The sequence below is a fragment of the Methylocaldum sp. 14B genome (assembly GCF_002005105.1).
GTDB lineage: Bacteria > Pseudomonadota > Gammaproteobacteria > Methylococcales > Methylococcaceae > Methylocaldum.
Genome location: NZ_MSCV01000012.1, coordinates 57,672 through 151,313 on the forward strand (window position 1 = coordinate 57,672; position 93,642 = coordinate 151,313).

General features: G+C 58.8%; 78 protein-coding genes, 2 pseudogenes and 1 riboswitch. Of the genes and pseudogenes, 28 read left to right on the plus strand and 52 right to left on the minus strand.

Annotated features, from left to right (window positions below; translation table 11 throughout):
• Window positions 1-247: 247 nt before the first annotated feature.
• The 16 genes from B2A78_RS10780 to B2A78_RS10870 all read right to left on the minus strand — a co-directional run bounded on the left by B2A78_RS10780 (window position 248) and on the right by B2A78_RS10870 (window position 13,634).
• Window positions 248-1,420 carry a glycosyltransferase gene (locus B2A78_RS10780; RefSeq protein ID WP_077730001.1) on the minus strand — a complete coding sequence of 391 codons (1,173 nt, stop codon included), beginning with the start codon at window positions 1,418-1,420 and terminating at the stop codon, window positions 248-250.
• A gap of 713 nt (window positions 1,421-2,133) precedes the next feature.
• On the minus strand, window positions 2,134-2,934 hold the full coding sequence (ygiD, locus tag B2A78_RS10785; protein WP_077730002.1) for a 4,5-DOPA dioxygenase extradiol: 801 nt from the start codon (window positions 2,932-2,934) through the stop codon (window positions 2,134-2,136).
• 412 nt (window positions 2,935-3,346) lie between these two features.
• Window positions 3,347-3,784 carry a ribosomal protein L7/L12 gene (locus tag B2A78_RS10790; protein ID WP_143735144.1) on the minus strand — a complete coding sequence of 146 codons (438 nt, stop codon included), beginning with the start codon at window positions 3,782-3,784 and terminating at the stop codon, window positions 3,347-3,349.
• Window positions 3,785-3,940: 156 nt separating this feature from the next.
• Complete coding sequence (locus tag B2A78_RS10795) at window positions 3,941-4,531, minus strand: GrpB family protein (RefSeq protein ID WP_077730004.1); 591 nt, start codon at window positions 4,529-4,531, stop codon at window positions 3,941-3,943.
• 530 nt (window positions 4,532-5,061) lie between these two features.
• The gene (locus B2A78_RS10800; protein WP_077730005.1) at window positions 5,062-5,496 is read right to left on the minus strand and encodes a hypothetical protein; all 435 of its coding nucleotides are present in this window, start codon (window positions 5,494-5,496) and stop codon (window positions 5,062-5,064) included.
• Between the two features lie 109 nt (window positions 5,497-5,605).
• Window positions 5,606-6,364 (minus strand): hypothetical protein, encoded by a 759-nt coding sequence (locus B2A78_RS10805; RefSeq protein ID WP_077730006.1) that lies wholly within the window; start codon window positions 6,362-6,364, stop codon window positions 5,606-5,608.
• A gap of 218 nt (window positions 6,365-6,582) precedes the next feature.
• Window positions 6,583-6,990: an SRPBCC family protein gene (locus B2A78_RS10810; protein WP_077730007.1), complete on the minus strand. Its 408-nt coding sequence runs from the start codon at window positions 6,988-6,990 to the stop codon at window positions 6,583-6,585.
• Between the two features lie 76 nt (window positions 6,991-7,066).
• Complete coding sequence (locus B2A78_RS10815) at window positions 7,067-7,714, minus strand: dihydrofolate reductase family protein (protein WP_077730008.1); 648 nt, start codon at window positions 7,712-7,714, stop codon at window positions 7,067-7,069.
• Between the two features lie 680 nt (window positions 7,715-8,394).
• Entirely contained in the window at window positions 8,395-9,255 is an 861-nt protein-coding gene (gene blaOXA / locus B2A78_RS10825) for a class D beta-lactamase (protein ID WP_240502480.1), read from the minus strand.
• Window positions 9,256-9,388: 133 nt separating this feature from the next.
• Entirely contained in the window at window positions 9,389-9,814 is a 426-nt protein-coding gene (locus B2A78_RS10830) for a GFA family protein (RefSeq protein WP_077730010.1), read from the minus strand.
• 567 nt (window positions 9,815-10,381) lie between these two features.
• Complete coding sequence (gene aac(6') / locus B2A78_RS26315) at window positions 10,382-11,314, minus strand: aminoglycoside 6'-N-acetyltransferase (RefSeq protein ID WP_240502486.1); 933 nt, start codon at window positions 11,312-11,314, stop codon at window positions 10,382-10,384.
• Between the two features lie 75 nt (window positions 11,315-11,389).
• On the minus strand, window positions 11,390-11,788 hold the full coding sequence (locus tag B2A78_RS10850) for a VOC family protein (protein WP_077730012.1): 399 nt from the start codon (window positions 11,786-11,788) through the stop codon (window positions 11,390-11,392).
• Window positions 11,789-11,967: 179 nt separating this feature from the next.
• Window positions 11,968-12,393 (minus strand): VOC family protein, encoded by a 426-nt coding sequence (locus B2A78_RS10855; RefSeq protein ID WP_077730013.1) that lies wholly within the window; start codon window positions 12,391-12,393, stop codon window positions 11,968-11,970.
• Window positions 12,394-12,516: 123 nt separating this feature from the next.
• Window positions 12,517-12,798, minus strand: coding sequence for a YciI family protein (locus B2A78_RS10860; RefSeq protein WP_077730014.1), 282 nt, complete (start codon window positions 12,796-12,798; stop codon window positions 12,517-12,519).
• Complete coding sequence (locus B2A78_RS10865; protein WP_077730015.1) at window positions 12,795-13,184, minus strand: TfoX/Sxy family protein; 390 nt, start codon at window positions 13,182-13,184, stop codon at window positions 12,795-12,797. Before B2A78_RS10865 ends, B2A78_RS10860 begins: the two co-directional genes overlap by 4 nt.
• A 6-nt stretch (window positions 13,185-13,190) precedes the next feature.
• On the minus strand, window positions 13,191-13,634 hold the full coding sequence (locus B2A78_RS10870) for a GFA family protein (RefSeq protein ID WP_077730016.1): 444 nt from the start codon (window positions 13,632-13,634) through the stop codon (window positions 13,191-13,193).
• Window positions 13,635-13,733: 99 nt separating this feature from the next.
• On the opposite strand from B2A78_RS10870, the gene B2A78_RS10875 reads away from it, so the two are divergent.
• Complete coding sequence (locus B2A78_RS10875) at window positions 13,734-14,126, plus strand: helix-turn-helix domain-containing protein (protein WP_077730017.1); 393 nt, start codon at window positions 13,734-13,736, stop codon at window positions 14,124-14,126.
• Between the two features lie 96 nt (window positions 14,127-14,222).
• On the opposite strand, the gene B2A78_RS10880 is transcribed toward B2A78_RS10875, so the two are convergent.
• On the minus strand, window positions 14,223-14,966 hold the full coding sequence (locus B2A78_RS10880) for a DUF695 domain-containing protein (protein WP_077730018.1): 744 nt from the start codon (window positions 14,964-14,966) through the stop codon (window positions 14,223-14,225).
• A gap of 476 nt (window positions 14,967-15,442) precedes the next feature.
• The gene (locus tag B2A78_RS10885) at window positions 15,443-15,994 is read right to left on the minus strand and encodes a carboxymuconolactone decarboxylase family protein (protein WP_077730019.1); all 552 of its coding nucleotides are present in this window, start codon (window positions 15,992-15,994) and stop codon (window positions 15,443-15,445) included.
• Between the two features lie 141 nt (window positions 15,995-16,135).
• On the opposite strand from B2A78_RS10885, the gene B2A78_RS10890 reads away from it, so the two are divergent.
• Window positions 16,136-16,735, plus strand: a complete 600-nt coding sequence (locus tag B2A78_RS10890; RefSeq protein ID WP_077730020.1) for a TetR/AcrR family transcriptional regulator — start codon at window positions 16,136-16,138, stop codon at window positions 16,733-16,735.
• A gap of 85 nt (window positions 16,736-16,820) precedes the next feature.
• Here the strand turns inward: B2A78_RS10890 and B2A78_RS10895 are convergent, their stop codons facing one another.
• The 12 genes and pseudogenes from B2A78_RS10895 to B2A78_RS10950 form a co-directional block, all read right to left on the minus strand.
• Entirely contained in the window at window positions 16,821-17,351 is a 531-nt protein-coding gene (locus B2A78_RS10895; protein WP_077730021.1) for a hypothetical protein, read from the minus strand.
• Window positions 17,352-17,381: 30 nt separating this feature from the next.
• Window positions 17,382-17,837, minus strand: coding sequence for a DUF4260 domain-containing protein (locus B2A78_RS10900; protein ID WP_346425841.1), 456 nt, complete (start codon window positions 17,835-17,837; stop codon window positions 17,382-17,384).
• 94 nt (window positions 17,838-17,931) lie between these two features.
• Window positions 17,932-18,381 carry a hypothetical protein gene (locus B2A78_RS10905; RefSeq protein WP_077730023.1) on the minus strand — a complete coding sequence of 150 codons (450 nt, stop codon included), beginning with the start codon at window positions 18,379-18,381 and terminating at the stop codon, window positions 17,932-17,934.
• 94 nt (window positions 18,382-18,475) lie between these two features.
• A complete protein-coding gene (locus tag B2A78_RS10910; RefSeq protein WP_077730024.1) occupies window positions 18,476-18,865 on the minus strand; it encodes a GFA family protein in 390 nt (129 codons plus the stop codon).
• Between the two features lie 104 nt (window positions 18,866-18,969).
• Window positions 18,970-19,479: an opioid growth factor receptor-related protein gene (locus B2A78_RS10915; protein ID WP_077730025.1), complete on the minus strand. Its 510-nt coding sequence runs from the start codon at window positions 19,477-19,479 to the stop codon at window positions 18,970-18,972.
• 93 nt (window positions 19,480-19,572) lie between these two features.
• Window positions 19,573-19,980 (minus strand): hypothetical protein, encoded by a 408-nt coding sequence (locus tag B2A78_RS10920; RefSeq protein WP_077730026.1) that lies wholly within the window; start codon window positions 19,978-19,980, stop codon window positions 19,573-19,575.
• A 123-nt stretch (window positions 19,981-20,103) separates the two neighbouring features.
• Window positions 20,104-20,412 carry a hypothetical protein gene (locus tag B2A78_RS10925; RefSeq protein WP_077730027.1) on the minus strand — a complete coding sequence of 103 codons (309 nt, stop codon included), beginning with the start codon at window positions 20,410-20,412 and terminating at the stop codon, window positions 20,104-20,106.
• The gene (locus B2A78_RS10930) at window positions 20,399-20,788 is read right to left on the minus strand and encodes a hypothetical protein (RefSeq protein ID WP_077730028.1); all 390 of its coding nucleotides are present in this window, start codon (window positions 20,786-20,788) and stop codon (window positions 20,399-20,401) included. Before B2A78_RS10930 ends, B2A78_RS10925 begins: the two co-directional genes overlap by 14 nt.
• A gap of 42 nt (window positions 20,789-20,830) precedes the next feature.
• Window positions 20,831-21,307 (minus strand): GNAT family N-acetyltransferase, encoded by a 477-nt coding sequence (locus tag B2A78_RS10935; RefSeq protein ID WP_077730029.1) that lies wholly within the window; start codon window positions 21,305-21,307, stop codon window positions 20,831-20,833.
• Between the two features lie 68 nt (window positions 21,308-21,375).
• Window positions 21,376-21,801: pseudogene (locus B2A78_RS26985) on the minus strand (VOC family protein).
• A gap of 91 nt (window positions 21,802-21,892) precedes the next feature.
• Window positions 21,893-22,540: a LysE family translocator gene (locus B2A78_RS10945; protein ID WP_077730030.1), complete on the minus strand. Its 648-nt coding sequence runs from the start codon at window positions 22,538-22,540 to the stop codon at window positions 21,893-21,895.
• A 143-nt stretch (window positions 22,541-22,683) separates the two neighbouring features.
• Entirely contained in the window at window positions 22,684-23,001 is a 318-nt protein-coding gene (locus tag B2A78_RS10950; RefSeq protein ID WP_205780747.1) for a hypothetical protein, read from the minus strand.
• A 1,506-nt stretch (window positions 23,002-24,507) separates the two neighbouring features.
• On the opposite strand from B2A78_RS10950, the gene ltrA reads away from it, so the two are divergent.
• Complete coding sequence (gene ltrA, locus B2A78_RS10965) at window positions 24,508-25,842, plus strand: group II intron reverse transcriptase/maturase (protein WP_205780748.1); 1,335 nt, start codon at window positions 24,508-24,510, stop codon at window positions 25,840-25,842.
• Between the two features lie 118 nt (window positions 25,843-25,960).
• Here the strand turns inward: ltrA and B2A78_RS10970 are convergent, their stop codons facing one another.
• From B2A78_RS10970 to B2A78_RS10980, 3 genes are all read right to left on the minus strand, one after another.
• On the minus strand, window positions 25,961-26,569 hold the full coding sequence (locus B2A78_RS10970; protein ID WP_077730035.1) for a 3'-5' exonuclease: 609 nt from the start codon (window positions 26,567-26,569) through the stop codon (window positions 25,961-25,963).
• A 106-nt stretch (window positions 26,570-26,675) separates the two neighbouring features.
• Window positions 26,676-27,038 carry a hypothetical protein gene (locus tag B2A78_RS10975; protein ID WP_077730036.1) on the minus strand — a complete coding sequence of 121 codons (363 nt, stop codon included), beginning with the start codon at window positions 27,036-27,038 and terminating at the stop codon, window positions 26,676-26,678.
• Window positions 27,039-27,140: 102 nt separating this feature from the next.
• Window positions 27,141-27,461 (minus strand): YbbC/YhhH family protein, encoded by a 321-nt coding sequence (locus B2A78_RS10980; protein ID WP_077730037.1) that lies wholly within the window; start codon window positions 27,459-27,461, stop codon window positions 27,141-27,143.
• A 182-nt stretch (window positions 27,462-27,643) separates the two neighbouring features.
• Here B2A78_RS10980 and B2A78_RS26320 point away from each other — a divergent pair, with 182 nt between their 5' ends.
• Entirely contained in the window at window positions 27,644-28,171 is a 528-nt protein-coding gene (locus tag B2A78_RS26320) for a phage integrase N-terminal SAM-like domain-containing protein (protein WP_240502482.1), read from the plus strand.
• A 15-nt stretch (window positions 28,172-28,186) separates the two neighbouring features.
• Window positions 28,187-28,852 (plus strand): annotated as a pseudogene (locus B2A78_RS10990) (integron integrase); the annotation flags it as partial.
• Between the two features lie 20 nt (window positions 28,853-28,872).
• On the opposite strand, the gene B2A78_RS10995 reads toward B2A78_RS10990, so the two are convergent.
• The 3 genes from B2A78_RS10995 to B2A78_RS26325 form a co-directional block, all read right to left on the minus strand.
• Window positions 28,873-30,396, minus strand: coding sequence for a phospholipase D family protein (locus B2A78_RS10995; RefSeq protein WP_240502483.1), 1,524 nt, complete (start codon window positions 30,394-30,396; stop codon window positions 28,873-28,875).
• A 64-nt stretch (window positions 30,397-30,460) separates the two neighbouring features.
• The gene (locus B2A78_RS11000) at window positions 30,461-30,646 is read right to left on the minus strand and encodes a hypothetical protein (RefSeq protein WP_139841185.1); all 186 of its coding nucleotides are present in this window, start codon (window positions 30,644-30,646) and stop codon (window positions 30,461-30,463) included.
• 29 nt (window positions 30,647-30,675) lie between these two features.
• On the minus strand, window positions 30,676-31,728 hold the full coding sequence (locus B2A78_RS26325) for an AAA family ATPase (RefSeq protein WP_205780749.1): 1,053 nt from the start codon (window positions 31,726-31,728) through the stop codon (window positions 30,676-30,678).
• 55 nt (window positions 31,729-31,783) lie between these two features.
• On the opposite strand from B2A78_RS26325, the gene B2A78_RS26610 reads away from it, so the two are divergent.
• Window positions 31,784-32,827 (plus strand): hypothetical protein, encoded by a 1,044-nt coding sequence (locus B2A78_RS26610; RefSeq protein WP_240502484.1) that lies wholly within the window; start codon window positions 31,784-31,786, stop codon window positions 32,825-32,827.
• Window positions 32,828-32,869: 42 nt separating this feature from the next.
• Here B2A78_RS26610 and B2A78_RS11010 read toward each other — a convergent pair whose 3' ends face one another.
• Genes B2A78_RS11010 through B2A78_RS11020 form a run of 3 tightly spaced genes read right to left on the minus strand, consistent with a single transcriptional unit; the run spans window position 32,870 to window position 37,464 of the window.
• Entirely contained in the window at window positions 32,870-34,135 is a 1,266-nt protein-coding gene (locus tag B2A78_RS11010; RefSeq protein ID WP_205780750.1) for a ferredoxin reductase family protein, read from the minus strand.
• 5 nt (window positions 34,136-34,140) lie between these two features.
• The gene (locus B2A78_RS11015; protein ID WP_077730041.1) at window positions 34,141-37,071 is read right to left on the minus strand and encodes a glycosyl hydrolase family 65 protein; all 2,931 of its coding nucleotides are present in this window, start codon (window positions 37,069-37,071) and stop codon (window positions 34,141-34,143) included.
• Window positions 37,072-37,092: 21 nt separating this feature from the next.
• Window positions 37,093-37,464 (minus strand): cupin domain-containing protein, encoded by a 372-nt coding sequence (locus tag B2A78_RS11020; RefSeq protein ID WP_077730042.1) that lies wholly within the window; start codon window positions 37,462-37,464, stop codon window positions 37,093-37,095.
• Between the two features lie 126 nt (window positions 37,465-37,590).
• Between B2A78_RS11020 and B2A78_RS11025 the strand changes: the two genes are divergently transcribed.
• Window positions 37,591-37,809 carry a hypothetical protein gene (locus B2A78_RS11025; RefSeq protein WP_143735145.1) on the plus strand — a complete coding sequence of 73 codons (219 nt, stop codon included), beginning with the start codon at window positions 37,591-37,593 and terminating at the stop codon, window positions 37,807-37,809.
• Between the two features lie 360 nt (window positions 37,810-38,169).
• On the opposite strand, the gene B2A78_RS11030 is transcribed toward B2A78_RS11025, so the two are convergent.
• Both B2A78_RS11030 and B2A78_RS11035 read right to left on the minus strand, forming a co-directional pair.
• On the minus strand, window positions 38,170-38,772 hold the full coding sequence (locus tag B2A78_RS11030) for an HdeD family acid-resistance protein (RefSeq protein WP_077730044.1): 603 nt from the start codon (window positions 38,770-38,772) through the stop codon (window positions 38,170-38,172).
• Between the two features lie 92 nt (window positions 38,773-38,864).
• Complete coding sequence (locus B2A78_RS11035; protein WP_077730045.1) at window positions 38,865-39,272, minus strand: hypothetical protein; 408 nt, start codon at window positions 39,270-39,272, stop codon at window positions 38,865-38,867.
• A gap of 535 nt (window positions 39,273-39,807) precedes the next feature.
• Between B2A78_RS11035 and B2A78_RS11040 the strand changes: the two genes are divergently transcribed.
• From B2A78_RS11040 to B2A78_RS11065, 6 genes are all read left to right on the plus strand, one after another.
• On the plus strand, window positions 39,808-40,824 hold the full coding sequence (locus B2A78_RS11040; protein WP_240502488.1) for a metallophosphoesterase: 1,017 nt from the start codon (window positions 39,808-39,810) through the stop codon (window positions 40,822-40,824).
• A 667-nt stretch (window positions 40,825-41,491) separates the two neighbouring features.
• Window positions 41,492-42,997 (plus strand): alkaline phosphatase PhoX, encoded by a 1,506-nt coding sequence (locus B2A78_RS11045; protein WP_077730079.1) that lies wholly within the window; start codon window positions 41,492-41,494, stop codon window positions 42,995-42,997.
• 414 nt (window positions 42,998-43,411) lie between these two features.
• Complete coding sequence (gene tatA / locus B2A78_RS11050; RefSeq protein ID WP_077730047.1) at window positions 43,412-43,627, plus strand: twin-arginine translocase TatA/TatE family subunit; 216 nt, start codon at window positions 43,412-43,414, stop codon at window positions 43,625-43,627.
• A 23-nt stretch (window positions 43,628-43,650) separates the two neighbouring features.
• The gene (gene tatB, locus B2A78_RS11055) at window positions 43,651-43,974 is read left to right on the plus strand and encodes a Sec-independent protein translocase protein TatB (protein WP_077730048.1); all 324 of its coding nucleotides are present in this window, start codon (window positions 43,651-43,653) and stop codon (window positions 43,972-43,974) included.
• Window position 43,975: 1 nt separating this feature from the next.
• Entirely contained in the window at window positions 43,976-44,743 is a 768-nt protein-coding gene (gene tatC, locus B2A78_RS11060; RefSeq protein WP_077730049.1) for a twin-arginine translocase subunit TatC, read from the plus strand.
• A 532-nt stretch (window positions 44,744-45,275) separates the two neighbouring features.
• Window positions 45,276-47,612, plus strand: coding sequence for a PhoX family phosphatase (locus tag B2A78_RS11065; protein ID WP_077730050.1), 2,337 nt, complete (start codon window positions 45,276-45,278; stop codon window positions 47,610-47,612).
• A 300-nt stretch (window positions 47,613-47,912) separates the two neighbouring features.
• On the opposite strand, the gene B2A78_RS11070 is transcribed toward B2A78_RS11065, so the two are convergent.
• Window positions 47,913-48,677, minus strand: a complete 765-nt coding sequence (locus B2A78_RS11070) for a SapC family protein (protein WP_077730051.1) — start codon at window positions 48,675-48,677, stop codon at window positions 47,913-47,915.
• Window positions 48,678-49,254: 577 nt separating this feature from the next.
• Between B2A78_RS11070 and B2A78_RS11080 the strand changes: the two genes are divergently transcribed.
• Window positions 49,255-50,943: an aminotransferase class III-fold pyridoxal phosphate-dependent enzyme gene (locus B2A78_RS11080; protein ID WP_077730053.1), complete on the plus strand. Its 1,689-nt coding sequence runs from the start codon at window positions 49,255-49,257 to the stop codon at window positions 50,941-50,943.
• A gap of 170 nt (window positions 50,944-51,113) precedes the next feature.
• Here the strand turns inward: B2A78_RS11080 and B2A78_RS11085 are convergent, their stop codons facing one another.
• Window positions 51,114-51,737, minus strand: a complete 624-nt coding sequence (locus tag B2A78_RS11085) for a hypothetical protein (protein ID WP_077730054.1) — start codon at window positions 51,735-51,737, stop codon at window positions 51,114-51,116.
• A 442-nt stretch (window positions 51,738-52,179) separates the two neighbouring features.
• On the opposite strand from B2A78_RS11085, the gene asd reads away from it, so the two are divergent.
• A complete protein-coding gene (asd, locus tag B2A78_RS11090) occupies window positions 52,180-53,058 on the plus strand; it encodes an archaetidylserine decarboxylase (protein ID WP_077730055.1) in 879 nt (292 codons plus the stop codon).
• A 384-nt stretch (window positions 53,059-53,442) separates the two neighbouring features.
• On the opposite strand, the gene B2A78_RS11095 is transcribed toward asd, so the two are convergent.
• From B2A78_RS11095 to B2A78_RS11110, 4 genes are all read right to left on the minus strand, one after another.
• Window positions 53,443-53,979 (minus strand): methyltransferase, encoded by a 537-nt coding sequence (locus B2A78_RS11095; protein ID WP_077730056.1) that lies wholly within the window; start codon window positions 53,977-53,979, stop codon window positions 53,443-53,445.
• Between the two features lie 685 nt (window positions 53,980-54,664).
• Window positions 54,665-54,844, minus strand: a complete 180-nt coding sequence (locus B2A78_RS11100; RefSeq protein ID WP_205780751.1) for a hypothetical protein — start codon at window positions 54,842-54,844, stop codon at window positions 54,665-54,667.
• A gap of 217 nt (window positions 54,845-55,061) precedes the next feature.
• Window positions 55,062-55,262 carry a hypothetical protein gene (locus B2A78_RS11105; protein ID WP_077730057.1) on the minus strand — a complete coding sequence of 67 codons (201 nt, stop codon included), beginning with the start codon at window positions 55,260-55,262 and terminating at the stop codon, window positions 55,062-55,064.
• A 492-nt stretch (window positions 55,263-55,754) separates the two neighbouring features.
• On the minus strand, window positions 55,755-56,474 hold the full coding sequence (locus B2A78_RS11110) for a hypothetical protein (RefSeq protein WP_077730058.1): 720 nt from the start codon (window positions 56,472-56,474) through the stop codon (window positions 55,755-55,757).
• Window positions 56,475-56,749: 275 nt separating this feature from the next.
• On the opposite strand from B2A78_RS11110, the gene B2A78_RS11115 reads away from it, so the two are divergent.
• A complete protein-coding gene (locus tag B2A78_RS11115) occupies window positions 56,750-58,360 on the plus strand; it encodes a choice-of-anchor I family protein (protein WP_143735147.1) in 1,611 nt (536 codons plus the stop codon).
• Between the two features lie 330 nt (window positions 58,361-58,690).
• Here B2A78_RS11115 and B2A78_RS11120 read toward each other — a convergent pair whose 3' ends face one another.
• Window positions 58,691-60,490, minus strand: a complete 1,800-nt coding sequence (locus B2A78_RS11120; RefSeq protein ID WP_077730059.1) for a bifunctional metallophosphatase/5'-nucleotidase — start codon at window positions 60,488-60,490, stop codon at window positions 58,691-58,693.
• Window positions 60,491-61,321: 831 nt separating this feature from the next.
• On the opposite strand from B2A78_RS11120, the gene B2A78_RS11125 reads away from it, so the two are divergent.
• Window positions 61,322-63,085, plus strand: a complete 1,764-nt coding sequence (locus B2A78_RS11125; RefSeq protein WP_077730060.1) for a phospholipase D-like domain-containing protein — start codon at window positions 61,322-61,324, stop codon at window positions 63,083-63,085.
• Between the two features lie 30 nt (window positions 63,086-63,115).
• On the plus strand, window positions 63,116-64,165 hold the full coding sequence (locus B2A78_RS11130; protein WP_077730061.1) for a DUF2278 family protein: 1,050 nt from the start codon (window positions 63,116-63,118) through the stop codon (window positions 64,163-64,165).
• Window positions 64,166-64,630: 465 nt separating this feature from the next.
• Here the strand turns inward: B2A78_RS11130 and pssA are convergent, their stop codons facing one another.
• On the minus strand, window positions 64,631-65,143 hold the full coding sequence (pssA, locus tag B2A78_RS11135) for a CDP-diacylglycerol--serine O-phosphatidyltransferase (protein WP_077730081.1): 513 nt from the start codon (window positions 65,141-65,143) through the stop codon (window positions 64,631-64,633).
• A 328-nt stretch (window positions 65,144-65,471) separates the two neighbouring features.
• On the opposite strand from pssA, the gene B2A78_RS11140 reads away from it, so the two are divergent.
• Entirely contained in the window at window positions 65,472-66,671 is a 1,200-nt protein-coding gene (locus B2A78_RS11140) for a PAS domain-containing sensor histidine kinase (RefSeq protein WP_240502489.1), read from the plus strand.
• Between the two features lie 224 nt (window positions 66,672-66,895).
• Here the strand turns inward: B2A78_RS11140 and B2A78_RS11150 are convergent, their stop codons facing one another.
• The 3 genes from B2A78_RS11150 to B2A78_RS11160 all read right to left on the minus strand — a co-directional run bounded on the left by B2A78_RS11150 (window position 66,896) and on the right by B2A78_RS11160 (window position 71,340).
• Window positions 66,896-67,579, minus strand: coding sequence for a VPLPA-CTERM sorting domain-containing protein (locus B2A78_RS11150; protein ID WP_077730064.1), 684 nt, complete (start codon window positions 67,577-67,579; stop codon window positions 66,896-66,898).
• 1,200 nt (window positions 67,580-68,779) lie between these two features.
• Entirely contained in the window at window positions 68,780-70,687 is a 1,908-nt protein-coding gene (locus tag B2A78_RS11155; RefSeq protein ID WP_077730065.1) for an EAL domain-containing protein, read from the minus strand.
• Entirely contained in the window at window positions 70,684-71,340 is a 657-nt protein-coding gene (locus B2A78_RS11160; protein ID WP_205780752.1) for a transglutaminase-like cysteine peptidase, read from the minus strand. Before B2A78_RS11160 ends, B2A78_RS11155 begins: the two co-directional genes overlap by 4 nt.
• A gap of 1,129 nt (window positions 71,341-72,469) precedes the next feature.
• Window positions 72,470-72,547, plus strand: a riboswitch (cyclic di-GMP riboswitch).
• 161 nt (window positions 72,548-72,708) lie between these two features.
• Here B2A78_RS11160 and B2A78_RS11165 point away from each other — a divergent pair.
• From B2A78_RS11165 to B2A78_RS11205, 9 genes are all read left to right on the plus strand, one after another.
• On the plus strand, window positions 72,709-73,479 hold the full coding sequence (locus B2A78_RS11165; protein WP_143735148.1) for a VPLPA-CTERM sorting domain-containing protein: 771 nt from the start codon (window positions 72,709-72,711) through the stop codon (window positions 73,477-73,479).
• 31 nt (window positions 73,480-73,510) lie between these two features.
• Window positions 73,511-75,082 carry a hypothetical protein gene (locus B2A78_RS11170; protein ID WP_077730067.1) on the plus strand — a complete coding sequence of 524 codons (1,572 nt, stop codon included), beginning with the start codon at window positions 73,511-73,513 and terminating at the stop codon, window positions 75,080-75,082.
• Between the two features lie 234 nt (window positions 75,083-75,316).
• Entirely contained in the window at window positions 75,317-76,939 is a 1,623-nt protein-coding gene (locus B2A78_RS11175) for a ShlB/FhaC/HecB family hemolysin secretion/activation protein (RefSeq protein ID WP_240502485.1), read from the plus strand.
• 42 nt (window positions 76,940-76,981) lie between these two features.
• The gene (locus B2A78_RS11180; protein ID WP_077730069.1) at window positions 76,982-87,163 is read left to right on the plus strand and encodes a filamentous haemagglutinin family protein; all 10,182 of its coding nucleotides are present in this window, start codon (window positions 76,982-76,984) and stop codon (window positions 87,161-87,163) included.
• A 143-nt stretch (window positions 87,164-87,306) separates the two neighbouring features.
• Window positions 87,307-89,121 carry a DUF2341 domain-containing protein gene (locus tag B2A78_RS11185; RefSeq protein ID WP_077730070.1) on the plus strand — a complete coding sequence of 605 codons (1,815 nt, stop codon included), beginning with the start codon at window positions 87,307-87,309 and terminating at the stop codon, window positions 89,119-89,121.
• Between the two features lie 3 nt (window positions 89,122-89,124).
• Window positions 89,125-89,529 carry a biopolymer transporter ExbD gene (locus tag B2A78_RS11190; RefSeq protein WP_077730071.1) on the plus strand — a complete coding sequence of 135 codons (405 nt, stop codon included), beginning with the start codon at window positions 89,125-89,127 and terminating at the stop codon, window positions 89,527-89,529.
• A 21-nt stretch (window positions 89,530-89,550) separates the two neighbouring features.
• Window positions 89,551-90,213, plus strand: coding sequence for an energy transducer TonB (locus B2A78_RS11195; RefSeq protein WP_077730072.1), 663 nt, complete (start codon window positions 89,551-89,553; stop codon window positions 90,211-90,213).
• Between the two features lie 35 nt (window positions 90,214-90,248).
• On the plus strand, window positions 90,249-91,979 hold the full coding sequence (locus tag B2A78_RS11200) for a putative porin (RefSeq protein ID WP_077730073.1): 1,731 nt from the start codon (window positions 90,249-90,251) through the stop codon (window positions 91,977-91,979).
• A 223-nt stretch (window positions 91,980-92,202) separates the two neighbouring features.
• Window positions 92,203-92,949, plus strand: coding sequence for a hypothetical protein (locus tag B2A78_RS11205; protein WP_077730074.1), 747 nt, complete (start codon window positions 92,203-92,205; stop codon window positions 92,947-92,949).
• Window positions 92,950-93,642: the final 693 nt, after the last annotated feature.

Here is a 93,642-nt window from a genome sequence, read left to right on the forward strand (position 1 = left end):
AGTCGACAATTCTCATTCTTGTTTCTCTGGCGAGAGACATTGGGCATCGATCTCCAGAATTGAAAAATGTAGTTCGAGCCAGAGCATTTACAAGCCAGGGATAGAGGAGATTTGCCGGTCCGCCCATACACGTGACATTCATGGCAGCGCCCAAGGGTGAGATGAAAGTGCTCTATTCGATCGAGCCGCGCAGCTTAAAGAAGCGATGGGTTTCGCTGGCGCTCTACCCATCCTACCGCTAACGCTCTTACATCAATTGCCGTAGACAAGCAGCAACGCACGCATTGGCATCGACGTTTATGCGAGCCACGTTCCGATGCCAGCGGTCCGATGCCAGGATTTCATGTACTGCCTCGGGAATTTCCGCCAGGGACCGGACCCGTTTGGCGATACCGTTTTCCTCTGCCCAACGGATGTTGTATTCGAAAAGTATGCGCATGGACGGATTGTCCATGAGCACGAGCGGGATGCGGCAGGCTATGGCTTCATGGATGGAGATCGGGCCCGGCTTGCCTACCATGACATCTGCAAGCCTCATGTATTCCGCGACCTTGGCGGTGTATCCCACGATCAGCTTGGGCTTGCGTGAGCGCCACTTGCAAAGTGCCTCGTAGGCTGCTCTGTGACAACCGCAGATTACGATCATATTCACGGGAGTCGCTGCAGCATCCAGCCGCCGCGCGATGTCGACCATGTACCTTGAGCCCTGGCCGCCAAAGAAGATGAGTACTGTCGGAAGATCCCTTCGCAATCCCAATTCTTCGAGAGCGTCTGCCGCGTCGGTATCGACGGGTGCGAGAAAAGACGGGTGAACCGGCATACCCCCGAGAGAAAAGACATGAGACTCCGGCACGCCGTTTTGCAAGGCTTGCTGCACGAGCCGCTCGGTTCCGCACAAGTAGTAGGACATCAAGGCCGGGTCGAACCAGTACCGGCTATGGAACTCTTCGAAATCGACCGGAATCGTCACACAGCGCACTTCCGGGTTACTTTCGCGGGCGGCGGCGAAAATGATTCCGTTGCAAAGAGGAATCGTCGAGATCACGACATGCGGCGCTGCGTGTTTCCAAAACGCGGCAAGGCGCGGGGCCGCTGGCTGCATCAAGGTCATCAATCCCCTTCCGAGCGCGATGTATTGCCGCAAACCGATCATCGTTTCCCATTGCAGACCCGTGTTGTAAAGCTTAATGCCCGCTCGGGTGAGCCAATCCAACAAAGAAACGTGAGAAAAAATCTGGTCGGTGTTGACTGCCCGAACATCGGCTTCGGGAAGAGAGCGTTGCAGTTCGGCCTGTAGAGCCATGGCTACGCCTTTGTGGGCGCCCCCACCATTGAAGTAAACGATGTCGACTCTCTTGCTTTTGCCGTCTTCGGTTACAGGCCTCTCGTGAATCGATGAAATCTCAACGGTTTTCGTCATAGAGCACCTTCCGTGTACTGGGTACAACGATTCGCGATCAATCTCCGATTTTGAAAAGCCGCCCAATACGTCCTGGCCTTTTCTCTCGGTATGCGTCTTCTTGCGCGGTTCCGTGTTTCATGAGCTAGCGCGTTTTTCATCGCTGTGTACGGATTCGTGTTCGGGTGGGAAGAACGTAGGTCGGCAATCCCTTGCCGACTTATCGGCTCGGCAAAAGACTTTGTCGGCAAGGGATTGCCGACCTATCTATCGGGCTCCCTGATACCAGATCGGAAAATGGTCTAGCGTCCTTCTGCCATCTGTAAGACGATCACGATAGCTTTTTGCAACACTGTGCGTTGTTTTCTGTGAATTAGGACCTTATGCGGAAGGGTTCGTTTGCGAGACCGTTTTGGCGTGTGAGTTTTTGTTTACAGGTTTTTCGTGAAGACAAGCTATCGCCACGTTCGCCTTAAGGAAGCTCTGATTGAATCCTTCGACAGGCCTGTCCTGAGCCAAGTCGAAGGGCTCAGGACGAACGGTAACGTATTGGTTCCGTTCGTGGTGAGCTTGTCGAACCATGAACGGAATCAACTTGATCAGAGCTTCCTTAAGCGACCGGACTGGCGAGATTCGCCCGAGAAACCGGCTAAAGATGCGATAAGTTTCGCTGACGTTCCATCCAATCCGCCGTGCCGATGCCTTTCGTGTTCACCGATTCACCCGATTGCTTGTCAGGAAAAGGCAAACGCCAGCATGCTGATCGAACCCAGCTCGATACCTTCGGTAATGAATCGGAGGTCGTCTCCAGGCTGGCGCGCGCCCAAGACGTACAACAGCGGCAAATAATGATCCGGCGTCGGCACGGCGAGTAGAGCCTGGGGGGCAAGCCGCTCATAGTCGATCAATGACGTATGGTCCCCATTGACGAGACAATCGTGCACGCGTTCGTCGAAACGCAGCGCCCAATCGTGGGCGGGCGCGTCATGGTCCCAGTTCACCATTCGCAGATTGTGCACGGTATTGCCGCTGCCCATGATCAGCACGCCTTCATCGCGCAATGCCGCCAATTTCTGGCCGAGCTGAAAATGAAACAGGGGCGGCTTGCTCGCATCGATGCTCAACTGCACGATGGGAATTTCCGCCTGCGGAAAGACATGCGCGAGCACCGACCAGGTGCCGTGATCCAGCCCCCAGTTCCGATCGAGTGCGACGGCGAGCGGCGACAACAATTCCGCCACGCGTTGTGCCAGCTCGGGAGAGCCAGGCGCGGCGTATTCCACTTCGTACAAGGCCTTCGGAAAACCACCGAAATCGTGGATCGTGCGCGGCGCGGCCGTTGCGGTGACAGCGGTGCCGTGGATATACCAGTGCGCCGAAATGCAGATCACGGACGACGGCGGGTGTTGCAGCAACCGCCTTCCGAATGATGCCCAGGCGTCGGTATGTCGATTGTGCTGCAGCGTGTTCATCGGGCTGCCGTGGCCGAAAAATACGGCGGGTTGTCGATAGCTGGTCGCAGGTACGGAGTTCATGGGCAGACTCGCGGGAAATTTGGCGGTAGATCGGCGTCCGGCATTTTCGCGTCTCCCTTAGACCAATGTATCGGAACAGGAGCTTCAATAGACTTGATCGCCCATGGCCGATGAAAAACCTCTTGGGCAGGGTTGTGGTCGATGGTGGATATGGCGCTATCGGCTCTGTGAACGGACAAAGACCATTGACCGAACTCGCGCAGGGGGGCGTTACGGTTAAGCTAATGCGCCCCTGCGCGGGCTCATCGATTATTTATGATTTTAATTTGCGGGTTAAACGTTTTATAAAACGTCAACGTGTTAGCTAATGGGCTCGACGGGGAAAATCCTTCAAAAACCCAAAGCTGCAAATAAGAACAACTCTCCAAACGGCTCTCGTCAGGCTCGTTACCTTGGGTTCCCGGTTAAAGCGTTAATTCTTGGTAACCAGGTATCCTCCAACGGCTATCAAGCCTACTGCGACGATTGCCCATAGTATCCTTGCGACAGGATTCCTCCCCTTAGCTGCGGCTGCCTTAAACTGTTGATGAACCGATGGGTTTTTTGCCAAGTAGTCTTCTATTGCTTCCTTCGCGTCCTTCAAGCCAATTTTGTTATGTTCCAGGTAATGTCTAATGGCATCTATCAGTTGACCATTTTGCAATGCCACAAGCGCATTGATTGGCATACTCGAGTGCGGTGAAGATGATGAAGACCGGCCATCATGCTTGAGTTCTCTTTCAACCAATTCCTTGGCATGTTTCAAATCCAGGCCGGTAGCTTCCCGAACGATCTTAATGGCTTCGATGATGTTTCCGTTTTTCGCCGCCGCCATAGCTGACGGCGATATTTTTTGTTCAGATACATTCACTTGACTGGACTCCGATTATGTCCTCTAACATGCCCGAGTTCAGGGTCGCTTGGGAGCGGGCAAAGCCCGTTGGAAGGCATCTAACTCGAATGAATAAGCTTAGATTATGTTTCGCTTCGCTCTCGCAATCCAAGCTTAAATACGTCGCTATGGTTTTCATGGTGAACGCTGTGCCCGAGCGAGTATGTCATGAATGACCTCTGATTTTGCGTCCGCATAGTCCTGGATGTCTTTCCAGATTCGTGCTGCCAATTGACGCTTGGTCTCCTCGTAGAGTTTCCGGTCGTCATCATGTGTCCGGAGCCAATCCCGGAATGCCAGCATCCGATCGATTTCAGGGCATCCGACAGTGAACACGTGAAGATTACCGTCAGGCTCCGGGGCTTTTAGCATTCGGTGTTGAAACCAATCGGGCTCGCGAATGCGCATCACAAAGCCGAGCGACTCAAGCGGAGCGACATAGGACGATTCATCCGCGGAATCGGACACCGCGAGGACCATGTCGATGAGCGGTTTCGCTGATAATCCCGGAACCGATGTGGAACCGACGTGCTCAAGCAGCAGCACCTTCTCGGATAGGGCGTCACGAATTCTGCTGGCTTGCAACGCAAACTGTTTCGGCCAATAGTGATCGTAGGGTGCCAGATAGACGGTGCTATTCAGAGGCTTGCGTTCGCCGACCGTTACCGCAAGAAGATATTCGTTGCTCGTGCCCGCCTGAGCTTTTGAATCGTCAGAAAGCGGCATTCTCGTTTTCTCCGTATGACGCTAAGTACATTCAGGGAAGTCTTGCGGCATAGGCAACCTGCAGGACAACCCCGCCAATCAAGCCAAACAGTCGAGATTCCGCAAGTATTTGCGGAATGTACTTAGAGCATTTTCATACCTACTGTACGGGCATTCGCGCGTAGGTCGGGAATCCCTTCCCAATCGCAAACGGTCGCTTTAGTCGCGACCCTTCCAATCGCAAACGGGCCTTTAATCGGCCCCTTCCAATCGCAAACGGTCATCCCAGCGCTCCTGGGATGACCGTTTGCGATTGGAACGCCGAAGCCGCCCTTCCCGACGGTGCAGTTGGGCCAACGGGTTCGTCGGCAAAGGATTGCCGACCTACAACCGTGCCGCCCTGTAGGTTGGGAATCCTTTCCCGACGCCACCTGCCAACCGAGCGTCTTCGTCGGCAAAGGATTGCCGACCTACGAAAGCTTGAATCAATTTACCGTCGTCGAAGGCGCATCGCTTGTGGCCGTCCGTGTTGACGGTGTTGATAGGCAAGCTCACTCCTGTTCTTGAAACCATGCTTCCAGACCGCTCCAACGGTGGGTGCCCAGGTAACGGGTTCTACAAGTCGTTCGATAATAGTTGCCGCCATCTGCTCCGAGAGAACATCTGAGATCCAACGGTGCGGGCTTGGTGTAGTGGCGAGCGATCAAAACGACGATCTTGTCGGCGCCGCAGCGCTCGATCCAAGCGTCTCCATGGACCTTATCATCCTGAGCCGAGCGGGTGAGCGAATAGGTGGATTTGCCGTAATCGACAATAAGCGATCCCGCATAGGCGGATCCCGTAAGAGGGTCCTTCCCGACGATTTCGTAGGAACCACCGAGACCGGCAGGAAACTCCGGATCGATTGTTGTATCGCGTTCACAAAAGTCCGCGGCGTAGAAGCTCGCCGGCGATCCGAGGAGACAGAGCACAAGCAATCTCTTCATGGCAGACTTAAAGAATTACTCATCCGACCACAAAAGCGGCCGCCCAAACAGTGACTCGTAACACCGAAACCACGCGGCTTTTGCCGGGCAGCTGGGACCGGAAGTTGGATTACCTCGTCTGCGAAAATACAAATTGTTTGGATTTCTGATTGAAGACGTAAAAAGCAAAATCACTCTCTTTTCTGTCACAACTAAGGGTTATTTGTTCTACCTTAGATTTATAGCTCCCGACATTCATGTATATAGGCGTCATGATGAACCCGAATGAACAGTCATGCTCTTGCGGATTAAATTCCTGAGTTACGGTTCGGGTGCGCTTGTCTATCACTTTGATCGTTTTGAAAATCACGCCGGACTCGGCACCTTCATAAACACCAATGAACGCGTGATTCTTGGTTTGCCCCCAAAATGGGATTTCTATATTGCCTTTCGTCAATCCCGCGCCGGTCTTGTCATCCAAAACAGCGCTTCGGTGCAGGCTCACATCGTAGCTCTTTCCGCCACTGACCCATGTTCCCTGAGCACCAGTCTCATCTGCGCTCAGCTTGAATTGGCAAGATGATGTGTCAAATCCAGATCGGGAACCTTGAACAATAATGCGATCAAATTCAGTCTCGTCATGAATTTCGCAAAGCTCAATAGTGCCTGAGCTACCGCGTTTGCCGTAGATCGGAATCGGAATAATGTTCTTGTCATAGTAGTAGCTCCCGTGGAAGGCTAGGCCACTGCCAAAGTCGTATTCCTGAAGTGAAAAATGGATGGGGTACGTACCAATTTTGCCGATGTAATTAGTGACCTGATACCACCCCGCTACCGCATTCCTACCGAAAAGTAGCAGCAATATCCCAAAAAAGGCGACTTTCCTCATACACGATCTCGAAGTGTAACGAGGGTATAGAAAAACCCTATTTTCGAGCATTTTAGGGTCTATAACTCGTTGATTATTCATGGACTGAATTTTCGAGTTGAGCGTTTTTCTACAGCATCAACGTTCGCGTTAACCCGCGAGCAAAAGGGGCGGGAGGCGGCCCCTTTTGCGAGTCGGTGTCGAAACGGGTTGTCGGCGGCGATTGGCGCCGCGAGAAACTACCTGCTTGCCTCAACATGGTGAGTGAAGTTGTTAAGAATGGCTTGCCACCCTTCGCGCTGTTGTTCGATAGAATGAGTTGGCTCGCTATCGAAGGTTACGCGTACTTTAATGCCTTTCGGACTATCAGCGAACTCTACCTGCGCTGCGCGATCGCCGAAGGAATACTCGATCAATTTGTGCTTCACGATATTCGTATAAGTGCCAGCGAAATCAAACCCCATGCTGCCGTCTTTTGCCTCCATTCGTGAGGAGAAGGTACCGCCAACGCGTAAATCGACCGTGGCAGCGGTTGTGTGCCAATCATCGGATGCAGCATTCCACTGTTTGATGTCCTCGGGTGTCGTATATGCACGCCAGACTTCCTCGATGGGTGCAGCTACGGTGGTTTCAACGGTAATTTTCATGGCGTGTCTCCTTTTTGATTGCAGCTAACGCCCAAGTGCAGCCGACGGGCCTTGTTGGGCGGCATTATCTCGATACTCAGGTTTTTCTTAGGACAACGTGAGTTGCTTTGTCGGTAGCCACACGCTCCACGCATCGATAGCCGAGCGAGCGCATGTTGATGCCGGAGAACAAGTTCTCCCCTGAACCTAGCAGAACAGGCGCAAAAGCAAGATGGAGTTCGTCGACTAGACCCGCGCGCAAATACTGTTGAACCGTTGCCACTCCACCGCCAAGGCGCACATCCATACCACCTGCCGCCGCTCTGGCGCGCTCTAGGGCCGCGTGGATTCCTTCTGTGACGAAATGAAATGTCGTGTCGCCTGCCATCGCGATGGGCGCGCGTGCATGATGCGTCAGCACAAAGACCGGTGTGTGAAACGGAGGGTTCTCACCCCACCAGCCTTTCCAGTGCTCGTCTGGCCAAGGGCCGCGAACCGGGCCAAACATATTGCGGCCCAAAATCCACGCTCCGATGTTTTGGATGCCGCGCGCCGCAAAATCGTTGTCTATTCCGGTTGTGCCCGTTTCTTTGCCGTACAGCAGTTGCTGAAACGTTGCGGTCGGGAAAAACCACTCGTGTACATCCAGACCCCCGATACCATTCGGATCTTCGAGGCTCTGTTCGGGCCCGGCGGCGAATCCATCAAGGGAAAGACTGAAACACAGCACGCGTACCTTACTCATCGTGATCTCCTAAGCGAGCGAAATGCTCTTTACGTAGTCGAACGGTGCTGTCCAATTTCGACACGGCCGTTTAATCATGGCTTCGATGACGCCCAACGTTTGAGCCGAGGGGCCAAGTGCCATGCCGGTGGAGATCGGCTCTGGCGAAGGGTAAGGCCACGCGTTCGGGCGAAAGCAGCCTTGACGTGAGACGAGCAGTCCACCGCCGCGCGAGCGCCTAGCTTCTCTTGCCCTTGATGCCAATGCAGTTGCCCCAGGGGTCTCGGACTTGGCATATGACGAGACCATTCTCTATGTTCAGCGGCCCGCGGTAGAGCGTGGCTCCGAGATCCTGGAGTGCGGCCAACGCTGCGTTGAACTCTGGCACTTGCCAGTAGGCGACGGTACCCGCCGGACCAGAGGAGACCTTCTCGTCGGAGGGCACGAACTCCAACTGAACATCGCCGACACGAACCGCTTGGAGTCCTGAGATGGAGTGAACCTGATCCGCTTCGGGGAACGCCCGCTGATACCAGGTACGAGCCTCTGACGGTACAGGCACGTGAATCATGAGTGCGACGAGTCAGTGCATAGTCCTGCTTGCGTGGCCTAATGCTGTGCATCACCGGCAGCAAAAGGCAGAGCGATGTGGCGCCTTTTGCTGTCCGAGTGCATGCGATTGTTAGGCATCTGTTTTGTCGTCACAGTATCCCCAACGCTTTAAGGCTCGCTTTACCCAGTTCTACACGTTTCTTGGCATCGGTTGCTTGCTGAATATCCATATTCAATGCAAACGCATATACACGATCGCCTTTTTGTACCCACCCGATCCACCAGCCAATACCTCGGTTAGGAGCGTTTTCCCAACCCGTTTTACCATATAGCGCCCAATTTTCTCCCCGCTCCATTAGAACGATTTCGCGAACGCTTTTCTGAACCGACCGGGGGAACGGCAATGCCCCCTGAGCCAACTTGGCAAGAAAACGAGTTTGCTCCACTGCACTGATTTTGAGTGGGCCATTCAGCCAAAAGGTATCGATGGACGTACCTATTTCTCCATTTCCGAAATCAAGCCGTGAAAGATTCTCGCTCATGCGCGTTAAGCCGATACGTCGGGCCAAACTCTGGTAGATCGGGACATTGGACAGGGTAATCGCATCGCGCAATCCCATATCCTTCTCCCAGGTTTTGAACGGCTGTGGGTGACCACCGTAAGGCAGGACTTCGTCAACACTCTCTACCGCGCCAACTGAGAGTCCGATCAGCGAGTGGGGAACCTTGAACGTTGAGGCTGGAACAAAACGTGTTTCAGCGCGAGCTTTGCCGTAGCCAATTAATCGTTGCGCGGTGACATCATAGAGAACGAACGTGCCGTTCACGCCGGAGCCTTTAAATATGGCAGCTACTTTGTCGCTTTCTTCCCAACCAACGGCATAGGCTCGAAATGTAAACAGTACAAATACCACAGCGAGTAGCTGCTTCATAATTTCCTTCTGCCTATCGAGGCTGTGGAAAACCCTTTTTTCGCGCATTCTAGGGTCTGTAACTCGTTGATTGTTCATGGACTGAATTTTCGAGTTGAGCGTTTTTCTACACCCTCGACGTTTGAGTTCACCCGCTCGCTACAGCGGGCGAAGCCCGCTGTAGCGAATCGGGTGCAACGAAGGGTCGGGCGGCATGCGGGCGCCTTGGTTCTCAGTCGAACTCATTGTGCTGAGGGAGTCTGTCGGTGATGGTGAACCACGGCGCCTTCGAGCCGACGAAGATGTGCGCCGAGGGACGGATGGTAGGTTCATCGCAAAGCGTCCCGAGCGGTACGTGGACGAACTGACCTTCTCGAACCACGGAATAAAGGAGGGAACCGCACTTCGCGCACCGTGCGTCGTGGGCAAGTTCCTCTCCGAAGATGAGCAGGGATTCGGGCCCCTGGCTGAGGATGAGCTTCTCACGCTCGATACCCGCGAACGGCTTGAAGGCAGCCCCAGTAGCGCGGCGGCAGTTCGAGCAATGGCAATTGAGTGCGTAGCAGAAGCTATCTTCGACCGTGTACCGGACGGCACCGCATAGGCATTTGCCCGACAACGAGCGAATGCTCGACGATGGATCGCGCGGTGTGTTCATGCCGCCCAACGACCAAGCTGACGCGCGCCGATGACGATGCCTGATAAAGCTGCAAAGCTTAGCGGCGTCGCCTCGAGCGCCTTGTTGGGCCCCACCTTACGAGCGCTTCTGCGCCAAATAGTCTGCATACTCATCTTGAATTACGAACTCGTTCACTAAGCGCTCTGTGCAGCAAAAGAACCGACGCTCTAGCTCAGCGGTAAGCTTGGAAAAGGAGTCGGCGCTGAACGTTTCTACCGGATCCTCAAACTCAAGTTCCGGGTCGAGCGGTCCGAATTCGTAAACGTCAGTAAACTCTGCGCTCCCGATATTCGCGCTCTCATAGACTGAGACAGTGAAGCCCTCTTTAGAGACACGCGCAGAAAGCCACCGAATGCCTGGCTTCCCGTCTCTGACACAACCGCCGAGGAAGCACTCAATTGCTTTCCCTCTACTCAGGGCGGACTCTGCTTCGGACTGGGTGAGGTATCTTCGCGCCATATTCTTGAGCCTAACGTTTGAGCTCACGCGCGCGCGGAAGCGGGCAAAGCTCGCTGTAGCGCGTCGGTTCGAGCGATCGGTTGGACGTCATGTGCTAGAACGCTGAACTGGTGACAAGAGGTTTGCGTCTCTGGCCAGGAGCCACTCGCCATGCTCACGCCGCAGGACCGTAAGCGTATACCCCACTCGCTCTATCGCCTGGCTCGCCCCTGGCGGTGTGACCGCGACAGAAAGTTTGGTCCATACGAACGCCATGTCACCAGAAACTTGAACCTCCTGAATCTCCGACGTGCCCTCGAACTTCGGACGAGGGCTGCCGGGCGGGACCTGTGACAGGGCCGCAAACTCCGCCTTTCGCATAGGCGGCCGGCCAGGAACGAGAAAGACAACATCGTCTGTCATGAGACCAAGCACGGTCTTTATATCGCCTGCCTTGGTGGCGGACTGCCACGTTTGAACAAGCGCGCGGATTTGGTCTTCATCGCTCAACATACTGATCTTGTTGATGGGACGCCTAACGTTCGAGCTAACGCGACCCTCCACGGCCGGCCGCGCGGGCAAGGCGGCATTCGTGGGTTTGAGCGTCTTGTTGAAGTACACCACTCGCTCCGTCACTGCGAAGCCCAGCTTGCGGTGGACGGCTTGACTCACCTCGTTCTCGATGGGCGTGTCGGAAGCCAACTCCACGCAACCTCTAGAAGTGGCCCACTGAGCCACCACCTCGACCAAAGCTCTTGCCACGCCTCGTTTTCGGGCGCCTGGGCTCACGTACAGACCTTCCAGGAATGCGACGGGCGCGGACTTAGTGCCGTTCACGTGGTCGGTCCGGATGGAGGCTTCGGCGAAACCAACTGCTCCTTGCTCTGCTGACCGGGCGATGAACTGAGCGTAGCGCTCCGGCTCTACCAAGAAGGCGGCCATCTCGTCCAGATGCTCGTCTGCGCGCCCATCAGGCCACAACTCGAGGCGCAAGCGCAGCCAGTCAGGATCCAGCGCAGTGGCCAACCGCTCGATCTTCATACCGCCCAACGCCTGAACTCGGCCGACGTTTTGCCGCGGCGGAGCGGAGGCAAAACGGTCGGCTGGCGTGCCGTGTTAGGCAGCAAGGTTCAGCTGCCAAGATACGCCGAAGCGATCATTTACCCAGCCGAACCGCTGGCTGAACCCGTAGTTGCCCAAAGGCATCAGGACTTGACCGCCCTCAGACAGCGTTTCAAATGCCTGCTCTAGCTCTGCTGCCGAACCAAATTCCACGAAAGTGGAACTCGAAGGCGTGAACGAAAAATCATGCTTTATCGGGCTATCCGAGCACATGAACTCGCGGCCGCAAATAGTGAATAAGGCGACCTTTATAGTGCCGGCAGGACCCGGCTCGCCTTGAGTCCAGTATTCGACTCGCACCATGCGGGAATCAGGGAAGGTGGCGAAATACAGGTCAAGCGCAGCCTGCGCGCTGCCGCCCTGAAACATGAGGAATGGTCTGGCTGTTGGCATTAGATACCTCGACTGGTGTTGGACGCTTAACGAAGCTGTAGAAAGACCCTATTTTCGAGCATTTTAGGGCAAACAACCGATTGATTGTTCGTGGGCTCAATTTTCGAGTTGAGGGTGTTCTACGGCCTCAATGCTTGAGTTATGCCGTGCCGTGAAGCGGCATCGGCTTGAATGAATTGTTAGGCGCTGCCATTGCGAAGCCTGATGTGTGATTCCGTTGGCTGAAGAAGATCCCACCTGTTGCCGTAGAGATCGAGAAACACGGCAACCGTCCCGTACGACTCATGCTTTGGTTCACGGACGAACACGACGCCCTTTGATCGATAGGACTCATAGTCGCGCCAGAAGTCATCAGTGTAGAGGAAGAGGAACACCCGACCACCTGTTTGGCCGCCAATGCGGCTTTCCTGGTCTGGGCTTGAGGCGCGCGCGAGCAGGAGTTGGCATTCTGTTGCGCCAGGTGGCGAGACGACAACCCATCGCTTGGATTGCTCAGGTACGAACGTATCTTCAACGAGTCTGAAACCGAGAGTACCGACGAAGAAGTCGATAGCTTCATCGTAGTCATGAACAACGAGGGAAACGAGGCCGAGCGATTGCTTCACTAAGATCTCCGACTGTGGTGGGTAAAGCGCCTAATGTTCACCATAATCGGCGGTGGAAAGCGGTGCGACGAAGGAGCGCTGCTTTCCACCGTCCGTGTTGATGGCGTTGTTAGCCAGTGATGCTTACCTCAACTCATAGATTCGAATACTTGAAATAAACGGATTGCTTTGGGCTAGTTTTTCGGCGGCATCAAGGCTTTCTGCTTCGATGATGTTGTAACCCGTAATGGACTCCATATTCCAGGGTAGATCCCTGGCGCCGTTCTTTGAAATTTCTCGACCACCGGCGAACCCACCCTGCTCGACTTGCTTGTCTGAAATGGACTCGAACCAAGCCTGCCAAGCCTTCATGATTTCCGGGGTGGGTTTTTCAAATCCATAATGCAGGAACATAAACTTTTTCATTGGTTTCTCCTGGTAAAGTGTTGAGGCTTGATTTTGGATTTTTCTGTCTTTGGGGGTAGAGTGCCAACGTAAGTCAGTGCCATTTGCAGCCAGCTTTCGAGAGCATTGTCCTGGCTTATTCCAGCAGGTTCAATCGATATGAAACCAGGCATGGGATGACCGCCACCGTCGCAACGCTTTGCCATGGCATTGGCAAGTGCCTGCGGTTCGGCATCTTTGCCGACGCGAACCATCAGGCCTTTCTTTGAAGCGCAGCACAGCATGTTGCCGTTTAACAGAAAGGTTACGCCGCCAAACATGCGCTTCTCTGAAACCGGCAAGCCGATGAGCGAGTTCCGGATTCTGTCTTCAAGACTTGCGGTGCCGGAATGTTGGTGCGTATTCATCACGGATTACCCCTCTTGAGGCATGGGGGGCATTTCCTGGAAGGCAGGCAGTGCCGGGTCAAGGTGATCCCATGCCTGCAACCGCTTCGTGTAAATCGCCATTTGCGGCGATATGGCTGCAGGGGAGTCCAGGCTCGCCACCCTGAATGTCACCATGCCTGGCATGCCGGAACTCTTTCCGAACAAGGGACTGCCACAGGTTGGGCAGAAACTCGTGATAACGCTGTTCCCGCTATCCGCCTTCCATTCAAATCCGCGGACGTTACCACTGATCCTCATTGCGGCTTCCGGTACCAGCGCGTGAAAGGCATGTCCTGAACCGCTGAGCTTGCGGCAACTTTCGCAGTAACAAAACCCCGTCATGGCCGGGGCTGCGGTGACTTCATATCGTACGGCGCCACACAGGCAGCCGCCTTTTATGTCGACTGAGGCATTTATCTCTGTGTTCATGTTCTTATCTCCGTATTAGATGGGTGCTTGCAAAGTGCAAGCGACAGAATCATGACATGTAGACTTGCATATTGCAAGTGACTCATGTAGCGTAACGATATGAGCAAAGAAGTTGACGTACCCGCATTCCGTTCTCAATGTCCCGTCGCTGCGTCGCTCGATTTGCTGGGTGACAAGTGGAGCCTAGTTATCGTTCGGGACTTGATGATCGGCAAAAGAAAATACAAGGATTTTCAGGATTCTCCAGAGGGCATTCCGACAAATATTCTCGCAAACCGCCTGCGTAAACTTGAAGGAGACGGAATCATCGAAAAACGTCCTTATCAAGAGAAGCCCGTAAGGTACGAATACGCTTTGACCCGCAAGGGGGCGGATTTGCTACCAGTACTACAACAGCTGGCGCTTTGGGGACACAAGCACATTCCAGGAAGTTGGTCTCCACCCGACTGGTTCTTGAACGCAAAGCCAGGCGACCTTCCGCAGGAAAAATAGCGTTGTGATTCGCTAATTTATGGCTAACGTTCCACTTGAGCCGCGCCTTGCCCTGGAGCGTAGCGGAAGGGTAAGGCGTCGGACTCGAAGCGTTTGTTAGCGGACAACCTCGGTCTCCCAGCCATCGTACTCTCCGCCATAATCTCGAGCTGCCCGGAACAACGGGATGGTAAGATCGTCTATGTTAGCGATTGATGGGACGCCGATGCAGGACAGCCTGATACCGTAACTGTTTTGATCGGATTCCGGTTCGATCAATGCTACTGTTGTGTAGCCGAGCGTTGCTGCGTGACTCGAGAACTTCTGACGCGAGTCTGAATCAGGAAAATATACCCAGTGCTCGATGGGTCTCTCCTTTTCGAGACGGTCGCCGTTTCTTTCGAGGGCCTCGCAGGTTCGACGATTCTGAATGCGCTCTCGGTCTTCATCTGACGGATACAGAAACCTGAAGTAGGCGTTCCAATCAGGGTCGCTTCGCGTGCCATACTCGAACTCATAGGAAGGAAAAGCTTTCATGACATCTGCGACTCGTTCCGCCCAACCCTCGGCGGTGCGAGCATAGAAGTAAAGGTCGCGACACCCGTTAGAGGTGCTTCGGCCAACATAAAGCGCCGTTCCATCTCCCCGCAATGATTCCAGGGCGTCTTCTAGAGACTTGAGGGTTTCGAACTCGACTTGACTCGACAGACCATCATCTCGCGGCGCCTGCATATGAGTGCGGACATAGGCCATCACCGAATACTCGGCCATGGGTGCTTCTTTGGCTATACCAAGGTCCACGAAGATGGATGCCGGCTTGTTGTCTACACTGCAGAAATAGAAGTCCCAATCGTCGCTCATGATCTTTCTTATTCGCTAAGTTTGAGGTAACCGGCCGCCGGAGCCCGAAGGGCGGAGGGAACCCGCAAGCGCAGCTTGCGGGCGGTCCGGTTGACCGAGAGGTTAGGCGGATGCCCGCAGCTTGTGCGGATTTCTATTTGGGCATGTTTGGTCACTGCATCTCTCCGGGATGGTTTTTGTTCCCATGACCATTAGTGCACCACATTTCTTTCCGTCGCGCATGAACGAGCATCTTTTTCCCGTTGGACGCTCGGGTAGCCAGTAATCGCACCCCTTGGACGTGCACTTGTAAATAGGACCGAAACGGCCCCGAGCCACTTCCAAAGTACCTTGTTTACAGCTTGGACATGGTACCCCGGTCGGAGGAAGACCAGCATGTGCGCATTCTTTGTCAGCCATCGTCGGCGCTCCTGAGTTCGGTTAGGGAATAGCTGGCGCAAGCGGTATTCCGATTGCGCCAGCAAATACTTCGGGGATTAGGCCGTGCCTTCCGCCATTGCTATGAACTCGGGATTAGGTACGGCACCGGCCAAGTGATTGCTATAGTTGGTGAGCGTTTTCAGGGCCACCCCCATCACCACCTCAAATACCTGAGCCTTGGTGTAGCCTGACACGAGGAATTTCTGCACATCTTCTTCTTTGACCCACCCCTTTTCTTCCACGACCTTGCGAGTGAAGTCGCGCAGCGCATTGAGCTTCCGGTCGGGCAGTGGCTCAAGGGCAATAACCGCCTTCAAGACAGCGCCATCAACTTCGGCCCTACGTCCCAACGCGGTGTGTACCGTCTTGCAATAGCTGCACCCGTTTAGCGTGCTGACGGTAAGCAAAACGACCTGTCTTTCCTGCGGCGTCAGCGAAACCTTGTCGAAAGCCCTGTCGAGGTTAAGTACGGCATCGAGTACCAGAGGCGATTCGGACACATAGGCCCCCAGATTCGGAATGAAGCCGTAGAGGTCCTTGACTTTCGCCAGAACTTCGGCGGCACCTGCCGGCGCGGTCATGTCTGAGTGTTGAGTGAAGATGCTCATGATTTCTCCGGAAAATGTAGTTGAGTATGCCGGCAAGCCCTCCGACTAGACCGGTCGGTACAGACTAGCGCAGAGTAGACAGACCGGTCAACTGTTGGTAACGTTGCACCATGACTCAGCAAGAATTAGGGGTAACCCAAAATGAAACCCGCAGAATCACTCGATACGCGTGACCGTCTGCTCCAAACAGCCGCCGCCCTGATGTGGGAACGCAGCTTCCAAGCTACCGGGGTTGATGAGTTGTGCCAGCGTGCGAACGCAAAGAAAGGCAGCTTCTATCACTTCTTTCCCTCAAAGTCCGATCTTGCGGTTGCGGCCATGGAAAGCTTTTGGGAACACGCAAGAGCTGGGATTTTTGAGCCAGTCTTTTCAAGCTCGGAGAGCGGCCTGACTCAGCTTCGTGAGCTGATTGAAAGAATTCATGAATTGCAGGTCCAAGTCTCCGCTGAAAAGGGAGGAGTTCTAGGGTGCCCCTTCGGCAACTTGGGACAGGAGATGGCGCGCCAGGACGAGAAAATACGAGAGGCGTTGCAGAAGATTTTCGACTCTCACTGCCAGTTCATCGAAGCCGCGCTTATCCGTGCGGAACAGGCAGGTGAAATTCCGGCGGGTGATAACCGGCAACGAGCGAAGAACATATTCGCCTTGCTGGAGGGGGCGCTCCTATTGGCAAAGGTCGCAAACGACCCGCAGATATTTCGCCGCGTGATATCGGCGGTGACAGTTGTTGCAGCCGCCTAACGTTTGAGGTGAGGGGCCGCCGGAGCGGCGTAGCCGCGGAGGGAACCTGCAAGCGCAGCTTGCAGGTTCCCTCTCGACCGAATGGTTAGGGGTGTGGCTTTTCGTCGGAAAGCCCTTGTTCGCTCTTCTGAAGAATCTGTGGGACGAGGCGTTCTGAGAAACCAGCAATAAATGCCCAGAAGAGAAGCTTTGCTACATCCTGCCCTGATGCTGGATAGGTAGAGTTGATGAATCTGATCAGGTCGTCTGCTGTTGGTAGAGGCTCAGAAAATGGGGGAAATGCAAAATGAGGAAAGAGTGGTCCGTTCAAGATTTCACTCAAAAAGCCTACGTATAGAACGAGAGAGAATATCCCACCGTAGATTGGAATTAGCAGAATCTGAAACCATGACCGGGACAATAGTTCAAGTTCTTCATCGGCAAGCTTCTTCAGGCGTTGCTGGATGCTTACAAAACCACCAAGTAGTCCGCAACCAAAGCATAACCACGACACCATGAGTCGCTGGTGAAAGAGGAATGACAGCCCGAATATCGAAACCACTATCACGAGAGCGCAGGCTGTCATGAGAATAAGCCGCTTAGTAATTGTGTGGAGCTTTTCAGTTCGGCTGGACATAAGGCTTCCTTCTGCGTGAGCCCCTAACGTTCAAATTGAGGGGCGCGCCGTTTTTGGCGCGTCCCTCTCGAATGCAGGGTTAGGAGCGGGCCTGGCAAACCGACCGATAATGCCGAGATGGGTAAAACCAAACCCCACTGAATACTTGAGCCCGTAACCTAGAGCACGGTCAAAGCCAATGTGGGCGCACCATATGACGCCCGCACATGAAAGCACGGGGGCAGGGAGGAGGAACCCTACGAGAAGACAGGCAATCGCACCGATATACGAGTGTGCGGCATTGTAGGTTATGGCACCAACCCGTGCCCCAGCGAGATAACCTAGAAACGAAACGTCCGGGGTGAGAAAGAACAATGCAAACGTACCCCAGCTAAAGCCCAATTTCGAGTAAGCAAGCACCGCTGCGAGGAGAACACACAGCCCCTCAAGTCGAAGCATTAAACGTACAGCACCTGTAGTTTCACCGGACATTTGATCTCCTTGCATAGCGTCTAACGTTCACCATAACCGGCAGGCTTGGGCGACTCGCCGGACGCGTTGACCAAGACCGTCCGCGTTGATGGCGTTGTTAGGCCTTAGCTCAACCATTGCCCGCTAAGGCCCTTGGAATTTTCAAAATCATTGGACGGAGTACCTCTCCTTGGAAATCGGAAAAGTAGTTTGCCAACGCATAGAGCTCATCGGACGCGATTTCTTGATCGGGAATATTTGGCCTACCAGACTTCAAGGTGTCTGGCCTATCAAAGTTGCCGTAAATGCGCCCGTGAACAATTTTGTTGCGGTCCTCGAAGGCATTTTTTGCGTTGTCTAGAACCGCCATTAGGTCATCACGGCCCTCGAAATCGAGTTTGGCAGCGACCGACTTCGCCTTCTTAATTTTCCGACTTACCGGCCACCGCTGTTCTTCCTCAGTGAATTCCTCCACTGCGTTCAGCATGAACAGCAAACTATCGATTTGCTCCTCCAAGTATGCGGAGTATAGCGCTACGAAGCCGAGCCCCCCAACAATGTCACCGTCGTCGTTTAGCACGGTAGATTCCTAAGGCCTAACGTTTGAGCTGAGGGGCCAAGTGCCATGCCGGTGGAGGTCCCGCTCCAGCGAAGGGTTAGGCGTCGCTGGCTTCTTACGCTATGTGGGTGACTGCGCCGGGTATTTGCACCCAGGAATGCATGCGCTCCTCGTACACGGATACGCTGGGCGCCGGGAAAGATGGGTCGGCAAATGCGCCGACGGGGATTGCGACAAAGCCCTCTGGAAGCTTGTAGTAGACCGTGGAGCCGCAGTGTGGGCAGAAGTTGAAGGTGATTCGTGTTCCTTCGTCTCCGACGCGAACGAACTCCTTGGATGTGCCAGAGATGGTGACGGCCTCTTGCGCGAAGCGCGCTTGTGCACCAAAGACACTTCCCGTGCGCTGCTGACAAGCCAGGCAGTGACAGACGGACATGCGGATTGGGTCGGCAGCAACCTTGGCCTGTAATTGGCCGCAGCTACAAGAAGCGGTGCGCTGGGTCATTGGTGGATGCGGAGTGGGTGTGCGACGCCTAACGCTATGCATAAGGGGCGCGCAGCGAAGCGGAGCGTCCCAGTGAGCAATAGCGAACGAACTTGATGCACTTGTTAGGCATTTTTCACCGCCTCGGCCCAAAAACGCTGCGCCGCTTCCCCTATGCCACAATCTTTTTCAGTTTCTGCCAGCTCCACTAAAGCCTCGTGAAACTTAATTGCTTCTGTTTCCAGACCGAGACTGCGAAGGCTTTTCAAAATTCTCGTTATTCGCAAATTGTTATGCGTATCTTTAACAAACCAATTGGATTTTTTACGCTCCCAATTTTCCGATTTCTTTATTCCACTGCCAGTGTCGACAAGACCATAGAAAGCCAACATACGATTGAAGCTCGCCTTCAAATGCTGCTGTAATATTTCATCATTTAAGAATTCCTCCTGAATCTCTTTTGTGATGGTTGGCGCACCTGGGGTAACCCGGCTTTTTTCCTTGTTGGGAAATAACCATTGAATATAGTCGTGGGTTACTTCCAGCCAGTAGTCGTCTTGCTCAAGAATTTCTGCGAGCAGCCGACCTCGACTATCTGGATGGCTCCCTATGTAGAACAAGATCAGATGGTTCATGTTTACATGCCTAACGTAAAGCTAAGGGGCAGGACAAATGCGCAGCATTTGGCCTGTCCCGCTTGAGCGCCATGTTATACGAGGAGTTGGCATTCAATTCTTGTTCAGCCAAAAGAAGGCGAGGATGCCTAGACCCAACAGCCAGCCACCAGCTTGGCCCCAAAGAACGTATGGGTTGTCCTCGTTGGAGCTGGAATCGCTTGAATTAGGGAAGTTGAAGAACCAATATATGCACCCAACGGGGACCAGAACCGAAAACAGGTTCCCGAATATTTGGTTGAGCGTTAGAGCCCCAAGCGGGACATCGCCGAGCGGTTTTGGATCAAGCCAAAAGTAGCCGATGATCCCAATCGCTGCGATGAAGATCGCCCTGAAGAGTACGCCCCACCAACGTAGGAGCGCCCAACCAATTGCGTCAATCTTCGACGCCACAGGGCCGGGGCGCCCCTGATCTGGGTTAGGGGCGGCGTCCAAGTCGTTCTCAGGCTGATGTTCGGACATTCGCGCTTACTCCTCTAGCTCTGATAGGCACCATTTTCCACGTATAACGGCATGGCTGAGGGGCCGGGGAAAGCGCGCAGCGCTTTTCCCGGCCCCTCTCTAGCCAGTTGTTAGGCTCTCCGGCTAACCGAAAAGCCATTTTGCGAGCCCCGCGATTACGAGACCGATAAGTATCCCTGTGACGAGATTCCATGCCCTTATTCGGCTCTCGTAGGTTCTCTGTTCATTCTTAGCCTCGGCCTCTTCGAGCTCCCGTATTCGGTTGCGCATGGCAAGTCGAAAGCCAGCGCTCAGATCTCTGTCTCCGAGCATCTCATCCGCTTGCCTTAGCTCGGCGAGCTTTATAGAGGCGATCTCGTCTCTATTGTCGCGCTTAAAGGATCGCTGAAAAGCGGCGATAATCTCCTGCTTTCTTTGGTCAGATATGCGCATCGGCTCTCAATGCCAACGTTCGCCATAACCGGCGCGCAAATGCGGAGCGCAGCGTAGCTTTTGCGCGTCCGAGTTGATGGCGTTGTTGGCCGTTATCTGACTCATCTTCAACGGCCCCGATGCCAAATACATCCGTTACAGGAAGCCCGGTTAAGAGCTTGGAAGCAGCTGCCACGTGGCTCGGAACGTGAACCAAGAACGAAAGCAGCATTTCTTCTATTTCTTCATCTTTCCATTTATCGGGTTCAGCGCAGAATTTTGCAAAACGCGCTAAATCATCAAGCCAATCCGTCATGTGGAACGCCACATCATCTGCGACATTCTCGGGAAGCTCGGAGCACCACCTCCCTGATGCGGTCTTCAACGGCTTTTGCATCCAATGGCACGGCGCGCTCTTTCGTGACGGCTAACGACCAATCTAACCCGACGGGGTGGAGCGCAGCGGAACCCCGGTCGGGTTGAGCGCTGTGTTAGGCGCGACGAGCTTGGAGAAATGGTGGCTTGCCAATAGCATCCCCTCTCGTTCATAGAACCGGTGAGCGTCCTTTCTCTGAACTCCTGAATCGAGGTGTAGCTGCTCGCACCCCTGCTTCTCAGCAAATTCGGTGAGCCATGATAGTAGGGCAGAGCCGAAGCCGCGAGAGCGGTGGCTTGATAGCGTAACGAGATCATCAACGTACAAGAAGCGCCCCCACGCTAGGCTTTCGCCCAGCCGGAATCCAGCTGCGGCGACAGGCCCTTCGGGCTCTTGTAGATAGGCCAAGAGATACCCGGACTCCTCAAGGGCTCGCACCTTTGCGACAAAAGAGCCTTCGTCCAGTTGCGGCCGAAGCTCGGGCATTAACGGGAAACAGGCAAGTATTTCTTCATCCGATCTTGCTATTTGTACTTTCATGCGGTGTTTCCTGCGCCCAACGCTTGAGTTAAGCCGTGCCGTGAAGTGGCATCGGCTTGAATGAATTGTTAGGCGCTGCCATTGCGAAGTCTGATGTGCGATTCCGTTGGCTGAAGAAGATCCCACATGTTGCCGTAGAGATCGAGAAACACGGCAACCGTCCCGTACGACTCATGCTTTGGTTCACGGACGAACACGACGCCCTTTGATCGATAGGACTCATAGTCGCGCCAGAAGTCATCAGTGTAGAGGAAGAGGAACACCCGACCACCTGTTTGGCCGCCAATGCGGCTTTCCTGGTCTGGGCTTGAGGCGCGCGCGAGCAGGAGTTAGCATTCTGTTGCGCCAGGTGGCGAGACGACAACCCATCGCCTGGATTGCTCAGGTACGAACGTATCTTCAACGAGTCTGAAACCGAGAGTACCGACGAAGAAGTCGATAGCTTCATCGTAGTCATGAACAACGAGGGAAACGAGGCCGAGCGATTGCTTCACTAAGATCTCCGACTGTGGTGGGTAAAGCGCCTAACGTAAAGTTGAGTGGCGCGCCGCGTTTGGCGCGTCCCTCTCGAACGCCGTGTTGGGCCTATTTGGCACTGCGAGACCCCGCCAGCGCGGTGAAAACGCCGAGGCCAATAAACGCCCCACCCCCAAGCCAACAACCGATACGACGGGCGCCACGAGCGCGCGTCAACGCGGGTGCGACTGCACCGGCCGCTAAGGCATAGGTGCTGTCCGTGACTGCGGCAATTGCAACGAAGATCGAACCGAGCGCCATAGTTTGAAACATCGGCGATGCCTCCGGGCTCAAGAACTGGGGCAGGAACGCAGCGAAGAAAACTGTGGTCTTTGGGTTAAACAGTGCTACAACGAAGCCATCGCGGAAGATGTGGCCAACTGGTGCTGCCTGAGGCACGGAGGTTGAAACCTCGGCTTGTGACTCACGCAACATTTGCACACCAAGATAAACAAGGTAGAAGGCCCCTGCGTACTTGACGACTGTGAAGGCGGCTGAGGAAACAGCAAACAAAGCTGCAAGACCGACAGATGCGGCAAATACATTGCCAAGGTTACCAAAAGCGACAGCAGCCACTGAAACCAGCCCCGAACGGCGGCCTTGGACGAGGCTCCGAGTAACGATGTAGAACACGCCCGGGCCTGGCGTAACTGCGAGCACAACGCTCGCAAGCAAGAATGCGGAAAACAGTGACCAGGATGAAAACAAAGTAGTCATGGTCACTTTCCTTGACAGGCCCAACGGCGAAAGTAACCGGACGCCGCGCGAGGCGGCAGGCTAGAGCGACGACGGTTGCCGGCGGTCCGGTTGACTGTATAGTTAGGGCTGGCGGCCAAAACTGTCTGTATTTTCATAGCCGCTTACCTGGACAAGATGTACTGAATGGCCTGAAGCTTCTCTGCACTCAGACAGTGTAGGTCTTTTTCATCGATCCACTTCTCGCCCAGTAACCTTGCAAATACAAAGATCAGTTGCGAATAGCGGTAATCGTATTTTTCATCAATCGCTCTTCGTTGCTTGGTGAGGTAGTCGTGAACCGCCCAAAGGTCTTCGGGTTTTTCCACCTTCGCGGCCATATCTTTGAACTTGGCCATGATTGAAGCGCATTCCTTCTCGAGCGCTTTATCAAAGGCTCGCCTTGCGACTTTTTTCTCCGAATCAGACCACTTGAAGTCCATGATGACGTAATCCTAAGTTTTTGTTGCCTAACGTTCGCCATAACCGGCGGCAAAAAGTGGCGTGACGAAGAAGCGACGCTTTTTGCCGTCCGAGTTGGTGGCGTTGTTATGCACGCCTGAACCCCGCGCGCACCCACGCCACTGCTACACCCAGCAAGTATAGAGCTAAAGGCACGCCCAACGCCGCCAAGCCCCGCTGCAAGTTTGGCGTGAGGGTGCTCGCAGTTCCTGGGCTGTGCTTCGCGTCAATTTCCGAGAAGCCGTATCTGTATGCAGGATGTTTGTTCAAATATTTGTCATGCGTGGCCTCTACGAGCTGCCTATCCGACATATCGGAGTAAGCGGCCCGCACCGATACTGTGGTGTGGCCACGTAGATCCGTGGACTGTGCGATTAGATACCGGATTAGCTCATTGAACAAGTCGTGATATCTCTGTTCCTCAGAACACCGCGAAGTGATTGCCACGGACGAGGTAGCGGCGATCCAGACGACCGATAAGACGACCCACGCTCTTTGCCACCCGTTGAATCTCATGTTCTTCTCAGTGCATAACGCTCCGCATTAGCCGCGTCGGCTGCATGCGGTTGTTATGCGAGATTTCGCGCCCATTATCCCCATAGCTCGCAATGGAATAGCCTGCGTCGCACAATTTCATGGAGTACCGACCTTCTTCACGAATCCCCCCTTGGAGTCGAACATGATGTATGTCTTTGAAGGAAGAACTCTCGCGATTCCGCCCTCGTCAATGGCGACAATTTTCAGAACTCCAACACTGTAACCTTGGTCCCGTTCCGAGATTTCGATCAGACAAGGTTCGGAACGGCTGCAACCGCAGATCTCGGCCGCTTGACGCTCTATTCCTTTTCTCAGTTCATCCGCGGCAGTCGCGCCAGCGACCAGTAGTAGCCCAGCACCCACTAAGTAGCGCAATCGAGAGTTACGCATAACGTCTGAATTCACCGGCCTGCGCGGCTCTTTGCGCAGGTCCGGTGGAATGATGGGTGTACGCCCGACATGGGCATGAACTGATGGGGTGAGAGTCCCCTGTAGGAGTACCTGTAATGCCCATTCTTTGGGCCAATGTAACTACTAGCCGACGGCAAGGGCAACTCCGCGAGGAGTGGTCTGAAGGAAGCCCGAGCGCAAAGGTGCGAGCCGACGAACAGAAACCGCATAGAAGGCTCAGTCTCCGGGTGAGTCAGCACATGATGACGAAACCCGCCGGGTACGGGAGATAGGGTAAATGCGGCGGTTGTGCGCTGAAAGCTCATGTTCTTATTCGGGGAGATCTGTCCGGCGAGCGGCTGGGATAGGTTATGGGAGTCGGACTGAGGTCCAGGGCGAAAGCCTTGGAATAGCCACCGGACCCTACGACCTGTCTTTGGCAGCGCGTCTTGCGGCAACGCAGGGTGTGACCGGGCAGAAGTCAGCAGAGGCCATACTAGCCGCATCGGCCTGGAAGACCGGACGGTGAAGGGCCGAACACAAGAAGACAAGGAGGAGCCGTGAGCGACTCGGTATCGACGATGAACCCGACCGGGGGAGCCGATGTCCGGCGTGGCGTCACGCAGCCAGCCTTGCACGACGATCTGATGGAGCGGGTGTTGGACCGTGCGAACCTGCGACGGGCCTGGAAGCGGGTGAAGGCCAATCGGGGTGCGCCCGGCATGGACGGGATGCGCATCGAGGACTTCGCCGAGTTTGCGCGCTCGCATTGGGCCGAGATTCGCCAGCAACTGGCCGATGGCAGTTATCAACCCCAAGCGGTACGACGGGTGTCGATCCCGAAGCCGGGAGGGGGCGAACGACTGCTGGGTATCCCGACCGTCATGGACCGGGTGATCCAGCAGGCCATCGCGCAAGTATTGACGCCGATCTTCGACCCCGGCTTTTCGGAGTCGAGTTTTGGTTTCCGACCGGGACGCTCCGCCCATGGAGCGTTGAGGCAGGCACAAGGTCATCTTCAGGCCGGCTACCGCATCGCCTGTGACCTGGACTTGGCGAAATTTTTCGACAACGTCCGGCACGATGTCTTGATGGCTCGTGTGGCCCGCAAGGTTGGCGACAAGCGGCTGTTGGCGCTGGTTGGCCGGTATTTGCGGGCGGGTGTTCTGGTCGGCGAGTCCATCCAGGTAACGGCGTTGGGGACGCCGCAAGGCGGACCGCTGTCGCCGTTGCTCGCCAACATCCTGTTGGATGACTTGGACAAGGAACTGGAAGGGCGTGGCCACCGGTTCGTCCGCTATGCGGACGACCTGCTGATCTTGGTCAAAAGTCAGCGGGCCGGCGAGCGGGTGAAGGATAGCGTCACGCGCTTCCTGACCGGCACGCTCAAACTGGTGGTCAACGAGCAGAAGAGCCGGGTGGTCAAAACCGACCAGGCCAAGTTTCTCGGATTCAATTTCCGGGGAACCAAGCTGCGTTGGGGCGACCGGGCATTCGAGGACTTCAAACACAACATCCGGACACTGACCGGGCGTAGCTGGGGTGTCTCGATGGCTCACCGGTTTTACAAGCTCGCCCAGTATATCCGCGGTTGGATGGGCTACTTCGGCATTTCGGACTACTACCGCCCGATCCCCGAACTCGACCACTGGCTTCGACGCCGGGTACGCATGTGCTACTGGAAACAGTGGCGCTACGTGCGTACCAAGGTCAAGAACCTGTTGGGTTTGGGGACGAGCAAGCGCCAGGCAATCCTGACGGCGATCAGCAGCAAGAGCTACTGGCATCTGTCGCGGACGCTGGCGACGCAGACCGGGATGACCAACCAATGGCTGAAGACCCAGGGGCTGATCACTATCCGTGATCTTTGGATGAAGGCCCATGGCTACACCTGACATCGTCGTGTGCTCCCTTTTCGTGAACCGCCCGGTGCGGACCCGCATGCCGTGGTGGTGTGGGGACTGGGGGTTAGAAACCCCTGGTTACCCGATTAGGTTCGACTTGTTTCATGGTTTAGCTGATGCGCCCTAGCTTTGTGGCTGCCGCAGCATAGACGGTCATCGTAAGTTCGCAGTCTTTGAGCGCCCGGTGATTTCCATTTGTATCTAGCCCGCCCATTCCGGCAAGACTTGCCAACTTGTAACTCTTTAGCCCTGGCCAGGCGCGGCGCGACATATCTAGGGCACAAGAAACCGGGTTTTCGATCTTTCTTCCGACGAGACTCGCAGCCTTTGTGAGAAAGGTATGGTCAAATGGCGCGTTGTAGTAAACCAAGCGATGATCACCGATGAATTCCAGAAATCCATTCATAGCGGATTCTATGCCCTCACCATCTCGGTCTAACATTTCATCGGTGATGCCCGTTAATTCGGTTATTTTCTTTGAAACTTTCTTGCTCGGTTTGACGAGAGCAGAGAGGGTTGTATGAAAATTAGAGTCACGGTTGACTTTGACCGCACCTATTTCAATGATTTCGTGTTTTTCTGGATCTAAGCCAGTTGTTTCAATGTCTACAACAACAAAATGTTCGGGTAAGAGCGATATGTCGGCCTTTTGTGGTTTACGGCGCAAAAAGTAATACACGAGAACAACCGCCGCGATTATTAGAACTATCCACAACATACGCGTTACCTCCCGGAGAACCTAACGTTTGACATAACCGGCTGGCTTACAGCGGGCTTTGCCCGCTGTAAGCTAGTCCGAGTTGATGGAATTGTTAGGGGTATGGCTAAACAATGCCACGGTTGTCGTACTTGATTGGTTTTGTGAAGTTGTCATGTGGTTTCTTTTCTTCGGTTGCCAATGACTCGAAATGTTCTTTTTGTTTTTGTAACTCAAGAGCGTGTTGTTTTGTCTGTGCGTGGTAGGCATGAGCAACCAGCGCAAGGGTAAATAATGAACCAACTAGAGCTAACAGCAGTAGCAACACTAGCCGGAGCAGGAATACTTGCTCTTGCGACTGTGGTAGGTACGAAGCAGGCAGAAACGATGGGAGACTATATGCGGCTCCTGACGCTGCAATGGTCGCCAGTGCTAGCCTACGCGACCACTTTGTGGGTAGCAGATCATCTAGCCAAGTTTCTAGTGCCATGAGTGATACCCCTAACGATTTTCTTCACCCGCGCCCGCACGCGGCCGAAAAAGAGAGGGGCGAAACGCCCCGGGCGTCGGGTGGAAGAACTTGTTGGGCGCTTCACTTGCCATGACTTACTCTGAGAACCGTTGCATCTGCTTTTGAAATCTCCGCGACTGCCACGCCACCCAGCGTTCCAGGCAGGAGCGTGCCTTCCACTACCCACACGCCGTTCCTCAAAGAGGCTCGATAGGGTCTTTCTGCTTCAATTCTCTCGCGCCCATAAATGGGTTCCCAAATCGCCACGGCGATACGGATTGCCGTCTCTGCGTCGGGCACATAGCCAGATGCCGGCTTATAGGAATGCGCAGTTTCGCCCGCAAGAGCTGGCAATGCGTTCCCGATCATCAATGCAAAAAGAACTGGGACGTATCTCTTCATGGCGCCCAACTTTGTATTAGACACCTACCTCAGGTGTATAACACCGATCCGTGAGGTGTATAACTCGGGATGTCCTATCCTAAGCTTCTGTATTCTATAAACTAGTTTCATGTAGACAGGACTCATGGCTGAAGCAAATACACCGCCTGCCGCAGGTGGTCCGAAGTTGCTGGACCAGGTGCGTGCCCGCATCAGGGCGATACGATATTAGTAGGGAAACACAATATGTCCAGTGGATCAGGCGCTTTATCCTATTTAGCGGCAAACGCCATCCCCGCAACATGGGCATCGTCGAGGTGGAAGCGTTTCTTACTCATCTGGCGGTGGAAGGCAATGTTTCCGCCTCGACGCAAAATCAAGCCTTGGCGGCTCTCTTGTTTCTCTATCGAGAGGTATTGCGCCTCGACTTGCCGGGACTGAAGGACGTAGTTCGGGCTAGAGCATTTTCATATCTACTGTACGGGCACTCGCGAGTAGGTCGGGAATCCCTTCCCGACGCCACGTCCCGGCCGAGCGTCTTCGTCGGAAGGGTCGCGACTAAAGCGACCGTTTGCGATTGGAGCGCCGAAGCCCCCCTTCCCGACGCCACGTCCCGGCCGAGCGTCTTCGTCTGCAAAGGATTGCCGACCTACGAATGCTTGAATCAATTCACTCGAGCCGAAGGCGCCAACGACGTCCACCAAGCCGGTTTTGCCGTACGAGCGCGATGAAAACGCGCTAAGCGGCCGACGCGGTTGCCGACGGTGTTGACCCGTTCCGAGGTTCAATCAGTGCTCGCCCGCATGGATGGCGTTTACGGGCTGATGGCGCGCTTGCTTTACGGAACCGGCATGCGATTGATGGAGTGCGTGCGCTTGCGGGTGAAGGATGTGGACTTCGAGCGACGGGAAATTCTCATTCGCGATGGCAAGGGAGCCAAGGATCGGGTGACCGTGTTGCCGGAGAGTTTAAGAGTGGCGTTGCAGGCTCACCTTGCGGAGCGCCGCAAGCTGTATGAGCAGGATTCGGCCGAGGGGAAATCCGAGGTGTATCTTCCCGATGCCCTGGCGCGCAAGTATCCTCAAAGGCCGAAAGAGTGGGGCTGGCAGTATGTGTTTCCCTCCGGGAGCTGTTCGATCTATCCGCGCAGCGGTCGCGAGCGGCGGCATCATGTGGATGAAAAATTATTGCAGCGGGCCATGAAAAAAGTCGTCCAGGCTGCCGGAATAGCCAAGCCGGCGACGCCGCACACGTTGCGGCATAGTTTTGCCACGCACCTGATCGAAGGAGGCTACGACATCAGAACCGTCCAGGAACTGCTCGGACATAAGGACGTGAGCACGACCATGATTTATACCCATGTGCTGAATCGCGGCGGACGAGGCGTGGTTAGTCCGCTCGATCGGATGTGATCGCCATGATCGGCTGCGGCTCACAACAGCCACTCGATGGGCAAGGCCGACAGGAGCCGGATGCCGGCGCGCAGCCAGAAGCTCGTGCCGGGTTCCGTGTCGTGCCGCACCCACTCCCCGGATCGGTGCTCGGTCCAGTACAACTGCCCATTGTTTGACAGGCGCACCTGGTATGAGTTGGCGGGAATGCGGCTGTCGAACGCCGTGGAGATATTCCTCGCCAGGGCCGGAATGTCGATGACGAAGCCCATTTCGGTGTTCAGCTTGGCCGAGCGCGGATCGAAATTGAACGAGCCGATGAAAACGCGCGAACCGTCCACCGAGAAGGCTTTCGCGTGCAGGCTCGATGCGGAGCTGCCGGAGCTGCCGGAGCTGCCGGAGCTGCCGGAGCTGCCGGAGCTGCCGGAACTGCCCGGCAGTCCCGCGCGTCGGTTCGTTCGCGGCGACAAGCGCCGCAATTCATAGAGCGTAATGCCCGCTTCGAGCAGCGGTTTGCGCCGCTTCGCATACCCGGCATGCACCGCTGCCACGTCGGTGGCTTCCAGCGAATTGGTCAGTATCGTGACGTTCACGCCGCGTTCCGCCATGCCGACGAATGATTCGACACCCGCGGCGGTGGGCACGAAATAAGCCGATACGAGTTCGACATCCGTGGCCGGTTCGCCGATGATCTCATTCATCTGATGGGGCAAAAGCTCGTCCGACTCGGCCCGGCCGAGCGCCTTGGCGGGGTCGTCGCTGACCATGCGGGCGGGAGCCCACTCCAGTGCCAGGCGGCCTTCCGTCAGTTCGCGCACGAACGGCAATTGGCGTATCGCAGCCATGTAAGCCGCCGCGGCGGGGTCGCGCTCGACCAACGACGCCTGAGATGCGAGCTGCTCCAGCCGCGCGGGGTCGGCCGGCGGCAGCAACAGGCCGACGGGGTAGGACGAACCGCTCGCCCAGTAACGGTCGAAATCGTTCGACACGTCCTCGACGATAGGCCCCACCGCCATCACATCGAGATCCACGAACACCGTACCCTCGGCGGCGTCGAAGTACTCGTCCCCGACATTGCGGCCGCCGATGATCGTGGCTTGATTGTCCGCCGTGAACGACTTGTTGTGCATGCGCCGGTTCAGCCGGGAGAAGTCGGTCAGATACCCGATCAGGCGCGGTTTCCGGATCACGAACGGGTTGAACAGCCGGACTTCGATGTTCGGATGAGCGTCCAGCGCGGCGAGCGTAGGATCGAGCCCGGCGGTGTTGTTGTCGTCGAGCAAGAGGCGCACGCGGACGCCGCGCTCGGCCGCGGCGTGCAGCGCCTCGAACAGCAAGGTGCCCGACCGGTCCTTGCGCCAGATGTAGTACTGGACGTCGAGCGAGCGCTCCGCGGCCCGCGCGAGCAGCATCCGCGCGGCGAACGCGTCGCGCGAATCCGGCAGCGGATAGAGGCCGGATTGTCCCGGATGCGCGGCGACCGCCGAGGAGATCGCCCGCCCGAGCCGGGTGGTGTCGGTGTCGACCAGGGCGGTCGAAACGCTGCGGTTTTCCAGTGACGGCAAAGTGCTGTATCCCTCAAAAAGGCCTATGACCAGGCCAAACGCCAGAATGAAAAAACCGATGCGCCTACTCGCGCACGTTTTGCCCAGTTGCTATCCATGCCGCATCGCCCATTCGATGTGTCGCGTGCGCAATCAGCTTGCTCGACTCGCGAAGCCACAGCACCGAGCTCGCCACCGCGATGCAGCGCAGCCGGTCGCCCGCTCTCAAGGCCACGGTCGAAAACGCCTGCTGCAGAAGCCGATAGGGCACAGTCTCGGGTATCCGAACCGGCGCGGCGCTCATTTTTCTCGCCCGGCCATCGCCAGGGGACGGGTCTCCAGCGGAGGCGCGGGCGGCAGTCCGGTGACCTCGAGGATTTCCTCCTCGCCCAGCGTCTCGCGCGCGAGCAAGGCGTCGACCAGGGCATCGAGCTCCTTGCGATGCGCCTTCAGGAGACTCTTCGCCTGTTCGTGGCTCTCGTTGATGATTCTTTGCACCTCGGCGTCGATGATGCGGGCGGTCTCCTCGCCGAAGGGCTTGGCGCCGACATAGCCTCCGCCGGCGCCGCTCAGGTAGGGATTCTCGCGGGGCGCGAGCTGCACCATCCCGAGCTTGTCGCTCATGCCCCAGCGGGTGACCATGTTGCGGGCGAGCTGGGTGGCCTGCTCGATGTCGTTCTCGGCGCCGGTGGTCCGGGTGCCGTACACGATCTCCTCGGCCGCGCGGCCGCCCAGCATGCCGACGATCTTGGCGCGGAGATACGCTTCCGGATAGTTGTAACGGTCGGTCTGGGGCCGCTGATAGGTCACACCGAGCGCTTGTCCGCGCGGCACGATGGTGACCCGGTGCACCGGGTCGGCGCCGGGCATCACCAGGCCGAGAATGGCGTGTCCGCTCTCGTGATAGGCGATGCGCTCCCGGTCCTCGCGGGTCAGGAGGAGCGGACGCTCGGGGCCGAGCACGATTTTCTCCAGCGCGTCCAGAAAGTCCTTCTGGCGGACCGCGCTCTCTTCGCGCCGGGCCGCCAGCAGCGCCGCCTCGTTGACGAGGTTTTTGAGGTCCGCTCCCGAGAGTCCGGGCGTCGTGGCGGCCAGCTCGTCCAGGCGGACGTCGTCCGCGAGCGGAACCTCGCGGGTGTGAACCTTGAGGATCGCTTCGCGGCCGACCTTGTCCGGGAGGTTCACCACCACGCGCCGGTCGAAGCGTCCGGGCCGGAGCAGCGCCCGGTCGAGCACGTCGGGCTGGTTGGTCGCGGCCAGCACGATGACGCCTTCGCGGCCCGTGAAACCGTCCATCTCGGTGAGGATCTGCTGCAGTGTCTGCTCGTGTTCGCTGGCGGCCCCGATCGCCACCTGGCCGCGCGCGGCCTATCGCGTCGATCTCGTCGATGAAGATGATGGCCGGAGCGTGCTCGCGCGCCTGCTTGAACAGATCCCGCACGCGCGCCGCCCCCACGCCGACGATCATCTCCACGAACTCGGCCGCGCTCATCGAGAAGAACGGAACCTCGGCCTCCCCGGCGACCGCCTTCGCCAGCAAGGTCTTTCCGGTCCCCGGCGCGCCGACCAGCAGCACGCCCTTCGGCGCGGTTCCGCCCAGGCGGGTGTATTTCTCGGGAGACTTCAGGAAATCCACGATCTCGACCAGTTCGTTCTCCGCCTCGTCGATGCCGGCCACATCGTCGAAGGTGACCCTGGCGCTCGCCTCCTGGTCGTAGCGGCGGGCCTTGCTCCGGCCGATGTTCATGAGTCCGCCCATGCCGCCGCCCTGCTGCACGGCTCGCCGGTAAATCCAGACATAGAAAAGAATGATGAGGATCGCGGGGCCGAAGCCGAACAGAAGCGTGATCCAGGGACTGCCTTCCCGAATCGGCACCGCGCTGATCCCGACCTTGTTTTCGATCAGGAACGCCTCCAGTCCGGGGTCCACGAACGCGGGCAGTTCGGTGGTGAAGGTGTCCGCCGTTTTGGGCTCGGGTTCGGTCAGGCGCCGCTCGTCGGGCGCCGCGTCTTCTCTATCTTTCGGCGGCCAGGTGACGGGCGACGCAAACCGGCCCTCGACGCTCGCCCCCTGGCTGTAAATGGCCTCGACGTTGCCCCTCGCGACCTCTTCCTTGAAGGCGGTATAAGGGATGGTGACCGGCTCGCCGGGTTCCGGAAAGAGAGACCGCATCAGCAGGTAGTTGATGAGGAGGAGGATCAGGAACGTCAGCCAAATTCTGCGCGGTGCGCCTTGCGGCTGTTCCGGGCGGCGCTCCGCCGGCTGGAAGCGCGGGTCGGGTGCCGAGTCTCGGTTGCGCGGCGCCTTTGGTGTCGGCCAATTCATGGTGCCTCCGAGGACGTGTTCATCGTTGTGCCCCTAGGGACGCTGCCGCACCAATGGTTCGATCCCGTGCTACGGCGTGCGATCGTTCGGACGGACGGGTGGACAATGTGCTCGTCCCTGCGCTAGAGGCGGCGACGTAATCTGGAATCGCCCTCCGATTGCGGTCACTCATCGGAACTCGAAGTACTCATACCGAAGGTTCGTGTCCGGGATTCCGTTTTCGCGCATCCGTGCTCGAACGTGATCCAGCAGCCCCCTGGGTCCGCAAAAGTTGACGTCGACTCCCGCGGGACCCGCGCTGCGGGCGATTTCGTCGAAGCGCCTGATGAATTCAGGGGTCGACGGGCCGGTCGAAACTGGGATGAATTCCGCGCCGCGCTGCCGGGCGAGATCGTCCAGCACCTCGACGCTCGGGAATTCGCGCCCCGGCGTGAAGAAGTGAAACAGGGTGACCCTGTCGAAGTTTCCCGCGGATGGGTCCGTCAGCCAGGCGATGAAGGGCGAAATGCCGACGCCGCCGCCGATCCAGACTTCCCTTTGCGACTCCGTGGAACGCCTGAAGCGGCCGTACGGCGCATAGATGTCGGCGTACATCCCCACCGAAGCCTCGTTCACCAGTTTGCGGGTGTAGTCGCCCAGCGCCCGGATCACGAAATGCACATGCCCCTCCGGTTTGCTGCGGGCTGCGATGGTAAAGGGATGCGGCTCTCGCAGGCCCTCCGCCTTCATCCGGATGAAGCCGAACTGGCCCGGCTCGAACGAAATGCCCCGATCGACCGGCGCGAGTTCCAGGTGCAGCGCGTCGGCGCCCGGATTGGCGGCGACCACGCGGTACTCGGCGTGATTCGCCAGAAACGGATAGATCAGCAGCTTGTAGCCCGCGGCCACGACGCCCAGCGCCGATAGCGAGGCCAGCCAGATCCCGGCGGGGCTCTCGATCGCGAGGGGCGATCGGAAACTCAGCCAGTGCAGGATGACGATCAGGAACAATGGCCCGGATAACTTGTGCCACCGGCGCCAGACGCCATAGGGAATATTCCGGTTCAAGGCCAGCAGGACGATCAGCATCAGCCCGATGAAACTGAGCTGCCGTACCAGGCGCGTGTAGTATGGGGAAAGTGAAAGGATCGGGGCGCTGTCCCACGTCGGGAGACCGGCCCTGAACACGAAATGAAAGGACGCAAACCCCAGCGCCCAGATGCCCAGCCATTTGTGCGTCAGATAAACGCGATCGAGCCCGCCGAACAGCGATTCGACGATCGTCCAGCGGCTGCCCAATATGGCCGCGGCCCCCATCATTGCCACCGCCGCGACGCCGAGCGCCAGGCTGAGCGCGGCCGAGGTGAGCCAGGTATCGCGGGGGATTTCCGCGATCACCACGGCGCCGCTCGTTACGGTGAGGAAAAGGACGGCGTGCCAAGTCTTGATGTACATGACACTTACCTTCCGGCGCCGCCGAGATCGAAAACCCGCGTGCTGCCGCCGGGGAAGTCGTGTACTTCATCCTTGAATGCCAGGCGGATCGGCGCGATGCCGGGTTCGCGCCCGTGTACGGTAAGGGCGTCGCGGGTGAGATGCAAATCGAGCGTGTGCCCGCGATAGCGAATGCGCAGGTCGAGGCGCTCCAATTCCGCCGGCAATTGCGGATTGAGCCTGAGGACATCGCTCGTGACCTCGACGCCGGTCGTTACGCGCTGCATCAGATCGACCGTCCCCGCCATGGCGCCGAGGTGCACGCCTTCGGCCGTGGTGCCTTGCTGAATGTCGCTCAAGTCGCTCTGCAACGCCTCCGCGAAGTAGGTCATCGCGCGCGGCCGGTTCGATCGCGCCAAGACCCACGCGTGCACGACCCGCGACAATGTGGAGCCGTGCGACGAACGGCGGTCGTAATACGTGACGTTGCGCGGAATGGTTTCATACTCGAACGGATAGCCGAGATGCGTGAACAGATCGCTCAGCTCCTCGGCCGAAAACAGATAGAACAGCATCAGCACGTCGGCCTGCTTCGACAGCTTATAGCGGTTCGCCGTGTCGTTCTCCGCTTCGAGAATGAGATCCAGGCGCTGGATGTTGCCGTACCGCCTCCGGTAGTCCTCCCAATCCAGCTCGATGAGCTTTTCGTAGCCCTCGAACTGGCTGATGACCCCGTCCCCGTGAAACGGCACGAACATTCGCCGGCTGATGTCCTCCCAACGCGCGGTTTCTTCCGCGGACAAGGGAAGCTCGCGCATGAGCTCCAACCGCCGGAGATCGGGGAGCAGCCTGAGCACGTCCAGTGCCCGGCGCAGTACCCACACGGCCATGATGTTGGTATAGGCGTTGTTGTCGAGGCCGGGCGTCGGCGCATCGGGATAGCCTTCGTGGAACTCGTCCGGGCCCATCACCCCGCGGATCTCGTAGCGGCCCTTTTCTTCACCGAAGCTCGCGATGCTGGCCCAGAAGCGGGCGATCTCGAGCATCAGCTCGGCACCGGCGAACTGCAGAAACTCGATGTCACGGGTAACCTGAAAGTACTGCCAGACGTTGTAGGCAATGGCGCTGCCGACGTGGCGCTGCAGATAAGAGTTGTCGGGCACCCATCGCTGCGAGCGCGGATTCAGGTTGAGCTCCTGGGTTTCCTCCTGCCCATCGCTTCCGCTTTGCCATGGGAACATGGCGCCCTGGAATCCGGCGCTTTTCGCCGCGGCTCGCGCTTCGTCTAGGCGCCGATAGCGGTACATGAGCAGCGAGCGGGTGATCTCGGGCATTCGAAAATTGAGGAACGGGAAGATGAACAGCTCGTCCCAAAAAATGTGGCCCTGATACGCTTCGCCGGTCCAGCCGCGTGCCGGCACGCCGATATCGAGATCGATGGAGTTGGGGGACACGGCCTGCAGCAGATGAAACATGTTCAGCCGAAGCATCATCGGCGCGTTCAGCCCGAAATCGCGTCCGGCGGGTTCCATGTGGATGTCGAACCTTCGCCACAGGTGCATCCAGGCCAGGACGTGGTCCGACAGCACGGCCTCGAAGCGTCCGGCTCGCGCCATCGCCTTGCGCGCCGCCAGGGCGCACTGGGAGATGGCGCGATCGCGCGAGGTATGGAGCATGGCGAGTTTCTCCAGCACCAGCGTCTCCCCCGGCTTGAGCCGCATGCCGAACGCCTGCCCGATATACCCGGGTTCGCAAACCGTTCGGCGCGGCGTCTTGACAAGCTTGCCGCCTTTGAACGCCTGCGTTCGCGCCGCCTGCGCGACATGCAGCTTCGACTGAGATGTACGCACTTCGAGACACATCCCGTCCTCGCCGACGATTTCACCCGTCAGCGGCTCCAGGTGCTGATTGTTGAATTTCCGATAAAGCTTCGCGCCCGCGTTGACAACACGCCCGTCGATGGCCGTGCGGACCGTGATGCGGGCAGACCAGTTCTCGGCGGTCAGGGTGAGCTCGATCGCACCCAGATGCATGTCGACCATCGACACCAGGCGCCGCTCCGTAAGCGTGCTCCGCCGCCCTTTGCCGTCCTCGAAGCGTATGGCCCTCGACAGCAGGCCGCTGCGGAGGTCCAGTTCTTGACGATGTGACAGGATTCTGACCTTTCGCTCATCGAACCAATCCTCGTCGGCGATGCGAAACTCGAGCGCGAGCCAATTGGGGAAGTTGACGAGGTCCTCGTTTTCGACCACCCGTCCGGCGATATCGGTCCGCAGCCGGTTGTAGCCGCCTGCCAGGTAGGTGCCGGGATAACGGATATCGTCCGCCCGCGCCCAGGGCGCTGCTCCGCGCGTCTCGAAATAGCCGTTTCCGAGGGCGCACAAGGATTCCCGGATGCCCTCGCGTGCCGGGTCGAAGTCCTCGTACGCCAACACCCAGGCAGAGGGCGGTTCGAGCGACACGCGGATGTTCGCCAAGCCGGTCACGACGGCATCGGCGCCGGCCTCCCGCAAGGCCTGCGACCGACCGCTGCGGTCGATGCCGATAACCAGGCCGAACCGGCCCATGTGTCCCGCCTCGACCTCGCCGACCGTATCCGCCACGACGACCGTTCGCAGCGGTTCCACTCCGAGCCGCCGCGCCGCCTCCAGAAGCGCATCGAGCGGCGGCTTGCCCTCGAGCTCCGGACGGATGATCTCCGACCGGTCCACATAAATATCGAACAGCGGCGCGATACCGGCGGCTTCCTGCATCGCTGCAAAGTCGTTGCCGGCAGCTACCACGGCCGTTCGAATCGCCTGCGCCCGGAGCGACCGCACCAGATCGATCGCGGCTTGATCGACTTCGATGGCCCCATGCTGCTCCGAATATTGCGCAAAATATCCGCCGTCGAGGTCGAACAAGACGGCATCGTAATCGCGCGGCAAGAGAGCGACGATGGGGCCGGCAGTGCTCATCTCGGCACTCGAATGCCGATCTCAGTGTTCCGCAGGCTCGTCGGCCTTCGTTCGGTGCACGGTGCCGTCGGGATGCTCGGGCGGGCTGTAGAGCGTGTACAGCCTGAGCGGCTGGTCGGATGAAGTGTTGATCACATTGTGTTCGACGCCCGCCGGAATTACCACCGCCACGCCATCGCTCAACGGGTGCTCTTCGCCGTTTAGCACGGCCACGCCGGTTCCGGCTTCGATGCGGATGAACTGATCGTGCTCCTCATGGGTTTCGACTCCGATTTCCTCGCGCGGCTGGAGCGTCATCAGCACCAGCTGGGTATTCCGGCCGGTATAGAGCACGCGGCGATAGTCCTGGTTTGCCAGCGTATCGCGTTCGATGTCTGTTGTGTATCCGATCATAAGTCACCTCCAAAAACGATTGCGGCAAGACGAAAATTCAATGAGCGGTCAGTCCGCCGGCTTCGAAGCGCCTCTCGCGCCTATCGTCCCGGTACGATTTTCCAAAGCTCACCGTTGGTCTCGTCGGTGACGACGTACAATCCACGGCTGCTCGAGTCCCGTTGCGAGCACGACGACGTCGAAGGCGACATCGGATTGGACGGCGCACGCGCGGGTCTGACCGGGAAACGCCGGGCGCTGGTCCGGCGCGTTCGGCGCGCGTGTCTCGAACGGCGGACACGCGCCTGTCCCGCCGGACGTCTGCGCCCCGCCGCTGCCCGCACAGACCATCAGGACGAATATTGAGATACAGGCTACGCGGCAAGTCTGTATGGGGCGGCCCTCCTTGGCGGATGATTCCATTCTTGAGACCAGCGAGACAATAAGAAGTGCGCCGCTCGCAGGCGAAGGCCGGGCGACCGGTCCCCAGGAGGGGGCCACAAAAAACAGACGGGGCATTCCGGAGGATTATCGAGCCGCGTAAACCGGACTCCGCTTATTCGGTCTTTCGTATCCCTCTTGTTGGACGGGCCGAGGGAAAGGCTTGGGGGAAAACGAAAACAAACGCGGTCCGGTATCTTTTTGACCCATCCGAAGATGACTCTCGCCCCCATGCCCCGTCCCACGACCCAAATGGCGTTTTCGTGCCGTTTACTCGTGGCAGGACTAGGCCTTATTCGGCGATCCTTCCCAGGCTTCGGATTCCTTTGCGGTCAGTGCGATCGCGATACAGCTCCAACCGTTCATGATCAGTTCGATTGCGACGAAAAGGCCGATGACCCAAAGTCCTGAAACCGGCCATTTCGCCACGATCATGACGCCCAGCAGTATTTCGAGGATGGCGCTTGCAAGCGGCCAAACCCAGCTTTTGAGCCCGCGGAGTTGAAGGGCCATAACCATCCGCGCGATACCGATGCCGATCAGCGCTCCGCCAAGGACCAAGGTAAGAAGGGTTGATGCGGCCACAGGGTTGTTAATGATGGTTATACCCGCAAGCAAATAGAGGATGCCGATGAGTACGGACAGAATGATGCTTTTCCATCCCGTGGCCTTGACGGCATGAAATATCTGGAAGCCTCCGCCAATGAGCAACAGGACTCCGAAATAAACCATGCTGGCCACGGTCAAGAAAAACGTCATGCCCAGCCCGATCGTACCGAGAATGATCAATACGATTCCCAGGGCCAGGAGCCAACCCCAATTCTGTCTGAGTTCGCCGAAGAAAACGTCCGGGCCGCCCGCGCCGGTCAATCGTTCCGTATATGACATGACGAAGTCCTCCTTGTCAGATGCAGACAAGGTTTGACCGCAGCGTCGGGCGCTTCGTTCGCTTTCTCGGCAGGCATGTCAGGATCGGGCGATTACTTCAGTTCTTCGATCGCCAGCCGGTGGTAACGGTGCGCGAAATCGAACGGTACGCGGCGAACGACGTTCATCGCGCGTGCCGCGTCGGTGTCGCCGGGTGCATAGATCAGCAAAAATGCGGAGCCTTGCCTGGCCGCATCCAGATGGGCTTGCACCGCATCGTCGCTCCAGCCCAATCGCGCGAGAAAGCCCGTGTTTTCCGCAAGATTACGCTGCGCGGCGGCAGCCACTTCTTCGCACGTATAAAGCTGGCAATCCGCCTGCTCATAACCGCCGGTTAGGAGATCTTGCTGTACCCGCTGTGCGTCCTCCCGTTTCGGGAACGCGACGACCAGGTAGCCGACAGGATAAAAAATGCCGAAGTCCGTGGTCTTAGGGGGCGTGCGCGGTTCTTGATTGCTCATGATTCATGCTCCTTTGACGTGACATCGTTAGTCCTTTAGACAGCTGGATTAGGCAATTTGACTGCGAATACTAAAGCCGCGTTTGTTCCCGCCGTTGGCGCCGCCAGGGTGGGTTAGGGCTTCGCGGCCTAACTCACCTACAAAATCAATCCCTCATTGACAGCGATCCGGAATATCAAGGTCCGCGGTTCTTTCTGGATCTCATCCGGAACCTTGCGTACCACGCGTCGGATTCCGCTCCTCGATGAAACGTTTCGTTACCCGATCGCGGGACATGTTTCTCCGATATCCCACGAGGCGTACCCGAAACGCCCACAACCAAGGCATGGATGTGAAAAGGGAGCACCGACGATAGCCAGTCCGTCACCGAATCGTTACGAAATCCTAATAGACCTGTAATGCGCCGCCGATTAAATGGCCGCGCTTCTGAACAAATGTCGGGCCTCGACCACCTGGTAACCGTCGAGTTCGCCGATTGGAAAGGGGCCGCTTGCGGCCCTTTTATTTTCTTTCCAACCCGGAGCTCATTGTGAACATGACACCAGTCAAATCCCTGCTTTTCGCCGCCGCTTGCGCCGTCGCACTCGGCCAAACCGCCAGTGCCGCACCGGAGCACAATAACGCCCACGGTTACGGCAAGTTCGAGTTCGCCCTGATCGGCGACGTGCCGTATGCCCCGGCCGATTTTTGGAAGCTCGATAACGTGATCGCGGAAATCAATGCGAACCATAAATTGAAATGGGTTCTGCATGCCGGCGACATCAAGAACGGTTCCACCCTGTGCTCGGACGAAGTGTTCGAGGATCGGCTGCAACGCTTCCGGCGTTTCGAGATTCCCTTCGTTTTGACCCCCGGTGACAATGAATGGACGGATTGCCATCGCGCCAACAATGGCTCCTATCAGCCTTTGGAACGGCTGGCCAAGCTGCGAGAAATGTTCTATCCGGTGCCCGGTCAGACGCTGGGCGAGAAAACCATGACGGTGGAAACCCAGGCCGCCGATCCGAGCTATCCGGAATTCGTCGAGAACACGCGCTGGATGGAACAGCACGTCATGTTCGCGACAGTGCACATCGTCGGCAGCAATAACGGCCTGGCGCCGTTCGCCGCCCGCACCCCGGCCGACGACGAGGAAGTCGCTCGCCGCATCGAGGCGGCCCGCGCCTGGATCAGCGAGACCTTCGCGAAAGCCGAGGCGGAAGACGCACGCGGCGTGCTGCTTCTGTTTCAAGCCAATCCCGGTTTCGAGCTGGCCAAGGGCAGCGCGGGGCGGCGCGGTTTCGAGGAAATTCTCGCCGACATGGAAGCGGAAGCGATCAAGTTCAAGAAGCCGGTCGTTTTCGCTCACGGCGACTCGCATTATTACCGTGTGGACAAGCCCATGATGGGCAGTAACAGCAAGCGGCGCATCGAGAACGCGACGCGCGTGGAAACCTTCGGTGCCGACGACGTGCACTGGCTGCGGGTCGTCGTCGATCCGAATTCGGCGGACGTCTTCTCGGTTCATCAGGAAATCGTCGAAAAGAACCTGGAACAGCATCCGTTGCCCTAGAGCATTTTCCGATTCGGTGCCAGAGAGCCCGATATGTAGGTCGGCAATCCCTTGCCGAACCGATAAGTCGGCAAAGGATTGCCGACCTACGTTCTTCCCGCCCGACACGAAGCCGTACACCGGGATGAAAAACGTTCTAATCGGCCGACGAAACACCCTGCGAGAAGTTCCGGGGTACGTTTTAGCCGGTGAAAGGACCGCTTTCGCGGTCCTTTCTTTTGCTCGCTTGCACGGGCGAAATTGCAGACATTCCGGCAGTATCCCAAGAGCTCAACTCTTTCCCGCATTCGTAGGTCGGCAATCCTTTGCCGACGCACCCGTTGGCCCAACTGTGCCGTCGGGAAGGGCGACTTCGGCGTTTGTGATTGGAAGGGTCGCGACTAAAGCGACCGTTTGCGATTGGAAGGGGCGTCCTGGCGCTCCCAGGACGGCCGTTTGCGATTGGGAAGGATTCCCGACCTACTCGCGAGTTCCCCTACAGTCGTCGGGGTCGCCAAACTGTAACCAGATCTACTCACACCCGTCATTTTTGAATTCGAGAATTAGCCACACGGATGCCCCGCAACGAAATCCGCACCATCGATTCCGATGGGGATGGACGGTCGTGGCGGGAGAACGCTTGGAACACGCTTCTCGACTAATGGCAACGCAAAATAACGGAGATCACATGACAACTCGTGACGACCATATCGACTTGATCCGCGACCTCGCGGCCGCCGATGCCAGGAAAGAACTCGACCCCAACTGGACGCTCAGCCGCCGCGGTTTCATCAAGAGCGGTATCGCCGCTGCCGCCGCTGTCGCCATGCCTTACAGCGTTCTCGGTTCGGGGCAGGCCCGCGCCGAAAACATTCCCTTCAGTCCCGATTACGGCCCGCTCTCGCCGGTATTTGACGAAGCTACCGGCTTGCCGCTGCTGAATCTGCCGGAAGGCTTCAAGTATTGGTCGTACGGCTGGACCGGCGACATCATGGATGACGGCATTCCCACCCCGAGCAATCACGACGGCATGGCCGTGGTTGCCGCCAATCACGGCCGCTACGTGCTGGTACGCAACCACGAGAAAGGCGGTGTGACCGGCTCCTTCGCGGCTCCCGAACTGACTTACGACCCTGCTTGCGACGGCGGCACGACCAATCTCATCTTCGCCCCGAATTCGCGTGGTAACAAATGGGCGTCGAGTCGGGCCTCGATTTCCGGCACCATCCGCAACTGCGCCGGCGGCCCCACGCCCTGGAATTCGTGGATCAGCTGCGAGGAAACCACCAACGGCCTGCACACCAACCCCGCCTACACCAAGCAGCACGGTTACTGCTTCGACGTTCCCGCCGTGGGCGAAGCCAAACCCATCGCGCTGGTCGACATGGGCTGCTTCAGCCACGAAGCCGTTGCGGTCGATCCGGCCACCGGCATCATCTACGAGACCGAGGACAGCACGCCGTCCGGTTTCTACCGCTTCATTCCCAACGTGCCGGGCAAGCCGGCCATGGGTGGCAAGCTGCAGATGATGAAACTCGTTGTTGCTCCCAATGCCACCCGCACCATCAATGGCGTTTCTTACCCCTACTATGACACCGGCGTCGCCCAGCCTGCGGGTGCAACATGGGATGTCGAGTGGGTGGATATCGAGGAGCCGAACAAGCCCTTCATCACCGGCACCACGTACGGCGGCGTGGTTTCCCAGGGCATCATGCAGGGCGCCGCGAGCCTGCGCCGCGGCGAAGGCGTGTGGTACGGCAACGGCATCATCTACGTCTGCTCGACCAGCGGCGGTGTCGCGGGCCGCGGCCAGATCTTCGCCCACGACCCGGTCAACGAAACCTTCAGCCTGGTTTACGAATCGGCCGATCGCAACGTGTTGGACAACCCGGACAACATTGCCTGGAGTCCGCGCGGCAGCCTGATCCTCTGCGAAGACGGCAGCAACGCCGTCTCGCGCATGCACGGCCTGACCATCGACGGAAAGATCTTCCCGTTCTGCGAAAACAACATGGATTTCAGAGCCGAGGGCATGGGCTCGATTTCGCGTAACGGTGTCACCTACGACAGAAACCAGCGCGGTGCGGAGTTCGCGGGCGCGACCTTCCAGGACGAGTGGCTGTTTGTCAATATCCAGGCCAATCCGGGCATTACCTTTGCCATCACCGGGCCGTGGAGCAACGGCGCGCTGTAAAACAGCGCGGCGACGATTTGTGGATTGCCCTCACAGGGCGATGTCAAGCAGGGAAGACGGCGAGGGATACGCCGGCTCCAACGGTTGGAGCTACGTCATTTCCCCGGGCGTTCGCGAAGAACGTCTTGGGGACGACAGGGACCGATCACGTCAATGTGCTTCTGACACGGGCGGCACAACCCTGAACGGCGTTTGGTCATTCTCTCGTAACGCGCGCCTGCTAGCGTGCGCGGACTTCGTTCGAGATTTATTAACCCGACCTATAAATATAGGTCGGGTTAATCCGGGGCGGGGATGCCCCGGCGCGGCGACAAGCCGCGTGAGCCCAGGCCGGGCGTGTACCGGGCCTGGGCGGCGGCCCGAAATACCAGGAGGGTATTTACGGGCCTGATTAATAATTTTTTTGAGGTACACATGGGCATAGGCGTTTGGGAATTGTTGCTGGTTTTTATGATCGTCCTTCTGATTTTCGGCACCAAGAAGCTGCGGACCATAGGCGGCGATCTCGGCGGGGCGATTCGGAGTTTCAGAAAATCCATGAACGAAGCCGAGGACGACAAGTCTCCCGTTGGCGAACGCGATGCGGAATTCGGGACTTCGCCGTCCGACGTCGCAAGCCCGAAGGCCTAATCTCTCTTCTACTGCCCGTCGTTATGTTCGAGATCGGCTTTTGGGAAATGGTGCTCGTGGGCGCTGTCAGCCTGCTGGTCCTGGGGCCCGAGCGGTTGCCACGCGTGGCCCGCAAGACGGCACTGTGGGTTCGGAAGGCAAAGTCCGCCATAGGGTCGGTCAAGGCGGATATCGATCGCGAACTGGAACTCGAAGAGATCAGGCAGTCATTGAACGTGAAAGCCGGCAGGCGTATCTCTCTCTTGGAAGAGACGCCGTCATCCCGCGCGAAGCGGACGGGCTCCGAGCCGGAAACGGACGCCTCCACAACCGGTAACGGTGGTAGAAATGCGCAACCGGAAGCCTGACATGGAGTCCGAGAGTCTTGGCGAAATGGGCTGGATGAGCCATCTGGTCGAGCTGAGGAATCGATTGCTCAGATCCGTCCTCGCCGTGCTGCTGCTTTTCCTTGGATTGGTTTATTTCTCCAACCCCATCTATTCCTGTCTGGCCGAACCGCTGATGCGGCATTTGCCGGCGGGCTCGCAGATGATCGCCATCGAGGTGGCCTCGCCGTTTCTGACGCCTTTCAAGCTGACCTTGGCGGTGGCGGTGTTCCTCGCCGTGCCGTTCATCCTCTACGAAGCCTGGGCCTTCGTCGCGCCCGGCCTTTATCGTCATGAAAGACGCGTGTTCATCCCGCTCTTGCTGGCCAGTACGATCTTGTTCTACGTCGGTATCGCATTCGCCTATTTCGCGGTCTTTCCGGTGATATTCGGCTTCATGGCCGCTGCCGCCCCGCAGGGAGTCGCCGTCATGACCGATATTTCCCATTATCTGGATTTCGTGCTGTCTCTCTTGCTGGCCTTCGGCGCCGTGTTCGAGGTTCCGATATTGACCTTGCTCCTGGTCAAGAGCGGTGCAGTCGATTACCGCGACCTGAAAGAAAAACGCCCGTACGCCATCGTAGCGGCGTTCGTCGTCGGCGCTGTTCTGACGCCGCCCGACGTCATCTCGCAAACTCTCATGGCCGTGCCGATTTGGCTGTTGTTCGAGGTCGGCGTGGTCCTCGCGTACTTTTCCACCGCGAAATCCTCGCAAGACGCGGAAACGCCGGCCACTCAGGATATCGGCTAGAGCATTTTCATATCTACTGTACGGGCACTCGCGCGTAGGTCGGGAATCCCTTCCCAATCGCAAACGATCGGTTCGGGAGCACCGAACCGATCCTTCCAGGAGCGCCGAAGCCGCCCTTCCCGACGGTGCAGTTGAGCCAACGGGTGCGTCGGCAAAGGATTGCCGACCTACGAATGCTCCACGGCGATTCCTCAGAAGTTTGCCATTTTGCGACTCAAGGTGTCGTAGGTCGGCAATCCTTTGCCGACGCCGGGCCGGGAAGGGATTCCCGATCTACGACGCCTTGGCCGAACGATCATGTGCATATCCCAACATAACGATCGCCGATCCTGTCACTCGCTCGGCCTTCCCCCTGACCGCACCTCGGAAATCCCGCGTCCGACATCCACATGTCATCAAACATTCATTAGCCGGTCATGATGGTCGGCTAAGTTACGCCCGACCCGCAGTGAATGTGCCGGCAACCGCATCGGAATATCCGCGGCTTATTCCTGCGTGGTGACCAATTCCAACAAGAACTCTGGAGTATTCGATGAAAGGTGAGCGACATCCGAAAAACGACGTGACCATGAATCCGTCGGGCAACGAATCCATTCGCGACGTGATCGAGCGTACCGACTTGGGGCGTCGGCATTTCATGCAAACGACGATCAGCGCGTCTGTTCTGGCTGCCATCGGCGGCGTCAACATGAAGAGCATCATTGGCGCTGTGGAAGCCGCGCCGCTGCCCGCCGGCAACGGCTTCGCCGGGATCGGTTTCGAGAGCGTACCGCCCAGCCTGGCGCCGGTCGCCGATAAAGTAACGGTCCCGGCAGGATATACGGTGGAAGTACTGGCGTCCTGGGGAGATCCAATCATGAAGCGCGCGCCGGCTTGGGACGAAGACGCCAGCCAGGATGCCGCCGCTCAGGAAAAGCAGTTCGGCATGCATAACGACGGCATGCACTACTTTCCAATTTCCTCGCACGGCATCGGTCATGGAAGGAATCCGGTGCGCGGCTTGTTGTGCGTCAATCACGAATACACTCACGAAGAAATTCTGCACGGCGCGGAAGGTTTGGCCGGCGGCGCCGGCGTCACCATCGCGAAGGTACGCAAATCCCAGGCCGGCCATGGCATATCGGTGGTCGAAGTGCGCAAGAACCGCGGAAAATGGCAGGTCATCGGTACCTCACCCTTCGGCCGCCGCATCACCGGCAACACCCGGATGAAAATATCCGGCCCGGCGGCCGGGCATGCCTTGATGCAGTCGAAGAAGTTCGACATCCAGCCGACGGGCTCGGTCGAGGTCGGCATCAACGACGGCTACCATTGCCACGGAACGCTCAACAACTGCGCGAACGGTTACACCCCCTGGGGCACCTATTTGACCTGCGAAGAAAACTGGAACGGCTACTTCGGGTGGAACAGCGGCGAAAGCGTCGATGTGGCCGATCCGAACCGCGCAGCAATTCTCAACGATCAAGCCCGTTACGGCATCGTGGCCGGGGGTTTCGGCTATCGCTGGCATGAAGCCGACCCGCGGTTCAATGCAGCCACCAACCCGCTGGAGCCCTATTTGTTCGGCTGGGTGGTGGAAATCGATCCTTTCGATCCCGAGAGCAAGCCGGTCAAGCGCACCGCCATGGGCCGATTCAAGCACGAGAGCGCTCAGGTAGCCGTGGATGGCAACAGCCGGGTCGCCTTTTACATGGGCGACGACGAACGCAACGAATACATCTACAAATTCGTTGCCGCCAAACGGTTCAATCGCCACAAACGCGCCGACAATCGCAACCTGCTGGACAAAGGCACGCTCTACGTCGCCAGGTTCACCGACATGCCTGGCGCCGGAGCGGAAACCTATCGCGGCGAATGGATCGCGCTGGAGCCGGATACGACGTCCGTGATTCCCAATGGCGCGGGCGGATACTACAAGCTGCGCGAGTTGCCGCAGTTTGCCGGCGCGGACGACGCGGAAGTGCAGGCCCTGATCCTGATCAAGACCCGTCAGGCCGCCGATGCGGTCGGCGCCACCATGATGGACCGCCCGGAATGGACCGCGCTGCGCACTTATTACGATCCCGAGTTTTCGTTCAAAGGTTACTCGGTCTACAACGACCAGCGTCCGCTGGAAATCTATTGCACCTTGACCAACAACAACCGCCGCGGCGGTGGCGGCAGTACGCCGGCGACCTCGTCCAACAAGGCCGACGGCACGACGACGGCCGCCAGCGCACGTCCGCCGGTGGATATGGCCAACCCGCGCCCGGACAACGACTACGGTCACATCATCCGCTGGCGCGAGGACGGCAATGTCGTCACCGCGACCGGCTTCGAGTGGGACATCTTCATGCTCTGCGGCGATTCGATCACCGCCAAGACTCTGGGGGCGAATTATCAGTCCGGCAATCTGGTGAACGGCGCCGCCGGCACCGGTCCGTACTATGAGGGCGACATTGTCGACGCACCGGCGGGCTCCGCCGATTTCGGAGCGCCGGACGGCTTGTGGTTCGACCAGTTCGGACGGCTGTGGATACAGACCGACCAGGCCGGCGATGCGAGCGGCGATTGGGTCAACATCGGTGCCAACATCATGGCCTGCGCGGACCCCAACACCAAGGAAGTGCGCCGTTTCCTGACCGGCCCCCGAAATTGCGAAGTCACCGGCGTCACCAGCACGCCCGACGGCAAGACCCTATTCGTCGGCGTCCAGCATCCCGGCGAGGATTCGCCCGCGTCTAACCCGACGCAGTACAGCAACTGGCCGCAAAGCCAGTTCACCGTCAACAGCGCCGGCCAGCCCTTGCCCAACACGCCGGGCCTGAGCCGTCCGCGTTCCTCCGTCCTGGTCATCACCAAGGACGATGGCGGTATCATCGGTTCGTAGGATCCGTGCGTTCAGCGGCGGGGCGGGCATGCCCCGCCGCGACACATAGTCATGCCGGATTCTTATTGCATTCGGCATTCGAATGAACATGAATCGTAGGGTGGGTTAGCGAAGCGTAACCCACCGACCCTTCGACTTGGCTCAGGACAGGTCCGAGGTCGCTCAGTGGGTTACGGCCTCGCCGCCTAACCCACTCTTACAAAAATTGATTCCTGATTGAAAGCGATTTGGAATTAGTAACGGCTGAAAACAAGGTTTCGTTCATGTTTCCGGTGCAGCGTGGGTTAGATGCGCGGAGAGTCACGCAGCCGCAGTATTCTTCCGCACCAGCAGTTTGCGGAAATTGGTCAGCGAGGCCAGATGCAGGAAAACCCAGCCGAGTTCGCCCGCCGTGTGAAGCTCGTGCAGTTTCTCGATCGTCAACCGATTCAATGCCGTTTCATCGACGATCCAAAAGCCCGACAGCCCGAAGCTCTGCCCGGCCGACGTGGTGGCCGCCGCCTGCGTCTCGATCAGCAGATTCCAGTCGGCAAGTTTTTGACCGAACCGCGCGGTTCGCTTGGCCTGTTGATGGTAGTCCTGGAGGAAATCCATGGTTTCTCGCAGATAAGCAGAAGGCTTTCCGCCGACGAATAGCGGTTCCCCTTCCGCTTCAACACTCAACCACCCGCAGGTTTCGTCCACGCAGACCACGTGCTGCGGTTCGGGATCGACGTCGCTTTCCGCCAGAATGAAAGGGTATCGGCGAACGAAGGCCGGCACGTAATCCGCCGTCCAGTGTCCGTGTCCGTCGATGAAAAGATTTTCCTCCCGTTCGAATCCAAGCACGGCCACTGGAACCCAACCGTCATTGCCCGCCTTGGCGAAACCGATCGGGTAGTCCTTGCAGGCTTCGGCGAATTCCGCCGCGAGGAGCGGAACCCAATGGCTCTTTGCCGCGAAACGATGGTCGTTGGCGGCGCCGATTCTTAACGACTGATGCCTTTCGGCATTCAAAGCGACGATGTTTCGATAAAAGAGCAGTCCGGTCGGTTCTGAGCGTGATTTGCTTGTTTCCGCAGTCATTTCGGGTTTTGAAAAAACAATCGTTGCCGAGTATGTAAAAGTCTATCGGGCGTCGCCGATCGCAAGGCTTTTCCTGAATGCGCCCCTTGCCGTCAACCGTGTCAGGCCGCAGCTTAAAAAACCACAAGGCGGTCGGCCGTAGAGCGGCGCCGGACGATGTTTCGTTGACACCGACATCCGCGCCCTTGAGTCCGTTGATGGACCCGTGTCGGAGAAACGGTAGCGGTGTTTTGTGACGACCGTTTGAAGATCATGTGACAGTTTCCGAAACACAAGCGCGTTCGGATGCGGCATGCCGAGTCCCGCTCTCCAAAGCTGACACCGAGATCTTGTTCCAGAACGGACGAATGCGATCTGGGGTTGCCATGCAACAAATCTGAAACATTCGATTGTTACAGTTTGGAGCACGTTGACGCCCGAGGAGTCCTTCACGAAGAAACCTCGGCACCTTTGGGGATCATCATTCTGGCCGATATGAAACTCGGATTTCTCATGCCACCGGTGGACATGAAGTTGCTCTTCGCGTCCTACCGGTTTGGCGAGCCCTTGCCGTAATGTCCCATCGCCGAGGAATGAAATGGATACAAGCGTAGCCCTTTACTGGCTGGGCGCGGCTGTCGCTGCGGCGGCGCTGCCGAAATTGAAACTGAGACTGGATCTGTCGAGGGCCAAGCACCCCTCCCTGGCAGGGCATTCCAATCTATCCCGCCGCATCGCCAAACTGGTGCCATTCTACGAATACGACGAGGAACATTTTTTTCGCTGCGATGGCGCTCCGGAAGAAATCGCCGCACAACGGCGCGCCGGATTCATGCGGCTTGCGGAGTTCTTGCGCAAGCGGTCTCCGCGTACGCTCGAGCTCAACGAGTCGGCGGCGGACGGCATCTCGGATTTGCAGTTCACCTCCGCCTATCGCGTACCCTTCCAGTTCAGGCGCTTGGTCCGCGAATACCTCAAAACCGGCGCTTTCGTTCAATCGTCTTCGGGAGTCACCCTCACCGACCCGGACGGCAACGTCTCCTACGATCTCGCGGGGTCTTACGGCGTCAACGTGTTCGGTTACGACTTTTACAAGGAGTGCCTGCAACGGGCCGGCGAGCGCGTTCACGAGCTGGGACCTGTACTGGGCCTTTATCATCCGGTGATCGTCAGCAACGTGGAGCGGCTGAAACTCATCTCGGGACTCGACGAAGTGTCGTTCCACATGTCCGGCACCGAAGCGGTGATGCAGGCGGTGCGGCTGGCGCGGTACCACGCCGGGCGAGCTTATGTGGTGCGCTTCTGCGGTGCCTATCACGGCTGGTGGGGCGACGTGCAGCCCGGGGTCGGCAACCCGGTGCCGGCGCACGAAACCTACACGCTGAAAGACATGGACGACGATACGCTGCGCGTGCTTCGCAAGCGCCGGGACATCGCCTGCGTACTGGTGAATCCTTTGCAGGCGCTGCATCCGAATGCGAGCGCTCCGGGCGATGGAGCCCTGATCGACAGCAGCCGATCCGCCGGTTTCGATCGGGCGGCTTACACGGACTGGTTGAAGCGGCTACGCACGGTGTGCAGTGAAAGGGGCATCGTCCTGATCTTCGACGAGGTGTTTACCGGCTTCCGCCTGGCGCCGGGCGGCGCTCAGGAATATTTCGGCGTTCAGGCCGACATGGTCACCTACGGCAAGACTTTGGGCGGCGGCCTGCCCGTCGGCGTCGTATGCGGCCGCAAGGACTTGATGAAGCGCTTTCGCGACGACCGACCTACGGATATCTGCTTTGCCAGGGGCACATTCAATTCCCATCCTTACGTGATGGCGGCGATGAATGAATTCCTGAATTGTCTCGACAAACCCGAGATCCGGAATCTCTATCGGGACCTGGATTCCGTGTGGAATGCCAGGGCCGAGCAGTTGAATCAAAGGCTTCGCGACCAGGACCTGCCGGTACGGGTGGCCAATCTGGCGTCCATCTGGACTGTTTTCTATACCCGGCCCTCCCGCTACAACTGGATGTTTCAATATTACCTGCGTGCGCAGGATCTGACCCTGAGCTGGGTAGGAACCGGCCGGCTCATCTTCAGCCTCAATTACACCGAATCCGATTTCAAAACCGTGGCGGAGCGCTTCGTGACCGCGGCCGAGAAGATGAGGCAGGACGGATGGTGGTGGTACGAGGGGGGATTGTCCAACAAGGCCATAAGACGACAGGTGCTTCGCGAGATGCTTGCCAAGCGTTTCCGGTTAGTAGGTTCCGAGTACCGTCAAAACCGAGAAGGCTAGGATTAAGCGCGAGCTTCCGTTTCCTCGCTGGTTCTACACGCATCTGTGGGTGACAAATGCTGAACGAGTCCGGATACGTATGCTCAGAGTTTGTTGATTGTATCGGTTTGAAAGGGCTGGCCGCTTTCCGTCGCGGCCTTCATAAAATGAATTTGGAACCCTGGCGGAGCTCAAGCGTGCTGTTCCGATTCCTCTTTTTCAGATGTCATGGGATCGATGAGCTGTCCTCGGAGCAGGCAAATAGGGGATTTGTAGTACAGCTTGATGTCGTGAAACGGATCGGTAAGGATTTTGGCCAACCAAACCAGCCCGGTTTGGACGTCTCTCAGGAAGAACAGTTGCACGGTTCGGAACAGCAGGCCGCCGATTCCGATCGCGAGCCATAACAAGCCCAGGTGGTGCATGAAGCTACTGTCGGTGGAGTTGGAGTCGAAAAGCCCGAACAGCGTTGGATCCAGGTAAAGAGCGATCGGAGAGAGTGCCCAGATAGCCATGAGGACCACCTTCCGCCTTAGGTTATAGCCGACCTTCACCTGTTCCTTGTACTCGTGGGTCGCCTGATTGACGACGTCATATCCTTTCGGCTCGAAGAAGAAGTGACCGGTTTGACGGGTGAGCATTGCGAACAGCCACCCGATCAGCGCCGCGGCGACCGGATCGGTGAACACCAAGGCGTAAGCCAATACGAAACTCAGCGCGCTGACGAAATGCAGCGACTGGTTTATCCGGCTGTGATGATAGTAACGGTGATCGTCCCAACGTTGTATTTCCAGAGCTTTAAGAAAACCGTGCATAGATCCTCCGATGAATAGCGCAAAAAAAAGCACGGTGTGTCCGTGCGTGAAGCGTACGAACAGCGCCGTGCGGACAGGAGAGAAAGAGACAAAGCAAAAAGTCCGAAACCCAAAGAATCAACGAGCATCCCTGCTGCCACAGCACTTCAAGGCGGCTGACCATTCGATGCCAATCCATCCATTAAGGATAAGATTCGAGTGTTACAGAGTTAATGCAATTTCCTGACTGAACGATGACAGCCGGATGACTCGCATGATTCCGTAGTTATTGCTTTGGCACAAAGAAGCGATCTTCGACAAATGCAGTCCGTAGGATGTGCCGACCATCGGGAAGCGCCCTTCGACCGGGCTCAGGACAGGCATCGCTCGCGACTGCCGGAACAATAATGCGTGTCCTGTGGCTTTTGGAGATGAGCACCGATAGTACAAAGCCCTACAAACAATGACCTTACGCTCCCTAATCGCGCAAATTACCCAACAGGACGATGTCAATTTTTTGCTGACCAATCGCATTCCGCGCCAATTTCTCACGCGGTTCGTGGGTTGGTTCAGCCAAATCGAGCATCCTCTGGTCTGTCGTCTATCCATTGCCTTGTGGCGGCTGTTTGCCCAAGTCGACCTGAGCGACGCCAAGAAAACGAAGTTCCGCAGCATGCACGAATGCTTCACCCGCGAACTTAAGGAAGGCGCCCGTCCCGTCGACGATGATCCCGGCGTTCTGGTCAGTCCGTGCGACGCCATCATAGGGGCACATGGCGATATTGAAGGCACGACGCTGTTTCAGGCCAAAGGCATCCCGTACGCCCTGAACGAACTGGTTTGTGATGGGGAATTGGCAAGCCATTACCGTAATGGCTATTACGTGACCTTACGGCTCACTTCCGGCATGTACCACCGGTTCCACGCGCCGTATGACTGCGAGATCGATCAGGTTACCTACATTTCGGGAGACACCTGGAATGTCAATCCGGTTGCCCTCAGGCGAATACCGGGTCTTTTTTGCAAGAACGAGCGCGCCGTACTGCGGACGCGGTTGAGCCCCGGCAACCACCTAATCGCTTTGGTGCCCGTTGCCGCCGTGCTCGTGGCCAGCATACGGCTTCATTTCCTGGATGTTCTGCTGCACCTCAGGTACCGCGGCCCTAACGTGATTCCATGCAAAGCGCCATTTCGTAAAGGTGACGAACTAGGGTGGTTTCAGCATGGTTCGACGATCATCGTTTTGGCGCCCAACGGGTTCAAGCTCTGCCCTCAGCTGGAACAGGGCGCCGTCATCCGCATGGGGCGACGACTGCTGATGCTCCCGTTATGGAAACTCTGAATAAGTCGATTCCGCTCATGGTTCGACAGGCTCACCATGAACGGAATCAATCCGTTTCCGTTCGTCCTGAGCCTGTCGAAGGACTTACTAAGTGATAAGAAAGAAAAGTTATACCGTCACCCTGGCGGGGAATGCCGGGGTCCAGGTTACATGGATGTATCAGCCTTGCCATCCCTGGTTTCTGGATTCCGGCAATCCATGCCGGAATGACGAGCAAAGTGACATTCATTCGTTTACGTTTAGTATCGCTTCGGCAGTTAAAGCGCGATTTTCGGCAAATTGCGATTAACCCAAGTCATTGATTGGACAAGGTAAGATCGGAGATGCATTCGAAAGATGATTCTGATTTAACTGCCGAAGCAATAATCAGAGCTTCCTTATCGATCAACGCTCATAGTACGCGCCGACGCCGTAATATAAAGTCTCCACAAGAGGTAACAGAATCCAGTCGTCATGAGGGAATCTCATGACCAGAAAAAAGCCCCAAATCGACAATAATGTACCGACGTATTGCGGGTGGCTAAGCACTGAAAATGGGAAGGCGTTGCACCACTGGATTTCATAACCGAACTTGTTGCCGTAGAACACTCCGGACCGCCCTAGGCGATAAAAGACGCCGAAATTAAATACTTGGCCGATAACAATCAACCCAATCCCCAATGACATTGGAACCAGACTGCTGGTGGGGAGTGGAATCAGGGTATTCCCTAGCAGCATGCACCAGGCAAGGAATATCCCTATTTGCAATATCTTGAATATATAAAATAACTTCTCCAGGACGGAAATCGGCTCGCCAAAACGAACGATTGCGGGATATTTGCAGACGGCCTTAAAGGTATCAGGATGATGCCAAATCCACAGGTAGGTTATCCGTTCTATGCTTAACAATAGAGCTGCGGTCAGAAAAAACCAAAGCAGCATAATCTTATTCCTTGAAAATCCAGTTAATCGAATTAAACAGAATCAGAGAACGGATCGCAACCTCGAAACGGAAAATATCAAACCTGCCGATAAAAATACGGTAATACCTATGCGTTCGGCGCGTCGAAGAATTCGGGAAAAGAGAATCCTTCACCTGGATACTCGGTGATTTTATTGTGAACGTCGGACAGCCGACGGCACATGTTCAGCGAACCGTTTGAGGCGGTAGGCCGGGGGTGGAGATCGCTTCTCGGCTGCTGAAAGTATCGACCATCCTGCCGTGCAGTTCGATTAGAGCATTTTTATACCTACTGTACGGGCATTCGCGAGTAGGTCGGGAATCCCTTCCCAATCGCAAACGGTCGCTTTAGTCGCGACCCTTCCCGACGCCGCCGTTGGGCCAAAGGGTTCGTCGGCAAGGGATTGCCGACCTACAACCATGCACCCTGTAGGTCGGGAATCCCTTCCCGACGCCACGTCCCGGCCACGCGTCTTCGTCGGCAAAGGATTGCCGACCTACGAATTGAAGCAATTCACCCGAGCCGAAGGCGCCACGACTTCCGCCAAGCCTGTTTTGCCGTACGAGCGAGATGAAAACGCTCTAATGCGGCATCGAGAACCCTTTTACGAAAAAGGTCAGGGGCATACGGTCGTCGCGTCAAGCGCCCGGTATCGGAATTCGGAATCAGCCGATGCGGCCGGTGATATAGCTTTTGGTCAAGGGATGACGCGGATGGGTAAGGACCTCGGCCGTTTCCCCCACTTCAATCAATCGTCCCAGATGGAAAAATCCGATGCGCTCCGAAACCCGCGCGGCCTGCTGTAGCGAATGGGTCACGATTACAAGGGTGAATTGACGCTTCAATTCCGCGGCCAGGTGCTCGATTTTGGCCGTCGCAATGGGATCGAACGCCGAACATGGTTCATCCGTCAGGATGATTTCGGGACGGCAGCGATGATTCGAAATCCGAGTCGATTGTCGGCGGGTTCGGAAGGCCGGACCGAGATCGCGATTCGCCGCGTGGGATGCGTTTGGAAGATCATGGAGGAAGCGGACGGCTGCCGCCGAAGGGGCTCAGTCGTCAGTTCGCGCGATGAATTTCATAGCGCCCCTCCCTCAAGCCGTTCAAGAACTCCACCCAAGGCAGGTGCCGAGTCTGGTCCATTCCTCGTATCCAGTCATTCTCGACGTATTGGATCACGACGCTCTCGGTGGCGGGGTCGATGTCGACGATGTGGAAATAAGCGCGGCACGATCGGTCGTCGCCAAGATGGTTATTCATAAGGACAACTCCTCGTTAGTTGGAAAGCTTGAACTCGGCCCCCCCGAAGCTTCGCCCGGCTATCGGGACGGTCGGGGTGAGGCGGGAGGTGCGTGGTTGGCGCAGGCGAGACGTCCCGGGGGATCATCCGCTCCGTCTGCGGGCTACCCGGCGGGTCTGCGTCAACATCTAAGGCATGATAGCCAGCGCCGCAGTCGGCATCCAGATTGAGACTTGATCTCCGTCAAACCGGCTGCTTATTTTGCAAGCACGCAAGTGGCCCGGTGGCATCGGTCTTTCATCCGAAGTGAGGCGGATGCTCTACCGCGCACCGCTAATGCCGAGGATCAGGCTGCGGCAAGGAGCACCTCCAGCCATTGGCGCGGAGTGAGTGGCGCTCGTACGGTCCCGGTGTTTCGGTTCGCGTTTATCGGCCACCATTTACACGCAACCTCGTTCTTCATCCGGCAACGAGCGATAGGCTTCGCGTCTTTCTCCTTCAAGACTCCCTTTTTACACGAGGCGTGGTTTGGAGTGCCGGGAGGCGAAAGCGAAACCGGTGACAGCGGAGCCGAACAGCCAAAAAGCTGCGGGAACGGGAACAGGTTCGGGCGCGGTACCCGGTTGACCGTTCGAGCCTGCAAACCACGCGCCGCCCGTTCCGCCGGTCAGGGCTTCGTTGAAACCGGCGACGTGGGCGGCGAAGTAATAATTGCCCTGGCCGGCGTTTTTACCGGAAAGAGCGAAATAGTGGCTTGCGTTATCGCCGTTGATCCCGGTGATGGCGAACCAGACCGGATCGTAGCGGTCTTGGCCGCCGCCGCCTGTCTTGAGTTCAAAATCGCCGAAACCATCGGCATTGCCGGACCCGAGGCTCCATCCGCTGGGCAACTTGAAGTTATTAGCGGTGAAACCGCCAGGGTTTAATGTGGTGTTGAATGCAAAAGTATCGATACCGTAGTTGGTACCCGCTTTCGAGTCCAGCACGGAAAGCGCGTCGACGCTGAACACGACGTCATCACTCGTCGTCGTATAGCCGTTCAGCAAAAGTCCGGCGGCATCGCTGCCGTCCCGGATGAACACGGTCAGGTAATCCGCATTGTCCGGAAACACGGATTCGGCATTGGATTGATTCAATGTCGCTTTCCAGATGGCGGCATGCCCTGCCGGGCTCAACCCAAGACCGAGCGCCAATGCAAAAACGACAGGCGGTTTTCTGACATGAGCAAGCATGATCGGTCTCCTCGACTTCTCGTTTGTAAGACTGGCGACACTGTATCTTCGCTTTCTTTCAAATGGGTTAAGTTTGTGTTACGGGTGTTCGTTTTTTCCGCTTGAAGCGACCTTCCGCGTTAGGCGTAGGTCCGGCTTAGCCGATACTCCGGAGCAGGCTTGTCACACCGCCTTAACGTGACTCCAGTAGCGTCCCGACTTTCGGATAGTCCAGCCATTGGAAGGATTGTTTTGAACCGCGTTCTTTTCACCTGCGCTAACTCGGAGTCACAAGAATGAAAACCAAACTGTTCCGTTTGAAATTTGAGGGGGCCTTGGCGAGCGGCATTCGCGCGCTCGATGCGGCGCGGACGACCTCGGTCGGTGCTGCCGCCCTGTTTGCGGGAATCCTGCCCGGCCCGGTCGCCGCAGCAGGCCCCGCGTTCGAGCCGGTCGGCAGCTATGCCACCGGTCTGACCGGCCAGACCTCGGCCGAGGTCGTGGCCGTCAAGGGCGACAAGATGTACGTTTCGAATGCCGCGAACGCTTCGGTCGACATCGTAGACATCTCCGATCCGAAACAACCGGTGCGTCTCAAGCGGCTCGACCTGTCCGCGTACGGTTCCGAAGTCACCAGCGTCGCCGTCGGGAACGGGCTCGTGGCGGCGGCAGTGGAGTCGGGCACCGAACCGGGCAAAGTGGTTTTCTTTTCGCCGGGCGGTTCCAATCTGCGAGCGGTCGAGGTCGGCGCCGGCCCCGATATGGTGACCTTCACGCCGGACGGCAAGAGGGTTTTGGTCGCCAACGAGGGCGAGCCTTCGGGATATGGAGAAGGCCATGTCGATCCTGAGGGCTCGGTAAGCGTGATCGACGTACTGCCCCGCCGCAAGTTTTCGGTGAAGACGATCGGTTTCCAAGCCTTCGACCCGGATCAGCCGCGCGCCGGCGATCTGCCGCCGGGCGTGCGCATCTTTGGGTCCACGCGGCCGTCGCTCGATCTCGAGCCAGAATACATCGCGGTCGATGAAAACGGCCGGAAGGCCTGGGTGTCGCTGCAGGAGAACAACGCCATTGCGATACTCGACCTCGAAACCCTCGCAGTGGAAAAAATCGTCGACCTCGGCTTCAAGGACCACTCGCAGGCCGGCAATGGCCTCGATGCCAGCGATCGCGACAATGCCGTCAACATCAGCACCTGGCCTCAGGGGCGGGTCTACGGCATGTACCAGCCGGATGGGCTCGCCGCTTTCCGGATCGGCGGCAAGGACTATGTGCTCTCCGCCAACGAGGGCGACGCCCGCGAATATCCCGGTCTGGTCGAAGAAGCCCGTGTGCGCAGCGTTACGACCAATGACTCCTTCACGGCGGCGCTGCGCGACAATGCCGCGCTGGGACGTCTCACCGTAACCACGAAGATGCCCGCCGCCGGGTCGGATGCGGAATCGACGGTCTACGCTTTCGGCGCCCGATCGTTTTCGGTGTGGGACGGCGAAACCGGCGGTCTGGTCTATGACAGCGGAGATCAGCTCGAACAGATCATCGCCGCGGAGCTGCCCGCCAACTTCAATTCCAACAACGAGGCCAACACCTTCGACGACCGCAGCGACAACAAGGGCCCCGAGCCCGAAGCCGCCGCCACCGGTGTGGTCGACGGCCGGACCTACGGGTTCATCGGCCTCGAGCGCGTGGGCGGGGTGGTCGTGGTCGATTTGGGCGATCCAACTTCGCCGGCCATCGTCCAATATCTGCAAAACCGCGATTTTGCAGCCACGCCGGTGGGGCCGGACAGCGGCCCGGAAGTGATCGACTTCGTGCCGGCCCATAACAGTCCGACCGGCAAGCCTCTAATCGCCGTTTCGAACGAGGTGTCCGGCACCGTAAGTTTATGGGGACCGAAGGGCGAGTGACGGCAGGTTATTCGAAATCGCGTTCAATTAGGCATTGTTTCGTAGGGGGGGTAGGCGCACATCAGCACTGACCGATCGCCGATCACTGTGCTTCGCGTGCGCCGTAACCCACCGAACGACCTTCAATCGGTGGGTTACGCGGAACCGAGGGGCTAACCCGCCATCGATGGGTTTCGCTTCGCTCTACCCATCCTACGATGAATGTTTACTCCAATGCCGAGTTGAATAAATACAACCTGAAAACGGAGTTTCCGGGATTCGAAAATTTGCGTAGAGCTCTATGTTTCAGAGACGGTGCGGCGGAGGCCGGAGCTCTCCGCCGCCGGTTTTTCAGGGAATCCGCACGATACGGTCTTGCGGACCGGGCGCGATTTGTACGCCCGGCGCGGCCGGATCGGAATCGGCTTCCGGATGGTTGAACCAGGCTTCGAGGGCGTCGAGGTCCTGGGCGCCGCCGAGCCGATCGGTGCCGAGCTTCAGGACGTAGAACTTGTCCCCGCCGTCGGCGAGGAAGCTGTTCACGGTGACGCGATAGTTCGCGGCCGGGTCGACGGTCGCGCCGTTTAGGCGGATGCTGGCCGGGTCGACCTTGTCGCAAGGCGAACCGCTGGCCGACCACTGATAGGTGAAGCCCTTCGAGACCTGCAGGATGCGGTCGAACGCCTGGCCGGAGTCTCCGGCCGGATAGTTAAAGGCGGCCGGCGCATTGTCCGCGCCGCAGCCGGTGAATTGCTGTTCCAGCAGAATTTCGATCTGGGCTCCGGTCAGGGTCATGGTCACCACGCTGTTGCCGAAGGGCTGCACGGTAAAGGCTTCGCCGTAGGTTACGTTGCCGTCGCCTTCGCCGGTCGCGCTTGACGCGTAGCTTAGGTCGGCACGGATTCCGCCCGGATTCATGAACGCGGCTACCGCGTCGCCGAAGCCCGGAGCTTCGGTGGCTTTCAGTTGCGCGTCGGCGATGACGTCGCCCAGGGCGGACTCGCCGGCCGCATTGGCTGTGCGGGTGATATCGGCGGTGATGGAACCGATTACCCGGTTGGCGATGGGCTGGGCCAGTGACTTGTAGCCGTCGACGACGGCTTTGATGCCGGCGTCCGGGGTGACCGTCGCGTCGGTCTGGTCCACCAGAATATTGGTGGCGCTGACTGCCGTCACGTCACGGGTTTTCCGGTCGATCGTCAGGTCAATGTCGGTCAGGATGCGTCCGATGGAATTGGCGCTGGTCACCGGGATTTCACGCCCCTCCCGGTTCGCGATCCTGCAGTTGTAGGCCTGATGGGTGTGGCCGGAAATCACCATGTCCACGGCATCGTCCAGTTGATTGACGATGGGTTTGATGGGGGTTCCGTCCAGGTTGCCGGCGCACTGGTTCATGGTCGTGGCGTTCTGGGCGACGGGCTGGGTGCCGCCCTGATGGATCAGCACGACTATGGCTTCGACCCGCTGCCGCCGCAATTTGGGGATCAACGCGTTGACGGTATCGGCCTCGTCCTTGAATTCCAGTCCGGAGACGCCGGACGGCGTGACGATGGTGGGAGTTTCCTTGAGGGTCATGCCGATGAAGGCCACGCGGACGCCGCCGTAGTTCTTGATGACATAAGGCGGGAAAACGGGCTTGCCGGTAGCCGTGTCGACCACGTTGGCGGCCAGGAACTTGAAGTCCGCGCCGGCAAAGGAACCATCATCGGCGGTAGGCGCGCCGACCGAGGCGCCCTGGCAGGAGTTCGGATCGGTAGGATGGCAGCCGCCTTTCTGCATGCGCTTCAGCTCGTCCTTGCCTTCGTCGAACTCGTGGTTCCCGACGGCGTTGATTTCCAGCCCGGCCATGTTCATGGTCTCGATGGTGGGCTCGTCGTGGAACAGGGCGGAAACGAGGGGCGTTGCGCCGATCAGGTCGCCCGCGGAGACCACGGTGGTGTAGCGGTTCTCGCTTTTCAGCTTGGACACGTACCCGGCGATCCAGTCCACGCCGCCCGCCGGCTTGCCGCCGAAGGAGCCCGGCGATTCGAGCTGGCCGTGGAAATCGTTGAAAGCGACGATCTTGACCGTCGTGGCCGGCCCGGCGCCGGCGCAGGCGGTGCCGCCGACCAAGATCAGCGTTACGGCACAGGCGAGTTTGTTGAGTTTCATGGTGTCATATTCCTCGGTTTGTTCCTGAGAAAGGCCGGGCGAGTCCCGGCGGACCGCCGTGTATCAAACAGCATCCGTGTTAAGGCGACCTGACAGTTGTATTACCGGGAGGTTATTAACCCGGCCTATAAATATAGGCCGGGTTAATCCGGGGCAGGGATGCCCCGGCGCGGCGACAAGCCGCGTGAGCCCAGGCCGGGCGTGTACCGGCCTGGGCGGCGGCCCGAAATACCAGGAGGGTATTTACGGGCCTGATTAATAATAAGTTCGGTCGTCGAAAGTGTAAGCAGCGAAGACCGGAGCTTGGATATCTCCGCGCGATGCCGCCCGGTGTGTCGGTCTCGGGTGAAAACTTCACAGGGCTGTAATGGTTTCGGGTGTTTAATACGGTAAACCGAACGACGCATGCGGGTTGCCGGCGGATGCCTGGACAATGAACCGCAAAAGCTGCGATCTCGTGTTCGAGTGGGATGAGGGGCTAAGTACATTCAGGGAAGTCTTGCGGCATAGACAACCTGCAGGACAACCCCGCCAACCAAGCCAATCTGTCGAGATTCCGCAAATATTTGAGGAATGTACTTAGAGCGTTTTTCATCCCGGTGTACGGCTTCGTGTCGGGCGGGAAAAACGTAGGTCGGCAATCCCTTGCCGACAAAATCCTTTGCCGAGCCGGTACGTCGGCAAGGGATTGCCGACCTACATATCGGGCTCTCTGACACCGAATTGGAAAATGCTCTAGGAGCCGCGGGCGCCGGTTATCGGAGTCGTTCGTCAAAAGCCTTGAGATAACGGTATCGGCCGCTTGACGGCCGGGCACATAATAGGGGGCATATGGAAAAGGTCGCCATCCGTGCATATCCGGCACCGGGAATGATCTTGCTCGCCTTCGATTGGGACGAGGGGAGCCGGCGTAAGGATTTCCTGGGTTTCGCCGCCAGGCGCACACCCGGATTTCGCGATCCCGCGACGCGCCGGTACGCCCCTTCCAGCTGGCTTCTGAACCGCATCGACTTCAACGGTCCGGCCGACCCGGAACAGCCCGATTTTCCCAGCAACGAAGCGCCGATCCAGAAGTTTCTCTGGTGGGACGCACGAATCGGCGATGAAGACCGGGCGGCCGCGAGCGCCGGACGCAATCCGGTTTTTCGATACGAGGTTTTCCCGGTGATCGGCACGCCGGGGAATCTCCAGCCGCTTGCGGAAGCAGCGGGAACGCTCGATGTCACGCTGCCGGCAGAAGTCGAACACGGCATCGGCACCTGGTTCAACCGTGCGGTGCTGAGCTCCCAGGGTTTCATGCGGAAGCTGCGCGGCATGGGGCTGGAGCTCGACGACAAACCCAGCGCGGAGCAGGCGCGCGAATTGCGCCGATGGCTGGCCAACGGTCTGGACGGCGTGGTCCCGGCATTTCTCAGGCAGGCGAGAGAGGCGGTCGGGGCGATCTACCATCTGACCGACGAGCTGTTCATCGTTCCTGCGCTGGATACTTTCAGCCGGAATCATTCCCTGGCCCTGGTCTACGACGCAAAGAAAACGGAATCGGCGGACGGTGACAGGGTTTCGCCCAATCAACCGGCGGTGGACCGGCTGAAGGACCGGGTGGCGTTTTTCCCCCGCGACAAGGCCGCCATCATGCACAACAAATACCTGGTGTCGGGCCGCGGGTTGGCCGGCCGTCGCCCCGCGGCAGCGCGGGTCGTGTGCGGTTCCGCCAACTACACCACGGGGGCTTTGTCGACCCAGGCGAATTTGATGCACACCTTCGATTCGTCCGCCCTGGCCGGGCTATATTTCGACCGCTTCAAGCGGCTCAAAGACAATCCGCCTTTGTCATCCCTGGCGCGGAATGCCCGCTGGTCGAGTCCGATTACGGTGGGCGATGCCGGGGTGCGGGTTTTCTTTTCGCCGGAAGCGAGTTCCCAGCGCGAATCCATCGACACCATCGTCGAAGCCATCCATCGGGCCAGGAGTTCGGTGCTTTTCTGCCTGTTCACGCCGACCGACGCCGAGCTTCGCGACGCCTGTTTCATGGCGGGGGACAACGGCAAGATGATGTTCGGACTGGTCAACCGGATCGCCAGGCCGAAAACGGACGAGGCCGTCCGCGCGGACCAGATCGCCGCGCTCGAACTCTACCACCGCTCCCGCCAGGGTCGCGACGTGATCGGCGCGGAGCGTTTCCGCCGGTCGGATACCCCGGAGGGCTTCGATACCGAACTCATGCTGTTTCCGGGGGAAGCGCCGCCGCCGTTCCCGCCGGTCATCATCCATCACAAGTTCATCGTGATCGACGGGGAAACCGCTCAGCCGGTGATCTACTCCGGTTCGGCCAACATGAGCAACAACTCGCTGCACCGGAACGACGAAAACCTGCTGGAAATCCGGGGCTCCCGCCGCATCGCGGCGATCTATCTCGCGGAGTTCTTCCGCCTGTACGAACACTACCGGGCCCGCGCCGCGTATTACCGCGACCGGGAAATGCCATCTTCCGGCCGCCGCACCTTCAAGCTGCGGTCCGATGCCGGTTGGGCCCGCAAGCATTACTCGCCGGGTACGCCGGAATACAAATCGCGCCGGGCGATGGCGCACGAATGACCTCGATCACTCAACACGGAGAAAGCCACCATGCCCCTGAAAAATTATGGCGTCTTGAGAGCGACGCCGGTCGATCGGCATCTCGGGACCGGCGACAACCCCCATTATCAGATTCTGGCGGTGGACGATCAGGATCGGTACCGCCTGGCGGTGAACGTCAAGTCCAAGCTGTGGCCGTCGGAATTGTCCTACCTGATCGTGCCGCACTTCCGGCATCCCATAACCGAGTCGCTGGAACAACTGGAGCCGGGCTGGCACAAGCTGCCCTCGAAGCCCGGCGGAGTCGCGCTGGATTACATCCGCGGCAATCTGTTCGGCTCGTTCGCCGAAATGACGCCTCTCCCGTTTTCCGTGCCCGGCCCGGACAACGACCTCAACGAGAAGATCGACCGCTACGTGCAGCGCGCCATGGCCAGCGAGAACGCCTGGGTGTATGCGTTCGGCGAGCCCTGGGGGCCGGAGAACAAGCGCGACAAGATCTTCGGTTTCGCGCCCGGCCGCGGCGTTCACGACATCCACATGAATCAGGGCAATGCCGACGATTTCGTCAAGGACGACGGCGTCTGGCAGGACGGCGGGCTGCTGTTCTGGTACGCGGACCAGCAGGAATGGGTGGCCCTCTTCCTGAAATTTCAGTCGCAGGCGATTCATACCGATGATCGTACCGGGCATATGTTGCCCGAAGAGCCGGGCGGTCCTCCCGCCGAACACGGCCTTCCGCCCCGGCCGACGCCGGTATGGCCTCCCACCCATGCGGTACCGGACGGCCTGGTGCGTATCGTGGCGGCAAAGGTCAATACGATCGAATCGCCGGAAGACGAAACCGTGATCCTGCTCAATACCTCGCCACGGCCTATCGATCTCGACGGCTGGGCACTGCTGGACCGCGCCAAGCACCGAAAGCCGCTGACGGGCACCCTGAATCCGGGCGAACCGATGATCATCCACGTTCGGCCCGACATCGAATTGTCCAACCAGGGCGGAATCATCTCGCTTCTCAATGCCGAAGGGCTGAAGGTGCACGGCGTGAGCTACACGCGCGATCAGGCACGCGAGCCGGGATGGACGCTCGTGTTTTAGAGCGTTTTCCATCCCGGTGTACGGATTCGTTCCAGGAGGGGAGAACGTAGGTCGGCAATCCCTTGCCGACGTATCGGCTCGGCGAAGGGCTTTGTCGGAAGGGTCGCGACTAAAGCGACCGTTTGCGATTGGAAGGGGGACTTTGGTGCTCCCAAAGTTCCCGTTTGCGATTGGAAGGGTCGCGACTAAAGCGACCGTTTGCGATTGGCAAGGGATTGCCGACCTACATATCCGAATCCCTTACACCGATTCGGAAAACGCTCTAAAGCGTTTTCATCGCGCTCGTATGGCAAAACAGGCTTGGCGGAAGTCGTTGGCGCCTTCAGTTCGGGTGAATGGATTCAAGCATTCGTAGGCCGGCAATCCTTTGCTGGCGAACCCGTTGCCTGCCAAGCTTGCATGTCTCGATGTGCCTAGCCTTGATCGGGCGAGCCGGTGCTCCCGTTACAGCGGAGACAAAGGGACTCAGAAAAGCCGCCGCACTCTAAGGCTGGAAACCATCAGGAAACTTTGCACCAGGAATATCATCGGCCAGGCATTGACACTTTCCGGTACGAACGCGGCGACCAGGAACAGGGTCGGGAACAGGACACCGTTGACCGTGATCGGAACCCCTTCAAAGGCATTGCCCTGCGAAATGTTGTAGCGCGCCAAACGCAGCATTCCGCAGGTGACGAACATGATCAGGATCAGTGTCTTGATCCAGTGATGGGTGTCGATCGAGAAATAGAGAAACGCCGGAGCCACGCCGAATGACACCAGGTCGGCAAGCGAATCCAGTTGTTTGCCGAACAGGTTCTGTTGGTGAAGTAGGGCCGCGATCTTGCCATCCAGGCTGTCGAAGAGCACGGCCAGCACCAGGAAACCGGAGGCCCAGTCCGGATGGCCTTCGGTGGCCAAGAAAATCGACATCAGCCCGGAGGCCAGATTGCTGATGGTAAACAGATCGGCAACTTTTATTAGTTCCAGCATTTTCATGGGATAGATTCCTTCTCGTGATGGTCGTGCTTGCTCAATGTCTCCCGGCCGTTGGTTCTCGGAATAAGACGACATTACTTTTGCGAATCGAAGTTCGTCGTAGCGGCGTAGACGATGTCCTTCGACCTCGTCGCTCACGTCTCTTTTCCGGCGAGCTCATCGGATCATGCCCAGACGTTATGACGCAGCCATGACAGCGCAAGTTTTCCAGACCTTTCGCCACGCGCCATCCGATCGGCCGAAACAAAAGGGCGCTATCAATGTCGTATCAGCCGAAAGGATTCGCCAGTGGTACACGCCTACTACGGAACTGGAGTCAAGATCAGTGATGCCTTGTCAAATGAACGGCTTCTCCGGCAACCGCTATGCGGACTTCTATGAGTTCGCGCCCGTGGGTTACGTAGGTTTGGATGCGTGCGGCATCATTCGTGCCCTGAACGCGACCGGCGCGCGCCTGCTCGGTGGTCAACGGGATCATTTCCTCGGTTCTCTCTTTCTTTACCTCATCGCCGAACAAGACCGCCATCAGTTCCTGCAACATCTCCGGGACTGCCGGATATGCGGCACCGGCCTGACCGAGCTCACCTTGCTAACCGTCGAGGGACGAGGATTGCCGGTCGTGCTGGACAGTCGAATGGGCGCGCCAGACGATTCCGGGACGGATGTTCATTACTGGGTCTCGATAATCGATGTCAGCGAGCGGAAGAAGGCCGAAGCGGCCGTACGAAAGGCGCAAATCGAACTGGCTGAGCGGGCTCTCCAGCTCGAGGCCGCCAATCGCGCCCTGCACGAATCCGAGCGTCGCAAGGACGAGTTTCTTGCCATGCTGGGGCACGAACTCCGGAATCCCCTGGCGCCCATACGCAACGCCATGGCGATCATGCGGAAACTCGATGCGCCGGACTCCCAGCTTCGATGGGTACGGGACGTGGTCGACCGGCAGGTCACTCAGTTGGCGAGGCTCGTGGACGATCTTTTGGATGTCTCGCGGATCGTTCAAGGCAAGCTGACTCTGCGCAGAGTGCCTATGGATTTGACGGTGGTGATCGATCAGGCGGTTGAGACCTGTAAGCCGCTCATGGACCAGCGCCACCACCGTTTTACGGTTTCGTTGCCTGCTGATCCGATTCGGCTCGAGATTGATCCTGCGCGTCTGGTACAAGCAATCTCGAACCTCTTATCGAATGCCGCCAAGTACACCCCGGAAGGCGGCTTCATTTGGCTTACCGCATTCGTTGAAGATAGGAATGCGGTTATTTGCGTTCGCGATACCGGAGAGGGAATTCCCAGCGCGTTATTGCCCCGCCTGTTCGACGCCTTCACTCAAGCCGACCGCACTCTGGACCGCTCTCAGGGAGGATTGGGGTTGGGGCTGACCATCGTGCAAAAAATCGTCGCTTTGCATGGCGGACAGGTCGAGGCCCGCAGCGAAGGGCAGGGAAAAGGCAGTGAATTCGTGGTGCGGTTGCCGCTCGATTCGCCTACGTCCTTGCCGCAAGAGGCAAGCACCGATTCCGTGGCGGATTGATGCTTTTAAGGAAGCTCTGAACAAGTGGAATCCGTTCATGCCCTTCGACAGGCTCAGGACAGGCCCGTCGAAGGACTTAATCAGAGCTTCCTTAAGTGGCATCTTACGATTCCAGTTCGGCAGCCGTCGCAGGTCGGCAATCCTTTGCCGACAAACGCGATCGACGTGCAAAGCGGCGGCTCGGAGATCAGCCTGATCCAAGATGGCGAGATCTGCGCCTTGATTCAGCAGCGTGCCTGATTTTTCTTGGCCGCCATCACGCTGGTCAAACCGGCGAGTCCGGAGGCCAAGAGCCACACGGCCGCGGGCAAAGGCACCGGGGCCGGTTCGCCGCCGGACAGAACCGCGCCGATGGTCACGCGGATCGCGTTCAGATCGATCCAGGCCTCACCCTGACTGCCCACCGGAACGGCCCCCAGCATCGTCGTCAAGAGGACGTCCAGTTCTTCGCTCCGGGCGATCGACTGCTCGAACAGCGTGGTCCAGCTGCCCGCCTTTTCGCCGCCGCTGCCGCCGAGGCGGAAGGATTTTTCACCCGAGTCGCGGAACAACTCGTCGTTGGTAAAGTCGTCGAGCCGGAGCCGACTGCTGGCCGAAACGCCGCTGTTCTTTCCGGCGAGTGCGTAGTCGCCGCCCTCCGCCAGGTGAAACTGATTGATCAGAAATCCGTCCTTGGCGATGACCTGAAATTCCATGGTTTCCCTTAGGCGCTGGGAAGCCGAGGCGGCAGAACGATCGGAAAAGGCGAAGCTCAGGGTATCGCCGTCGATGGACGGTGTCCCGAAGTAATCCAGGTCCTCGTCCGCAAATTGGAAATAAACCGATTGGCCTTCCAGCAGGGCGGCCTGCGCGGCAGCCCCGCTGAAAAAGATAAAAATGCCTGTGATTGCACCGATAAATGTCTTCATGAGCAGTGACTCCTTACAGTCAGTTTAAAACGCAACGAAAAACCCGAATTCCAAACATTCCCTCGTATCTCTCGTCCTACAAAAGCGGCGACCCTATACGTCTGCGAAAGGCGCGTAGAGGTATGACGGGCGACGATGCCCGGATTTCCACACTCCAATTCCACCCATCCCTGCCTGGTTTATCGATTCGGCGAGATAACCAAGATAAGGCTGTTTCCGAACGACCTTTGATACCCCCCAAAATGCTCTGACAAGCCTCGATATACCGTTCTTATCCCAAACGGCCTCTCCGCTGGCGCCCAAGCTTCGGCTTGGGCGCCCCGCCCGAGAAGCTCCCGCTTCTCAACGTCGGTTCCCAAACGGGAGTTTGGGAACCAGCACACACCCAGCGCAGGTCGCTTCAGTCGTACACCCTCAACCGACAGCACGCTTTCTATGCCTTTGGGTTCCAGGGCGTCGCTCGATGATTTCCGGCGCTTTCATGCCGAAAAGGTCAACGACAAAAAAATCTTTCAGTTTTTGTTTATTAAATCGAAGTTCTGTGAAGATTTTGTTAAGGGTCTGTGACATTTTGAGAAATTTCGATGGCGGCCTATTGGTGGTTCGGAATGTGGTCGCTCTTGGCCCCGGCGGACGGCTCCGGGACCGATGGCGAACCAGAACATGCGAGAGGGCGTATACGGCGTTTTCGTAACAGGCGGCGTGAGCTGCTTGCTGAATAGCTATCCGACGCCGATCCGCGTTTAGGTGAAAAGTCTCCCGTCGGGTTCGGATGTCTGGGGATTTAGCAGCAAACTCTGAGCCAAGGACTCGTGTTTCGCTGAATCAATGGGATAGGATGAAAATCTACGGTGGGCGTAAAATTCGCTGACGCCAGGAAAATACCCCAGGCGCACCGTTTCAGGTATTTTTCCAAATCGCTTTCAATCAGGAATTGTTTTGTAGGGCGGGTTAGGCCGCGAGGCCGTAACCCGCCGAACGGCCTCGGATCGGTGGGTTACGCTTCGCTAACCCACCCTACGATAATGTTCGCTTGAATGTCGAATGGATTTACAAGGCGTCTGAAGCGATCCGTTCGTCGCCGGGAAGAGACATCCCCTCCGGCAGGCGAATTTTCCTGTTTGGTGTAGCGTCTCCAGTAAGTCGGGAAGGGATTCCCGACCTACTCGCCAGTGCCCGTACAGTAGGTATGAAAACGTTCTAGCTCGCCTTCTCGAACACACGGCCTTGCACCGCGTCGAACCCGAGGCCAAAAAGCAGATCGGCCTCGTCCTCCCGTTCCACGCCGGTGGCGGCAACGCGGATACCCAACTCTCGTGCGTATTGGCATAGCGCCTTGAGCAGGGCCTGATTGCCGGCGTCATCGAATATCCGGCGGCAGAGAGCCCCTTCCACCTTTACCCAATCCGGCATCAATTCGTTTAACCAGGCCAGTGCGCCGGGATAGGGCATGAAGCGATCCAGCACGAACCGAAAACCGTCTCTCCTGAGCTCGCTAACGGACTCGACCGCTTGCGGGGCCAAAATCAGCCGATTCAAGGGGACTTCTATGGCCAGATTTAATCGAGCGGGCACTTTATGTCTAAAAGATTGAGCGAATCCCGGCTGCATGATGGTGGCCACCGACAAATTGACGGACCACGCCGCTTCGGGTTTTTCCGCCATCGCTTCCTGAAGGCGTGCGACGACGAGTTCGTCCAGCATCGGAGCCAGATCGGTTTCCTCGGCAATGTGCGCCAAGGCGCCTGCGGAGAGCCGTAATCCGTTTTCTGTCACGATGCGCGCGAACACCTCGTAATGCTCGGGTGCCGAAGCGTTCCGGCACATGAGCGGCTGCCGCTCCAGTTCCACTCGACCGTTGTCCAAAGCCTGCCGCAGCAATGCGAGCCGGCCGCTCCCGCCCGGCGTCGGATCTGCCTCCGCAATCCGAAAGCTCCCGCTGGACCCCATCTGCGCGTCGCGCAGCGCAGCGTCCGCCCGGGCAAGAAGTGCCGTGCTGCTATCGCCGGAAGAAAGGGCCGCCCCGATATGGACGGTGCAGGACGAAGCGATTCCGGTCTCGAGTAAAGCCATCACCGTCGATTGGGCGAGGTGATGGGTCAGATCGCTTAGGCAATCGGCATCGGCGTGCTCCAACAGCACGGCAAACTGCGCGCCGTCGATTCGCGCCGCCGAGCCGTGCGTCTTTTCGGCGACAGCTTCCACAACATCGGCGAGAAATTTGACGACAAGATCTCCCGTATCGCGGCCGAATCGGCGATTGCATTCCGCCAGTCCGGTGAGCTGAAGGATGGCAATGGCGTGCTGCGTTCCGGATATTGCCAGGGCCGCGTCCAGCGATGCGAGAAAATACGCGCGATTGAAAAGACCGGTTTGCCGGTCGTGGTGGAGATCCCGCTGTAGTTTCTCGATGGTTTCCATCTTCGCGTTCAGCATGCGCCGCACCGCTTCCGACATGCGGTTGAACGCCGAGCCGATATGATGCAGTTCGCGAATACGGGGCAGCTCGGCCAAAGGCTCGAACTTGCCTTCGCCGATGCGAAGCGCCAGATTTTCCAGCCGGTCCAGCGGACGTAATGCCTTTTGCAGCAGCCATACCGACAGCAGCGCGGAGATCAGCCAGAAACCCAGAGTCCAGCCCAGGATGGACCAGGTCATCTGCCAAAGTTGGCTATATCCGAAACCGGGATGGCTGGCCACATCGACCACGGCTGAAAGTTTCCAGCCGGCCATCGATTCGGCCCGACCCGCTGGAGCGTCGAACGGCACGCGGCTGATGAACCATTCGGGAGCGCCGTCCACTTTCAAGGGGAGTTCCCGCTCCACGACGGATTCGCCGTTGGGGCGGATCACGGCGATACGCCGGTAGTAGCCGCTATCGTAGAGAGCGTCCACCGCATTGGCCACCGCCGCGATGTCGTTGCTCGCCAGGGCGGGCGATAGTTCCAGCGCCAGAGTGGTTGCCGTTTCTTGCGCATGAGCGTGCAACTGGCGTTGCAGAAAGCCGTGGGTATTCACCAGGCCGGTGGCGAAAAGAGCCAGCCCCAGCAGTAGAAACAGCAGACTGAGCAGCAGGACCAGCAGGGTTTTCAGGCTCATCGTCTTCATCGAATCGCTCCCGTCTTTTCGTGGTGCATGCGCGCCAACAGATCGTTCCAGTGGCGTATGTCGGACGCTTCACCCAGTTTGCCGTGCTGTCCGCGCTGCTTGGCCGACCACAACCCCTCCGCATTGAAGCTCATGGTCGGTGCTAGATCGGTCCTTGCGGCGGCCGGCCGGATATCTCCGATCAGATTGTCCAAAATCAGCGGCTCGGATTCGGGGGTAGGGTAGTAGGCCAAGACCATGTGCGGCTCCATGCGGCTCAGCTGTGGCCGCCAGACCCGGACATAAGTGACCCGCAACCGATCGGGAGCCACTCCTGCCGCCCGCAGGGTGAAATATTTGGCCAGGGCGAAATCCTCGCAGTCGCCGCCGTTCGCGGCCAGGAGTTCCACCGGAGTCGCCCAGTAGTCGCGGCGCGCCCATTGATCAGGGTCGGAGATGTTCGGCAGGCGGTTGAAGAAATCGTTGACTCGCGCCAGCTTCTCGTGCTCGCCGGCACCGCCCAGATGCAGAACCAGGTCGCGCCACGCCGACAGACGTTCGACGGCCGCCGATCCATAGCGCTGGCCGACCAGTTCCAAGGTTCGTGCATTGGGGAGCAGGTCCATTTCGACGCCCGCCACGGCAAGGACCGCAAAAGCGGCGCTCCATATCAATAAGCGTTTCAAGAGCTAAGGGGGTTGATTTGAAGGAAGCGTATCTTGCCCCATCTCGGCGAAATTTCGCCACCTCATAACCCGGTGCTTCAGCGTTTTTCACTGAAGTGTAGCGGCGTGGCTTGGGAAGCCGCCCCGTACCTCTAAGTGCCTATCTCAGTAGGCCGTTCGCCCTGAGCCGAGTCGAAGGGTTTTTGAAACCTACTGGGAAGGCTCTAAATGTAGGCCGAAACGAGCGGCCGTAGCTCGGCAATCCTTTGCCGACGAAGGCGTCCGGATGCAGGCCCGGCTAAGCGTCAGCGCTTGATGGCAAACGGTCGCTTGCGTCAATAGCTTTCCAGGGGCATGGATATCTATACAGGTCAGCGGACCGTCATTCCGGTATGGATTTTCGCTGGCTCCCAAGCTTCCGCTTCCCGCAACCGCATGCGGATCAAGAAGCGGGAGCTTCTCAACGTCGGTTCCCAAACGGGAGTTCGGGAACCAGCCTAACGACGGAGGCATGCCGGATCAATCGGTTGCGGGCCGGCTGGCTGGCACCGAACCGCGGAGTAGGTCGGGAATCCCTTCCAATCGCAAACGGTGTCTCCAATCGCAAACGATCGGTTCGGGAGCACCGAACCGATCCTTCCAGGAGCGCCGGAGCCACCCTTCCAATCGCAAACGGGCCTTTAATCGGCCCCTTCCAATCGCAAACGGTCGCGTTAATCGCGACCCTTCCCGACGGGATTTGTCGGCAAAGGATTGCCGACCTACCACCCGATACACCGGGCAAGGCGCTCGGAAGAAGTCACATCCAGCGGTGCCCTTCCTCGATTCCCCCGCCTTCATGTTGCGAATCCGTAAAGTCGTTCAGCGAAAAAGCTACAGCCGGGGCAGCTTGCAATCATCTGCGACTTAAGGTTTTGAAAAAAAACACAGCACGCAAATGTAATCCAAAACAAAGACTTAGTTGATGCGCGGGAGCCGTGCGTTGAGTTTTTTCAAAAAATTTCATCGGTGTCACACAAACTTAACTTGGTTGTAAAAAAGCGACATTAAAGTCTGTCTCGCCTTCAAAGGGACGGAAGAAAACCGCAGTGCGGTTCAAGTTGCGGCCGGGGAGCAGGAGCCCGGTCCAGGAGGGTTGCTAGGACAAAGCCACACTCGTCGCGAGGCGGGGCCGGAAAGCCACGGGTCTTGATTTCAAGACAGCCGGGTTGCCACACAAGCGTTGATGGCAACCCGGCTTTTTTTGTTTTCGGTGCCTGAAAAACGGCACAAAAAAGCCGGTCGCCGAAAAGCGACCGGCGAAAACGGCCCTGCAGATAAACCTTGAGAAGACGTCTGCAAGGTATTTTCAACCGCGATTTTAGACGAGGCATGGAAATGAACAAACTGAAAGCGATTACCGCCGGCGTGATGCTGGCTTTGGGCGCCACCGGCGCGGAAGCGTCCATTAACAGCGGCCTGTATCCGAACGTGGGCGAATTGTTCGTGTCGATTTTCGATCCCGACGCGAACGGCGGCCTGGGGCGTACCTACTTCCGCGATCTCGACGTTCCCCTCACTGACGTGCTGAACGCCGGTTCGAATTGGACTTTCAACGTCAATCTGGCCGCGGACGCCAATTATGCCGGCTTCGCCGGTCAGACCGATCTTCAGTACAACATCGCCGCCGTGTACACCCTCGACGAGGGTTTCGCCAATATCGATCAATGGGGCTTTTTGGCCACCGGGTCTTCGTTCAACGGCGGCTTCGGTAACGTAGCCGGCACTATTAGCGTCATTCAGAACTATATCAGCGAACTGAACACCGCTCTGGGCGGCAACGTGTCGGGCGTCGTGGATAACGGATTGCCGCAGTCCTGGGACGACGGTAACTGGGGTCCGTTGATGGGTGGTTCTCCCAGCGTGTTTGCTTCCACGGCCGGCGGCGTCGACCTGGCAACGCTTTTCTTCCACGTGACCAATAACACCGGCGACGACAGCGACGGCATCGTCAATCAGATTGCCGGGCGCTGGCTGCTGTCGAGCAACGGCACCCTGGAATTCGGCCCGGCCGGCACCTCTCCGGTACCGGTTCCCGCGGCGATCTATCTGCTGGGCTCCGCTCTGGCCGGCTTGACCCTGGTCAGCCGCCGCGGCCAGAAAGCGTAATCTCCCAAATATCCTTAACGGAGAAAATTCGATGAAATTCAATCGTTTGTCTGTCGCCATGGCGGCAACGGCGCTGCTCGGCGCCGGCGAAGCCTTCGCTCTCGCTCCCGGCGCGGCCGTGGATATCGAAATCTGGGCATCCGGCGCCACCGCACAGGACAAGGGCGTGGAAGCGCTTTTTTCCGAACTGTGCGTGGCCGGATCTCTGGACATCTACCGCGACAACGCCAACGCATCCAAGCCGGGGGCGCAGCACTCGGCCTATTTCTGCACTCTCGACTCCACCAAGGTGACCGGCCTCAGCACCGTCAACCCGAACGTGTTGTTCCACAAACGTTCGCAGGGCGGCTCGGCGCAGGGCGTAACGCCCCTGATCCTCGATCAGGCGATCACGCACATGCAGATCAATAACGGCAACTGCAGCAAGACCGCCCCCGACTCCTTCTATCGCTGCACGCTCGCCAATGCGGGCGACACCATTCTGCACGAGTCCGATCTGGGCGTCAGCGACGTCAATCCGGATTTGTTCCGTGGGGCTAACGCGCCCATCGAGGGTGGCGTGAAGCAGCCGAACGTTACGACCAGCCAGGTCTCCAGCTTGCTGGACGTGACTCCGGCCGCGGGCCTGGTGTTCGGCATCCCGGTAACGCTGTCTCTCTATACCGCCCTGCAGGACGCGCAGATGGACCAGGGCCGGATCCCCGCAGGCTGCGCGCTGGGCGATGACAGCAATCCCGATTGCATGCCCAGCCTCAGCTCCGAGCAAGTGGCTTCGCTGCTGGCCGGCAAGGTGCAGAACTGGAATCGATTCAAGGTTCAGGTCGGTGGCGCTTCCTCTGACTTCTTCACCAGCTATTCCGGCGGCATGGGGCTGACCGACAACAAGGTGGCGATCTGCCGCCGCGTCGACGGTTCCGGTACCCAGGCGCAAGCGAACGCGGTATTCCTGAACAACCCGTGCATGGCCAGCGCGGTCCTTCCGGTGGCTTCCAGCAATGCGCTGAGCGGACCGATCGTGCCGTCGACCAACCTCGCCCTGAACGGCATCGGCCAGTCGGGTTCCGGGGACGTGGACAACTGCCTGGCCGATTTCAACGACGGCACCAACACCGGCGGCGGCAATTCCGGCAACAGCAAGCGCTGGGCGATCGGCATACAGAGCCTGGAAAAGAACTCCGGCAAGGATAAGAACGGCAATTCCATCGCTCGCAAGAACTACCGCTTCGTGAAGATCGACGGTGCCGCGCCCACGCTGGCCGAGGTGGCTGCCGGCCGCTACCCGGATTGGGTTGAGCAGACCTTCCAGTGGCGCAAGGCTTCGGTCGGCGGCCCGACGGGAGACGTGCTGACGATCCTGCAGAAGGTCGCTCAGGACGCCAGCAAGCCGTCGATCGTGAAAGACCTGAACGTGGAGTTCAATCATCCGTTCGGCCAGTCGGGCTTCCTGGCTCTCAGCACCAACGGCACCAACGCCCAGACCTTCCCGTTCGATGCGGCCAACAATCCGACGATCAACCTGACCCATAAACAGGGTGCTTCGCTGGATAACTGCCGCGCGCCTGTCGTCAACACCACCAGCGGTAAGAACCTGTTGGATCTGTAAAGGACAAGGGACCGGCTGGGAGGCCTGAAGGGCCGCGGGCCATTCGGCTCGCGGCCAAGGCAGGGAAGGGGGATGGGGCTTTTCGCCCATCCCCCGCTTGCGTTTGTGCGGCGAGCGATCGAAGACAGGCCTAACGGGTGTTTTCGGTCCGGCGAGCCGCGATTGCGAAGGTGCCCCGCAGGGGCGGATAGAAGAAGTAGAAAAACCTTGTTTATACGTTTTCCGAATTCGAGCTTGCCGAAGATAAGCTGCACGTCCTTGTTTGTGCTTCTCTTGTCGGGGTTCGGCGAAGCCTGGGCGGAACCGCCCGGCGCCGGCACCGCCGCGCCCGATGCGGCGACAGACGTTCCGGCGGAACAGCCGATTTTCGACGTCATGGAATACCTGGTCGAGGGAAATACCGTGCTGGAATCGAAGACCGTCGAAAAGACGGTCTACCCCTTTCTTGGGCCGGGCAAGAGCATCGACGACGTGGAGAAGGCTCGGGAGGCGCTCGAAGCGGCATACCACAAAGCCGGCTTTCAGACGGTTTTGGTGGATATTCCGGAACAGGACGTCGATCAGGGCATCGTTCGGCTCCATGTGACGGAAGGACAGGTGGAGCGGCTCAAGATCACCGGATCGCGATATTACTCTCTCGGAACGATCAGAGAGGGCGTGCCGGCACTCGCAAAAGGGGAGATTCCCAATATGCCGGCGGTGCAGGGCCAGCTCGCAAAACTGGGGGGCGAATCGCCGGACCGGGAGATCACGCCGATCCTCCGCGCGGGATCGACGCCGGGCAAGCTGGAAGTGGAGTTGCAGGTGAAGGACCGATTACCGCTGCACGGCAGCGTGGAGATGAACGGCCGCAATAGCGAGGGCACGAGCCGTTCCCGGCTGATCGCCTCGCTGCGTTACGACAATCTCTGGCAGCGCTTCCATAGCGCGTCCCTGCAATACCAAGTAAGTCCCGAAAACTACGACGAAGTGGAAGTGTGGGCCGGAACCTACGTGTTGCCCACCGGAATCGCCGATACCCGGCTGGCACTGTATGGCGTCGGCATCAGTTCCAACACTCAGATCGCCACCGCGGGAGCTTTGTCGGTAGTGGGTACCGGCAACATTTTCGGCTTGCGCGTGGTGAAACCGCTAGAGCCGCTCGACGGCTATTTTCACAGCCTCACTTTCGGATTCGACTACAAGGAATTCAATCAGGGCCTGAGCCTGGTGGGGCAGGATCAGCAGAACACGCCCATCACCTACGCTCCCTTTACCTTGAGCTACGACGGCACGTGGCGGGACGAGTCCGCCGTGACCGCCATGAGCCTTGCCTCCCATTTTTCCGTCCGCGGACTCGGAAACGAGCAGAAGGAATTCGAGGACAAGCGCTTCGGCGCCCGAGCGAATTATCTGTACTTCACGGCCGATTTGAGACACGAGCGGGAGCTTCCGCTCGGCTTGCGGTTCCTCGCCAAGGGGGCCGGGCAGGTAACCGACTCGCCCCTCATCAGCAACGAGCAGTTCGCGGTGGGCGGACCGCAGAGCGTCCGGGGTTACTACCAAACCCAGCAGTTGGGCGACCATGGCGTGAACCTGTCGGTCGAACTGCAAAGCCCGGCGCTGATCGCGGAAGGATGGGGTTTCACGCATCAGCTGCGGGCGCTGGCGTTTTTCGACTGGGCCTATCTGTGGATCGTCGATCCGCTTCCGGCCAATCCGAGCTTTTATCGGCTTGCGTCCGCCGGCGCGGGTTTGAGGCTTCGGATGTTTCAGCATGTGACGGGCGAGCTGGATTGGGGGTATCCGCTGTATTCGCAGGGCACGGTGGACGTGGGCGAACAGCGGGTGGATTTTCGCGTGGCCTACGAGTTCTGATTCCTAGGCAGTACCACGGGCGCAAGTATCGAGGTAAAGAGGATGTCTGTTAAGAACCGGAATAAACCCGAGAATAAGACGATTGCCCTGAAGCCGCTCGCTGCCGCGGTGCGGGCATGCATGGCGAGCGGTATCTTGCTTAGCGCAAGCCCGCCGCCGGTCCATGCCGAGCTGCCGGTCGCCGCCGACGTATGGGCGGCCCTGGGAAACGCCACCCGCAGCGTGAATGGCGGCACGATGGTGATCAACCAGTTGACGGACAAAGCCATTCTTGACTGGAAGAGTTTCAACATCGGCGCGGAGAATGCCGTTCACTTCAATCAGCCGGCCGCTACCTCGGTGGCCCTGAACCGCATCCATCAAAACGACCCCAGCCGCATTTTCGGTGCCCTGACGGCCAACGGGCAGATTTATCTCGTTAACAAGAACGGCTTCGTATTCGGCAAGAACGCCCAAGTCAACGTCAATTCGCTGGTTGCCACCACGCTCAACATCAGCGAGGACGTATTCAAGCGCGGCATTACCAAGGCGTTCGACCAGGACGGAACCGCCGCGCTGCAAGCGGGCGGCGAGACTTATCTCAAGGACGCGCAAGGCCGTTTCGTCTTCGACCAGAACGGTGAAAAAGTCAAAATCCAAATCTTCGTCCAGCCGGGCGCTCAATTGAAAACCAATGCTCCCGGCGGGCGGATCATCATTGCCGCGCCGTCGGTGGTGAACCAGGGGGCGATCGAGACCCCGGACGGCCAGACGATCCTGGCGGCGGCTAAGGACAAGGTGTATCTGCAGGAAGCCGATCCCGATTCCGGCATCCGAGGGCTTCTGGTGGAGGTTGAGACCGGGGGTGACGTCAAGAACGTCGGCAAGATCATCACGGAAAGAGGCAATGCCACCCTGATCGGTTTTGCCGTCAATCAAGAAGGCCGGGTATCGGCTACCACCTCGGTCAGTCTGAACGGGTCGGTACGCTTGCTGGCGCGGGAGGGCCACCAAACCGTTGAAAGCGGAGGCAGAAAGCTGTTGCGCCCGATGAGCACGGCCCGCGTCCAGGATCTCGGGGACGGACTTGGGACACGAGCTACGGTAGAGCTGGGACCGAACAGTGTTACGGAGGTGATTCCGGACTCGGATAAGTCGAAAACCGCCGTGGACGCCCAGCCCCAGGCACGCTCGAAAATCGAGATCAGCGGCAGCAAGATCGTGCTTCGCAAGGATTCGACGGTTTACGCCCCGGCGGGAGAGATCGAGCTAACCGCTACGAAAAGTCCGGCCACGCCGCTGGTAGCCGGGGTCGAGAACGACAGCCGGATATACATGGAGTCGGGAAGCCGCATCGATGCTTCCGGCCTGAGAGACGTTTCCCTTCCGATGGAGCGAAACGTGGCGGAGGTGGAGTTGCGCTCTTTCGAGCTGCGGGACTCGCCGTTGCAGAAAAACGGGATACTGAAAGGCAAGACCGTGCGTGTGGATATCCGCGATCCGATCAAGATCGCCGATATTTCGGGAGCCTTGGCCCGCATCGAACGGAATATCGACGAGCGCAGCACCGCCGGCGGAACGATCCGAATCCGCTCGGAGGGCGACGTGATCGTCAAACCCGGCGCGGTGCTGGACTATTCGGGCGGCTCGGTCTCGTATCGCGACGGCTACATCAGCACTACCAAACTGATTTCGCAGGGCCGGCTATACGATATCGGCGAAGCGGATCCGAACCGCATTTACGACGGCGTGTTCGGAGAAGTGATCAAGGTTTACGAAAAGTGGGGCATTACCCGCCGCTGGTCGATTCCGGGGCCGCTCGGTCTCGGCCGCTTCGAGGCGGGCTACGTGGAGGGAAAGCCCGGCGGAGCTCTGGAACTGAGCGGCTACCGCGTGGCGCTGGACGGAGTACTGCGCGGAGAGACGGTCGACGGCCGATTGCAGCGCACCGTCGGGAAGCGGGTGCCGGGAAGTTCCTTGACGATCGACGTAGGCATCGGCCAGGGGCGGCAGGCGGTCGTCTTTGCCGGTGACCACATCGTTCGCGATATCGGCGAGAAAGATGAGTTTCCGAAGAGCGGGTCGGGCAGCGAAAACATCCCCGCGCCCCTGGTGCTGGACACCGGCGCCCTGGCGAATTCGGAGTCCCGGCATGTGGCCGTGAAAAGCAGTCGGGGAATCACGATACAGGACGACGCCCGTCTGGCGCTTCCGGCCGGCGGCAGCCTCAAGCTTACAGGGGACCGAATCGACGTAGCCGGCGAGATTGGCATCCCCTCCGGATCGATCAGTCTCGAATCTCTCGGGAGCGCGGGGACACCGACGTCCGGCGAGGTCACGCTGGCCTCCGGCGCGGCGATCGATGCACGGGGAGCATGGGTGAACGATACGCCCGATCTTCCGGGAAGCAACCGCTTTTCTCCGATTGCCATAGACGGCGGAACGGTGGCGATCAAGACCAGGGAAGGGGATCTGGTATTGGAGGCCGGCAGCCGAATCGACGTGAGCGGCGGGGCTTGGCTGGATGCGGACGGCCGCCTTACCGCCGGCCGGGGAGGCGATATCAGTCTGGCCGCGACCGGTTTGAACGGCGCGAGTCTGGTCTTGGACGGGGATTTGCGTGGATTCGGCATCGACCGGAGCGGCACCCTGAGCCTGACCACCAACGAGATCGCCATCGGCGACGGGCCGGTGGTTCCGCATGCCGGTTCCGTGTTGAAGCCGCTGGTGCTGCCGTCCGATTTTTTCCAGCGAGGCGGGTTTACGGATTACCGGCTGACGTCGAACGTGTTCGGCATAACCGTCACCCCGGGGCTGGTCCATCCCTTGGTGCGCACACTGGAGTTGGGGAAGGGATTCGAGTCGCTGCCCGACGGCGGGGATTTGGCCGTGTACAGCCGCATCGTGGAGTTGCCGGAATTTCTCCGCCCCGCCGCTATCCTGAGCCTGGCGGTCGATCAGGCGAATACTTACGACAGCAAGGAATGGCTGACCGTTCAACGCGGCGCCGAAATTCGCACCGATGCGGGCGGAAAAGTGGCCTTGGCTTCGGATACGGGGATTGCCCTCGGCGGCACGATAGACGCCCCTTCGGGTGAAATCTCGCTCCGAATCACCAAACCGAACGTAGATCGGGGCTTCAACGACTCCCAGGCGATCTGGCTGGAGACCGGGAGCCGGTTGCTGGCGCGCGGCGCTTTCAAGCCGGAGCTGGATCCTCTCGGGCTTCGCAAGGGCGAACTGCTGCCCGGCGGCAAAATCAGTCTCGTCGCCGGCCGCGGCTATATTCTCGCGCAGGAGGATTCGCTGATCGATGCCTCGGGCTCTTCCCGCACGCTGGATATTCTCGAAAGAACGAGCGGCGGCCTGGGCCTTGAAATCACTCCCCGGCTGGTCGCTTCGCGCGGCGGCACGGTGAACCTGACCGCAGCCGAGGGCATTCTCTGGGACGGCTCTTTCCGCGCGGCATCAGGCGGCGCAAACGCCGGCGGCGGCAGTCTCAATATCGAGCTGGATAAACGTCTACGCCTCAAAGCGCGGGACATCGGGGGGGGGCCGTTCCCGGACGATGGTCCGAATTCCGACCAAGAGCTTCCCATCCCTCGTGTCATCGAGGTCTCCGCATCGGATCGGACCCTGATTCCCGACGGTCTCGCTCCGGGCGCCAAAATCCCGGATCGGTTCTACGCACAGGCCTTGGTCGAGAGCGCTCAGATACAAGACGGGGGATTCGCTTCCGTCAGGCTGAGATCCAACGGTGACGGCAATGTCGGAGAAATACGGTTTTCCGGGGACGTTTCCCTGGCAGCCGAGCGGCAAATCGTGCTCGATGCGCCCAAGATTTCCTGGCAGCGGGAGGATTCGACGGATGCCGGACGGGTCGTACTTGAAGCCGCCTATGCGGCGCTGGGGTCCACCGATAGCCGCGTGGTTCCGGCGGCGACTTCCGGCGCCGGCGCTCTCGCCATCAATGCGCAAGCCATCGACTTGATCGGAGGTGCGAGTCTCCAGGGCTTTTCCGGCGCGAACCTGAACAGCTCGGGTGATATACGCGCTAGAGGCATCATTACGAATGCCAACGCCCAGCGTGACTACAAGGGCGAGTTCCGGATCGCCGGCGATCTGGAGCTGCGCGCCGCGCAGATCTATCCGGCGACCCTCACCGATTATGCGATCCGGGTCGAGGATGCGCCGGGCGCCACCATACGAATCGAGTCGTCGGGGCGCGCTTCTTCCCCCGTGTTCTCGGCGGGAGGCAGCCTGACTATCAACGCGCCCAACATCATCAGCTCGGGAGTGTTGAAAGCGCCCTTCGGCACGTTGACGCTCGACGCCGACGATTTGCTCGAACTGACCAGCGGAAGCCTCGCCTCGGTTTCCGGCGAAGGATTGATCGTTCCTTTCGGCCGGACGCAAGGCGGTCTCGATTGGATTTTTCCCCTAGCCGAGAATAACAACCGCGTGTTCGGCTTGGAACGTGACCTGCAACAGGGTACCGAGCTGCTGCCGGAAAAGCGGATCAATCTGAGAGGCCGCCAGGTCGCTCTCCAGGAAGGCGCCACCGTGGACATTTCCGGCAGCGGCGATCTCTATGCCTTCGAATTCGTCAAGGGACAAGGGGGTTCCGTCGACTGGCTGAATCCGGGCGACCCGGGGTTCCTGGACGGCAGTTTCGCCTATAGGCCGTCGTTTGCGGTGATTCCCGGTCTTAACGGACTCATGACTCCTTATGATCCCATCGAATTTCCGGGCTCCGGCCTGACGGTCGGGGACAGCGTTTACCTCGCCGGGGGATCGGGCCTGCCGGAAGGCCACTACACACTGCTGCCCGCCCATTACGCCTTGCTGCCCGGCGCCTACCTGATCTCGCCGGAGCCGGGAACGCAGGACGTCACGCCGGGTTCGGTCGCGCGCAGGCTCGACGGCGTACCCATCGTCGCCGGGCAATGGGAGGCGGCGGGAACGGCCATCCGCGACTCCCGCTGGAGCGGATTCGCCGTGGAGACCGGCGACATCGCCAGAACACGCTCCGAATATCAGGAGTATCTGGCTAACGAGTTCTTCGAGGAGAAAGCCGCAGCCGAAGAAAAGCCGGTACCGGACTTGCCCGCTTCCGCGGGTACCGTCGCCGTGTTCGCGGAGGCCAGCCTGTCTTTACGCGGGACGGTTCTGGCGTCTTCGTCCTCGGGAGGGCTCGGCGGGCGTCTGGATATCGGCGCCGACCGGCTGGCGGTGGTGGGGCGCCGCGAGGACCTCGCGGCGATCGGAGAAGGCTATGTCGGTTTGGTCGCCGAGGAACTCAATGACCTGAACGTCGGAAGTATCATGTTGGGCGGTTCCCGGAGCCGGGAAAACACGGGAAGAAGGCTCTCTGTCAATTCGCGCTCGGTGATCGTTGGCAGCGGGGCGCGGCTGAGCGGACAGGAACTCCTTCTCGCCGCACGGGAAAATCTGACTATCGCACAAGGTGCGGCGGTGGAGAGCGTCGGCAAAACGGAATCGTCGGGCGAAACCCTGCTGGTGAGCAACGATCCGAAGACCGGAGCTGCGGACAGCAACGGCGCCTTGGTCCGGGTATCGTCGTCGGGTCTTGCGACGGTCACGAGGGACAAGGCCGTCAGCGGAGCCCGCGGGACTTTGACGGTCGAAGCCGGAGCCCTCCTCAAGTCTTCCGGTTCGATTCTCCTGGACTCCACCAAGGACACCGTGTTCCACGGAACCGTCGAAATTCCCGGAGGAGACTTAGAGTTCCGCGCCGGCGCGATCAGCTTGGGCGAGGCTCCTGCCGGTACGGGCGGTTTGGTCCTGTCGTCCGGGCAGGTGAGCGCCCTGGGCGCGAACAACCTGATTCTGACCAGTCGCTCGGACGTCAATATTTACGACGGCGTTTCCGTCGGTCTGAAGCGGCTTACCATCGATGCCGCAGCATTGCGGGGCTTCGCCGAGGTATCCGACGAAGCAAGGATTTCGGCGGAGGCGATCACTCTGGCCAATACTTCCTCCCCGGCGACTGCCGGAGCGGGAAACGGGGAGGGGACGCTGACGCTGGATGCCGCAAACATCACGCTGGGCGGCGGAAACTTCGCGCTGTCCGGATTTCGGCAGGTCGCTCTCAACGCCGCGGAAAACCTCGGCGGGCAGGGAGAGGGAAAATATTCGGCGGACGGCGACCTCGTTCTCGCGGCCGGCCGGATCACCGGGGCGTCGGGATCGACGACGACGATCGATGCGAGCGGTCACACCGTGGCAGTCCGGACGACCGGCAACGTTCCCGATTCCACTTCGGCGCCGCTGGGCGCGGCCTGGTCGATTACCGCCGACGCGATCGTGCAGCAAGGCCGTTTCGATTTGCCGGGCGGCGCATTGGATCTCATCGCCTTGACCGGCGATATCTTGGTGGGAGCCGGCTCGAGTATCGACCTTTCCGGACGAAGCGTGAAATTCGATGATCAGGTCCGGTTCGCTCCGGCCGGTCGGCTGAATCTGGTCGCGAACTCGGGGAATATCGATTTCGCTTCGGGAGCATCGGTCAATCTGGCGGGGGCCGTAGGCGGCGGCGATGCCGGCCTCCTGAACATACGGGCACCGCACGGAACCTTCCGCTGGGAAGGGCAGGTCACCGCGGGTGCGGCCGACGGTTACCGGCAGGGCTCGTTGATGCTGGATGAGATGGACTTCGGGCCCGGCGGATTCTCGGCGCTCAATGCTCATCTGCGCGATGGGGGTTTTGCCGATGAAATCGACCTGCGTCAGCGTAGCGGCGACGTCGCGATCGGCGGGGGCGATGTTGTCCTTGCCCGCCGGTTCAGCCTGCGGGCGGACGAGGGCGCGGTCGATATCTCGGGCGAGATCGACGCGTCCGGAACGGAAGGCGGGGAGATCGAGATCGCGGCCCGCAACGGGATCGTGCTCGGTGGCGGCGCCCGTCTACGAGCCGCCGCGCATGGCGAAGGCGAGCGCGGCGGCCGCGTGACGCTGGATACGGTGCATCCCGACGACGCGGGATCGGGCCTGCTCGACTTGTCCGCGTCCGGCGGCTTGATCGACGTCTCGGGCGGCAGCGGCGGCGCCGGCGGATTCGTGCATCTTCGCACCGGGCGCGACGCGGGAGGGAACGTCGCCGTGACGGACATCCGCACGAAAATCACGGGTGCGTCGCAGGCGGATCTGGAAGCGACATGGGTATTCGAGGGTGAAACCGTCATCGATGAGGCGCGAATCCAGTTTTTCCAGAACGACGTCAACACCTTCATGGCCTCTGCGCCCGCGTTGGTAAACGAATCCGGGGCGGCGATCGAGCTAACTCCTGGGGTGGAAGTGCGCGGAGCGAACCTGAAGCTCGTGTCGACCTGGGATTTCGCCTCGGACTATCCATCGTGGCATCCGGACGGCATTCCCGGTTACCTCACTCTCAACGCGACCGGCGGCAACCTCGATATCAACGCTTCGCTGACCGATGCCTTCGCGCTCGGTTCGGTGCTTCCCGGAGTACTTCCCGATTATCAGGACTTTCTGCAGCCCGGTCTCTCGTGGAGCTACCGCCTGACCGCCGCGAATAACATCAATCTGGCGGCCAATCAGGTGGTTCGCACGGGCACCGGCACCATCACGCTGGAAGCGGGAGGCGATATCGTGTTCGAGGAAGGAGCCACCGACTCTGATCGCGCCGCGGCGGTCTATACCGTCGGCCGTCCGACCGATGGGGATTCGGACGATCCGGCGGCCGATCGGCGCTACGGCTCGATGGACGATTTGCTGGTGGCGCTAGGATTCTATGCGGAATATCCGGTCGACGGCGGCGATATCGCGATCAAAGCCGGCGGCAACATCAAGGGCGCCGCTACCGGCCAATTGATGACCGATTGGCTGGTGCGGACCGGCGACTGGAGTCGTCGGAACGACCACACCGAGGAACGGCCGACCATGTGGGGCATCAATCTGAGCGGGGATCCCGACGCACCGGATAGCCGGTTTTTCAATCAGAACGTCGGCGCCCTGGGCGGGGGCAACGTCCGGGTCAGCGCCGGGGGCAGCGTGGAGAATCTGTCGGTCATGGTTCCCACGACCGGCAAGCCGGTGGGGCAACGTGCAAGCCCGGACGACCCTGTCAACTTCCTGACGAACGAGTTCGTGGTTCAGGGGGGCGGCAATATCGATGTTTCGGCCGGCAAGGATCTCCTGGGCGGCGTCTATTTCACCGGTCTTGGCGAGGGGCGCATGCGGGCCGGCGGCAATTTCGGGATCGGGGCGAACGGTCTCGCTCCGGTAGTGGCGCTGGGGTCCTCCCAATTCGAGCTTTCCGCCCGGCAGAATCTCACCTTGGGCGCGGCCTTCAATCCGACGGTTCTGGAACAAATCAAGAAGCCGGATATTTCGGGAATCGAAAGCTATTTCTTCACTTACAGCGATGCCAGTGCGATCGATTTGTCGTCCGTCGGCGGCAAGGTGACGCTGCAGAACGATACCGACCGGCTGGCCCTGGGGAGCTTGACGTCGGAGAGCAAATTCGCCGCGTCGATTTATCCGGGGACGCTCAAGGCCACCGCCTTTTCCGGCGATATTTCGATCGAGCGTTCGTTCAAGATGTATCCCGCTGCGCGGGGACAGCTTGAGCTCCTCGCCGCCAATAACATAAGCACCGGGGCGGGAGGGGGGTTCGTCGACATCAACATGTCCGACGCCGATCCAGCGCTTCTCCCGAATCCGCAAATTCCGGCATCCGTGATGTCCGGCAGTGACACCACGGCGGACGCCCGGTTCGATCCGCGCGGACGCGCCGAGCTCATTCACGCAGCCGTGCCGGTCCATGCGTCCGATACGGTTCCGGTGCGGGTCGTCGCGGAGCACGGGAATATTGCGTTCCGACGCGGCAACGAGCTCCGCTTGTACACGCCGAAAGCTGCGGTCATCAAGGCCGGGGGGGATATACGCGATTTCACCTTCAAGGGGCAGAATCTGAGGGACGACGATATCACCGTCATTCACGCCGGACGGGATATTCGGTTCAGGTCCCCGCGCAATCCCGTCGGCGGATTGGCGAACGTAGACTACCAGATTGAATTGGCGGGTCCCGGCGAGTTGCAACTGCTCGCCGGGAGAAGCATCGATCTCGGGTCGTCGAACGGCGTTTCCACCATCGGCGGATTGTTCAACCCGGCCTTGGGCAGCGGCGGCGCGAACATCATCGTGCAGACCGGATTGGCCGGAAAAATGGACGTCGAAGCGTTTATGGCGCGTTATCTGGATTCCGGGAGCTACAAGCTGGACATCGGCGGACGAGATCCCGAAGCTTCGCTGGCCTACTTCAAGACCCTGCCCATCGAGCGTCAACGGCGCGAGCTGCTGAAAATTCTCTTCAACGAAATTCGCCAATCCGCCTCCGCGGCGGCGGCCGAGAGCGACGAAGCCAAACGCGCACGGCAGTACAAGAGAGGTTTCGACGCGATTCAAACGCTATTCCCGGATAAGGAATACCAAGGCGATCTGAAACTGTTCTTCAGCAAGATCAAGACGCTAGATGGCGGCGACATCGATATTACCGTTCCGGGCGGGCTGGTGAACGCCGGTCTGGCGGTGGCGTTTACCGGTGCCAAGGACGCAAGCGAACTCGGCATCGTCGTGCAGCGCGAGGGGGACTTGAACGCTTTCGTCAAAGGAGATTTCCAGGTCAATGAGTCGCGCGTTTTTACCATGGACGGCGGCGACATCGTGATCTGGTCGGCCGAAGGCGACATCGACGCCGGGCGGGGGGCGAAAGCCGCTATTTCAGCACCGCCTCCTATTACGACCTTCGACGAGGAAGGAAACCAAAAAACGATATTCCCTCCCATCGTGTCGGGCAGCGGCATCCAGGCGATCGTCAGCACGCCAGACAAACCCGAGGGATCGGTCATTCTGGCAGCGCCGAAAGGCGTGGTGAATGCGGGCGAGGCGGGCATCCGCGGCGGCCAGGTCGTCATCGCGGCCACCGCGGTTATTGGTGCCTCGAATATCCAGGCGTCCCAGGGAACGGTTGGCGTTCCCACGGCCCCTCCCCCTCCGGTTGTACCGGCAGGAGTCGACAATTCTGCAACCGGCGCTGCCAAACAGGCTACGGACCAGGCCAATGTCGGCGGTTCGGGCGATGGCCAGCAGGCTCAATCCGGCCAGGCCAAGTCCGGGCTGAGCGTGATTACTACGGAAGTCATCGGCTTCGGCAACTGCAGCGTGGGCGACGTGAGGGATGGCAAGGCGGGCTGCAGTTGATCTCCGATCCAGGGATATCGACGGGTGATTTTCCGCTCCAGGTGCCTGAATTCGGCATCCCGATCGGGGCGAAATCGTCACGTATCTGAAACATTGATGTAACACAATACATGCTTTCAAAATCAGTAAATACAAGAACTTACATGAAAGTGAGGGTCTACGCTCTGGCCTTGGGGTTGGTGCTCGTTCCGAGCATCGTTCACGCCTGGTGGAACGACGCCTGGTCGTCGCGCAAACAGATTTCGCTGGACGGCGGAGCTACCGGCGCGGATATCCAGGAGACCTTGGCCGAGTTCCCGGTGCTGGTCCGCCTGCATACCGGAAACTTCGCCTACTTCATGGACCTGGCCGAAAACGGCAAGGATATTCGCTTCATGGCGGACGATAAGACGCCTTTGAAGTATCACGTCGAGAAGTTCGACGCGATCAACGAGATGGCCCTGGTCTGGGTCAAGGCGCCGCAGTTCCGCGGCGGGATCAGCACCGATTCGATCTGGATGTATTACGGCAACGCCGAAGCGCCGGATGGCGGCGACGCGAACGGGACGTACGACGTGCATCAGGCGCTGGTGTTGCATTTCGACGAGACGGACCCGATGCCAAAGGACGCCACCGCCTACGGCAACCATGCGGCGGATTCCAAGGCCGCGCCGGAACCGGCGGGCTGGATCGGTGCAGCGGCCAAATTCACCGGAGCGGGCGGCATTGCGATCAATGCCAATCCGGCTCTGCAACTTTCGCCCGATAAAGGCTGGACCTTTTCCGCCTGGCTGAAGATCGATCAGGCCCAGTCGAATGCTTACGTCTTGCACGCTGGGGAAGGCGAGAACGCGCTGGAGCTATCGGTTCGGGACACCGGTCTGGTCGCGAAATATGCGAACAACGGCCAAGGGGTCGAGACGCCTCCCGCGCCGTTGCAACTCGGCAAGTGGCAGCACATCGCCGTGGTTCTGCGGACGGACAAGCTGGAACTGTACCTGGACGGCAACAAGGCGGGCGAGTCGCCGGCTTCGGCGGGGCCGATGAATCCGATGGTGACCTTGGGCGCCGGCGCCGCAGGCGATAGCCTCATCGGCTTTCTGGACGAAGTTCAGATTGCCAACACGGCGCGTACCGCCGACTGGATCAAGCTCTTGGCGCGCAGCCAAAGCGCCGATTTCAACGTTCTCGGTTTTGGCCAGGACGAATCCAAGCAAGGGGCGGGCGGTCCCAATTATTTCGTCATCATCCTGCAAAGTCTGACCGTCGACGGCTGGGTGGTGATCGCCCTGTGCGGCGTCATGTTCGTGATCAGCGCCCTGGTGATGGTCACCAAGGGGCTGGCTATCTCCAGGGCCAATAAGGACAACCGCGCCTTCCTCGACCAATACCGGAACATGGACGCTTCCGCCGATCCCGGAGCGCTGGATCAGGAAGAAACCGAGGAGGAGAAGGAACTCGGCGAATCGGATTTTCTTGCCGCGGTGGTGGGCAAGCACGATCACTTCCAGAGTTCTCCCGTCTACCACGTCTACCACGCGGGGGTTCAGGAGCTCAAAAAGCGCTTCGGCACTTTGGCCAACCAACCCTTGACCGACGAGGCGCTCAACGTTCTGCGGGCGCGGCTCGACGCGGCGGTGGTGCGCGAGGGGCAAAAGCTCAACCGCAATATGGTATTGCTCACTATCGCCATCTCCGGCGGCCCGTTCTTGGGCCTGTTGGGTACCGTGCTCGGGGTGATGATCACCTTCGCCGTGATCGCCGCCACAGGCGATGTCAACATCAACTCCATTGCACCCGGTATCTCCGGCGCGCTGCTCGCCACCGTCGCGGGTCTCGCCGTCGCTATCCCGGCCCTGTTCGGCTACAACTACCTGCTCACCCAAATCAAGGACCTCACCGCGGAGATGCGGGTGTTCACCGACGAGTTTCTGGCCATGGTGTCGGAGCGCCTGGCCGAGCGTCACCGCGGGGGATAAGCCATGAAAGTCGAATCCGAAGAGAAGGTCTACGACGACATCAACATCACGCCCATGCTGGACGTGGCCTACGTGCTGCTGCTGATCTTCATCATCATGACCACCGCCACGGTACAAGGCATCACCGTCAACCTGCCCAAGGCCAGCGCCACGCCCGCTCTGTCCAAGCCGAAGACCAAGGCGATTTCGATTACCCAGGACGGCACCATTTACCTGGACACCTATCCGGTCAGCCTCCAGGAGCTCGAAACCCGTCTGTCGCAGTACAAGGCGGCCACGCCGGACCTTCCGGTGGTGCTCAAGGCCGATGCCGCCATCCAGTATGAAAAGGTCATCGACGTGCTGGACGTGGTCACGCGCCTGCAGATCAGCCAGCTCGGCCTGGTGACGCAGAAACTGGTGAAGTAAGCCTCGTCTCCGTCGCCCGCCATGAGCAAGAAAACTTGGCTTCGCTATCTGCCGCTCGGGATCGGCGGGGTTCTGATCGTCGTGATCGCGGTGGCGGTTTTTTTTCTGAAGGACCTTTTCGAAAAGCCGGTGCAGACCAAGAAACAGGTCCAGCAGATCACCGTGATCCAACCGCCCCCGCCACCTCCGCCGCCCCCGCCCGAGGAAAAGCCGCCGGAGCCGGAGATCAAGGAGGAGAAGATCGAAGAACCGGAACCGGAGCCCGAGCCGGAACCCGAGCAGCAAGCGGATGAACCGCCTCCCGGCGAGGATCTGGGCGTCGACGCCGAGGGTGCCGCCGGGTCCGACGCTTTCGGGCTGGTCGGCAAGAAAGGCGGAAGGGGGCTCATCGGGGGAGGCGGCGGCAACGCCATCATCTGGTACGGCCAGCAGTTGCAGCGCCAGATCGCGGACGAACTGCGGGAGAAGCTGAGCCAGAGCAAGGCGCGGAACAAGAAGATTTCGGTGATTGCGAATATCTGGATCGGCGCCGACGGAAGCGTTTCCCGTGCCGAACTGGCCTCTTCCAGCGGGGACGGCGATGTGGACGAAGCCTTGCGTTCGGCTTTGGGGACACTCCGCTCCAGGCTCAAAGCTCCTCCGGAGAACATGCCGCAGCCGGTGAAGATCCGCATCCGCTCCTAAAACAGACTCAGAAATAACACGACTTGGGGAATTCCATGAAAGCAGACCGCAAGCTGCTCGCCGCGCCTTTGGCCTTGATTTTGGCGTCCACCGCGGCGGCGGGAGAAAAAGAAGAACTGCTGAAGCTCAAGAACACCACGCTCAATTTGATCGACATCCTGGTGCAGCAGGGAATCATCGACAAATCGAAAGCGGAGGACATGATCAAGCAGGCGGAAACCAAGGCTGCAGCGGAAGCCAAGGCGGAAGCCGCGAAGGAAGAGCAGGTCGCTGCAAAACAGGGTAATCCGGACAAGGGCAAGCCGGGACCGGTACGGGTGACCTACGTCCCTGATTTCGTGAAGGACGAGATTCGCGCCGAGGTGAGCAAGGAACTGCGCGACGAAGTGGTAAAGGAAGTCAAGTCCCAGGCCAAGACGGAAAAATGGGGCGTGCCGGCGGCTCTGCCGGATTGGGTGAACCGGTTCAAGTTGTCGGGCGATTTTCGCGTGCGTTTCGAGGATCAGTTATTTGCGGACGACAATCAGGAAGGCAGTTATCTTAACTGGCCGGTCATCAATGAAGATGGCGGCATCACTGCTGCGGGAGAGGATGCCTTCCTGAATACCACGGTCGACCGGCAGCGTTACCGAATTCGCGTGCGCCTTGGACTGGAGGCGCAAATCGCCGATCACTTCAAAGCTGGCATTCGCCTGGCCACCAGCAACGATCGCAGCCCGATTTCCATCAACCAAACCTTGGGACAATACGGGAAACAGTATGAGGTGGCGCTGGATCGGGCCTTTCTTCAATACGACCACGTGGACGGAAAGGGAACGGACTGGTTTACCGTATGGGCCGGGCGTTTCGCCAATCCATGGCTTTCCACGGACAACCTGTTCGACCCGGACCTCAGTTTCGAAGGTTTCGCCGGCACGTTCCGCCTGCCTATCGGACCCAAGGCAGAGCTTGCCCAGGACTTCTTCAGGTCGGGGCCTCAGTACCGTCAAATCAATATGGGATTTTCGACGCCTAACACGGCCTTCCTGACCTTGGGCGCCTTTCCCTTGCAGGAAATCGAATTGGAATCTCAGGACAAGTGGCTGTGGGCGGCACAAAGCGGCCTGGATTGGCTTTTCGGTACCAACACTCGGGTGAAGGCGGGCGTTGCCTATTACGACTACAAGAATATCGTGGCGCAGCCCAATGCGCTCGGTAGCCGCAGGAATGATTGGACGGCGCCGGAATTCTTCACCAAGGGCAATAGTTTGGCTGCGATACGCAGTCCCGGTAATGATCCAGACGGGTGCGCGGTCAATGAAATCGTTTGTCTGGTTGGCCTTGCATCCGACTTTAATATCGTAGATGCAATGTTTGCCCTGGATTACGGTGGCTTCGGCGAAAACCACGTGATGTTCACTGCCAATTACTCGGAGAACATCGGCTTTGATGAAAAGGAAATCCTGAAACGTACCGGAGAAACCATCAAGCCCAAGACTACCGCCTTTCAGGTCCGTCTCGACGTGGGCCGGCCGGAAATCCGTAAATTCGGCGACTGGAGCACTTTCTTCGCATACAAGTATCTCGAGCGAGATTCGGTACTGGATGCGTTCACGGACTCCAATTTCCACTTGGCCGGGACCGATGCGAAAGGATGGATGGCCGGCATGGTATATGGCTTGGCGAAAAACACTTGGGCCAATATCCGCTGGCTCTCGGCCGACGAAATCGACGGTCCTCCGTTCGGGGTCGACGTGCTGCTGGTGGACTTGAACGCGCGGTTCTAATTCCATTCGGCATTCGATAGAACATTCATCGTAGGATGGGTAGAGCGAAGCGAAATCCATCGATGGCGGGTTAGCCCCTCGGCTCCGCGTAACCCACCGACCCTTCGACTTGGCTCAGGACAGGTCCGCGGGTGCTCGGCGGGTTACGGCCTCGCGGCCTAACCCACCCTACAAAACAATTCCTGATTGAAAGCGATTTGGAATAAAACATCGAGATCGAGTCATGAGCCCATTCGACATGCGTTCGCTTTTCTTGATTCGGCGGACGAAAAACGCCGTCCTTTTTCTGTTGCTGTGGTGCGCCGTGGTTGGCCCTTCGGCAGTACACGCCCAGGCGCCCAAGCAAGACAGTGCTGCGGCTCAAGCCTTGCGCAAGGCGCAGGGCATGCTGCGCCAGTTGAGCCAGGAGAAGACGGCTTTGGAAGGGGAAAAGAGCGCCTTGCTGGACCAGGTCGGAAAGCTTGAAGACAAGATCAAGCAACTCGAAGGATTGGAGAGTGTGGTCCAGCAGCAGAAGGCCAGTCTCGATAACTTGAGAGCCGGTAACGAATCGCTGCAGGGGCGCATCCATCAGGATTCCGAACGCATTCGCGGCCTCAACGAGCGTTTGCGCGCTGCGGTCGGCCAGTTGAAGAAATACCAGCAGGACAATGCGCTTCTGGTCGGCGCGGTGGCCGAGCGATCCCGATGGATTGAGGCGTGCACGGAGAAAAACCAAGGCTTGTACCAAGCAAACCGCGAATTGCTGGACAAGTATCAAGGCAAGGGATTTTGGGATGCGCTCACCGAAGGCGAACCCTTTACCCAAATCAGTTCGGTGAAGGCCGAAAACGAAGCTCAGGAGTTCCAATTCAAACTCGAAGACCTCCAGGTCACGCCTTGGCAGGAAGCCGGCGTGGCCGTTTCGGAAACAAGCCCGGCCGCAAGTGAGAATGCGCCGCCGCCCGATGAGGAGGAGGACGAAGAGTGAACGGAAACGGGCGCATACGACTCGGCCGGACGGCACGCCAGGGTTTGGCGGGCCTACCGGGATAGAGGCTCCATATAGTTCGAAAATCCCTTCCCGATCAAATGGGTGCCGACCTTCCGGCCCACCCAGGCGATGTACCAATGCCGTTAGAGCGTTTTCCATCCCGGTGTACGGATTCGTGCCAGGAGGGGAGAACGTAGGTCGGCAATCCCTTCCCAATCGCAAACGGTCGCTTTAGTCGCGACCCTTCCAATCGCAAACGGCCTGGCCGGGAGCGCCGGCCACGCCCTTCCCGAAGACACCGTTTGCGATTGGAATGCCGGGGTCCAGACGCTACGGATGGCAGAGGCCTCTCACTTCCTTGTGCACTGGATTCATGCCGCACAGTCCCTGTGCGGCACCCTACGGGCGCTTCGCGTGCAAATCGGCCTCGCCACGCTACGCCGTCCCGCTTCGCTCGCGAGTCCTGGGCAGTCCTTCCCTGGCCTGCCCGCTCGCCGCATTGCGCCTCGCCCTGCCGATTTGTCCGGCACAAATTTGCCAGGAGCAAATTTGGACGTGCGGAGCACGGTCCGTAGGACGAACCCCAGGGATGGGGTGAGCAATCCCTGCCGGAAGGGGCGTTCTGGCGCTCCCAGAACGACCGTTTGCGATTGGAAGGACGGCTTAACTTAACGGCACTGGGCGATGTAC

Bases quoted from the DNA above. Each gene is read 5' to 3' on its own strand.
- B2A78_RS11045 (WP_077730079.1), top strand. From the start codon at position 41,492: ATGACAACTCGTGACGACCATATCGACTTGATCCGCGACCTCGCGGCC.
- B2A78_RS10900 (WP_346425841.1), bottom strand. From the start codon at position 17,837: ATGCAAGGAGATCAAATGTCCGGTGAAACTACAGGTGCTGTACGTTTA.
- B2A78_RS11200 (WP_077730073.1), top strand. From the start codon at position 90,249: ATGAAAGCAGACCGCAAGCTGCTCGCCGCGCCTTTGGCCTTGATTTTG.
- tatC (WP_077730049.1), top strand. From the start codon at position 43,976: ATGGAGTCCGAGAGTCTTGGCGAAATGGGCTGGATGAGCCATCTGGTC.
- B2A78_RS10870 (WP_077730016.1), bottom strand. From the start codon at position 13,634: ATGAACACAGAGATAAATGCCTCAGTCGACATAAAAGGCGGCTGCCTG.
- B2A78_RS10895 (WP_077730021.1), bottom strand. From the start codon at position 17,351: ATGTCCAGCCGAACTGAAAAGCTCCACACAATTACTAAGCGGCTTATT.
- B2A78_RS11080 (WP_077730053.1), top strand. From the start codon at position 49,255: ATGGATACAAGCGTAGCCCTTTACTGGCTGGGCGCGGCTGTCGCTGCG.
- B2A78_RS10935 (WP_077730029.1), bottom strand. From the start codon at position 21,307: ATGAAAGTACAAATAGCAAGATCGGATGAAGAAATACTTGCCTGTTTC.
- B2A78_RS10810 (WP_077730007.1), bottom strand. From the start codon at position 6,990: ATGAAAATTACCGTTGAAACCACCGTAGCTGCACCCATCGAGGAAGTC.
- B2A78_RS10930 (WP_077730028.1), bottom strand. From the start codon at position 20,788: ATGCAAAAGCCGTTGAAGACCGCATCAGGGAGGTGGTGCTCCGAGCTT.
- B2A78_RS11125 (WP_077730060.1), top strand. From the start codon at position 61,322: ATGGAAAAGGTCGCCATCCGTGCATATCCGGCACCGGGAATGATCTTG.
- B2A78_RS10915 (WP_077730025.1), bottom strand. From the start codon at position 19,479: ATGAACCATCTGATCTTGTTCTACATAGGGAGCCATCCAGATAGTCGA.
- B2A78_RS11115 (WP_143735147.1), top strand. From the start codon at position 56,750: ATGAAAACCAAACTGTTCCGTTTGAAATTTGAGGGGGCCTTGGCGAGC.
- B2A78_RS10910 (WP_077730024.1), bottom strand. From the start codon at position 18,865: ATGACCCAGCGCACCGCTTCTTGTAGCTGCGGCCAATTACAGGCCAAG.
- asd (WP_077730055.1), top strand. From the start codon at position 52,180: ATGACCTTACGCTCCCTAATCGCGCAAATTACCCAACAGGACGATGTC.
- B2A78_RS11180 (WP_077730069.1), top strand. From the start codon at position 76,982: ATGTCTGTTAAGAACCGGAATAAACCCGAGAATAAGACGATTGCCCTG.
- B2A78_RS10815 (WP_077730008.1), bottom strand. From the start codon at position 7,714: ATGAGTAAGGTACGCGTGCTGTGTTTCAGTCTTTCCCTTGATGGATTC.
- B2A78_RS10950 (WP_205780747.1), bottom strand. From the start codon at position 23,001: ATGGACTTCAAGTGGTCTGATTCGGAGAAAAAAGTCGCAAGGCGAGCC.
- B2A78_RS10880 (WP_077730018.1), bottom strand. From the start codon at position 14,966: ATGAGCGACGATTGGGACTTCTATTTCTGCAGTGTAGACAACAAGCCG.
- B2A78_RS11015 (WP_077730041.1), bottom strand. From the start codon at position 37,071: ATGAGCACTGCCGGCCCCATCGTCGCTCTCTTGCCGCGCGATTACGAT.
- B2A78_RS11035 (WP_077730045.1), bottom strand. From the start codon at position 39,272: ATGAGCAATCAAGAACCGCGCACGCCCCCTAAGACCACGGACTTCGGC.
- B2A78_RS10945 (WP_077730030.1), bottom strand. From the start codon at position 22,540: ATGACTACTTTGTTTTCATCCTGGTCACTGTTTTCCGCATTCTTGCTT.
- B2A78_RS10925 (WP_077730027.1), bottom strand. From the start codon at position 20,412: ATGCGCATATCTGACCAAAGAAAGCAGGAGATTATCGCCGCTTTTCAG.
- B2A78_RS11190 (WP_077730071.1), top strand. From the start codon at position 89,125: ATGAAAGTCGAATCCGAAGAGAAGGTCTACGACGACATCAACATCACG.
- B2A78_RS11140 (WP_240502489.1), top strand. From the start codon at position 65,472: ATGCCTTGTCAAATGAACGGCTTCTCCGGCAACCGCTATGCGGACTTC.
- B2A78_RS11105 (WP_077730057.1), bottom strand. From the start codon at position 55,262: ATGAATAACCATCTTGGCGACGACCGATCGTGCCGCGCTTATTTCCAC.
- B2A78_RS10980 (WP_077730037.1), bottom strand. From the start codon at position 27,461: ATGAAGAGATACGTCCCAGTTCTTTTTGCATTGATGATCGGGAACGCA.
- B2A78_RS11165 (WP_143735148.1), top strand. From the start codon at position 72,709: ATGAACAAACTGAAAGCGATTACCGCCGGCGTGATGCTGGCTTTGGGC.
- B2A78_RS10885 (WP_077730019.1), bottom strand. From the start codon at position 15,994: ATGAGCATCTTCACTCAACACTCAGACATGACCGCGCCGGCAGGTGCC.
- B2A78_RS10780 (WP_077730001.1), bottom strand. From the start codon at position 1,420: ATGACGAAAACCGTTGAGATTTCATCGATTCACGAGAGGCCTGTAACC.
- B2A78_RS11150 (WP_077730064.1), bottom strand. From the start codon at position 67,579: ATGAAGACATTTATCGGTGCAATCACAGGCATTTTTATCTTTTTCAGC.
- B2A78_RS11065 (WP_077730050.1), top strand. From the start codon at position 45,276: ATGAAAGGTGAGCGACATCCGAAAAACGACGTGACCATGAATCCGTCG.
- B2A78_RS11155 (WP_077730065.1), bottom strand. From the start codon at position 70,687: ATGAAGACGATGAGCCTGAAAACCCTGCTGGTCCTGCTGCTCAGTCTG.
- B2A78_RS11095 (WP_077730056.1), bottom strand. From the start codon at position 53,979: ATGCTGCTTTGGTTTTTTCTGACCGCAGCTCTATTGTTAAGCATAGAA.
- B2A78_RS11110 (WP_077730058.1), bottom strand. From the start codon at position 56,474: ATGCTTGCTCATGTCAGAAAACCGCCTGTCGTTTTTGCATTGGCGCTC.
- tatB (WP_077730048.1), top strand. From the start codon at position 43,651: ATGTTCGAGATCGGCTTTTGGGAAATGGTGCTCGTGGGCGCTGTCAGC.
- B2A78_RS10920 (WP_077730026.1), bottom strand. From the start codon at position 19,980: ATGTCCGAACATCAGCCTGAGAACGACTTGGACGCCGCCCCTAACCCA.
- B2A78_RS11085 (WP_077730054.1), bottom strand. From the start codon at position 51,737: ATGCACGGTTTTCTTAAAGCTCTGGAAATACAACGTTGGGACGATCAC.
- B2A78_RS10890 (WP_077730020.1), top strand. From the start codon at position 16,136: ATGAAACCCGCAGAATCACTCGATACGCGTGACCGTCTGCTCCAAACA.
- B2A78_RS10875 (WP_077730017.1), top strand. From the start codon at position 13,734: ATGAGCAAAGAAGTTGACGTACCCGCATTCCGTTCTCAATGTCCCGTC.
- B2A78_RS10795 (WP_077730004.1), bottom strand. From the start codon at position 4,531: ATGCCGCTTTCTGACGATTCAAAAGCTCAGGCGGGCACGAGCAACGAA.
- pssA (WP_077730081.1), bottom strand. From the start codon at position 65,143: ATGAAAATGCTGGAACTAATAAAAGTTGCCGATCTGTTTACCATCAGC.
- B2A78_RS10975 (WP_077730036.1), bottom strand. From the start codon at position 27,038: ATGGCACTAGAAACTTGGCTAGATGATCTGCTACCCACAAAGTGGTCG.
- B2A78_RS10800 (WP_077730005.1), bottom strand. From the start codon at position 5,496: ATGAAGAGATTGCTTGTGCTCTGTCTCCTCGGATCGCCGGCGAGCTTC.
- B2A78_RS11195 (WP_077730072.1), top strand. From the start codon at position 89,551: ATGAGCAAGAAAACTTGGCTTCGCTATCTGCCGCTCGGGATCGGCGGG.
- tatA (WP_077730047.1), top strand. From the start codon at position 43,412: ATGGGCATAGGCGTTTGGGAATTGTTGCTGGTTTTTATGATCGTCCTT.
- B2A78_RS11070 (WP_077730051.1), bottom strand. From the start codon at position 48,677: ATGACTGCGGAAACAAGCAAATCACGCTCAGAACCGACCGGACTGCTC.
- B2A78_RS10805 (WP_077730006.1), bottom strand. From the start codon at position 6,364: ATGAGGAAAGTCGCCTTTTTTGGGATATTGCTGCTACTTTTCGGTAGG.
- B2A78_RS11030 (WP_077730044.1), bottom strand. From the start codon at position 38,772: ATGTCATATACGGAACGATTGACCGGCGCGGGCGGCCCGGACGTTTTC.
- B2A78_RS11185 (WP_077730070.1), top strand. From the start codon at position 87,307: ATGAAAGTGAGGGTCTACGCTCTGGCCTTGGGGTTGGTGCTCGTTCCG.
- B2A78_RS11170 (WP_077730067.1), top strand. From the start codon at position 73,511: ATGAAATTCAATCGTTTGTCTGTCGCCATGGCGGCAACGGCGCTGCTC.
- B2A78_RS10860 (WP_077730014.1), bottom strand. From the start codon at position 12,798: ATGAAAAAGTTTATGTTCCTGCATTATGGATTTGAAAAACCCACCCCG.
- B2A78_RS11205 (WP_077730074.1), top strand. From the start codon at position 92,203: ATGAGCCCATTCGACATGCGTTCGCTTTTCTTGATTCGGCGGACGAAA.
- B2A78_RS11040 (WP_240502488.1), top strand. From the start codon at position 39,808: ATGACACCAGTCAAATCCCTGCTTTTCGCCGCCGCTTGCGCCGTCGCA.
- B2A78_RS11020 (WP_077730042.1), bottom strand. From the start codon at position 37,464: ATGATCGGATACACAACAGACATCGAACGCGATACGCTGGCAAACCAG.
- B2A78_RS11120 (WP_077730059.1), bottom strand. From the start codon at position 60,490: ATGAAACTCAACAAACTCGCCTGTGCCGTAACGCTGATCTTGGTCGGC.
- blaOXA (WP_240502480.1), bottom strand. From the start codon at position 9,255: ATGAACAATCAACGAGTTACAGACCCTAGAATGCGCGAAAAAAGGGTT.
- B2A78_RS10850 (WP_077730012.1), bottom strand. From the start codon at position 11,788: ATGCCAACAGCCAGACCATTCCTCATGTTTCAGGGCGGCAGCGCGCAG.
- B2A78_RS10830 (WP_077730010.1), bottom strand. From the start codon at position 9,814: ATGAACACACCGCGCGATCCATCGTCGAGCATTCGCTCGTTGTCGGGC.
- B2A78_RS10970 (WP_077730035.1), bottom strand. From the start codon at position 26,569: ATGTTGTGGATAGTTCTAATAATCGCGGCGGTTGTTCTCGTGTATTAC.
- B2A78_RS11130 (WP_077730061.1), top strand. From the start codon at position 63,116: ATGCCCCTGAAAAATTATGGCGTCTTGAGAGCGACGCCGGTCGATCGG.
- B2A78_RS11010 (WP_205780750.1), bottom strand. From the start codon at position 34,135: ATGTACATCAAGACTTGGCACGCCGTCCTTTTCCTCACCGTAACGAGC.
- ygiD (WP_077730002.1), bottom strand. From the start codon at position 2,934: ATGAACTCCGTACCTGCGACCAGCTATCGACAACCCGCCGTATTTTTC.
- B2A78_RS10865 (WP_077730015.1), bottom strand. From the start codon at position 13,184: ATGAATACGCACCAACATTCCGGCACCGCAAGTCTTGAAGACAGAATC.